Raw genomic sequence first — 81107 nt, 5'->3', positions numbered from 1 at the left:
GTCGTAGCACGACGCCGCCGCGTGCGGCAGCGTGGCCGCGGGCCACGCGTCGAACGCGTGCCGCGTCGCCGCGCGCCACGCGCGCATCCATTCCCGCTGCTGCTCGACGAGGGCATACCACATGGCGAACCTTGAGGCGGAAGGGGGTGAACTTGCATTATGGTCACTGTGGCCGGACATCGTGAGTCCCGCGCGCGGCGGGTTGATGCGCATCGGGCGCACGGGCGCGAAGGCCGGCCGAGCACGTTCCGCTATTTCGGCAAACGCGGTCGCGGAGCCGGCCCCCGCTCGTTGCGGGCGGGAACGGGCCCTAGGCGATGCCGCGCGACGCTGCTACAGTCGTCGCTCCCATTCCCCTCAAGCGGAGTGTTCGCGATGAAGCTGATCGGCATGCTGGATTCCCCGTTCGTGCGTCGGGTCGCCATTTCGGCGAAACTGCTCGACCTCCCGTTCGAACACGAGTCGATCTCGGTGTTCCGTCATTTCGAGCAGTTCAGGGCGACCAACCCGGTCGTCAAGGCGCCGACGCTCGTGACCGACGACGGCGCGACGCTGCTCGATTCGTCATTGATCGTCGACTATCTCGATCACCTGGTCGCGCCCGAGCGGCGCTTGCTGCCCGATACCGCCGATGCTCGGCTGCGCGCGCTCGTGCCGGTCGGCTTCGCGCTGGCGGCCGCCGAGAAGACCGTGCAGGTCGTCTACGAGCAGGCGCTGCGTCCGGCCGACAAGCAGCATGCGCCGTGGCTCGAGCGCGTGCTGAGCCAGATCGAGGGCGCATACGGCGCCCTGGAGCCGCTCGTCGCGGCCGCGAACGGCTGGTTCGGCGGCGCGCGCCTGCTGCAGTCCGACGTGACGGTCGCGGTCGCATGGCGCTTCACGCAGTTCATGGCGGCCGACTACCCGGTGCTCGCGCGGATCGATCCGGCCCGTTATCCGGCACTGGCCGCGCATTCGGCGCGGGCGGAAGCGCTGCCGGCGTTCGTCGAAACACCGCTCGTCTAGGCGCAGCGGCGACCTGCGGCGGGGCCCCGCGCCGCGCCCCGTCGCCCGCTCAGCGTTGTCAGGCAAGGCGCTGTCGATTGTTCTCGGCGGCTGACAAGTGACTTCGCATTCGCGCTGTTTATCCGGATGCGGCCGGTCCCTAGAATCCACTCCATCGAATGACGCCTTGCCTGATGGAGCCGCAGATGAAAGCCCTGATCGAATCGAGCCTGTACCACCCGTCCCTCGTGTTGCCGCTTGCCGCGCTGACGCAGTTGATGGTCGAGCGCGATTTCAATCTGGGTCAGGTCGGGCTGATCGTCGCGGCGCGCGGTGCGCAGGCCGCCGTGTCGCGCTCGCGAGCGCTGATTTTCTGCCGCCACTGCGAAGCGCAGGCATGAGCGCGCCGGCGTCGAATGGATGAAAAAAAGCCCGGCCGGCGCAAGCCGGTCGGGCGGATCGGGTTCGATCGGGCCCCGGCTTCGGCCGGGGCTTTTTCATGGGTGACGCTCAGGCGCGTGCCGGCGACCCGACACTGTAGATATCCGCTTCGTCGTCCTCGCGCATCTGGCGCACGAGCTGGTGGGCTTCGCGGCGCGACGCGACTGCCGGCGGCGAGCCCTTGAGCGGCTGGCGCGCGGTTTCGGCGAGCGCGACGACCGACACGATGCCGATCACGGCGGCGCCCATCATGTAGTACGCGGGCATCATCAGGTTGTGCGTGACGTCGACCAGCCAGGCGGTCACGAGCGGCGTCGTGCCGCCGAACAGCGACACCGACACGTTGAAGCCGATCGCGAGCGCGCCGTAGCGGATCTCGGTCGGGAACAGCGCCGGCAGCGCCGACGGCATCACGCCGGTAAAGCACGACAGCAGCACGCCGAGGATCAGCAGGCCGCCGAACACCGACGCCGTGGTGCCCGCGTGGATCAGCATCATCGACGGGATCGACAGCACGAGCAGGCCGACGCAGCCGGCCAGCATCACGGGCTTGCGGCCGACCTTGTCCGACAGGCGGCCGGCGGCGAGCGTCAGCGGCATCATCAGCACCATCACGATCAGCACGAGCACGAGGCTGTGCGATTCGTCGAAGTGCAGCGTCGACGACATGAAGCTCGGCAGGTACGACAGCACCATGTAGTCGGTCACGTTGAAGATCAGCACGAGGCCGACGCACAGCAGCAGGGCACGCCAGTTGCGCATCAGCGTTTCGCGGAAGCGCGCCTTCGGCACGGCCTTGTCCTGCGCCTCGCGCTCTTCGGCCTGGCGCTTGAACGCGGGCGTTTCCTCGAGCCGCATCCGGATGTAGAGACCGATCAGGCCGAGCGGGCCGGCGATCAGGAACGGCACGCGCCAGCCCCACGACAGCAGCGCCTCCTGCGACAGCGACGCGGTGAGCAGCGCGACGACGCCCGCACCCATCACGTAACCGATCAGCGTGCCGAACTCGAGGAAGCTGCCCATGAAGCCGCGGCGCTTGTCGGTCGAGAATTCGGCGATGAAGGTGGCGGCGCCGCCGTACTCGCCGCCGGTCGAGAAGCCCTGCACGAGGCGGGCGACGAGCAGCAGCACGGGCGCCATGATGCCGATCGACGCGTAGCTGGGGATCAGGCCGATCGCGAACGTGCCGACGGCCATCATGATCATCGTGGCGGCGAGCACGCGCTGGCGGCCGATGCGGTCGCCGAGCGGGCCGAACACCATGCCGCCGAGCGGGCGCACGAGGAACGCGGCCGCGAACGTGCCGAAGGTCGCGAGCAGCTGCGCGGACGGACTGCTGGACGGGAAGAACACCTTGCCGAGCGTGACGGCGATGTAGCTGTAGACGCCGAAGTCGAACCATTCCATCGCGTTGCCGATGGCCATGGCGCTGACGGCGCGCTTGAGGAGGCTCTGGTCGACGACGGTGATGTCGTCCGCGACGAGCGGGGCTTCGCCGGACGACGAAGCGGTGGAAGAAGCAGCGGTCGGGCTGACGTGTGTTGCGGTCAAGGTCATGCACTCCTTTGACTGCGCCGAACGGGCGGGCCGTCCGACACGGTTTGCCGGCGAGCGCGGTGTCGGATGCGGCGCGTCGGGGCAGACCTTTAAGCACTTACTGCATTGCAGGCGGTAAAGGGCCGTAAGGGGCTGCTTCGACGCGGGCCCGATGGGCCGTCGCGACAGTGCGCTCATGAAGAATGGGCCGCGTGATGCTGGCGGCAGCTGCCGGTGCGGACGGTGTCCAGCGTTCCGGCAAGCGCCCCGGAGGGGCAACGAAACGAGAAAAGCGGGCCTGTCGGGCGGGCTTTCCTGTGTGTGCAATTTCGGTCGAAGCACCGGCCCGCAACGCGCGGACGGACTTCTCTCGAAATCGAATAGACAGAGATTGAATGTTGAAACAGGCGACATGATAGCACGATGACGGATGATCGTGCAAATTGCCGGGAAACGCCCGGCTGGCGGGGCGTCCGGCGGGGGCGGCTCGGGTATGATCGGCGGCGCACGGCGGGGCCGTGCGGCCCCGGGTGACGGGGGCCGAATTCACGAGGAACCGGATGACCGAACTGATGAGGATCGCGGCGCTGTTTGCCGCCACCGCGCTGGCCGAGATCGTCGGCTGTTACCTGCCGTGGCTCGTGCTGAAGGACGGCCGGCCGGTGTGGCTGCTGGTGCCGGCCGCGCTGTCGCTCGCGCTGTTCGCGTGGCTGCTGACGCTGCACCCGAGCGCGGCGGGGCGCACCTATGCCGCGTACGGCGGCGTGTATATCGCGGTGGCGCTGGTCTGGCTGCGGGTGGTCGACGGTGTCGCGCTGACCCGCTGGGACGTGGCCGGCGCGGTGCTCGCGCTCGGCGGAATGGCGGTTATCGCGCTGCAGCCGCGCGCGTGAGCGTGGCCGCGGCGCGTGCCGCCTGCCGCCTGCTTCAAGCCGCTTCGGCGGCGCCCGCGTCGGCGGACGTGCGCCACACGCAGGTGCCCTTGACCGACTTGTCGAGTTCGTCGAGCTGCGCCTGGTGCGCGGCGAGTTCGTCGTCGCTCGCGGCCACCACGGCCAGGTCGAGCGCGGCGAGCGACACGCGCTGGCCGTTGCCCGCGCCGCCGTCGGCGCCCGCGTCGTCGAGCATGTCGATCACGAGGCTGTCCTGGCCGCGCGTCATCGCCAGATACACCTCGGCGAGCAGCTCCGAGTCGAGCAGTGCGCCGTGCAGCGTACGGTGCGCGTTGCTGATGCCGAAGCGGTCGCACAGCGCGTCGAGCGAGTTGCGCTTGCCCGGGAACATCTGCTTGGCCTGCACCAGCGTGTCGATCACGCCGCCGCAATGCTCGGTGAACGGCGGCAGGCCGAGCCGCGCGAATTCCGCGTCGAGGAAGCCAAGGTCGAACGGCGCGTTGTGGATGATCAGCTCGGCATCCTTCACGAAGTCGAGGATCTGGTGGGCGACTTCCGCGAATTTCGGCTTGTCGCTCAAGAATTCGGTCGTGAGCCCGTGCACCGCCAGTGCGCCCGGATCGCTGTCGCGCTCCGGGTTCACGTAGAAGTGCAGGTTGTTGCCGGTGAGCCGCCGGTTCAGCAGCTCGACGCAGCCGATTTCGATGAGGCGGTCGCCCGTGCGGGCGTTCAGGCCGGTGGTTTCGGTATCGAGAATGATCTGGCGCATGTCGGGAAAAACAAAAGAAACAGGGGAGCGGCCCGCGTTCAGGCCGTGAGCGATTCGACGCCGCGATTCGCGAGTGCGTCCGCGCGCTCGTTTTCGGGATGACCCGCGTGGCCCTTGACCCAGCGCCACTCGACCTTATGCTGCGCGACGAGCGCGTCGAGCCGCTTCCACAGGTCGGCGTTCTTCACCGGCGTCTTCGCCGCGGTGACCCAGCCTTTCTTCTTCCAGCCGTGGATCCACTCGCTGATGCCTTTCTGCACGTATTGCGAGTCGGTGTGCACGATCACCTGGCACGGCCGCTTCAGCGCTTCGAGCGCGGCGATCACGCCCATCAGCTCCATGCGGTTGTTGGTCGTGTTGGGCTCGCCGCCGAACAGCTCCTTCTCCTTGTCGCCGTAGCGCATCAGTGCGCCCCAGCCGCCGGGGCCGGGGTTGCCCTTGCAGGCGCCGTCGGTATAGATGTCGATGGTATCGGTAGTCATGAATGTTCTTGATGGGTGGTCGGGGAGGCCGCCGGCGTCAGGCCCGGTGCGAGCACGGGCTTCTTCATCCGGATCTGGCCGACGAGGCGCATGCCGCGCACGCGCTTGACGGCCGTCACCATGTAGACGGCGCCGAAGATCGGCCACCAGCGGTCGCCGGCGGCTTCCATGAAGCCGTAGCGGGCCAGCCACTTGTCGGTGACGAGCGGCGGCCGGTAGCAGCCGAAGCGGCCGCGTTCGAGATCGAAGCCGAGCAGCTTGATCCAGTCCTTGAGCCGGATGAACGCGATCTGGTCGCGCGTGGCCGGCACGAACGGGCGGTTCGCCATGCGCCCGAACGATTGCCGCATGCCCCACAGGCTGAGCGAATTGAAGCCGGTGATCACGAGCTGGCCTTCCGGCATCAGCACGCGCTCGGCCTCGCGCAGCAGCCGGTGCGGATCGGACGTGAATTCGAGCGTGTGCGGCATCACGATCAGGTCGACGCTCTGCGACTCGAACGGCAGGTCGAGCAGGTCGCACCAGGTCGTGCTGCGGCCGTCGGGCGCGTGCTCGGGCGCATGCGCTTCGCGCGCCCACGGATACTGGTACGGCGCGCTCGCGCCGCTCGCCGGGTCGAGCACGAGGCCGCGATACGGCATGCGGTTCTCGCGCAGCGCGTCGAGCTGCGGCAGGCCGAGCTGCAGCGCGTGGAACCCGAAGACGTCGGACACGATCCGGTCGAGCTGCGCCTGTTCCCAGCCCAGCACGTAGCGGCCGGGTGGTGAGTCGGTCCAGGCGGGCCAGTCTATAATTTGACGATCGGACATAACGATGATTGCGCGCCCATGAACGAGCTGGAATACATGCCGGTTCCGGCATTCGATGACAACTATATCTGGCTCGTCTCGGACGGCCGCGATGCGATTGCCGTCGATCCGGGGGAAGCCGCGCCGGTGCGCCGGGTTCTAGCCGAACGAGGCTGGCGGTTGACCGCTATTTTACTCACGCACCATCACGCCGACCACGTCGGCGGTGTCGCGGCCCTGCGCGATAGCCAACCGGACGATGTTCCGCTCGTCGTTTACGGCCCCGCGGCCGAGGCGATCGGCGTGGTCACGCGGCCGCTTTCGGGCGGCGCGCGCGTCACGCTCGAGGCACCCGCCGCCACGTTCGACGTGCTCGACGTGCCCGGCCATACGCGCGGCCACATCGCCTATTTCCAGGCGGCCGGGCCGGGCAACGCGGCGCCGCACGTGTTCTGCGGCGACACGCTGTTCTCGTGCGGTTGCGGGCGCCTGTTCGAGGGTACGCCCGCGCAGATGCTCGCTTCGCTCGACGCGCTCGCGGCGTTGCCGGGCGACACCCACGTGCATTGCGCACACGAATACACGCTGTCCAACATCCGCTTCGCGCTCGCATGCGAACCCGGCAACGCGGCGCTCGCCACGTGGCGCGACGACGCACAGGCGCTGCGCGCGCGCGGCGTGCCGACGCTGCCCACTACGATCGCGCATGAGCGTGCCGTTAACCCGTTCATGCGGGCGGACAGCGAGGCGATCCGCGCGACGCTCGAGGCCGAACTGCATGAAACGGTGCCGGATCGTCTGACGGCGTTCACGCTGATGCGCGAGTGGAAAAACCGGTTCCGATGATGATTTCCGGAGGACTCCAAAGCTCAAGCGGAGTCTGTAAAAATTGCTCCAAATGTAGGATTTCGCTGAGTTTTCGGTGTTTTTATTGACGTGAAGCACGCACTTCCGTAGTATCGCCTGCAATTTCCAGCCGTCGGAAGCAGAGATTTTCATGCGACTTATATTGAGTGCGATGGTGGTTCTGCTGCTCGCCGCTTGTGCGAGCCAGGCCCCTGTCGCCAACAACGCCGCCGATTCGCAGGCGACGTCCACCTACCTCCGTAAATCCGCCACCGCCAAAGAAACTGTCGACGTCGACAAGCAATCCGTCGGCGACCTGACCAGTGCGGACTCCGATCTCTGGGGTCGCATCCGCCGCGGTTTCCAGATGCCCGACCTGCAGACCGACCTCGTCGACATGCAGACCACGTGGTACACGCAGCGCCCGGACTACGTGCAGCGCATGACCGAGCGCTCGCAGAAGTACCTGTACCACATCGTCGAGGAACTCGAGGCGCGTCACATGCCGACCGAGCTCGCGCTGCTGCCGTTCATCGAGTCCGCGTACAACCCGCAGGCGCTGTCGGTCGCGAAGGCGGCCGGCATGTGGCAGTTCATGCCCGGCACGGGCCGCACGTACAACCTGAAGCGCAACATGTGGCAGGACGAGCGCCGCGACGTGCTCGCGTCGACGAGCGCCGCGCTCGACTACCTGTCGCGCCTGCATGACATGTTCGGCGACTGGTATCTCGCGCTGGCCGCGTACAACTGGGGCGAGGGCAACGTGCAGCGCGCGATCGCCCGCAACCAGGCGGCCGGCCTGCCGACCGACTACCTGAACCTGCGGATGCCGAACGAGACGCGCAACTACGTGCCGAAGCTGCAGGCGGTGAAGAACATCATCGCGAATCCGCAGCAGTACGGCCTTGCGCTGCCGGACATCCCGAACCACCCGTATTTCGTGACGGTCACGACGTCGCGCGACATCGACGTGGCGGTGGCGGCGAAGCTCGCGAACCTGTCGCTCGACGAATTCCGCTCGCTGAACCCGTCGTTCTCGAAGCCGGTGATCCTCGGCGCGACCGAGCCGCAGATCCTGCTGCCGTTCGACAACGCGTCGGCGTTCGAGAAGAACCTGAAGGCGTACAACGGCCAGCTGTCGTCGTGGACCACCTATACGGTCAGCGAGCGGGCACGGCCGGCCGCGATCGCCGAGAAGATCGGCGTGGACGCCGATACGCTGATGTCGATCAACAAGATTCCGGCCGGCATGCGCCTGAAGCCGGGCTCGACGATCGTCGTGCCGCGCGGCGATGACGACGACGAGGACATCAGCGCCGACGTCGCCGAAAACGGCGCGCTCGCGATGGAACCCGACGTACCCGACACGCGCAAGATGCTGATCCGCGTGCGCCGCAAGCAGTCGATGGCGGCGCTCGCCGGCCGCTACGGCGTGTCGGTCGGCCAGCTCAAGGCGTGGAACCGTACGCACCGCGATCTCGTGATGCCGGGCCAGGCGCTCGTGCTGCACGTGCCGGTCGGCCGTTCGGTGCCGGCGGAACCCGGTCCGGAGCGGATCGCGACGTCGGCCGGCGGGGCGCACATCGAGCGCGCGAGCCTGGCGGTGGGCGGCAAGTCGCACGGCGCGAAGCGCGGCGCGGCGAAGCCGGCGGCCAAATCGGCGAAGGCGGCCCCCGCGAAGGCGGCACCGGCCAAGGCCGCCGCGCACAAGGGCAAGAAGAGGTAACGCAGTCGCGCGCATCGTGCGGCCGGCCCGGTTCGCGCGGTTGCGGTATCATCCGACGAAATGCAAGAAACGCCGTCACCGAGGTGGCGGCGTTTTTGTTTGTGCGCGGCGCGGGGGCGCTGCTTCGAAGGTCTTCATATAACAAGGGGAAGAGATGTCGTCGGTGCAGGTGAGGGTGCTCGCGCTGTTTTCGGTCGGGTATTTCGTGTCGTACGTGTTTCGCGGCGTCAATCTGGGCTTCGCGCCGTTCGTCACGCACGAGCTCGGGTTGTCGGCCGCCGATCTCGGCCTGCTCACCAGTCTCTATTTCCTCGGCTTCGCGGGCGCGCAGATCCCGGCCGGCGTGATGCTCGACCACTTCGGCCCGCGCCGCGTGACGGCAGGCATGCTGCTGTTCGCGGCCGCCGGCGCGGCCGTGTTCGGCGCCGCGCACAGCCTCGGCACGATGATGGTCGGCCGGCTGCTGATCGGCGTTGGCGTCTCGGTGTGTCTCGGCGCGGCGTTCAAGGCGCTCGCGCAGCATTTCCCGGTCGGCCGGCTGCCGCTGGTCAACGGCCTCGTGATGGCCGTGGGCGGCCTGGGTGGCGTGATGGTCGGCTCGCCGCTGACCTGGCTGCTCGGCTGGACGAGCTGGCGCGCGATCTGTTTCGGCCTCGCGGTGCTGACGGTGATCGTCGCGGCCTCGATCGGCCTCGGTGCGCCGGAAGCGCAGCAGGTGCGCCACCAGGGCGGGCTCGTCAGCCAGTTCAAGGGCACGTGGCATATCCTGAGCAGCCGCGCGTTCTGGAAGATCTCGTCGTTCTCCGTCGTCACGCAGGGCGTGTTCTACGCGATGCAGTCGCTGTGGGTCGGGCCGTACCTGCGCGATGTCGCGGGGTTCGATGCGCCGCATGCCGCGCGTCTCGTGTCGGTGCTCGGCTTCGCGATGATGGCCGGCTGCGTCGGCTTCGGCGCCGCGGCGCGGGTGCTCGAGCGGCGTGGCGTGTCCGTGTACGCATTCTGCGGCGTCGGCATGGCGCTGTTCGTCGCGACGCAGGCCGCGATCGTCGCGCGCGTGCCGTTGCCGCCGGCCGTGCTGTGGGCTGCATACGGAATGTTCGGCGGCGTCGGCATCCTGACCTATGCGGTGATGGCCGGCCATTTTCCCGCTCACCTGATCGGCCGCGCGAACACGACGCTCACGCTCGTGATCTTCCTGCTGATCTTTGCGTTCCAGATCGGGGTCGGCGCGGTGCTGTCGCACTGGCCGGCGGTCGACGGCCGCTATCCGGCCGCCGCGCACTTCACCGCGTGGGGTGTGCTGCTCGCGCTGCAGCTCGCGAGCGCGGTCTGGTACGTCTGGCCGGCGCGCGGCGCTGGTCAAGCGCACTGATCCGGCGGTACGCTGGCGGGTAGGGCGGTCGCGTAAACGGGGCCGCAGCGCGTTGCGCCGCGTCGCCGGACGCGGCGCGCGCACGATCGGACGGCCATATCAATTGAAGATAGGGCCATTTTCAGGCTATAATTTGAAAGTTTGTGCTGATCAACCTCGCACCCTAGCGCCTACCTCATTCATCCCGTTCATCCGCCGCACGCCGCCTGCCGGGCGATGCCGCGAATCCTCGTGCGCCACGCGCCGGGTTCGCGTCTCGACAACGCAGGTCGCGTCCAGCAAGCGACCACGCGCGCCCACGCAGCGCGGCGCTCGCGCGGCAGGGTAAACAGGTCGGCAGCAGGGTGTTCCCCAAGGAGCCTCCCGTGTTGCCGTCTTTTACTCCCGCCTTGCTTGCACTCGCCGACGGCACGGTCTTTCGTGGTTATTCGATCGGGGCCGAAGGCCACACGATCGGCGAAGTCGTGTTCAATACCGCGATCACCGGCTATCAGGAAATCCTGACTGACCCGAGCTACTCGCGCCAGATCGTCACGCTCACCTATCCGCATATCGGCAACGTCGGCGTCAACGCCGAAGACGTCGAAGCCACGAAAGTCCATGCCGCCGGCCTGATCATCCGTGATCTGCCCTCGCTCGCATCGAACTTCCGCATGGACCGCACGCTCGGCGATTACCTGCGCGACGAAGGCGTCGTCGCGATCGCCGGCATCGACACCCGCAAGCTGACCCGTATCCTGCGCGACAAGGGCGCGCAGAACGGCTGCATCCTGACGGGCTCGGACGACGAAGCGAAGGCGATCGAGCTCGCGCGCTCGTTCCCGGGTCTCGCGGGCATGGATCTCGCGAAGGTCGTGTCGACCACGAAGCCGTTCGAGTGGAAGCAGACCGAATGGCGCCTCGAAGGCGGCTACGGCATGCAGGAAGCGCCGAAGTATCGCGTCGTCGCGTACGATTTCGGCGTCAAGTACAACATCCTGCGCATGCTCGCGGAGCGCGGCTGCCACGTGACGGTGCTGCCGGCACAGGCGAGCGCGGAAGATGCGCTCGCGCTGAATCCGGACGGCGTGTTCCTGTCGAACGGCCCCGGCGATCCGGAGCCGTGCGACTACGCGATCGCGGCCACGAAGCAGTTCATCGAGCGCGGCGTGCCGACCTTCGGCATCTGCCTGGGTCACCAGATCATGGGCCTCGCGGTCGGCGCGAAGACGCTGAAGATGAAGACGGGCCACCACGGCGCGAACCACCCGGTGAAGGATCTCGGCGACGGTCGCGTGGTGATCACGTCGCAGAACCACGGCTTCGCGGTTGATGCGGATTCGCTGCCGGCCAACGCGCGCGTGACGCACGTGTCGCTGTTCGACGGCACGCTGCAGGGCTTCGAGCTGACCGACAAGCCGGCATTCTGCTTCCAGGGTCACCCGGAAGCGTCGCCCGGCCCGCACGACATCGGCTACCTGTTCGACCGTTTCACCGCGCTGATGGACGCGGCGAAGCAGCGCAACGCCTGACGTCAACGACGCAACCGAAGAACGGGAGATTCGCATCATGTTCGGCCACGCACTCGGCATCACGGATATCTGGACCTACGTGTTCGGCGTGATCTTCATCATCCTGCTGCCGGGGCCGAACTCGATGTATGTGCTGTCGCTCGCGGCGCAGCGCGGCGTGAAGGCCGGCTATCGCGCGGCGTGCGGGGTGTTCGTCGGCGACACGGTGCTGATGGTGCTGTCCGCCGCCGGCGTCGCGTCGCTGCTGAAGGCGAACCCGCTGCTGTTCTCCGTCGTCAAGTACGGCGGCGCCGCGTATCTGCTCTACATCGGCACCGGCATGCTGCGCAGCGCGTGGCAGAAGCTGCGCGCGCCGGCGAATGCGCCGGTCGAGGCAGCGCCCGCGGTCGATGGCGAGCGGCCGTTCCGCAAGGCGCTGATCGTGAGCCTGCTGAATCCGAAGGCGATCCTGTTCTTCATCTCGTTCTTCATCCAGTTCGTCGACCCGGCATTCCCGCATCCCGCGCTGTCGTTCGTCGTGCTCGGGGCGATCGCGCAATGCGCGAGCTTCCTGTACCTGAGCACGCTGATCTTCGCGGGGGCGCGGCTTGCCGAGCACTTCCGCCGCCGCCGCAAGCTTGCAGCAGGCGCGGCGAGCAGCGTGGGCGGCCTGTTCATCGGATTTTCGGTGAAGCTCGCGCTGGCGACGATGAGCTGAGCGAGTCACCCGACGAGCGAACGCCTGCGCGTTTGCAGGTCGGGTGTCGGGCCAATAAAAAGAATCGACCAATCATCCGGGGAAACCATTTTGACTGACACGCCAGGAAGCAATTCATTGAGCGAGAGCACTGCATCGATCGATTTGACGGCCGCATCCGCGGCTGCCGCGCCGCGCAACGAGGCGGACGGGGCGGTCGCGCGCATTCGGATGTCGATCGACATCGAGTCGTCCACTGCCGTGCTGTCCTTCGGCGACGACGCGATGCGCGAGCTCAGCGCGTATTCGGATCGCATCCTGGCAGACGTGAAAGGCAAGGATGTAGGCGAAGCGGGGGCGCTCCTGTCGAATCTGCAGGACCAGATCCGTTCACTGGATCCGGAGTCGTTGCAGAAGCAGGGTTTCGTTTCGCGTATGCTCGGCACCGCGCAGCGGGCAGTCGAGCGTTTCGTGCGCCGCTACGAGGATGTGTCGGCCCAGATCAACGAGGTGGCGCTGCGGCTCGAGATATGGCGCGAGGCGATGCGTCGCGACATCGCGATGCTGGACGACCTGCACGCGAACGGCGTCCAGTATGTGAAGAACCTGGACACCTACATCACGGCGGGCGAGCAGTACGTCGCCGAATTCCGGCAAAGCCGTATGCCGGAACTGCAGGCCGCGATGAGCGGCTTGTCGGACGATGAGCGCGCGCTCCAGCAGGAGAAGGTGCAGGATCTCGCACGCAACATCGATCGGCTCGAGCGCAAGGTGCATGACCTGAAGCTCGCGCGCATGGTCGGGTTGCAGCGCCTGCCGCAGATCCGCATCGTGCAGAACGGCGATGCCCTGCTGGTGGACAAGATCCATACGGCGATTCATACCGCGATTCCCGCATGGAAGGCGCAGTTCATCACCGCGCTTGCGCTTGAGCGGCAGAAGCAGGCGTACGAGACGCAGCAGGCCGTGGTCGACATGACCAATGAACTGCTGCGCAAGAATGCCGAGCAGCTGCACCGCAGCGCTACGTCGATCGAGCAGGCAAGCCAGCGCAGCGTCATCGATATCGAATCGGTGCGTCATGCGAATGAACTGCTGCTGCGCACTGTCGGTGACGTGATGGAAATCCAGGCGGAAGGCCGGAAGAACCGCGCAGCGGTCGAGGTCGAATTGAAGAAGCTCGAGTCGGATCTGCGCACGTCGTTGGCGCGTCAGGCGGCGGGGGCGTAATGCTGCGCTGGAGCGGACGTCTTCAATTGCCCAAGGTGCGGCCGAAAGGCGGCACCCGGCTCTTTGTCCGTGCGCTGTGGATGAGCTTGTGGCACGGATTCGTGGCTTACGGTTCCGCGTTCGCGGGAACGGCGGTCGGGGTCGGCGCGGCGTCGCTGGTCGCCGCAGTCGGTCTGGTGGACAAGTTGCAGGAATTCGACAAGCACGCCCGCTTCGTGGATTTTGGGCCGTGGGTGATCGCGGTGATGATTGCGGGTGCAGGCATGTCGCTCTTCCTGATGGGAGCGGTGATGGGGTTGGCGTTTCGCCACCTGTACCTGGTGCCGCGCATCCATCTCGGCATCGGGCTTCTGACCGCTTTTGCGTATTTTCTGCCGACGGTCTGGCTGAGCGTAGGATGGATCGTGTTGCCGGCTGCGCTGCTCGTCTGGTGGGGGCTGCGCGCGCTGGAAACCCCGGACTCCGCGCGGATCGAGTGGTTGTTGCATAAGTATTACCGCGGGTTCCCGGAACTGCAGGACTGGATTCGGGAATACGTCCTGACCGCGTGGATGTCGTCGTCTCGACCGGCGCCGCAGCCGCTGCAGCAAGCCGAGCTTTCGTCCGTGGCTGGTACAGCGGCGAACCGGCACGGACTGGCGTCAAGCCTCCTCGACGAACAAATGGCCGAGATGAGCCGGATGTACGCGCAACTGAAGGGCAGTGTGATCGAGGACGAATGGAGCGCGCTGATCAGGACCAGCCAGCGTATCCATCGAATGGTGGGCACCGATGCCGAGCGGTACAGCCTGTTGAACCACTTTCTCGCGTCGCAATTGCCCAACGCGATCAGGCTTGGTTGGTTTTTCATCAAGGCTGACGGATTGACGGAATCGAACCCGTCCCGAGCGGAACACATGCGTGAAATCGAGGCGGGTCTCAAGGGACTGGTCGGGCAGTTCGAGAAGGTGCAGAACCAGATGGCGGAGAGTGATCTGGAGGGACTCCAGGCGCTACTTCGCGTCCTGAATGAAGATTTGAAGCGGGCAGAGCAGCGGGAGGCCAGCGCGCCTCCCCTGTGAAGTCGGCGGCCGGCGAACCGGTCGCGACATGCAGCATTAACGTTTATTTATTGATTGACAGAGCCATGCCAAAACGCACAGACATCAAAAGCATCCTCATCATCGGCGCCGGCCCGATCATCATCGGCCAGGCGTGCGAGTTCGACTATTCGGGCGCGCAGGCTTGCAAGGCGTTGCGTGAGGAGGGCTACAAGGTCGTTCTCGTCAACAGCAACCCGGCGACGATCATGACCGACCCGAACACGGCCGACGTGACCTACATCGAGCCGATCACGTGGGAAGTCGTCGCGCGCATCATCGAGAAGGAGCGCCCGGACGCGATCCTGCCGACGATGGGCGGCCAGACCGCGCTGAACTGCGCGCTCGACCTGCACCACCACGGCGTGCTCGAGAAGTTCGGCGTCGAGCTGATCGGCGCGTCGCCGGAAGCGATCGACAAGGCGGAAGACCGCCAGAAGTTCAAGGAAGCGATGACCAAGATCGGTCTCGGTTCCGCGAAGTCGGGCATCGCGCATTCGATGGAAGAAGCGACCCAGGTGCACGCCGAGATCATGGCGCTCACCGGCGGCAGCGGCTACCCGGTCGTGATCCGTCCGTCGTTCACGCTCGGCGGCTCGGGCGGCGGCATCGCCTACAACCGCGAAGAGTTCGAAGAGATCTGCAAGCGCGGCCTGGACCTCTCGCCCACGCGCGAGCTGCTGATCGAAGAATCGCTGCTCGGCTGGAAGGAATACGAGATGGAAGTCGTGCGCGACCGCGCCGACAACTGCATCATCGTGTGCTCGATCGAGAACCTCGACCCGATGGGCGTGCACACCGGCGACTCGATCACGGTCGCGCCGGCGCAGACGCTCACCGACAAGGAATACCAGATCCTGCGTAACGCATCGCTCGCGGTGCTGCGCGAGATCGGCGTCGACACGGGCGGCTCGAACGTGCAGTTCTCGATCAACCCGAAGGACGGCCGCATGGTCGTCATCGAAATGAACCCGCGCGTGTCGCGTTCGTCGGCGCTCGCATCGAAGGCAACGGGCTTCCCGATCGCGAAGGTCGCGGCGAAGCTGGCGGTCGGCTACACGCTCGACGAGCTGAAGAACGAAATCACCGGCGGCCAGACCCCGGCGTCGTTCGAGCCGACGATCGACTACGTCGTCACGAAGATCCCGCGCTTCGCGTTCGAGAAATTCCGCGAAGCCGATTCGCGCCTGACCACGCAGATGAAGTCGGTCGGCGAAGTGATGGCGATCGGCCGCACGTTCCAGGAATCGTTCCAGAAGGCGCTGCGCGGCCTCGAAGTGGGTGTCGACGGTCTCGACGAGAAGTCGACCAACCGCGACGAGATCGCGATCGAGATTCACGAGCCGGGCCCGGACCGCATCTGGTACGTCGGCGATGCGTTCCGGATCGGCATGACGGCCCAGGAAATCTTCGCGGAAACCGCGATCGACCCGTGGTTCCTCGAGCAGATCGAGCAGATCATCCTGAAGGAAAAGGCGCTCGGCGGCCGCACGCTGGCATCGCTGTCGTTCGACGAACTGCGCTACCTGAAGCAGAGCGGCTTCTCCGACCGCCGCCTCGCGAAGCTGCTCGGCGCGACGCCGGAAGACGTCCGCAAGCGCCGCGTCGAACTCAACGTGCGCCCGGTCTACAAGCGCGTCGACACCTGCGCGGCCGAGTTCGCGACGAAGACCGCGTACATGTACTCGACCTATGAGGAAGAGTGCGAGGCGCAGCCGACCACCAACAAGAAGATCATGGTGCTGGGCGGCGGCCCGAACCGGATCGGCCAGGGCATCGAGTTCGACTACTGCTGCGTGCACGCGGCCCTCGCGATGCGCGAGGACGGTTACGAAACGATCATGGTCAACTGCAACCCGGAAACGGTGTCGACCGACTATGACACGTCCGACCGCCTGTACTTCGAGCCGCTGACGCTGGAAGACGTGCTCGAGATCGTCGACAAGGAAAAGCCGGTCGGCGTGATCGTCCAGTACGGCGGCCAGACGCCGCTGAAGCTCGCGCTCGACCTCGAGGCGCACGGTGTGCCGATCGTCGGCACGTCGCCGGACATGATCGACGCAGCCGAAGACCGCGAACGCTTCCAGAAGCTGCTGCAGGACCTCGGCCTGCGCCAGCCGCCGAACCGCACCGCACGCGCCGAAGACGAAGCGCTCGCGCTCGCGGAAGAGATCGGCTATCCGCTGGTCGTGCGCCCGTCGTACGTGCTGGGCGGCCGCGCGATGGAAATCGTCCACGAGCCGCGCGACCTCGAGCGCTACATGCGCGAGGCCGTGAAGGTGTCGAACGATTCGCCGGTGCTGCTCGACCGCTTCCTGAACGACGCGATCGAGTGCGACGTCGACTGCATCTGCGACGGCGAAGCCGTGTTCATCGGCGGCGTGATGGAGCACATCGAGCAGGCGGGCGTCCACTCGGGCGACTCGGCATGCTCGCTGCCGCCGTACTCGCTGTCGAAGGAAACCGTGGCCGAGCTGAAGCGCCAGACGGGCGCGATGGCGAAGGCGCTGAACGTGGTCGGCCTGATGAACGTGCAGTTCGCGATCCAGCAGGTGCCGCAGGCGGACGGTTCGAAGCAGGACATCATCTACGTGCTGGAAGTGAACCCGCGCGCATCGCGCACGGTGCCGTACGTGTCGAAGGCGACCAGCCTGCCGCTCGCGAAGATCGCGGCGCGTGCGATGGTCGGCCAGAAGCTCGCGCAGCAGGGCGTGACGAAGGAAGTCGAGCCGCCGTACTTCAGCGTGAAGGAGGCGGTGTTCCCGTTCGTCAAGTTCCCGACCGTCGATCCGGTCCTCGGGCCTGAAATGCGTTCGACCGGCGAAGTGATGGGTGTCGGCCAGACGTTCGGCGAAGCGCTGTTCAAGTCGCAGCTCGCGGCCGGCTCGCGCCTGCCGGAGTCGGGCACGGTGCTGCTGACCGTGATGGACGCCGACAAGCCGAAGGCGGTCGAAGTCGCGCGCATGCTGCACGACCTCGGCTACCCGATCGTCGCGACCAAGGGCACGGCTGCCGCGATCGAAGCGGCCGGCGTGCCGGTGAAGGTCGTGAACAAGGTGAAGGACGGCCGTCCGCACATCGTCGACATGATCAAGAACGGCGAGATCGCACTCGTGTTCACGACGGTCGACGAGACGCGCCAGGCGATCGCCGATTCGCGTTCGATCCGCATGAGCGCGCAGGCGCACAAGGTCACGTACTACACGACGATGTCGGGCGCGCGCGCGGCGGTTGAAGGCTTGCGCTACCTGAAGGATCTGGAAGTCTATGATTTACAAGGTCTTCACGCTCGCCTAAACTAAGCAGTCAGTTACCTGTCGAAGCAACACGTGCCGCGATTAGGCGGTGTTTCCAGTGCATCGGAAACGCGCTTAATCGCGGTGATTTTTTTTATAGCCGTTTTTAGCGATTGAGCCGTTTATGAGCACCATTCCGTTGACAAAGCGTGGCGCGGAACTCCTGCGCGATGAATTGCAGCGCCTCAAGTCCGTCGAGCGGCCGGCCGTGATCAACGCGATCGCGGAGGCCCGCGCACAGGGCGACCTGTCCGAAAACGCCGAATACGATGCCGCGAAGGAAAAGCAGGGCTTCATCGAGGGTCGTATCGCGGAACTCGAATCGAAGCTGTCGGCCGCGCAGGTCATCGATCCCACCGTGCTCGATGCCGAAGGCCGCGTGGTTTTCGCATCGACCGTCGAACTCGAGGATCTCGAGTCGGGCGACACCGTCAAGTACCAGATCGTCGGTGACGACGAAGCCGATATCGATCACGGCCTGATCTCGGTCAGCTCGCCGATCGCGCGCGCACTGATCGGCAAGTCCGAGGGCGACGTCGCGGCCGTGCAGGCGCCGAGCGGCGTGCGCGAGTACGAAATCATCTCGGTCAGCTACATCTGAAGCGGGGCGACGTGATGCCGCATCGCGTGTTCCGTCTGCTGTCGGCCGTGTGGGTCGGCAGCCTGCTGACGATCGGGTATGCGGTCGCGCCCGTGCTGTTCAAGACGCTGGAGCGGATGACGGCCGGTTCGGTCGCCGGCCAGCTGTTCCGTATCGAGGCGATCCTCGGTGTCGTGTGCGGCGTGCTGCTGCTCGCGTTGTCGAACCAGCAGGTGCGGCGCGGCAGCAGCGAATATCGCCGCGTGCGCTGGATCGTCGCCGCGATGGTCTTGTGCGTGCTGGTCGGGTATTTCGCGCTGCAGCCGTTCATGAATGCGCTGCGGGTGGCCGCGATGGACGCGGGCACCGATATCGCGAACTCGCCGTATGCGAGCCGCTTCGGGATGCTGCACGGCGTCTCGAGCGTGTTCTACCTCGTCGAGAGTGTGCTGGGGCTGATGCTGATCTGGCGTCTGCCGGCGCGCGACGCCTGACGCGAATGCCGCGCGGGCCCGGTCGATGCCGGGCCCGCGGGCAGGGTGGCGACACGGTGAGCCGTGCCGCCTCGATGCTTACTTGTCCTGGAACGGACGCTTCGTGCTGGCCTGGCGCTTCTTGGCGCGCTTCACGTTGCCGCCTGCCGTCACGCGCTCGTTGCCGCGCACCGTGACCTTGACCGGCCGCGGGCGACGCACGGGGCTCGCGTTCGGCGATACCTTGACGACCTTGACGGTGCGCGGTGCACGGCCTTTCTTGTCGTCGACGGCTTCGGCCGCGCTGGGCACGGTGCCGGCACGACGGCCGCGAGCCGGAGCCGCTGCGGCGGCTTCGGGCTTCCAGATCACCAGCAGCTTGCCGATGTGCTGGATCGGCGCCGCGCTCAGGCGGTCGCAGATCTCGTCGTAGATCGCGATGCGCTCGTCGCGCTCGTCGCCGAACACGCGGATCTTGATCAGCTGGTGCGCGTCGAGGTGCACCTTGATTTCCTTCAGCACGGCATCGGTGAGCCCTTCGGCGCCGATCAGCACGACGGGCTTGAGCGCATGGGCCTGGGAGCGCAGCGCGGAGCGCTCGGCGGGAGAAAGCGAAAGGGCGGGCATGGAAATGTCGAAATCTAAATAAGGGCGCGCTGACTGAATAGCGATCGCGGGTAGTTACCGCGTCAGCCGTGCGCCGAAACCACGTAAAATCGCGGCTTGGGCCTGAAAAGGGGCCGCAGCCGCGCGAAGAAGACGCGTATTATCCGCTAAAAGCGCGGCTTCACGAAGCAATTGGCAGCAATCTCTCTCTCGAATGGCAAAAAACCGCTTCAACCAGCACTGGCTGCACGACCATATCAACGACCCCTACGTCAAAATGGCGCAGCGGGAGGGCTATCGCGCGCGCGCCGCGTACAAGCTGAAGGAAATCGACGAACAGGACAAGCTGATCCGTCCGGGCCAGGTGATCGTCGACCTCGGCGCGACGCCGGGCAGCTGGAGCCAGTATGCCCGCAACAAGCTCGCGCAGGGCAAGAAGCGTGACGCGGAGCGCGAAGGCGGCATCGACGGCACGATCGTGGCGCTCGACATCCTGCCGATGGAGCCGATCGCCGACGTCCACTTCCTGCAGGGCGACTTCCGCGAGGACGAAGTCCTTCACCAGCTCGAAGAAGTGCTCGAAGGGCGCGCGGTGGACCTTGTTATTTCCGACATGGCCCCCAACCTCTCTGGCGTGGCCTCGGCAGACGCGGCGCGCATCGAGCATCTGTGCGATCTGGCGCTCGAATTTGCGCAGAATCATCTGAAGCCGGATGGTGCGCTGCTCGTGAAATGCTTTCACGGCAGCGGCTACAGCCAGATCGTCGAGAAATTCAAACAGCAGTTTAAGACCGTCGCGCCGCGCAAGCCGAAGGCGTCCCGCGACAAATCGTCCGAAACGTTCATTTTGGGTCGGCATCTGAAACGTCCGCGCTGACGCGCAGCGAGGTGCCGCAAACGGGCTCCGGCCCTTGCCAGACAAGCGAAGCGCTATCGCGGCGGTTGTCAATGCTTATGGCGAGGGTGGTCGGACTGGATTAGAATGACCGAGGGGCGCCGCAAGGAAAATGTAGGCGCTCGTCTACGAGTGAAGGAGTGGTGCTTTGAACAACAATATGTTTTCGAAGGCAGCGGTGTGGCTGGTGATCGCACTGGTGCTGTTTACGGTGTTCAAGCAGTTCGACAAGCCCCGCGTCCAGGAAGGCGTGTCCTATTCGCAGTTCATGGACGACGCCAAGAACGGCAAGGTCAAGAACGTCATCGTTCAGGGGCGCAACCTCACCGTCACTCCGGCTGATGGCCAGAAATACCAGATCGTGTCGCCCGGCGACATCTGGATGGTGGGCGATCTGATGAAGTACGGCGTGCAGGTCAGCGGCAAGGCCGACGACGAGCCGAACGCGTTGATGTCCGCGCTGTACTACCTCGGGCCGACGATCCTGATCATCGTGTTCTGGTTCTACATGATGAGGCAGATGCAGGGGGGCGGCAAAGGCGGCGCATTCTCGTTCGGGAAATCGCGTGCGCGGCTGATCGACGAGAACAACAACGCGGTGAACTTCTCCGACGTCGCGGGCTGCGACGAAGCGAAGGAGGAAGTGTCCGAGCTCGTCGACTTCCTGCGCGATCCGCAGAAATTCCAGAAGCTGGGCGGGCGCATTCCGCGCGGCGTGCTGCTCGTCGGCCCTCCGGGTACCGGCAAGACGCTGCTGGCCCGCGCGATCGCGGGTGAAGCGAAGGTGCCGTTCTTCAGCATCTCGGGTTCGGACTTCGTCGAAATGTTCGTCGGTGTCGGCGCGGCGCGTGTGCGCGACATGTTCGAGCAGGCGAAGAAGCATGCACCGTGTATCGTGTTCATCGACGAAATCGACGCGGTCGGCCGTCATCGCGGCGCCGGCATGGGCGGCGGCAACGACGAGCGCGAACAGACGCTGAACCAGATGCTCGTCGAGATGGACGGCTTCGAGGCGAACTCGGGCGTGATCGTGATCGCCGCGACCAACCGTTCCGACGTGCTCGACAAGGCGCTGCTGCGTCCGGGCCGTTTCGACCGCCAGGTCTACGTCGGTCTGCCGGACATCCGCGGCCGCGAACAGATCATGCGCGTGCACCTGCGCAAGGTACCGATCGCGAACGACGTCGATGCGGCAGTCATCGCACGCGGCACGCCGGGCTTCTCGGGCGCCGATCTCGCGAACCTCGTGAACGAGGCTGCGCTGTTCGCCGCACGTCGCGGCAAGCGCATCGTCGAGATGCAGGATTTCGAAGACGCGAAGGACAAGATCTTCATGGGTCCGGAGCGCAAGTCGGCCGTGATCCGCGAAGAAGCGAAGCGTGCGACCGCTTATCACGAGTCGGGCCACGCGGTGATCGCGAAGCTGCTGCCGAAGGCGGACCCCGTGCACAAGGTCACGATCATCCCGCGCGGTCGCGCGCTGGGTGTCACGTGGCAGTTGCCGGAGCATGACAACGAAACGTACTCGAAGGACTACCTGATGGACCGCCTTGCGATCCTGTTCGGTGGCCGGGTGGCGGAAGAGCTGTTCATGAACCTGGTCAGCACCGGCGCATCGGACGACTTCAACAAGGCAACGCAGACGGCGCGTGCGATGGTGGCCCGTTTCGGCATGACCGACGCGCTCGGGCCGATGGTCTACGTCGACGATGAGAACGATGCATCGCCGTTCGGCCGCGGCTTCACGCGCACGATCTCGGAAGCGACGCAGCAGAAGGTCGATTCGGAAATCCGCCGTGTGCTCGACGAACAGTACGGCCTTGCGCGCCGCCTGCTCGAAGAGAACCGCGACAAGGTCGAAGCGATGACCGCCGCGCTGATGGAGTGGGAGACGATCGATGCCGATCAGATCAACGACATCATGGAAGGCCGTCCGCCGCGCTCCCCGAAGAGCTCGCCGGCTGTCGGCGGCGATTCGTCGGGTGGTGGCAGCAGCGCCGAGGTGAAGCCCGGCAACGCGCCGGCGCCTGCTTCGCCGGCGGCATAATCTCCGCTTTAGCGCCGTTCACGGGCTGGTGTGGCTTCACACCGGCCCGTTTTGCATTCATTCACGCCAGTTGCTCGTGTCCGATTCCGCTGTTTCCCCATTCATTCCCGCGCCACTCCGGTGCGGCCGCTTCGAACTGACGTTCGAACGCCCGCTCGTGATGGGCATCCTCAACGCCACGCCTGATTCGTTCTCCGACGGCGGCCGCTTCCTCGCGCGCGACGATGCGCTGCGCCAGGCCGAGCGGATGATTGCCGAAGGTGTCGACCTTCTCGATATCGGGGGCGAATCGACGCGCCCCGGCGCGCCGCCCGTGCCGCTCGACGAGGAGCTCGCACGCGTGATCCCGCTCGTCGAAGCGCTGCGGCCGCTGAACGTGCCGCTGTCGATCGATACCTACAAGCCGGCCGTGATGCGTGCGGCGCTGGCCGCCGGCGCCGACCTGATCAACGACATCTGGGGGTTCCGCCAGCCGGGCGCGATCGACGCGGTGCGCGACGGCAACTGCGGGCTGTGTGCGATGCACATGCTTGGTGAGCCACAGACGATGCAGGTCGGCGAACCCGATTACGGCGACGTCGTGACCGATGTGCGCGATTTTCTCGCCGAGCGCGCGCAGGCACTGCGCGATGCGGGGATTGTGCCGGAGCGGATCTGCGTCGATCCCGGCTTCGGATTCGGCAAGGCGGTTGTCGACGACAACTATGCGTTGCTGGCCGCGTTGCCGGACACGGCACCCGTGCGGCCCGACGGCCGCGCGTATCCGATCCTCGCGGGCATGTCGCGCAAGTCGATGCTCGGCGCGGTGATCGGCGGCAAGCCGCCGATGGAGCGCGTCGCGGCGAGCGTGGCGGCCGCAGTGTGCGCGGTCGAGCGTGGGGCGGCGATCGTACGCGTGCACGACGTCGCGGCAACGGTCGACGCGCTGAAAATCTGGGTTGCCGTGCGCGAAGCCGCGCGGCAACGATAAGTCAGAAGACGAAGGAGGAAGATTCACCATGGGACGTCGATATTTCGGCACGGACGGCATTCGCGGCACGGTGGGCGAGGCGCCCATCACGCCGGATTTCGTGTTGCGTCTCGGCTACGCAGCCGGCAAGGTACTGGCCAGCTCGGCCGATGTCGCGGCAGGCTCGCGCCCGACCGTGCTGATCGGCAAGGACACGCGCGTGTCGGGCTACATGCTCGAAGCCGCGCTCGAGGCCGGGTTCTCCGCGGCCGGCGTCGACGTGATGCTGGCCGGCCCGATGCCGACGCCGGGTGTCGCGTACCTGACGCGTGCGCTGCGCCTGTCGGCGGGCGTCGTGATCAGTGCATCGCACAACCCGTATCACGACAACGGGATCAAGTTCTTCTCCGCCGACGGCAACAAGCTGCCGGATGACACCGAAGCCGAGATCGAAGCGTGGCTCGACAAGCCGCTCGAGTGCGCATCGTCCGACGGTCTCGGCAAGGCGCGCCGCCTCGACGACGCGGCCGGGCGCTACATCGAGTTCTGCAAGAGCACGTTCCCTGCCGCATTCAACCTGCGCGGGCTGAAGCTCGTGATCGACTGCGCGCACGGCGCCGCGTACCAGATCGCGCCGCACGTGTTCCACGAGCTCGGCGCGGACGTGATCCCGATCGGAGTCGCGCCCAACGGCTTCAACATCAACGATGGTGTCGGTGCGACCGCGCCGGACGCGCTGGTGCGCGCGGTGCGTGCGAACCACGCCGATCTCGGCATTGCGCTCGACGGCGATGCGGACCGCCTGCAGGTCGTCGACTCGACCGGTCGCCTGTACAACGGCGACGAGCTGCTCTACGTGCTCGTGAAGGACCGGATCGCGACCGACGGCAAGGTCGAAGGCGCGGTCGGCACGCTGATGACGAACCTCGCGGTCGAAGTCGCGCTGCAGCGCGAGGGCGTGAAGTTCGTCCGCGCGGCGGTCGGCGATCGCTACGTGCTCGAGCAGTTGCGCGAGCACGGCTGGCAGCTTGGCGCGGAAGGCTCGGGCCACATCCTGTCGCTCGATCGCCACTCGACCGGCGACGGCATCGTGTCGGCGCTGCTCGTGCTGGCCGCGCTGAAGCGCAGCGGCAAGACCCTCGCGCAGATGCTCGACGGCGTCACGCTGTTCCCGCAGAAGCTGATCAACGTGCGGATGAAGCCGGGTGCCGACTGGAAGGGCAGCACGTCGATTCGCGCCGCGATCGACGCAGCCGAAGCCGCGCTCGCCGGCAGCGGCCGCGTGCTGATCCGCGCATCGGGCACGGAGCCCGTGCTGCGCGTGATGGTCGAGGCGCAGCTGGCGGCCGATGCGGTGCGCCATGCGGAGACGATCGCCGACGCGGTGCGCGCGGCGACGACCTGACGCGCGGGTCCGGCGCGTCAGGTCAAACACCCGCGCGCCGGTGTTCCGGTGAACCCGCACACGGCGCCTTCGGGGCGCCGTGATTTCGTCAGACGCAAAGGTTTGCGATACCTATAAAGAGACGGGTGCGTCGCCCCGCAATCCAGGGTCGAAAAATCGTCGGACCCCTGATCTCGGGCCAGCCACAAGCGGGGCTTTCCGTGGCGTAGACACTGCGCTACGATCCGCTCGCACCGATGTAAGGCGGGAAGTTTCCCGTCCCTTCCAGGCAGGCAATTCTTGCCGCCACCGCCGTTCCGGCGCCGCCCGGGCGCCGTGCCCGCCGCACCCGATACTCCCTTTCAACCAGTCATGTTACTGTCACGCCAGTTTCATCGATTGTCACATTACCGTCATGAGGAGCCCCTAACCTTCGCGGTGCCGTAGTCATCCGCTCACACACTGGAGGTCTCATGAAATTGATGCAAACCGCGATTGCCGGCCTGGCTGGCGCGCTTTTCGCCGTCGCCGCCCACGCTGCCGACATCACGGGCGCAGGCAGCACGTTCGCGATGCCGATCTATACGAAATGGGCTGCTGACTACCAGCAGACCGGCGGCGCGAAGGTCAACTATCAAGGCATCGGCTCGTCGGGCGGCCTGAAGCAGATCGTCGCGAAGACGGTCGATTTTGCCGGTTCGGACGCTCCGCTGAAGGATGACGAGCTCGCGAAGGAAGGCCTGTTCCAGTTCCCGACGGTGGTCGGCGGCGTGGTGCCGGTCGTCAACGTGCCGGGCGTGAAGCCGGGTGAACTGACGCTGTCGGGCCCGGTGCTCGGCGACATCTACCTCGGCAAGATCAAGAAGTGGAACGACCCGGCGATCGCCGCGCTGAACCCGAAGGTCAAGCTGCCGGACACGGACATCGCCGTGGTTCGCCGCGCTGACGGTTCGGGCACGAGCTTCATCTGGACGAACTACCTGTCGAAGGTCAACGACGAGTGGAAGTCGAAGGTCGGCGAAGGCACGACGGTCAACTGGCCGACGGGCACGGGCGGCAAGGGCAACGACGGCGTCGCAGCGTTCGTGCAGCGCCTGCCGGGCGCAGTCGGCTACGTCGAATGGGCGTACGCGAAGAAGAACAACATGGTCTACACGGCCCTGAAGAACTCGACGGGCACGGTGGTCGAGCCGAAGACGGAAACGTTCAAGGCCGCTGCTGCCGGCGCGAACTGGTCGAAGTCGTTCTACCAGATCCTGACGAACCAGCCGGGCAAGGAAGCATGGCCGGTCGTCGGCGCGACGTTCGTGCTGCTGCACGCGAAGCAGGACAAGCCGGAGCAGGGCGTGGAAACGCTGAAGTTCTTCAGCTGGGCGTTCAAGAACGGCGAGAAGGCTGCTGACAGCCTCGATTACATCTCGCTGCCGCCGGCAGTCGAAGCGGAAATCCGCAAGCAGTGGAAGGTCAAGGTGACGGACGCTTCGGGCAAGCCGGTCGCCGCGGAGTAAGCATTGCAGCGGTTCGCTGCCCGGCCGTGCCGGTCGGGCAGTGTGTGCGGTAAAGCCGGGCGTTACGGCGCCCGGCAATCAAAAGCAGGCACCCATGTCTGATATTTCCTATACGTCCTCACGGTCCGCCGACGTTGCGCAGCAACGCGCGCCGAGCCGCCTCGGGGATGTCGTGTTCGGCGGTCTTGCACGGCTTGCCGCCATCGTGACCCTGCTGCTGCTCGGCGGGATCATCGTTTCCCTGATCATCGCGTCGATGCCGACCATCCAGAAGTTCGGCCTCGGCTTCCTGTGGCAATCCGAGTGGGATCCCAACTCGGACATCTACGGCGCGCTCGTGCCGATCTACGGCACGATCGTGACGTCGGTCATCGCGCTCGTCATCGCGGTGCCGGTCAGTTTTGGCATCGCGCTGTTCCTCACCGAGCTGTCGCCCGTGTGGCTGCGCCGCCCGCTCGGCATCGCGATCGAGCTGCTCGCCGCGATTCCGTCGATCGTGTACGGCATGTGGGGCCTGCTCGTGTTCGCGCCGATCTTCGCGGAATATTTCCAGAAGCCGATCGGCCGCCTGTTCAAGGATGTGTGGGTGCTCGGCCCGCTGACCGCCGGCCCGCCGATCGGTATCGGCATCCTGGCCGCCGGCGTGATCCTCGCGATCATGATCATCCCGTACATTGCATCGGTGATGCGTGACGTGTTCGAAGTCACGCCCGTGCTGCTGAAGGAATCGGCGTACGGGATCGGCTGCACGACCTGGGAAGTGATGTGGAAGGTCGTGCTGCCCTATACGAAGACCGGCGTGATCGGCGGCGTGATGCTCGGCCTCGGCCGCGCGCTCGGCGAGACGATGGCCGTGACCTTCGTGATCGGCAACACGAACCTGCTCGACAGCGTGTCGCTGTTCGCGCCGGGCAACAGCATCACGTCGGCGCTCGCGAACGAATTCGCGGAAGCGCAACCGGGCCTGCATACGTCCGCGCTGATGGAACTGGGCCTGATCCTGTTCGTGATCACGTTCATCGTGCTGACCATCTCCAAACTGCTGCTGCTTCGTCTCGAGAAGGGAGAGGGCAAGAAATGAGCGAGCCCATCATGAATTTCCCGGGTCCGGACGGCGCCGTGCTCGACGCGATGCGCAACCGCCTGCAGCGCAAGCGCAAGGCCATCAACGCGATCGCGCTCGCCGCGTCGCTCGGTGCGATGGCATTCGGCCTCTTGTGGCTCGTGTGGATTCTCTACACGACGGTGCATCTCGGCGTCGGCGGCCTGTCGCTGCAACTGTTCACGGAATCGACGCCGGCACCGAACACGGAAGGCGGCGGTCTCGCGAACGCGATCGTCGGCAGCTTGCTGCTGTGCGGTTTCGGCACGCTGGTCGGCACGCCGATCGGCATCCTGGCGGGCGTCTACCTCGCCGAATACGGCCAGAAGAACCTGCTGGCGAGCACGATCCGCTTCATCAACGACATCCTGCTGTCCGCGCCGTCGATCGTCATCGGCCTGTTCGTGTACGCGATCGTCGTTGCAAAGTCGGGGCGCTTCTCGGGCTGGGCCGGCGTGATCGCGCTCGCGCTGCTGCAGATTCCGATCGTGATCCGCACGACCGAGAACATGCTGAAGCTCGTGCCGAACGCGCTGCGCGAAGCGGCCTTCGCGCTCGGCACGCCGAAGTGGCGCATGGTGCTGAAGATCACGCTGCGCGCGTCGGTCGGCGGGATCATCACGGGCGTGCTGCTTGCCGTCGCGCGGATCGCCGGCGAAACGGCGCCGCTGCTGTTCACCGCGCTGTCGAACCAGTTCTTCTCGGTCGACATGAGCCAGCCGATGGCGAACCTGCCCGTCACGATCTACAAGTTCGCGATGAGCCCGTTCGCGGAATGGCAGTCGCTCGCATGGGCGGGCGTGTTCCTGATCACGCTCGGGGTGCTTGGACTCAACATCCTGGCGCGCTCGATCTTCTCGAAAAAGTAACGGCGGAGCAATCCGATGAATATGGCAGAAAGCCACCTGAATCCCGTCGAGCGCACCGCTGCGCCCGCCGGCACGCACGACGCGGCGCACGGCCGTCCGCTCGAGCCGCTGAACGCGAAGATCGAGGTCAACAACCTCAACTTCTTCTACAACAAGTTCCACGCGCTGAAGAACATCAACCTGAGCATTCCCGAAGGGAAGGTGACGGCGTTCATCGGCCCGTCGGGCTGCGGCAAGTCGACGCTGCTGCGCACGTTCAACAAGATGTTCGCGCTCTATCCGGAGCAGCGCGCCGAAGGCGAAATCCTGATGGACGGCGAGAACCTGCTGACGACGAAGCGCGACATCTCGCTGCTGCGCGCGCGGATCGGCATGGTGTTCCAGAAGCCGACCCCGTTCCCGATGTCGATCTACGACAACATCGCGTTCGGCGTGAAGATGTTCGAAAAGCTCACGCGCTCGGAAATGGACGATCGCGTCGAGTGGGCGCTCACGAAGGCCGCGCTGTGGAACGAAGTGAAGGACAAGCTGAGCCAGAGCGGCTACGGCCTCTCGGGCGGCCAGCAGCAGCGTCTGTGCATCGCGCGCGGCATCGCGATCCGTCCGGAAGTGCTGCTGCTCGACGAACCGTGCTCGGCGCTCGACCCGATCTCGACGGGCCGCATCGAGGAGCTGATCGCGGAGCTCAAGAGCGACTACACGGTCGTGATCGTCACGCACAACATGCAGCAGGCCGCACGCTGCTCGGATTTCACGGCCTACATGTACCTGGGCGAGCTGATCGAATTCGGCGAGACCGAAAAGATCTTCATCAAGCCGGTGCGCAAGGAAACGGAAGACTACATCACCGGCCGCTTCGGCTGATGACGGAGAACAACAGCCATGTCGGATAAACATCTGTCGAGCCAGTTCGACGCCGATCTCAACGCGGTGTCGTCGAAAGTGCTGGAAATGGGCGGGCTCGTCGAGTCGCAGATCGTCGGCGCGATGCACGCGCTGAACGAGTTCGATCGCGATGCGGCCGAGAAGGTGATCGCGAACGAAGAAGTCCTGAACACGATGGAAGTCGACATCGACCAGGAGTGTGGCAACATCATCGCGCGGAGGCAGCCGGCCGCGCGTGACCTGCGCCTTTTGATGTCGATTTCGAAAACGATTACGAACCTCGAGCGCGCAGGCGACGAGGCCGAGAAGATCGCGAAGCGCGTGCGCCGCCTGGTCGACGAGCCGGCCGCGCGCACGGTCAACATCGCCGAGATCAAGGTGTCGGGCGAGATGGCCGTGACGATCCTGCGCCGCGCGCTCGACGCGTTTGCGCGTCTCGATACGGTGGCCGCCGCGCAGATCGTCAAGGACGACAAGGAAATCGACCAGGAATTCCGTGCGTTCGTGCGCAAGCTCGTGTCGTACATGCAGGAAGATCCGCGCACGATCTCGGTGGGCCTCGAGTACCTGTTCATCGCGAAGGCGATCGAGCGGATCGGCGACCACGCGAAGAACATCGCCGAATTCATCATCTACATCGTGAAGGGCACCGACGTGCGGCACCAGCCGCGCGACACGCTCGATCGCGAAGCCAACAGTTAATCGACTCCGTAAGGAAGAACAGAGGTGCCGATGCCCAGCAACATTCTCGTCGTTGAAGATGAGCCCGCGATTTCCGAACTGATCTCGGTGAATCTCCAGCACGCCGGTCACTGCCCGATTCGGGCGTACAACGCCGAACAGGCGCAGAACCTGATCAGCGACGTGCTGCCCGATCTCGTGCTGCTCGACTGGATGCTGCCGGGCAAGTCCGGCATTGCGTTCGCGCGCGACCTGCGCAACAACGAACGGACCAAGCACATCCCGATCATCATGCTGACTGCACGTGGCGATGAGCAGGACAAGGTGCTCGGCCTCGAAATCGGCGCGGACGACTACGTGACGAAGCCGTTCTCGCCGAAGGAGCTGATGGCGCGGATCAAGGCCGTGCTGCGCCGTCGCGCGCCGCAGCTGACCGAGGACGTCGTGTCGATCAACGGGCTGCGCCTCGACCCGGCCACGCATCGCGTCGCCGCGCATGCGGAAGGCAGCGAGATCAAGCTCGATCTCGGCCCGACCGAGTTCCGCCTGCTGCATTTCTTCATGACGCATCCGGAGCGTGTGCACAGCCGCACGCAACTGCTCGACCAGGTGTGGGGCGACCATGTATTCGTCGAGGAGCGCACTGTCGACGTGCACATCAAACGATTGCGCGCGGCCTTGAAACCGGCCGGCTGCGATGCGATGATCGAGACCGTGCGCGGCAGCGGCTACCGGCTCGCCAAGCACGCGTAACGTATCCACGCATGCCGTGTGCCACGGCATGCCGTTCATTCTTTCGGGCGCTGAATCATGAACATCATCTGGGCGCGCTTTCTGGTGTCGCTCGTGCTGCTCGTGCTGATCGGCGTATTGGTCGGCGTCTTCGCCGGCCCGACCGCGGGCCTCGTGTTCGTGGTCGTGATGCTGGTCGCGCAGGGCTTTTTCAGCACCTTTCATACGCAGCGTCTGTGGCGTCTGCTCGATGCACCGGTCTATGGCGAGGTGCCGAGCGCGCCGGGCATCTGGGGCGAGATCTACTATCGTCTGCACAAGCTCGCGAAGCAGTGGCATGCGCAGGTGCGGCAGGTCGAGCAGCAGCATTCGCGCTTCATCCAGGCGATCCAGGCGTCGCCGAACGGCGTCGCGATGCTCGACGATCACGACCAGATCGAGTGGTGCAACGCGATCGCCGAGGTCCATTTCGGCCTCGACGCGAAGCGCGACCTGCGCCAGCACATCACCAACCTGGTGCGCCATCCCGAGTTCGTCCGCTATCTGAACGCGCAGCATTACGAGGAGACGCTCGTGATGCGCGGCATGGGCGATTCGCGGCAGAACGTGCTGGAAGTGCAGGTGTTTCCGTATGGCGAGAATCGCAAGCTGCTGCTCACGCAGGACATCACCGAGCTCGAGCGGACCGACGCGATGCGGCGCGACTTCGTCGCGAACGTGTCGCACGAGTTGAAGACGCCGCTCACCGTGCTGTCGGGGTTCCTCGAGACGATGCGCGAGCTGCCGCTGAACGAGGAAGACCGCGCGCGCTATCTCGACATGATGGAGCAGCAGGCCTCGCGGATGCGGCACATCGTGACCGACCTGCTGGTGCTCGCGAAGCTGGAGGGCGAGAGCAAGCCGCCGCTCGATCGCGCGATCGACATGCGGGCCGTGTTCGACCATCTGAAGGAGGACGCGCAGACGCTGTCGAACGGGCATCACGACATCGCGTTCTCGATCGACGAGACGCTCGGCGTCACCGGCGCGCAGACGGAGCTGTTCAGCGCGTTCGCGAACCTCGTCACGAACGCGATCCGCTATACGCCGGAAGGCGGCAAGATCGTCGTGACGTGGCGGCGCGAAGGCGCGCAGGGCGTGTTTTCCGTCACGGACAGCGGCTTCGGGATTCCGGCCGCCGACCTGCCGCGGCTCACCGAGCGCTTCTACCGCGTCGACCGCAGCCGTTCGCGCGACACCGGCGGCACGGGGCTCGGCCTTGCGATCGTCAAGCACGTGCTGCAGCGGCATGACGCGCACCTGTACGTGCAGAGCGAGGAAGGGCGCGGCAGCACGTTCACCGCGCGCTTCCCGGGTTCGCGCATCATCGCGATCCGGCCGGCCGCTTACGAGGCATGATCGCGTAACGGTATCCGTCGCTCGTTCGATGAGCGGAGGTATGCCGGCTCCGCAACAAAAAACGCAGCCAGTCGGCTGCGTTTTTTGTTGGGAGCGACGGACGCGGCGCGCGACTTGTGCCGCGCGGCCGATTCTTCAGGAGCAGAACTTCGCGAGCAACCCGAGTTGCGCGTTGCGGATCGTCTTGCCGGCGCGACGGCGGCGGTAGTGGCCGTCGCTTTGCATCTGCCACGCCGACTGGTTGTCGCCGAGGCACACCGACAGGCCTTCGGCGATCACGCGCCGCTTGAGCTTGCGATCGCGGATCGGGAACGCGACTTCGACGCGGCGGAACAGGTTGCGGTCCATCCAGTCGGCGCTCGACAGATAGACCTCCTCGGCGCCGTTGGCGTGGAAGTAGTAGATCCGGTGGTGCTCGAGGAAGCGGCCGACGATCGAGCGCACGGTGATGTTTTCCGACAGCCCCGGCACGCCGGGCTTCAGCGCGCAGACACCGCGCACGATCAGGTCGACCTTGACGCCGGCCTGCGACGCTTCGTACAGCGCCGCGATCACCGTCGGCTCCAGCAGCGCGTTCATTTTCGCGACGACGCGTGCGCGCTTGCCGGCGCGTGCATTGTCGATCTCCGCGCGGATCGAATCGATGATGCGCGGATGCAGCGTGAACGGCGACTGCCACAGCTCGTGCAGCGTGAGTTCGCCGCCGATGCCGGTCAGTTGCTGGAACACGTGATGGACGTCTTCGCAGATCTTCTGGTCGGCCGTCATCAGGCCGAAGTCGGTGTAGAGGCGTGCCGTGCGCGGGTGGTAGTTGCCGGTGCCGAGGTGCACGTAGCGGCGCAGCGACGCCTTGCCGGCCTGCACGACGCGCCGCACGATCAGCATCATCTTCGCGTGGCACTTGTGGCCGACCACGCCGTACACGACATGCGCGCCGACGGCTTCGAGCTGCGACGCCCAGTTGATGTTGGTTTCCTCGTCGAAGCGCGCGAGCAGTTCGACGACGACGGTCACTTCCTTGCCGTTGCGCGCGGCTTCCATCAGCGCGTCCATCAGCGGCGAATCGGTGCCGGTGCGGTAGATCGTCTGCTTGATCGCGACGACGCTCGGATCCTTCGCGGCCTGCTGCAGCAGCTCGAGCACCGGCTGGAAGCTCTCGTACGGGTGATGCAACAGGATGTCGCCGTTGTCGATCGCGTCGAACATCGTCGGCGCGCTCGTGATCGCGGACGGCGTCGACGCGGTGAACGGCGTGAACTTCAGGTCGGGACGGTCGACGAGATCGGGAATCTGCATCAGCCGCACGAGGTTCACCGATCCGGCCACGCGATAGCAGTCCTTCTCGCCGAGTTCGCTTTCCTCGAGCAGGCGGCGCACGATGTGCGGCGGCGTGTCGGCCGACACCTCGAGGCGCACTGCATTGCCGAGGTGGCGCGCGGGCAGTTCGCCCTGCAGCGCCACGCGCAGGTTCGTGATTTCGTCCTCGTCGACGAACAGCTCGCTGTTGCGCGTGATGCGGAACTGGTTGCAGCTCTTCACGCTCAGTTGCGGGAAGAGTTCGCCGACGAAGCGCTGCATGAACGAGCTCAGCAGCACGAAGCCGTGCTCGAAGCCCGACAGCGCGTGCGGCATGCGCACGACGCGCGGCAGCGCGCGCGGCGCCTGCACGATGCCCATCACGGCCTGGCGTCCGAACGCGTCGCGGCCTTCGAGCTCGACGACGAAATTCAGGCTCTTGTTCAGCACGCGCGGGAACGGATGGGCGGGATCGAGGCCGATCGGCGTGAGCACGGGCAGCAGCTCGTCGAGGAAGTAGTGCCGCGCCCATTCGAGCTGCTCGTCGTTCCACGTGTCGCTCGCGTGGAAGTAGATGCCTTCCTGTTCGAGCGCGGGCAGCACGGTTTCGTGCAGCATCGTGTACTGTCGATGGACGAGCCGCTGCGCGCGTTCGACGACGAGGTCGTAAGCATGTTGTAACGACATGCCGTCGGGCGTCAGTGCGCCGGGGTTGTCGCGGATCTGCTCCTGCAGCCCGGCCATCCGGACTTCGAAGAATTCGTCGAGGTTGCTGCTGGTGATGCAGATGAAGCGAAGGCGCTCGAGCAACGGGACTTGCGGATCAGCGGCCTGGGCCAGCACGCGCTCGTTGAAACCGAGGATGCCGAGTTCACGATTGAGAAGCGGATAACGGACGGACATCGGCAGAGTAGGGGGTGATTCGGGCGATGATTCGAAAGGACGCTCGGAAACTCTCACGGTACGATGACGTGCGAATGACAATGATGTATTTATATCGGGAAATTCTACGCTGTAACCGTTTCGTCTCATAAATGTTTCGGCTATATGCAATCGAGCAGTGTGCATGCCCGTGAAGCGTGGCAATGGCAAGCGTTCCACGCTTAAAATGTCGCCTTTGATTGATCGTCCGCGGTTGCCGCACCGGCCGCTGCGGGCGAACGCGCACGGAGCCCCCTTCTGATGGTTACAACCCCCCACTTGCTGGCTGCCGTGGATCTCGGCTCGAACAGCTTCCGGCTGATCGTCGGACGTGTCGAGGAAACGCCGGCGGGCAGCCAGATCTATCCCGTCGACGCGCTGCGCGAGCCCGTCCGGCTGGCCGCGGGCCTGTCGAGCGACAAGATGCTCGATCGCGCGTCGCAGGAGCGTGGCTGGGAAGCGCTCAAGCGGTTCGGCGAGCGCCTGCGCGATTTCCATCCCGATCACGTGCGCGCGGTGGCGACCAACACGCTGCGCGTCGCGAAGAACGCGGGTGAATTTCTCGGCGAAGCCGAAGCGGCACTGGGTTTCCCGATCGAAGTGATCGCGGGCCGCGAAGAAGCGCGGCTGATCTATGCGGGCGCCGCGCACTCGGTGCCGGCGAGCGCGGGCAAGCGGCTCGTCGTCGACATCGGCGGCGGCTCCACCGAATTCATCATCGGCTCGCACTACACGCCGATCGTGATGGAGAGCCTCTATATCGGCTGCGTGAGCCATAGCCGCACCTTCTTCCCGGCCGGCAACGTCGACGAATACACGATGCGGCAGGCCGAACTCGCGGCCAAGCGCGAGATCCAGATCATTTCGAGCGAGTACAAGAAGGCCGGCTGGGACCAGGCGATCGGCTCGTCGGGCACCGCGCGTGCGCTCGCGGAACTCGTCGAGGCAAACGGCTTCAACGATCCGGGCATCACGCACGGCATTTCGCGCGGCGGCCTCGAGCGGCTCAAGCGTGCGCTGATCAAGTCGGAGAACGTCAACCGGCTGAAGCTGATCGCGCTGAAGCCCGATCGCGTGCCGGTGCTCGCGGGCGGCCTCGCGATCATGCTCGCGGTGTTCGAGGAACTCGGTGTCGACTACGTCGATACGACCGACGGCGCGCTGCGTCTCGGTGTGCTGTACGACCTGCTCGGCCGGACGCAGCACGAGGACATGCGTGCGGTGACCGTCGAGGGCTTCACGCGCCGCTACGGTGTCGATCGTGCGCAGGCCGAGCGGATCGGCGCGCTGGCGGGGCGTTTCTATGACGAACTGGAGGAAGCCGACGAAGAGGCGCGCGAGGAAGGGCGGATGTTCCTCGGCTGGGCGGCCGCGTTGCACGAGATCGGCTTGTCGATCTCGCACAGCGCGTATCACAAGCACTCGGCATATATTGCGAGCAACGCGGACATGCCGGGTTTTTCGCGCACCGACCAGGCGCGCCTCGCCGCGCTCGTGCTCGGTCACGCGGGCAAGCTCGGCAAGCTGTCGCAGGCGCGCGAGGTCGAGTGGCCGCTGCTGTTCTGCCTGCGCCTCGCGGCGCTGCTGTGCCGGCGCCGGACCGATGCCGGGCTGCCGGACATTTCCGTTTCGCAGATGAAGAAGGGCGGGTATGAAGTGCGCCTGCCGAGCGCGTGGGTCGAGCAGAACCCGCTGACCGACTACAGCCTCAGCCAGGAGGCGGCCGAGTGGGAGAAGGTCGGTATCCCTTATCGCGTGGTGTATACCGGCGCGTAACCGGCCGATAGCGAGGCCGCAGCGAGGTCGAGCGGGGCTGGGAGCGGCCGGGCAGCAGGCAGGCTGGTGCCCCTCAGGCTTGCCGCGTGATCGTCGTGGTGGCCGCTCAGTCCGACGAGCAGACGATCGCAGTCAGGAACGGAAACGCCTGCTTGACGGTCGCGTCGCTGCCGGCCTTGCGCACGGCTTCTTCCACCGCGCTTTTCGTGCCCCGCACCACGACGCCGTAGGCCCAGTCGCCGATCGGCGTGCCGTCGCCCGGACGGAAGATCGGGTCGTTCGCCTGGTATCCGAGCACGACATAGACGCCGAAGCCGTACGCCGTCAGCGCGTGGCTCGTGCGGAATGCATTGACCGAGTTCGATTCGACATGCATCGGCTCCGACTGGATGTCGCCAGCGGCGAGCAGCGGCGCGACGAATTTGTGGCCGGTCGAGTGGCAGTCGAGTGCGTCGTCGAGCGCCTTGGCCGACGCGGTGCCGGCAGTCGCGAGCGCGAGCAGCGATGCGCAGAGGGCGGTCTTCAGGATGTTTTTTTTCATGCGCGAGGGCAGGTTGTCCACGCGCATTATCGCGTGTTCCGGCAAGTGCCGTACGCGGGCTGCGGATGGCTCGTCGGCCCGTATGCCGTCGGTGATGCGACGGGCCCGGCCAGGTGGACGCTCGGTCGTTTCCGGTCAGCCTTTCCTGCATTTGAAGCGAAAGGCCGTAAGCCACTTGCTTTGTGCCGACCTTCGAAATGGGGCCGCCGCAGGCTGTGTGGATCGTTGTAGCGTCGATGCCCCAATTGATCCCTACAATGAATCGAGGCGCTGCGAACCGGGAATCCCGGTTGACGCTTAACGGGCCCAGAAACGGAAAAGGGGCTACGGTATTAACCGTAACCCCTTGATTCCTTGGTCGGAGCGATAGGATTCGAACCTACGACCCTCTGATCCCAAATCAGATGCGCTACCAGGCTGCGCTACGCTCCGACGAGCCAAAGATTGTATCGTTGAACATCTGACCCGGTCAATCCCTATATGCGGGTAAATGCCGCGGCGGCAAACGCCCGCAATTTGCGACAATTCGCCCGGTCATCGGCGGGCCCGCTCGCCGCAGCAAGGAGAACATCATGATGAACCTGATCCTGTGGCGCCACGCCGAAGCCGAAGACTACGCGACGAGCGATCTCGCACGCCAGTTGACCGTCCGGGGCCGCAAGGACGCGCAGGCGATGGCCAAATGGCTGCGTGGCCGGCTCGAGACGAACGCGGTGATCCTCGCGAGCCCGGCGGCCCGCACCGTGCAGACGGTCGAGGCGCTGACCGACCAGTACCGGACGGTCGACGCGCTCGCGCCCGGCGGCAGCGTCGACGACGTGCTGGCGGCGGCCGGCTGGCCGGAAGGCATCGCGCCGACGGTCGTGATCGTCGGGCACCAGCCGACGCTCGGCAGCGTCGCCGCGCAGCTGATCGCCGGCGGCGACGACAGCTGGAGCGTCAAGAAGGGCGGAATCGTGTGGCTGGCGAGCCGCACGCGTGACGGCAGCCGGCAGGCCGTATTGCGCGCGATATTGACGCCCGATCTGCTGTGAGGCCCGCCTGAAGTGCTTTGAAGGGATTCATCGTACGGTTCTGCAAGCTTTCTGCTAAAGTCAATTCGGCGACACGTCATTGAAAGGACACGGTCGTGCCACATAACGGTCACGGCCGATTACTACATTGGCGGGCATGTCGCCCTATTCCTTACGACCAGGAAAGCCTAATGCGAGAACTGCCGACGCCTACGCTCCCCTTTGCCTCGCTGCCCCTCGACACGTCGCGGCGCCACCTGCCGCGCGCTGCTGAAACCGTCACATCGGAGTATCGCCTGCGCGCCGCGTGGGCGCGCACGGAAGACGAATTGCGCGAAGCCCAGCGCCTGCGTTACAGCGTGTTCGCCGAAGAGATGGGTGCGCAGGTCAGCGGCCCCTCCGGTCTCGACGTCGATCCGTTCGATGCGTACTGCGACCACCTGCTGGTTCGCGATCTCGACACGCTGAAGGTCGTCGGCACGTATCGCGTGCTGCCGCCGCACCAGGCGGCGCGTGTCGGCCGCCTGTATGCCGAAGGCGAATTCGACCTGTCGCGCCTCACGCACCTGCGCGGCAAGATGGTCGAGGTGGGCCGCTCGTGCGTGCACAGCGACTACCGCAGCGGCGCCGTCATCATGGCGCTGTGGGGCGGCCTTGGCGCGTACATGATGCAGAACGGCTACGAGACGATGCTCGGCTGCGCGAGCGTGTCGATGGCCGACGGCGGCCACTATGCGGCGAACCTGTACCAGTCGCTGTCGGCAGGCTCGCTGACGGCGCCGGAATATCGCGCGTTCCCGCACACGGCCCTGCCGGTCGACGAACTGCAGACGGGCACCGTCGTGGCGCCGCCGCCGCTGATCAAGGGTTACCTGCGTCTCGGCGCGAAGATCTGCGGTGCGCCGGCCTGGGATCCCGACTTCAACTGCGCGGATTTCCTGACGCTGTTCCGCCTGTCCGACATCAACGCGCGCTACGCCCGCCACTTCCTGGGCTGAGCCGTCGGAATCGCGTCGCGCCCGCTCGCCCGGGCGCGCGCAAGCGAACGCCGTCGCGTGGCACGAGCCGCGCGACGGCGTTCGTCCATCTGATCGGTGTGTGTGACTCGGGCCCTGTTAATTTCGGCGATACGCGATCACCACCGTGCCGCGCGACGGCACGTTCGAGAACGGCCCGGGGAAGGGCCGGACGGCAGCGGCGCGCTTAGTGCTTGCGCCGCCAGTCGAGCAGGTGGTGTTCGGCCATCCAGTGGTGGATCATCCCTTCGCCTTCGTGGTTGCGCTTGTATTCGCGCGACTCGAAGAACGACAGGGCGACGAGCACCATCAGACCGACGAACAGCCCGATCAGGCCGGCAATTTCTTCAGACGACATGGCAGCCTCCTTTCCACGGCACAGCGCCATGCGTACATAGTAGGACATGCGCGGCACGACTCCGAAGCGAGATTTCCGCTAGACTCGGCGCGGTCCCGGCGTGCGATGGGCGCGCCGATTTCCGGAGCCCTACCCGATGACCCGTTTCATGCTGGCCGTGCTGGCCGCATCCTTGCTCGCCGGCTGTACCAGCGATCCGCATCAGGCCCGTCGCGGCCATCCGCCGGAAGATCCGGCCGACTATCACGGCGTGCCCACCGACATGACGCCGCCGTCGATGCTCGACGCGCCGCCGCCGAAACCCACGCAGTAACGGCCGGTTCGGCCCGCCGTCAGGCGCGGGCCGCGGGCGTGTCGGCACCGATGTGCCGCAACAGCGCCGGCAGGTAGCGCGCCAGCGTCGCGCCGCGCGCGGCCATGAACAGCAGCAGCGCGAACCAGAGACCGTGATTGCCGAACGTGCCGACGGCGGCGAGCGTGGCCACGACGAAGATCGAGAACGACGCGACCATCGCACGCATCAGCGATTGCGTTTGCGTGGCGCCGATGAACACGCCGTCGAGCAGGAAGCCCCAGACCGACACGATCGGCGAAAGCGCGGCCCACGGCAGGTAGCGCAGCGCCGTTTCGCGGATCTCGGCCTGGTCGGTCAGGCGCGCGACGATCCAGCCGCCGGCGGCCCAGTACACGAGCGTGAACAGCAGCGCGCCGAGCGCCGACCAGAGCAGCGTGACGCGTACGGCCTGCCGGAACGCGCGGCGGTCGCGCGCGCCGGCCGCCGCGCCGACGAGCGCCTCGGCCGCATGCGCGAAGCCGTCGAGGCCGTACGCCATGAACGTCTGGAAATTCAGCAGCAGCGCGTTCGCCGCGAGCGTCGCATCGCCCTGTTTTGCACCGAGGTGCGCGAACCAGCCGAATGCGCCGAGCAGGCACAGCGTGCGCAGGAAGATGTCGCGATTGAGCACGATCAGCCGTTTGAGCGCGACGCGGTCGGCGAGTGCGCGCACCGCGATCGGCGCAAGGCCGCGCGGCCGCAGCCGCCACAGCATCCATGCGCCGAGCGCGAAACCGCATGCGTCCGCGGTGGCCGTCGCGGCGCCGATACCGGCAATACCCCAGCCGAAGCCATACACGTAGAGCAGCACGGCGCCGATGTTCACCGCATTGATGAACACCTGCGCGACGAGCGCGAGCCGCACGCGCTGCATGCCGAGCAGGTAGCCGAGCACGACATAGTTCGCGAGCGCGAACGGGGCGCTCCAGATTCGCGCGTGGCTGTAGGCGAGCGCCGTGGTGCGGACGGCATCGCTGCCGCCGAGCGCGGACAGCGCAAATGACAGCAGCGGCACCTGCAGCGCCAGTACCGCGGCGCCGAGTGCGAACGCGACGATCAACGCGCGCAGCAGGTTCAGGCGGATCCCGGCGGCGTCGCCCGCGCCATGCGCCTGCGCGACGAGGCCCGTCGTCCCCATCCGCAGGAAACCGAACCCCCAGAACACGAAATTGAAGAACAGCCCGCCGAGCGCGACGCCGCCCAGGTACTGCGTGCCGTCGAGGTGGCCCGCGACGGCCGTGTCGACGGCCCCGAGGATCGGCTGGGTCAGGTTCGCGAGGACGATCGGGAACGCGAGCGCGAGGACGCGCCGATGCGTGACGGCGGCCGTGCCGGCCCCGTGCGGTAACGCGGCTTCGGACATGGCGGACGCGTCAGGCGCGTTCCTGCACGCAGACCCAAGGCGAGACGACGACCGCCCACAGCTCCGGGTTGCGCGCCGCGTAATCGGCTGCAGTTTCGGCCGGCATGCGTACGACGAGGCCCGCCGATAGCCAGCGCGTGACCTGCTCGGCATCGTCGTCGGCAACGGCTTCCGCGACGCTGACGAGATCGAGGTCGCGTGCCACGGACAGCAGCTTGCCCTGCGCGAAGAAGCGTTCGAGATCGCACCAGTCGATCTTGGCGGTTTCGCCGAGGAGTTTGGTATAGAGCGGGCTGGGCGACGCGCCCGCGTCGGAGTGGTGATCAGAGGACATCGTTTTCTAGGAAAGACTGCGTGGTGGCGCCACTATAAACCATCCGGCCGGGCCGGCGGCACGGGGGGCGGCCGGCCTACGCGTCGCGCAGCGCGCGGCGCACGATCTTGCCGGTCGCGGTCATCGGCAGGCTGTCGACGAACGTGATCGCGCGCGGATACTCGTGCGCGGCGAGGCGCGTGCGCACATGTGCCTGCAGCGCCTGCACGAGCGCCTCGTCGCCGGTGTGGCCGGGATTCAGCACCACGAACGCCTTGACGATCTCGGTGCGCGTCGCGTCGGGCACGCCGACGACGGCCGCCATCCGCACCGCCGGATGCGTGAGCAGGCAGTCCTCGATCGGGCCCGGGCCGATCCGGTAGCCGGCGCTCGTGATCACGTCGTCGTCGCGGCCGACGAAGCGCACGAAGCCGTCGGCGTCGATCGTGCCCGTGTCGCCGGTGAGCAGGTAGTCGCCGGCGAATTTGTCGCGCGTCGCGTCGGCGTTGCGCCAGTATTCGAGGAACATCACCGGGTCGGGGCGGCGCACCGCGATGCGCCCTTCGACGCCGGGCGGCAGCGGCGTGCCGTCCGCGTCGACGATCGCGACCGCATGGCCGGGCACCGCCTTGCCGATCGCGCCGGGCTGCGCATCGAACAGCGCGGCGCACGACGACAGCACCATGTTGCACTCGGTCTGCCCGTAGAACTCGTTGATCGTCACGCCGAGCGCGTCGCGCCCCCAGGCCGTCAGCTCGGTGCCGAGCGATTCCCCGCCGCTCGCGACGGATTTCAGCGACAGCGCGTAGCGTTCGCGCGGTGCCGCGACGGTGCGCATCAGCTTCAGCGCGGTGGGCGGCAGGAATGCGTGGGTGACACCGTGCCGCGCCATCAGCGCGAACGCCGCGTCGCCGTCGAATTTCTCGAAGCGGCGCGCAAGCACGGGCACGCCGTGATGCCATGACGGCAGCAGCACGTCGAGCAGGCCGCCGATCCATGCCCAGTCGGCGGGCGTCCAGAACAGGCGCGCGTCGCGCGGGAAGCACTGCTGCGACATCTCGACGCCCGGCAGGTGGCCCAGCAGCACGCGATGCGCGTGCAGTGCGCCTTTCGGCTTGCCCGTCGTGCCGGACGTATAGATGATGACCGCCGGATCGTCGGCGGCCGTATCGGCCGGCACGAAGTCGGGTGTTTCGGCGGCGAGCGCCGCGTCGTAGCGCAGCACGCCCGGGGGATCGGGCTCATCGGGCGTATCGGGCGCATCGTCGCCGATGCAGTAGACGGTATGCAGTGCCGGCAGCCGTGCGCGCAGCGGCGCGATTTTCGCGCAGCCGGCCGCATCGGTGACGAGCGCAGCCGCTTCGCTGTTCGCGAGCCGGTATTCGAGCGCATCGACGCCGAACAACGTGAAGAGCGGCACCGCGATTGCGCCGAGCTTGTATGCGGCGAGGTGCGCGACGGCCGTTTCGGGGCCCTGCGCGAGAAAGATGCCGATCCGGTCGCCGCGTCGAAGGCCGGCGCGCGCAAAGCTGTTCGCGAGCCGGTTAGAGGCATTCCTCAGGTCGTCGAACGTGATGCGAACAACGTCGCCTTGCGCCGTTTCATGGATCAGCGCGAGGCGTCCGCTGCCGTCCGCCCACTTGTCGCAGACATCCACGCCGATGTTGTAGCGCGCCGGAACGTCCCACGCGAAGCGGGAGAGCAGGTCGTCGTAGCGGTCGGCGGCGGGCAGCATCGAGGTGTCTCCTGGGGACGAACGTGGCGTCGCGCGAGCGGCTTACATCAGGATTTCACGCAAACGAATCCACAATGGCGTCTGAGGGTAGGGAATCTTCGTACTCGTCCAATAGCCTCGGCTCAGTGCACGATTCCACAATGACGCATAAGATCACGAAAAAATCAGTGTGTGACCATGGATTTGCTTCTGATAGCTGCGGGGTTCAGCCTGATCGGAATCGGCGTACTGGTAGCGTTTGCCCGTCACGTCGATCCGTTGTCCGGCCGGTTCACCGGACGTCTGCGCAAGCGCTGACATCACCTTTCCCGGTTTTCACCGCGACGACACGCGATGCGTGCCGGCATCGCGTGTCGTCCATCGGGTGCTCAGCGCGCCGGCAGGTAGCGTGACGGGTCGATCGATCGGCCGCCGTAGCGCAGCTCGAAATGCAGCGCGACCCGATCGCTGTCGCTGTTGCCCATCTCGGCGATCGATTGCCCTTGCGTGACCGACTGGCCTTCCTTCACCAGCAGCGCGCGGTTGTGCGCGTAGGCGGTCAGGTAGTCGGCGTTGTGCTTGAGGATGATCAGGTTGCCGTAGCCGCGCAGCCCGTTACCCGCATAGACCACCACACCGGGCGCTGCCGCGACCACCGGCGTGCCCGGCGAATTCGCGATGTCGATGCCCTTCGATTTCGAACCGTCGAACGTGCGGACCACATTGCCGGCTGCCGGCCAGATCAGCGCGATGCTCGAGGCCGGCTTGACGGCCGATTCGACCGGCGCGGAAGGCGCGGGGCGGGCCCGGCCGGCACTGCCGGTGCCGGTGGTCGACGGCGTCGATGCGGTGGTCGTGCCGGGCGGCGGCGCGACGCGCAGCACCTGGCCGACTTCGATCGCATCGGGGTTCGTCATCTGGTTCCAGCGCACGATGTTCGATACCGACGTGCGGTTATCGCGCGCGATCTTGTAGAGCGTATCGCCGCGCTCGACGCGATAGAACCCGGGGCCGACGGGCGCGGAGCCGCACGCGACGAGCAGGGCGGCGCAGGCGGCTGCGAAGAGTCGCTTCGTTGTTGTTCCGAACATTGAACCTCGCAAAACCCTGCCGCGCGTGACGCGGCAGGCAACACAAAACGTCCGATTTTAACGGGTTCGACCCGCGCACCGCAGTTTGGGCTGTTCTCGGGGCTGCGGCGCCCCGGTTCCACGCGTTGCCTGACGGCGTTTCAGCCTGCCTATCAAGCCTGCGTTTCAGCCGGCGAGCGGAAGGACGCGAATCCGCAGCGTGGCCGTTTCGGTCGCGCCCGGCGCGAGCAGGCGCAGCCCGCGGCCGTTGTGGATCGCGTCCGGCAGGCCGAGCCACGGCTCGACGCAATAGAAGTCCGAATCCGGCTTCTCGGTCCAGGTCGTGACCGCGTACCACGGGATCGAGCCCGGCACGTCGAGCGCGATCTCGATCGTGCGGCGGCGGCCCGGCATCACGATGCGCACCGGTGTGGCCGGCACGCTGTCGAGGCAATGGAAGCGGTCGAGGATGTCCGGATTGTCGAGGTGATAACGGGCTTCGCCCGGCTCGGGCGTGCTGATCGAACCATCGGCCTGCTGCGCGCAACGATGCGTGGGCGGCAGCTCGAGCGTGGTTTCGGCGCGTTCGCCGTGCGGCAACGCGAAATAGAAATGGTGGCCGGCGTAGTAGGGCAGCGGCGTGTCGCCGCGATTGGTCGTCGTCAGCGCGACTTCGAGCGTGTGCGAGTCGGCCAGCCGGTAGGTCGTTTCGAACCGGAAGTCGAACGGGTAACTGGCGCGCAGCGCGTCGGTCGCGTCGAGCGTCATCGACAGCGCGGCGCCATCGGCCGACGGGTGCGCGGCGAACGGCAGGTCGCGCGCGAACCCGTGCATCGGCAGGTCGCGCACCACGCCGGCGGCGTCGCGCCAGCGGCCGAGTTCGCCGTCGACGCGATGACGGCCGAGGAACGGGAACAGCAGCGGGTTGCCGCCGCGCACGCGTGCGAGGTTGCTCCAGTCGGCCGTGTCCGGCCAGAAGATCACCGGTTCGCCGTCGACATCCCATGACAGCAGGCGGCCGCCGAATTGCGGAGCGACCCGGACGAGCGACGGGCCGGCGTGAAGTTCGTGAATGTCGTGTTGCTGGAAGGTCGGCATGGCGAATCGGGTTGGGCGGGTGGACGGGAACGGCGCGCTCCATTATCGGGCCGTGGCGGCTCGGGGAAAACCCTTCTCGGGAAATTGCGAGTTTTTAAGACTGTCATCGGTCGGGATAATGCCTCTAAACCGGTGATGTTGCCGGGTCATGACACTTCGTGGAGGGGGCCATGGATCTGGCAATGGCAATGGGTATCGCACTGTTCGGCATGTTCACCGGCAGCACGGTATTATTTTTCTATCAGCTCGGCCGCTGACGGCAATTCCTGCCGAAGTCGAAAGGCCCGCCATGCAAATGGCGGGCTTTTTGCTTTCTGAGTGCTTACAAATTGCAAGCGTTTGTGTGCATTGCCGCAATATCCAGCCAAATGCCTTGGCGCAGTAATCCGGGCTCGGCATAATCGGGGCGCGTTTTTACGGACGCGCATCGCGTCGTCCGCTTCTCTTTCCGCTTAATTTTCACTAAAAGGACCGACGCGTGAGTCTCTGGTTTCTGGTATTCCTGAGCGTCCTGCAGGGCGTCACCGAACTCTTCCCCGTCAGCAGCCTTGGCCATACGCTGCTCGTGCCGGCGCTGTTCGGCATGCACATCGACAAGCACGCACCGCAACTGCTGCCGTTCCTCGTCGCGCTGCACCTCGGCACCGCGCTGGCGCTGCTGTGGTATTTCCGCGCGCGCTGGATTGCGTTGATCAGCGGCTTCTTCGCGCAGCTCGGCGGCCGCAAGAACGACGACGGGCACCTGATGTGGGCGCTCATCATCGGTACGATCCCGACCGGCATCGTCGGGCTGCTCCTCGAGAAGCGCATCGAACGCGTGTTCCACGACCTGCGGATCGTCGCGGTCGCGCTGATCGTGAACGGCGTGCTGCTGTGGCTCGGCGATCGCATCCAGCGCAGCCGCGCGCATCAGGCACCGGAGAAGATGACGTTCAAGCAGGCGTTCTTCGTCGGTCTCGCGCAGATCGGCGCGCTGATTCCGGGCTTCTCGCGCAGCGGGCTGACGATGATCGCCGGCAACGCCGCGGGGCTGACGGCGGAGAAGGCCGCGGAATTCTCGTTCCTGCTCGGTACGCCGATCATTTTCGCGGCGGGGGTGCTCGAGCTGCCGAAGCTGTTCCATGCGCGCGACCAGCTCGCCGATGCGCTGCTCGGCGGCGTGCTGACGGCGATCGCCGCGTACCTGAGCGTGCGGTTCCTGATGCGCTACTTCGAAGGGCGTGGCCGGCTGGCTTCGTTCGGCGTGTATTGCGTGATCGCCGGTGTGTTCTGCCTCGGCTGGTTCATGCTGCATCCGCAGCCGGTTTGATGCTGCGAAGGTCGATCTCGCGTGATGTGGCGCGATGATCGGGTATAATTTCGGGCTCGGCTTCATGCCGGGCCCGTTTTGTTTCGGGGCTTCGAGGTGGGTGGTTCTTGCTGCCGCTTGAAGCCTTGCATCAAATGCAGCCCGCGCCGGCCGTGTCTTTTCTCCCCGACCGCCCTTAGCTCAGTTGGATAGAGCAACGGCCTTCTAAGCCGTAGGTCACACGTTCGAATCGTGTAGGGCGGGCCAGTGAAATCAGTGAGTTAGCCCGGTTTTTATGATCGGGCTTTTTGCTTCTGCGGATGGCCGGAACCAATCCGGAACCTAGTTCGCTCAACGTTGCGGTCGAACCGACTTCACGAACGCTGCATAGGGATTTTCAGCGGGCAATGGCGGCGGCGCGTCGATAGCTTGCCGTCCGCGCGGGCTCAGGCCGAACGCATCCAGTAGCCGGGCCGCTTGGGCGCGCGCATCGCTCAGCGCGCGCAGCGCCGGATGCGCCTTGCTTCCGCCGGTCCCGGTCGCAATCGTCAACCCTTCGCGGTCCAGCGTTTCGCGTAACTGCGCCTCCGTTGCTAATGTTTCGGCAAGCAGTTCGAGCGCGCGTAGGTCGGAGGCGCTCAGTAACCCCAAACTCACGACGAGCGGCGCGACGCGAACCCATTCCATAGCCGCACGCGATGACATGCCGTCCGGCGGTGGAGGCGCGACGGTCAATTGGTCGGCCGCGATGCCTTTGAGGCGGTCAGCGCGCAAGGTCCCGGCGAGGGCCTTGGTTACATTTTGCTTGCGCGGCATGATTCCTCCCTAAATTTTCTTCGTAGTGGTATATCGGGGGCGCGATAATGACCTGCCGATACACGCGGGATTCCCGTGTTCGCAACACGTTGAAACGTGCGCTTCAATGTTACAAGATGTGATGATGGCCAAGTGGGGTTTTAGGTCCGAATGACAAACCGGCACATCCTATACGACAGGAAATAAAATGGCGGCCTATTTAAGGGATCAGAACGTTCGAAATGTTTCTATTGATGCCGAGTCGCTCGGCCAAATTAATTATGTATTTTTTGAGCGATTTCAAGAATTAAATCGAGAGCTAGAGAAGTCAAATAAAAAAGCGTTCTTCACGTATATCATTCGATTCGACAATAAGGGGTATAGAGTTTTTTCGTTCGATGAGTTAATCGCATATTTTAATATGGCTAGTGACGTCGAGCGAATTCTCTTCACGATTGAATCGGACGAGGCGCTCGCAAGTGGCAGGCGAACTGGGGCTTATATGGAAGTTTGCCTAGACAACAAAGAACCTGCTCGCTGTACCTTAACATCGTCGTCGGACGATAAAGGATGGGCAGAGGCATCATTCGCCGCCATGGAGGACGTGCTGCAGAAATTTAAAACCCGTTATGGCCTCGCTAGAGCGCAGTGGGTGAGGTTGGCAATACAGATTTTTGGGGTGGCCATTATTTTTGTTGTAAGCCTGTGGCTTGCCTCTAAGGTCGCGCCAAAGCTGAAAGTGGATAATGCCTTTGTTATAAGTTTTCTTTTTATTCTTTTGATGTTGTCGAATGTGTGGTCGTTTTTAAACGGGGCGCTTCTATTTTTTATTTCAAGGTCATTTCCGAATGTTGAGTTTATACGACCAGCAAAAGCGCGGCTTCACTGGATTGTGCAATCCATTGTGGGTTCAGCCGCATTCGCGATTACCCTGTATGTCCTGGGGCAAGGTTTTTCCTTCTTGACCGACGTTATCGTCGGTTTCGCTGGTAAAGGGACTTGATGTTTGGTGATGAGCGGGTAGCCGCGCGGTCGGCTGATTCAAACTCTGCCGGTCGCGCGTGCCGGCATCGAACAATCCATGGGGGCAGCGCGCAATCCCCATCTACGACACAACCCCAAGTGACCGAAAATTTGGTTTGCGACTGACTTCATAAAAATTCGCGTTGCGCCACGATCATCGGCGCAGTCCCGCTAGAGATTGCCTACCCCCTACCCATCCTCATGCGGGTGCGCGGATGCCCCGCCATGGCCGTCAGCGCGGCCCGCACGCATCGACCAAGGACCAAGCATTAGCGCTCGCGCCGACCGCTCAGAACGCCTGCAATCAGCCCCTTTCATGACGCGCTCACTTGCCGTGCGTACCCGGGAATTTCGACAGCCCAGACACACATCGAGCGCCGATGTGCCTGCGGCGCGCGCCTCGGCCGCGCTTGGTCATGTTCGTGCTGCATCGCGTCAATCTGGCCACTGCCGTCAAGCTCGTGCGGAGCGTCGGTCATCGCCTAGCGTAATGCAAACGCGACGGGCTGGCTCCATCGGCGGACTCCCGGCGGTTGCGTATGACCGCCCGCAGCGCGGTGAAGCCGCGACAACGCAACATAGCGGCGGCGAGCGTCTTATGCGCTAACGTCCGCCTCGATATGGGAAGCGGCGCGCAGCGACGGCAAACGCCGCCGATGCATGCCGCCTGTCCGCACCTAGTCCCCGCAACCTGCGACTTCGGCCAACAGGTCGCTATGCGGTCGCGAACGGCGCGTTTCCCACTTCTGACGCGACACGATGGCGAACAGCGGTTCAAGCACCGCATCTACGAGCATCCGCGCACGCGATACCAATTCCCCGCTCGAAATGGAACCGTCATGAACAAGCGCGCGAACGCTACGTTGTGCCTCGGCGATTTTCTCGCGGGCCGCCTTGATTTGGGGCATGTTGGTCGTGACGTTGCCGACGCGAGCGCCGAGCCAGTTCTTCTCCGTGAATACGTCGGTCCGAACTGCGGCACGCAACAGGTCGTCCGCGTCCGACAAGTCGTTCAGCGCCTCGCAGAGTGCGGGCGGCGCAGTACGTTCTAGTTCGGTCAGGATGCGTTCGCGCGCGCCGTTATCGGCCATCGTCCAAACCGCGAGACGACCGCGCGCTTCGAGCATCGACTTTTCAGCTTCGTAGCGTGCAGCGTTCGCCGCAGCGAAGGCAACAGCCGTGCGTTCGACCTCAACGGTCAACGCGGACCGTTCGCGTTTCCGGTCGGGCAACGACTTGAGTTCGTGCGCCAGTTCGGCGCGACGCGCATCGAGATTCGCTCGTTGTTTCGCCGCGAGCTCGTCGGCGAGGCCGGTATCGGAGACGAGCGCGTCGAGGATTTCCATGCGCTCGGAAAGGGGGCGTTTCATCATGACTTTGTACTCCTATTTATTTAAGTAAAGCACCTTCACAATGCGGGTTCCCCCGCGCCTAAAAATCGTCCTGCATATCCGACGTGTCGCGGCCGTAGAAGGCCGTTGCTTGTCCGGACCCGTCCATCGCCGGCCGTCTGATCCCGCGTTCGTCGCCGTCGTTCGAACCTCGCATAGCGGCCCGCTTGTGCTTCGCGTGGTAAGCGGTCAGCACCGCGTGCGCGACCATGTCGAGCGCCGGTTTAGCGTCGCCGTTTCGGTCGGTCCAAACCTTAGGGGTCAGCGTACCGGCCAGCGCGACCGAATCGCCGTCATCGAGCGCCGACAGGGCGGCCTTCGCGCCGTCCGAAAACGCGATGACGTTGACGAACAGCGCTTCGCCTTCGCCAGTAGCAGCGCGAACCTTTGCCGTCACGAACGAGTGACCATTCGCGCCCGTGCGCTCTGCCGGCTTGCCGTACAGCTTCCCGCTAACCAAGCCATCGATCATCACGACCTCCAGTCGTAAAAGTCAAAGTTCCGAACGCATCGTGTTGAATCCGGAGCCGCCGGACCGGACATGCGGACACACCTATAGGTGTGTGTCCGCGTCCGTCTGGGTGCGGACAACGCCGGACAAAACCGGACAATTGTCCGGGTAGGTATGGCTCGAACCGGCAAACCCTTATGGAATAAGGCTTTGAGGTTGCCGCTCAGCAGGCCGTAGAAAATCAGCGAATGAATATTGTCCGCGCAATGTCCGGTCGATTGAATCGCCATCGGTTGCGAGAATGTCCGGGTTTGCGCGGTCATCTCCCGATTTTCCAAACGAACGGTGCGGACATCATCACGAATTCCCCGGCGATCAAGTCCTGTTTCGCGCGGGTGAATGCCTTGCGCTTGGTATCGGCCTTGTCGTCGTCGCTGCCGTAGCGCAAATAGAATTGCCGCCGCCATTCGCTTTCCTCCACCGCGCGCACCCCGGACGGGATACTGCTCGACCCCGCCATCACGCGCCCTCTATCACTGATAACTTCGACGAGCGCATCTAGGCCAATCTTCGCGCCGCCGGTCGGCATCTTGCTTTGCCGGTTCGGGGATGCGGCGGCGTCCGATTCAATGACGCACGACGTAACCGGCTCGCCGTCCTCATCGTCGCCGAGGTCAACGACACGAAGCGAGAACGCGTAACGCTCGCCGTCGGCATCGTCCTTCGATTTCGCGACGGTCCATTCTCGGCGGCTATCGATACGCGTCACTTCGAGGGCGGCGTCGAGCGCCGCGAACAGCGACGAATGCCCGCGCAGCCCCTTGGCCGCATCTTTCCCCGTGTGATGCACGACGAGAACCGCGCCGCCGATACTGTCTTGCAGGATTTTGAGCTTCACGATGATTTCGCCCATATCCTTCGAGCTATTCTCGTCCGCACCGGGCGCAGCGCGATTCAACGTATCGATTACCAGCAACCCCGCACCGCCGCCGGCTTGAACGGCTTCCAACAGGTCGGATACATCCGCCAGGTTGCGGACGTCGAAGGGTTGCGTAACGAAGTGCAACCCTTCCGGAAGCTGGCGATGGTTGCGTGCGCTCCACGCCTTCGCACGCTTGCTCATGCCGGCTTCACCTTCGAGGGCGATATAGACAACAGGTGCCGGCGTGACGCGGTAACCGAACCAATCTTCGCCGCCCGCGATAGCAGCGCAAAGGTCGAGCACGAGAAACGACTTACCCGACCCGCTCGGGCCATACATCGCAACCGTCCCCTGCGCTGGAATCACGCCTCGCACGAGCCATCGCTGCGCCGGTGCATTCATCAAGTCATTTGCCGTTTGGAGCCGGTAGCACTGTGCTGCGACAGGTGCAGAGCGCTTAACGAGGAAGTCCGCACGAGCTACTTCAGCGGCATGCTGCTCGCGCGAGCGCCGAATTGCGTCGTCGGTCACGATATCGCCGATATAGTCGGTGCCCATTAGAAGCGGCCCTCCAGCAACTGAGCAAAAATCCATTCCTTTGCGGAGGCAACAATGTGTTCCGTAACCCATGCCTCGTGCTGCGCCCACGCTGCATCACCCATCCGCCGGCGGCATCGTTCACGTTCGGTCTGAATCATCTTGTTGATGCGAGTTTTGATGGCCTCGGCTTCGCTCATTACGCCCCCCGCTTGTTCAGCCAACGGGCGACCTTACGGCGGTCCGAAGTGGTGAGGTGATAGACGCCGCGCTGTACTTCGATTCCGTCACGGTCGATGCAAGCGACGCGCACGCAGGGCAAGGTGAGTCCCTTTGCGCGCAGGCACGCGATGAGGTCCGGGCCGTTGCTGCATCCCACGACGCCGTCCAATTCTTCGCGCGGCATCGGCCGGCGTTGCAGCACGGTCAACGCGCGAAGCTGACGGAGGTTAGCGGTTCCGGTAAACTCGCTTTGACGTTTGGCGCTCGTCGGCTCCGGTTGGCGGGCGTTTCTGTTTTTCATTTCACCGCCCCCCATTCAACAGGGCACGGATGTCCGTGACCTTCCAAGCGAGGCGATTGCTGATCCGTACCGGACGAATCGGGCCGTTTTCGAGGCAAGCCCACCTGCGCAGCGTTTGGGCTTTCAGATTGAGTGCGGCAGCGGCTTCCGCCGTGGTCAGAATTTCCGGGAGTTGCGCGCCGTCCAGCGCCTTTTGCGGGTCCATATCAACGCTCGATTTGAGCCGTTCTTGGCGGGCCTGAGTCGTCGATAACGTGCCGAATTCGTTTCGACGCTCAAGGATTCCGCCGTGTTCGGCTATGTGCTTCGGCGTTGATACTTTGGGGTGGGGGGGGAGTGGGGTATCAACTGTGTGGACGTGGGGTATTTTCTCCGCACGGCCGTGTTATCTGTCGAACCGTGCGTACTTCTCGTGATTCGCCATTCGGATGCGCTCTTGGTTCACGGCTTCCTGCCATGCTGCCTTGAAAGGATCGTCGCCCGCTCCGAACAGGTCTGCACGGGTCGCTTTGCAGGCGATTTTGATTTGCTGTTTTCCGCCGTCCGGGATGTTCATGCGCGCGAAATGCAATTCGTCCGTAATCGCTTCGATTGCTTGAATTTGTCGTTCGCGCTTCGTCAAGCCGGCCATGTTAGGGGCATCCTCCTGCAACGTGTCCGGGGGCGTAGCGCCTTCAGCATCTTCGATAAGGCCAAGGTCACGTGCAGGTTCCAGCCACGGCACGTTGAAGCCCTTACGGCGTGCCCATTCGATGAAGTAGCTCGGTGCGTTGCGGGGCGGATGGTTCCCGCTTTCCCACATAAGCTTCATTTCATGAAGAAGGCTCGGCACCGCTTTCAAATCTTCAAGCGTTCCGAAGTCGTCAAAGGATTCAATCGGCCATTCGACACCGTGTGCATGCATCGACGCCGCGATGCAGACGAGCGCGCCGTCCAAGTACCGGATGTGCGAATCGCCGTGAGTAAGCGAACCGGGATCGATGCCAATCAGCAGCGGGAGCGCTTCGTCCGGCGTCCACGTATCGCGTCGGAACCAGTAGCGGAGGGCACGATTCAGCCGCGCGTTCGCTTCTTCTCTACCGCGTTGCTCGACGAGTTCTCTCTCGTGCCGTTGCTGCCACGGTGCCGGTTGCGGCATAGAATCGCCGTTAGCCATGATGCGAGCCTCCCTATAGGCTGTTCGTGGTTAGGCGGGTCGATGCGCGAACATCGTTCCCGCCGCCGCATTCGATTCTAACGGCTAGTCACTGCGCCATGCGCAATCCTTGCGGCTCGGCCTTCGCGTCGAATTCGATACCGGCCTGTTCTAACATCCACGCTTCGATGTTGTCGTGCCACTTGCGCAGCAGGTCGAGCGGACGGCGGCGGTAGTGTTTTTCCGCGATGGCGGATGGCTTGTGACCTTGAATTTGGGCGATGACACCGACCGGAACCTCGACCCATTCTGCCAGCGTCCCGAACGAACGCCGGAGGCCGTGCAGGCTCAGATGAGGAAGGCCGGCTACCGCGAGCGCTTGGTTATGCGCGATGCGCGGCTCGGCGATTTTTCCGTCCGCCGATTTTTTGCTCGCGAAAACCCAAGGGGAGGGCGACCATGATTCGCCTTTGGCAGTTAAGTCCCGTATTTGGCGGACGTTCGGCGGCGAGTCGTTCAAGCGCTTGAGTTCCCGCAGGACGCTGGCGAGGTACGGTGTGAGCGGGATGGTGCGCGAACCTTCGACCTTGTCGTCGATAGACAGCGAGCGCCATTGAAAATCGACGTCGGTCCATCGGAGTGCCGCCATTTCCTCGCGGCGCGCGCCCGTGATGAGCAACGCTTGCAGATAAGCCGCAATGACCGGATTGCCGAGCTTGCGGACGGCGTCGAACCAAGCCGATAACTGTTCCCGTTGCAGGCAATCATCTTTCGCCTTGGTGCGAGGTACGGCGCTTCTGACGGCGCGTGCGTTGTATGCGTTTGGTGCAATGATGCCGCCGTATTCCGGCCGGTCGTTACACCAGCGGATGAAGGCGCGCAGCTTCCGATAACTCTGCTCGGCATTTGTCGGGCGCGTTAGCGATTCGGATGCGAGCCACGCGGCGACCACGTCGGCGGTTAAGGTCGACAGTTTCAACGGCATGAGCGCGGCGAGCGGTCCCGCGACCGTCACACCTTTCCCGCGCTTTCTCGGCTCGCCGCCAGCGTGTGCCAGATTCTCATGGTCGAATAGATGGCGCTCGCTCCATCGCGACCGGTTTGCGTTGAGATAAGCCGCCCAAGCTTCGTGCACGGTCGCATCTTGTCGTTTGGCTTCGGCTTTCCGCGCCTCGTAGGCGGCGGCGTGTTCTGCTGCCTGTTCGCGCGGGTCTACGCCACTGTCGAGAAGCGTTTTCAGGCGGCGTGCTTCAACGCGTGCCTTCTCGATGCTCCAAACGGATGGGTCGCCAATCGAGATGCGCACAAGTGAGCCGCGCAATTTCGCTTGGAGCACATACCGTTTTGTGCCGCCCGCGTTTGCGCGAAGACCAAGACCGGGCGCGCCGCTGTCCCACAGGAAGGCTTCGGATTTGCCCTCGGGGCAGGTGTGTGCCGCTACCTTGCCCGCCGTGAAATTGACCTTTGCCATCGTCGCCGCCCTCACTTAGGGTAGATTCCGGAACCAATCCGGAACCCGATTTTGGCAATTTTGATCAACACATGTCAACGGGCTGGCGAGGCAGAATTTCTATGAAAGCCTTATCAGGTAAGGATTTAGAGGATTTTTGGCGACGTTCTTCAACACCCGTAAATGCCTAGTCTTTCGGCCTTCTAAGCCGTAGGTCACACGTTCGAATCGTGTAGGGCGGGCCAATGAAATCAGTTCATCAGCTGATATTTTCAAATTTCCCATCCTTTGTCGCCATGCTCGTGTAGGCAGCATGCAGGTGTTTGCATTCAACCGGATCGCCACCCATCCATGCGAGATCGGCTGCTCTCACTGACAGACACTTTGATGGCGTCATACGCTGAAATGCCAAGCCCGCCGCACGACAAGATCGAGGCGGAGGTGCTTGGTCGGCTGACCTCCAACACCGCTCGATGTAACCGCAGATGCCAAGACGCTCCACGTCTTGGCTTTTTTATACCGCTGACCCGCGTATCGCACCCGAGATAGCGGGCTTGTGCCGGAATCGAAGTCCGGACGCAGGACCGCATCCTGACTTTCAAACCGTCGCGCAAACGAAGGTTTGGCACCCCGGAGGCGTCCATGCGTGCTCGACGGAAGGCGAGCTGGACCTCAAGGCCGCACGGACGGCGCAAGCGCCAGGGCGGTCTCGAGCACGGCCCGTCCGAATGTGCGGGCGTATGCGGTCGCATCGGCGTCGTCACGCGGTCGGTCGGCGCTCTCCTTGAACGGCAATTCGATGGTCATCGCCAGCGCATCGAATTGCTCCGCGACCCACGGGATGCACTTCCTTGGGCTCGCGTGGTCAGGTCGGTCGACGGAATAGCCGCGCGCCGTCTGGAACACTGGCGAGCGTCGCAGCAGGTCCTCGTCGAACGTGCGGCGCAGGGCCTGCAAGCGTGGCGTCCAGGCGGGGCTGCCGTCGGCGCCCACCGAGAAGACGTGGGGCAGGACCTCGTCGCCATGGAAGTCGACGAGCAGGTCGAGCCCGAGCGCTTGCATGCGACGGCGCACGGCGGCCGTCTCGGGCGCATCCGGATACTCGCGGTCCCAGCAGCGGTTGAGGTTGGCGCCGCGCGCGTTCGTGCGCAGGTTGCCCAGGCGCACGCCGTCCGGATTGGCATTGACGACGACATGCACGGCTGAGCCACCGTTCTCCCAAGCAGGACGCAGCGCGCCGCAAAGCCCCTGCACGAGGCCCTCGAGACAATAACCGCCCTGCGATTCGCCGGGATGCTGGCGAGCCATGAACCACAGGCGAGTGCGTGGCGCATGGCCCTCGAACGAGAGCATGCGGATCGGTTCGCCGAGCGCGGAGGTCCCGAGTATCTCCAGCGTTGCGCCCGCCTGTGTCGCTTGAGCGACGAGGTTGTCCTCGGCGACGCGGTCGAAGGTCGGGAAATAGGCAAAGCGCAGGCGCCGGGCCGGGCCGGGCGCGTGGAAGGCGAGCGCATCGCCATCGAAGTCCGTTGGCAGGCGGCGCCAGGCCGCCGCCTCGCCGCCATCGGCGCGCATGCAGACGCGGTAGTCGACCCAGCCTTTAGGGTAGGACGAGCCGGCCAAACCCTCGATGCGCACGTCGATGCCACCGGGCGGCAGATCGACCAGCTCGAACGCGAACCATTGGGCGAATTCGGCGGCGTTGTCACTGCGCAGACGCAAACGCAGGGGCGAGCCGCTGGTGGGAGAGGCAACGTGATCGATGGCGGCGGCTTCGAAATCGGTGTCGATGTGCATAGGTCCGATCTTAGGACAGTTTCGCCGTAGGTCACACGTTCGAATCGCGTAGGGCGGGCCAGATGGATTCCTCGAAGACCCACACAGGTCCGCCCCAGGTTACCCCGCCCCCGTCACTCAACCGTCACCGATTTCGCCAGATTCCTCGGCTTGTCGATATCCGCGCCACGCAAACACGCCGCGTGATACGCAAGCAGCTGCAACGGCACCACATGCAGGATCGGCGACAACAACCCGTAATAATCCGGCATCCGCAGCACCGACACGCCTTCGCTGTTGTCGATCCGCGTATCGGCATCGGCGAACACGTAAAGCTGCCCGCCGCGCGCCCGCACTTCCTGCATGTTCGACTTCAGCTTCTCGAGCAACGCGTCGTTCGGCGCGATCGTGGCAACAGGCATCGTGTGCGTCACGAGCGCGAGCGGCCCATGCTTCAACTCGCCCGCGGGATACGCCTCCGCGTGGATATACGAAATCTCCTTCAGCTTCAGCGCGCCTTCGAGCGCGATCGGATAGTGCAGCCCGCGCCCGAGAAACAGCGCATTCTCGTGTTGCGAGAATTCCTCCGCCCAGCGCTCGATCTGCGGTTCGAGCCCGAGCACATCCTCGAGCGCACCGGGCAGCCGCCGCAATTGCATCGTGTAGCGCGCGAGCTGCGCATCGTCGACGTAGCCCCGCAGCCGGCCGAGCGTGACCGCGAGAATGAACAGCGCAACGAGTTGCGTCGTGAACGCCTTGGTCGACGCGACGCCGATTTCCGGGCCGGCCCGCGTCAGGAAGCGCAGGCCGGTCTGCCGCATCATCGCGCTGGTCGGCACGTTGCAGATCGCCAATGTGTCGATATGGCCCAACGCCTGTGCGTACTTGAGCGCGGCGAGCGTGTCGGCGGTCTCGCCGGATTGCGACACGCTCACCACCAGCGTGTTCGGCATCGCGAGTGCGTCGCTGTAACGGTATTCGCTCGCGATCTCGACCTGCGCGGGCACACGCGCGATCGTTTCGAGCCAGCGGCGCGCGGTCAGGCCGGAATAGTGGCTCGTGCCGCACGCGAGAATCAGCACGTTGTCGATCTGCTCGAACGCCCGCGCGGCGTCGGGGCCGAATACAGCCGGATCGAACAGCCCCGCGTCCGGGATGGTCGCGGCCACGGCCTCCGGTTGCTCGAAAATCTCCTTCTGCATGAAATGCCGGTACGGCCCGAGTTCGACCGCGGCCTGCGCGGAGGAAATGGTTTGTACCGCGCGCTCGACCGGTACGCCGCCACGATCGAGTACGCGCACGCCGCCCGGCGTCAGTTCGACGATGTCGCCTTCCTCGAGAAAGATGAAGCGGTCGGTGATGCCGGCGAGCGCGAGTGCGTCGGAGGCGAGAAAGCATTCGCCGTCCTTCAAGCCGACGACGAGCGGTGAGCCGACCTTCGCCCCGATCAGCCGTTGCGGCTCATGCTTGCTGAACACGGCGATCGCGTAGGCGCCGTGAAGCTGCGATGTCGCCGCGCGCACGGCGGCGAGCAGGTCGCCGCGATACTGGCTGTGGATCAGGTGCGCGACGACCTCGGTGTCGGTCTGGCCGTCGAATTCGTAGTGCGCGTCTGAAAGTTGCCTGCGCAACGTTTCGTGGTTTTCGATGATGCCGTTGTGCACGAGCGCGATTTCGTCGCGCGAGAAGATCGGATGCGCGTTGCAGGTTGCCGGTGCGCCATGCGTCGCCCAGCGCGTGTGCGCGATGCCGGTGCTGCCGGTCAGGCCGGCGGTGCGCACGTGCGCGTCGAGATCGGCGACACGCGACACACTGCGTTCGCGACGCGCCTGGCCGTTCACGACCGTCGCCACGCCGCATGAATCGTAGCCGCGATACTCGAGGCGACGCAAACCTTCAATCAGAATCGGGACGATGTCCCGTTGCGCGACCGCGCCGACGATGCCACACATGACACGTCTCCTCCCTGTTAGTCCTCATGGACCGCGCACGCCGTTGCGTCAGCGCGATGCGGTGGCCGTTGCCGCTGCCGTCGTGAATCCGCATCGAGCGGGGATGACGGGCGCGGCCATCCGGCTTTCGAATGCCAGATAAAGCGACTCCTCCAGTACGTTCCAGTGCGCGCCGTGCCGGTATGGGGCCGATCGCGCTTGCCAGCAGGCGACGGTGCCCCAATCGTTCATCTTGAGCGCAACCAGCGCGATCAAGCTCCACGGATAATCGGTGTTGGCGAGTTGCGGCCAGCTCTTGCCGTGCTTCCGAATCCACTGCGCGTAGAACGTCTCGCCGGATTGTTCGGGTACCTGAATACCGGAAAGGAGCGGGAGAATCTGCGCGATCTTCGCCGGATAAAAACTCGTATCGCTGACCTGCTGCGTGCTCGCACGAAACCCGGATCCGCTGCCGCGCCAGAAGACTCTCAGGATCGCGGATGCCAGCTGGTCGGCACGCTGGCTCCACGGTCCCGCATGCGTGTAGTCGGCGCGTCGGACGTAGTACGCCGCGAGTGCCTGGAACGCGCTGTGGATTTCGACGTTGTCCATCAGCAACGCGACATGTAGCGACGACGAGATCTGATAGACGCCGGAGGCCTTGTCGAGCAGCGTGTCCAGGTGCAAACCGGCGCGGTTCAGGCTGAGTTCCCACGCGGCGGGCAAGCCGTCGGGCGGCGCGAAGCGAGCGAGCAGTTCGATCCAGGTCGCGATCATCGCGTCGTCGGTTTCCGCGTCGGCGCATGCGCGGTAGCGGCCATTCTTCACGCAGTAACGATCGAAGCTGCCATCCGGGCGCTGGCGCGGCAGCAGCCATGCGATCCACGCGAGTGCCGCCTGACGGGCATCGAGTTGCGCGTCGGACGCGGCGAGCAGCGCCTTCGCCGCGAAATACGGGTCGATGCCGACGCCGTTCAGGCGCACGGTGATCGCACCGTCGGCGCGTTGGTACAGCCCGTCGAGGCGAAGTTCGGCGGCGCTTGCGTGCAGCGTGAAGCCGCACGCAGCGATACAGCAGGCGACGTGCCACAGGCGACACAGTGTAACGGTGGCCGCTACGCGCGAGCGTATGGTCGGGCAAAGCGCGGGCCGGTTCATGGTCTTGGGCTCCTGCGCGGCGGTCCTGTGCAATCGTCGCCGGGCGCGGCGTTGGCCGCGTCGCGCCTGGCGTGCGTGTCGACGTTGTGGCTCGGGACACCGTAGTGCGGGTGAACCCGAGGCTGGTACCGATGTTTGCGTTCACGGGCCGGCTTCTGGCTTCGAAGCCGGAACCAGGCTCGTGGATCGCGCGTACTTCAACGGGGCGCGTCGGCACGTTCTGATCGCTGGAGCACTCGTTCGCTCCACGCGGACGCGTCGCGTTTCCCTCCTGTTTCGTTACCTGGGTGCCCCGGTTCGTCCGCTGCCGGGCGAGTGTTTCGGGGCACACCTGTCCGTCATTAAGCAAGGCGTGAGCCATCGGCCGGGATGCCACGCGCGGCAAGGGGCGGGGGTGGAGGGTGGGCGTCTGGCGCGAACGACGGCGATGATTTTTGATTCAACGAAGAATCAGCGTGCGCACCCGCCGAATGCCCGCACTTGATCGGCGTCGAGGCATGGACGTGTCGTGCGTGGAGCGAATCGTCTGCCGAACCTGCGCCGCCTTGGCAGTGCGATGCCGCGCGGTGATGCGCATCGCGTCGTGCGTGACGTGTGCATCGGCTGGCGTGCCGGTGTGCTTCATGAGCGCGCGTGGGTTAGATGGGCCGGACTCCGATGCAACGACCCCGTTCCGGACCCGCGTTACACATTCGCAACATTTCCCGCCCCGTCGATTCGTGCGACGTGAATGACGTTGCGTGTCGGGTTGAACCATCGAGGATGACCACCACCAGGCGATCGGTCTTGCCGCCGTCTGCACAGACAAAAGTGGCGGATCAAGGAAGCGCAACGCGCTTCGACAGATGCGAGCGATTCGATGCGCAACGGACGCACGACATGCGTTCGAGATTCGTCGGACGACGTCGTCGAAGGGACCGTGCGACTGCCCCGGTGTTTGCGTGTATCGCGCCTGACTGGCGCGGCGACACGCGTAGCAGTTGTGAAACATTCCGTCGCGCACTGCAGGTGCGCGGTGCATGCAGCGTGAACCGGATACGGTCGCAGGGCGGCTGGTTTGAATATTGCTGTAGAGGAAAAGACGTGAAGAACCGAGGCCTGGCCAAACGAGGAACGACTCATGACGTGACTGATCAAGCGCAACAGGACGCCGGTAGTACGAGGATTCGCGTGGCGTGGACCGCGCGAACCGGGCGGCGCGCTCGCTCCGCGACACCGCAACGTGTCGACCGCGTGCGAGTACGGGAGGCGCCGCCTGAATACATGCTTCGCGCCACGAGCAGGGTCATTCAGCGCGAAATGGCTCAACGAGGATAACGATGAAAAAGATTTTGCTTGTGTTCGGGACTCGGCCGGAGGCCATCAAGATGGCACCGCTGGTGCGTGCGTTGAAGGCACAAGCCGGTGTCGACGCCAGGGTATGCGTAACCGCGCAGCACCGCGAAATGCTCGATCAGGTGCTGACGCTGTTCGACATCAAGCCCGACTACGATCTCAACGTGATGCGTCAAAGTCAGACACTGACCGACGTGACGACGGGCATTCTGCAGGCAATCGGCATCGTGTTCGACGAATTGCGTCCCGACGTCGTGCTGGTACACGGCGATACGACGACCACGCTCGCGGTCAGTCTCGCGGCGTTCTACCGCTATCTGCCGGTCGGGCACGTGGAGGCCGGCTTGCGTAGTGGTGACATCTGGTCGCCGTGGCCGGAGGAGCTGAACCGCCGTGTGACCGACGCAGTGTCGTCGTGGCATTTCGCACCGACCGGGCAAGCACGCGACAACCTGCTCAGCGAGGGCGTACCGGGTGGGGCGGTCGTGCTGACCGGCAATACCGTGATCGATGCATTGCACGAGGTGAAGCGCATGCTCGATCACACCACGGCGTTGTCGGAAAAGGTTGCGGGACAGTTTCCGTTTCTCGAACCGTCGCGGCGCGTCGTGTTGATCACCGGGCATCGTCGCGAAAGTTTCGGCGAGCCGTTCCAGAATTTCTGCGATGCGCTGTGCACGCTCGCGAACCGTTATCCCGACGCGCAGTTCGTCTATCCGCTGCACATGAATCCGAACGTGCGGGAGCCGGCGCGTGCACGGCTCGGCCACCTGCCGAACATTTACCTGATCGAGCCGCAGGAATATCTGTCGTTCGTATTCCTGATGTCGCGCGCGCATTTCATCATCACCGATTCGGGCGGTATTCAGGAGGAAGGGCCCGCGCTGGGCAAGCCGGTGCTGGTCACGCGCGAGACGACGGAGCGGCCCGAGGCGATCCAGGCCGGCACCGCGCGGCTCGTCGGCACCGATCACGAACGGATCGTGTGGGAGGCGTCACGGTTGTTCGATAGCGACAGCGCGTACGGGGAGATGGCGCGCGCGAGCAATCCGTACGGCGACGGTCATGCGAGCGAGCGGATCGTTCACGCGCTGATGCGCAATCCGGGGGCACCCACGAAGGCGACGAGCTTTTCGATGGGGTCGTCGGAGATGCCGTTCAATGCACTCACGCTCGGGTTGCAGGCGTTGCGATCGCCGTGAGCGTGGTGGGTGCCCGCATGCCGTATGAGCGGGGTGCCCGGCAATCACTTTGAGCGCCGATCGCGGCCACGCAGGTCGGGAATCGTACGGGTCACCCGGCGCGGCATCGTTCCCGGCCTGCGTCGGCAATCCATTGAAGGTCGTGCAATCGGCTTGAAGCACTGGCGCTCGACGTCGGCGCCATGTGGCGCACGCGAGCTTCGTTCACGATTCATCCGCCAAGACGGCGTGATCGAGAAAATTGCGCTCGGTTCGCACGGTGACCTGAAGCTGGCTGCGATCACGATCTGTCGCGGCGGGGATCGCAAGAAGGCCGTTGCGGAAGTGGTCCGGATATCACGAAGCACAGCTGCGAACGGTCGGCGCGTGGGTTCTCGCGCTAGCGTTGCCCCCCTCATCGCTCGCCGGAACAGGCGCGTCAGTCGGTCCCACTCGCATGACAAACGTCATGCGTCATCGATTCCCTTTCAACATCTCCCGGTTTGTCTCTCGCCCGTGCCGTTATGCACCGACGACGCAAAACTGCCGCACATCAGTTAGAGTTGGAGCCCGGGCGATTCCGCATACGATTCTGGCTCCCCGGGCAATGTCGAAGCCGCCGGGGGCCGGACGTGGCACGCAAGTGCTGCGATCCGAGTCGCCATTTCTGGCAGTTCCGACATGATCGCGTTGCCTGAGTGACGGTTTGCATGGGGCAGAATCCGGGCTGGTGCGTGCCCGCTATCCATCCGGCTCGCATGCCCGATGGCCATCCCCAGCCAGCCGCACCGATCAGCACGCATTGACCGCCGGTCCTGCCGGCGGAGCAGTCCACAAGACGGCATCGGGCCGGCGCAGCAGGACGCACCCGCCGCCGTTCGAATCCCCACCCGGCACCCGTGGTGCGATGCGGGCGCCTCGACCAGGAGGTGAACGATGATCACGCTGACCGTCAACGGTAGCGAGCAGCACTTCGACGGCAATCCCGACATGCCGTTGCTCTGGTATCTGCGCGATGTCCTCGGCGACACCGGCACCAAGTTCGGCTGCGGCATGGCGCTGTGCGGCGCATGCACCGTGCACCTCGACGGCGTTGCGATCCGCTCGTGCATCACCCCGGTCGCGGCCGCTTCCGGCAAGCGCGTGACGACGATCGAGGGACTGTCGACGGACGTCAATCATCCGCTGCAGCAGGCCTGGCAGGAACTGAACGTCGCGCAGTGCGGCTACTGCCAGTCCGGGCAGATCATGCAGGCCGCGTCGCTGCTGAAGACGAATCCCCATCCGACCGACGCCGACATCGACGATGCGATGTCCGGCAACATCTGCCGCTGCGGCACCTACACGCGCATTCGTGCGGCGATCCGCCTGGCCGTACGCCGCGGAGGTGCCGCATGAGCGCGCCCGAACTCTCCGTCCATAACGAAAGCCGTCGCGCATGGCTGCTCGGCTTCGCATCCGGCGGGCTGCTGCTCGCGTTCGGCGTGCCGTCGCTCGTCCGTGCGGCGACACCGGTGCAGCCACCCGTCAGCGCGAATCCGCAGTATGGCGGCGCCGGGATGCCGCACGGGTTGCGCGACGATCCGCACCTGTTCGTCGCGATCGCGCCGGACGGCACGGTCACCGTGACCTGCATCCGCTCCGAGATGGGGCAGGGCGTGCGCACGAGCGTCGCGCTCGTCGTGGCGGACGAACTGGGCGCCGACTGGGCGCGCGTGAAGGTCGCGCAGGCCGTGGGCGACGAACCGCGCTACGGCAACCAGAACACCGACGGATCGCGCAGCCTGCGCCAGAGCTTCGCCGCACTGCGTCGCGCGGGTGCGGCCGCGCGCACGATGCTCGAACAGGCGGCAGCCGCGGCATGGGGCGTCGATGCGCGTCAGGTCAAGGCGACGGTGCATGAGGTCGTCGACACGAAAAGCGGCCGCAAGCTCGGCTTTGGCGAACTGGCGGCGAAGGCGGCCGCGTTGTCGGCGCCGGATCCGGCCACGGTGGCGCTGAAGGCGCCGGCCGAATTCCGCTATATCGGCAAGGGCGAAACGGCGCTGATCGACGGGCGCGACATCGTCGGCGGCCGCGCGCACTACGGGATCGACACGCGGCTCGACGGGATGCTGTATGCGGTCGTCGCGCGACCGCCGGCCTATGGAGACACGGTCGCGTCGTTCGATGCATCGGCGGCGGAGAAGCTGCCGGGTGTCGTCAAGGTCGTGCAACTTGCGCCAACACCGCTGCCGTCCGGTTTCCAGCCGCTCGGCGGCGTGGCCGTCGTCGCGCGCGAGACGTGGACGGCGATCCAGGCGCGCGCGCAACTGAAGATCGACTGGAAGCACGGGCCCAACGCGAACTACGATTCCGCCGCATATCGCAAGACGCTCGAAGCGGCTGCCGCGCAACCGGGCGACGTGATCCGCAACGACGGCGATGCGGCGGCGGCGCTGGCCGGCGCCGCGAAGCGCGTGCGCGCGACGTACTACATCCCGCATCTCGCGCACGCGACGATGGAGCCGCCCGCGGCCGTCGCGCGCGTGGCCGACGGCCGCTGCGAAGTGTGGACCTGCACGCAGGCGCCGCAGACCACGCGTGACGAGGTCGCGAAGGCGCTCGGGTTGCCGACGGAGCGCGTGACGGTCAACGTGACGCTGCTCGGCGGCGGTTTCGGCCGCAAGTCGAAGCCCGACTACGTGGTGGAGGCGGCGCTGCTGTCGAAGGCGGTCGGCGCACCCGTCAAGCTGACGTTCACGCGCGAGGACGACATCGCGCACGACTATTTCCACGCGGTGTCGCTCGAGGCGTTCGACGGCGGGATCGATGCGTCGGGGAAGGTGGTCGCGTGGCAGCATCGCACGGTCGCGCCGTCGATCCAGTCGACGTTCAGGGCCGGTGTCGTGCATGAGCAGCCGGGCGAGCTCGCGCAGGGGATCGCGGACCTGCCGTTCGCGATTCCGAACGTGCGGATCGAGAATCCGGCCGCGCAAGCGCACACGCGGATCGGCTGGTTCCGCTCGGTCTACAACATCCCGCATGCGTTCGGCATCCAGAGCTTCGTGTCGGAGCTGGCGCATGCGGCCGGTCGTGACCCGAAGGATTTCCTGCTCGAACTGATCGGGCCCGCGCGGCGTTTCGAGTCGCACATCACGGTGAAGAACACGAACTACGGCGAGGATCCGGCGCTGTATCCGATCGATACCGGCCGGCTGCGGCGCGTGGTCGAGACGGTCGCGCGCGGCGCCGGCTGGGGGCGCAAGCTGCCGAAGGGGCACGGGCTCGGGATCGCCGCGCATCGCAGCTTCGTGTCGTACACGGCGGTGGTGTGCGAGGTGCAGGTCGATGCCGACGGCAAGATCACGGTGCCGCGAGTCGACATCGCGATCGACTGCGGCCCGCAGGTCAATCCGGAGCGGGTACGCTCGCAACTCGAGGGCGCGGTGGTGATGGGGCTCGGTATCGCGCTGCACGGAGAGATCACGTTCAAGGACGGCCATCCGGAGCAGAGCAACTTCAACGGCTTCCAGGTGCTGCGCATGAACGAGGCGCCGCGCGAAATCCGCGTGCATCTCGTCGCGCCGGACGATTTTGCGACGCCGCTCGGCGGCGTGGGCGAGCCGGGCCTGCCGCCCGTTGCGCCGGCGCTGACCAATGCGATCTTCGCGGCGACCGGCACGCGCATCCGCAGCCTGCCGGTTGCCGATCAGCTCGCGAAGCCGCACGCGGGTTGACGCACACTATTCCCCACGCCGGGCCGCATCGTGCGGCCCGGTGCACATCGACCCCTGAGCAAGGAGCGTGACGTGGCCTCTTCCGAAGTCAGTGTGAAGCAGTCGGTTTCCCCCACCGAATGGGACGCGCGAGTCAACCTGGCGGCGGCTTACCGCCTCACCGCGCTGTTCGGCTGGGACGACCTCGTGTTCACCCATATTTCCGCGCGCGTGCCCGGCCCGGAGCACCATTTCCTGATCAACCCGTACGGGATGATGTTCGACGAGATCACGGCATCGTCGCTGGTGAAGGTCGATCTCGACGGACGCAAGGTGTCCGAATCACCTTACGAGATCAACCCGGCCGGCTTCACCATTCACAGCGCGGTGCATGCGGCCCGCGACGACGCGCTGTGCGTGATGCATACGCATTCGATCAACGGTGTCGCCGTGTCGGCGCAGGAAGGGGGTTTGTTGCCGCTGTCGCAGCAGTCGCTCGGCGTGCTGGCGTCGCTCGGGTATTACGACTACGAGGGCATTGCGCTCAACGAGGGCGAGAAGGCGCGCCTCGTGCACGACCTCGGTGCCAACACGAACCTGATGCTGCGCAACCACGGCCTGCTGACCGTCGGCGCGACGCCGGCAGACGCGTTCGTCGCGATGTACTTCTTCGAAGCGGCCTGCATGATCCAGGTCCGTGCGCAGGCGGGCGGCTCGGCGCTGTTGCCGATCGGCCGGCCGATTCTCGACGGCATCAAGCAGCAGATCGCCGCCGTGACGCGCGGGATGGGCGCCGGGGCGCTCGTCTGGCCCGGCTTGCTGCGCCGGCTCGACCGGCGCAATCCCGGTTACGCGGACTAGCGCATCCGTCGTTGTCGTTTTAGAACGACCGTGCTAAATTCCTGCCAGCACTTTCCGTCACGGAATCCTTCATTCGGCTGACGAAGCCGGCCCCGGGAGGCAGCACGATGAGCTTGTTGATGTCGCGACGCGATCTCGCGTTCCTGCTGTATGACTGGCTCGACGCGCAAGCGCTCGTCGCGCTGCCGCGTTACGCCGAGCACAGTCGCGAGACGTTCGACGCGGTGCTCGACACCAGCGAGCGGATCGCCGAAGACCTGTTCGCGCCGCATGCGGCGCGTGGCGATCGCGAGGAACCGCAGTTCGACGGCGAGCGCGTGACGCTGATCCCCGACGTCGAACCGGCCGTGCGCGCGTTCGCGGATGCCGGGCTGATTGCCGCGGGCCACGACGAAGCGCTCGGCGGCATGCGCTTGCCGAAGCTGGTCGAAGCCGCATCGTTCCTGTTCTTCCAGGCCGCGAACATCGCCACGTCCGCCTATCCGTTCCTGACCGCCGCCAACGCGAACCTGCTCGTCGCGCATGGCAGCCCCGCGCAGATCGACGCATTTGCGCGCCCGGAGCTGGAAGGGCGCTATCTCGGCACCATGTGCCTGTCCGAGCCGCAGGCCGGTTCGTCGCTGTCCGACATCGCGACGCGCGCGGATTTCGAGGGCGACTCGCCGCTCGGCCCGCGCTACCGGCTGACCGGCAACAAGATGTGGATCTCGGGTGGCGAACACGAGTTGACGGAGAACATCGTCCACCTCGTGCTCGCGAAGATTCCCGACGAACACGGCCGGCTGCTGCCCGGCACGCGCGGCATCTCGCTGTTCATCGTGCCCAAGTACCTGCCGGGCGGCGACGGCGCGGCGCAGGGCGAGCACAACGACGTGGTGCTCGCGGGGCTGAACCACAAGATGGGTTACCGCGGCACCACCAACTGCCTGCTGAACTTCGGCGAAGGCACGCGCTACCGCCCGGAAGGGCGCGCAGGCGCGATCGGCTATCTGGTCGGCCAGCCGAACCACGGCCTCGCGTACATGTTCCACATGATGAACGAGGCGCGCATCGGTGTCGGCGCGGGCGCGGTGGCGCTCGGCTACACGGGTTACCTGCACGCGCTCGACTATGCGCGCAACCGGCCACAAGGGCGCCCGCTCGGGCCGGCAGGCAAGGATGCCGCCGCGCCGCAGGCGCCGATCGTCGACCATCCGGACGTGCGGCGCATGCTGCTCGCGCAGAAGGCCTATGTCGAAGGCGGTCTCGCGCTGATCCTGTATTGCGCGAAACTGGTCGATGAAGCACGCGCGCACGACGATGCGGACGTGCGCGCTCAATCCACGCGCCTGCTCGACATCCTGACGCCGATCGCGAAAAGCTGGCCGTCGCAGTGGTGTCTCGCGGCGAACGACCTCGCGATCCAGGTGCACGGCGGCTATGGCTACACGCGCGACTATGCGGTCGAACGGCTCTATCGCGACAATCGTCTCAACCCGATCCACGAAGGCACGCACGGCATCCAGGCGCTCGACCTGCTGGGCCGCAAGGTCGCACAGGACGATGGCGCGTTGCTGCACGCACTCGATGCGCGAATCGGCGCGACTGTCGAACGCGCGCGGACGCTCGATGCCGACCTGCGCGAGCGGGCCGATGCGCTGGCGCGGCGCTGGGCGCGGCTGGTCGACGTCACGCGGCAACTCGGCGCGATCGGCGATCCGCAGGCGCGGCTCGCGAATGCGAGCCTCTACCTGGAAGCGTTCGGCCATCTTGTCGTGGCATGGCTGTGGCTCGACGTGACGCTCGCCGCGCACGGGCACGCCGGCGATTTCCACGACGGCAAGCGTGCGGCGGCCCGCTATTTCTTCAACTGGGAATTGCCGAAAGTGGATGCGCAGCTCGATCTGCTCGCGAGCGTCGACACGACGACGCTCGACATGCGCGACACGTGGTTCTGATCATGGCTTCACCGACATTCCGGAATGCAGACGATGTCGCGGATGCCGACTCCATCGGCCGTTGCGGATTCGTCGTGAACCGGCCATGCGGGCGCGCCCCGCGGGATGACTCGATGCGCGGCCACGCCGCACAAGGAGAGAGACGAACATGAAAGCCCTGTTGTGTACCGCATTCGGCCCGATCGACAGCTTGCGCATCGAGGACGTGGCGATTCCCGAGCCGGCCGCAGGCCAGGTCCGGGTTCGGGTGAAGGCCGCGTCGCTCAATTTCCCCGACGCGCTGATCGTCCAGGGGTTGTATCAGGTGAAGCCGGCGCTGCCGTTTTCGCCGGGCGCGGAATTTGCCGGCGTGATCGACGCGGTGGGCGAGGGCGTGACCGCGTGGCAGCCGGGGGATGCGGTGGTCGCGTTCACCGGGCACGGCGGCTTTGCGCAGCAGTGCGTGGCCGACGTGCACCAGCTTGCCGCGCTGCCGCCGGGCATGACATTCGAGCAGGGCGCGGCGCTCGTGCTGGCGTACGGCACGTCGCTGCACGCGTTGCAGCAGCGCGCGCGGCTGCAAGCAGGAGAGACGTTGCTCGTGCTGGGCGCGGCGGGCGGCGTTGGCCTCGCCGCGATCGAGATCGCGAAGGCACTCGGCGCGCGCGTGATCGCGGCGGCGTCGAGCGCGGACAAGCTGGCGCTGTGCCGCGAAGCGGGCGCCGACGAGACGATCGACTATGCGGCCGAAGACCTGCGCCGCCGCGTGGACGAATTGACCGGCGGGCGCGGTGCGGACGTCGTCTACGATCCGGTGGGCGGTGCCTACAGCGAAGCGGCGTTGCGCGCGACCGCGTGGCGCGGCCGGTTCCTCGTGGTCGGTTTCGCGGCCGGCGAGATTCCGAAGCTCGCGCTGAACCTGGCGCTGCTCAAGGAGCGCGACATTCTGGGCGTGTTCTGGGGCGATGCGGTGCGCCGCGATCCGAAGCAGCATGTCGCGAACATGCGCCTGCTGGCCGAATGGTTCGCGGCCGGCAAGGTACGACCCGCGATCACCGAGCGTGTGTCGCTGGCCGATGCGGCCGATGCGATCGCGCGGATGGCCAACCGGCAGGTGAAGGGCAAGGTGGTGATCCTGCCGGACGCGTGACCGGCTTTCCGCGCGCGGCGTGCCGTGTTCCGGCACACGCCGCGCGGCTGCGGTTCGGCGCTCGCGCGCGTTACGCGATCTGCTGCAGAAGGGCGGCGACCCGCTGCCCGAGCGCACGATGCTGATCGGCCGCGAAGTGAACGCCATCCACCGGGCTCACCTCGATGATCGCGCCGGCATCGAGAAAGTGCGCACCGGCGTCGCTTGCCACCTGTTCGTACCGCTTCGCGAGCTGCCGCGACTTCGCTGCGCCGCCCGCGAAGATCTCGCCGAGGAAGCCGACCTCGACGATCGGCGCAGGCGCCATCAGCACGAGCGTCGGTGACGCACCGGACGGGCCGGCACCGCACGCGGCGATCTCGGCAAGCAGCACGCCGACCGACGTCGCGATGTCGGCGGGCGTGACCGAGAAGCGTGTCTTCAGATCGTTGGTCCCGAGCATCAGCACGACGACATCGACGGGCAAGTGACTTTCGACGCACGCGCGCAGATACGACAAACCGTTCTTGTGCCGGCCTTCGATCGGATCGTCATGCACGGTCGTCCGCGCGGGCAATCCTTCTTCGATGACCCGCCAGCTCGCGCCGAGCGTTTGCGCCAGCACGCCGGTCCAGCGTTCTTCGCGTGCGAACCGCTCCAGTACGCCGGCACGCGCCATCGGGCGTGTGCCGTGCGTGTTCGAATCGCCGTAGCAGAGCACGGTTTTCTGCGTCATCGTCATGTCCTCCGTCAGTCGTTCAGTCGTTCAGTCTTTCGGCAAGCGCAGCACGTCGAGCGCGTGCTGCGAGAATTCGACCCAGAACCGCTCGTTCGCGATGCCGGCCTGCAGGACCAGGTGCTGAAGGCGCTTCGTGCGCGAATCGGCGCTTTCCGAAAAATCGCGTGCCTCGATCTGCAGATACAGGTCGAGCTTCTCCTGGTGCAACGCGATGCGCCGCCTGATTTCGTCCTCGAGGCCGGCCGGGCCGAGCACTGCTTCCGCGCGCAGGCGCACCATCAACGCTTCGCGCAGCGGCGTCGGATCTTCCGGTTCGGCGATCCAGCGCCGCAACTCCTTCTTGCCGGCCGGCAGGATCCGGTACGCGCGCTTGCGGCCGCGCCCCGATTCGGCCGGCAGCGATTCGATCCAGCCCGTTTCCTCGAGACGCCCCAGCTCGCGATAGATCTGCTGGTGCGTCGCCTGCCAGAAATAACCGATCGAGCGATCGAAACGGTCGGCGAGTTCGGAGCCGGAACCCGGGCGTTCGGCAAGCGCGGTGAGGAGTGCGTGGGGCAGGGACATGTCGGATCGGAGGAGGCCGCGGAATGAACCGCATCTTGCCATATCGGGGCCACAGTACAAGATGACGGAGGCGTTTATGCAACGGGTTGCATAAACGAAAGCGCTCGACTACTATCTGTGCAACTTGTTGCATAAAAATTGGAGACACCCCATGACATCGCGTTATCCGCATCTGACGACCCCGCTCGAGCTCGGCTTCACGTCGCTCAGGAACCGCGTGCTGATGGGGTCGATGCACGTGGGCCTCGAGGAAGCGCCGAACGGCTTCGAGCGGATGGCGGCGTTCTATGCGGAGCGTGCGCGCGGCGAGGCCGGCCTGATCGTCACGGGCGGATTCGCGCCGAACGAGCGCGGCCGTCCGGCGCCCGGCGGCGCGATGCTGACGACCGAAGCGGAAGCGGAGCGTCATCGTGTCGTGACGCGCGCGGTGCATGCGGAGGGCGGCAAGATCGCGCTGCAGATCCTGCATTTCGGGCGCTACGCGTATCACCCGGCGCTCGCCGCGCCGAGCGCGCTGAAGGCGCCGATCAACCCGTTCACGCCGCATGCGCTGACGAGCGATGAAGTCGACGAGACGATCGCCGATTTCGTGCGATGCGCGGCGCTCGCGCAGCAGGCGGGTTACGACGGCGTCGAGATCATGGGGTCCGAAGGCTATCTGATCAACGAGTTCATCGCCGCGCGCACGAACCATCGCGACGACGCATGGGGCGGCGCCTACGAGAACCGCATCCGTTTCCCGGTCGAGATCGTGCGGCGCGTGCGCGAGCGGGTCGGCACGAACTTCATCATCATCTACCGGTTGTCGATGCTCGATCTCGTCGAAGGCGGCTCGACGCTCGACGAAGTGATCCGGCTCGCCCAGGCGATCGAAGCGGCCGGGGCGACGATCATCAACACGGGCATCGGCTGGCACGAGGCGCGCATTCCGACCATCGCGACGAAGGTGCCGCGCGCCGCTTACGCGTGGGTCACGCGGCAGTTGATGGGCAAGGTCGGCATCCCGCTCGTCGCGACCAACCGGATCAACACGCCGGACGTCGCGGAGCAACTGCTGGCCGACGGCTATTGCGACATGGTGTCGATGGCGCGGCCGTTTCTCGCCGATGCCGAGTTCGTCCGCAAGGCACGGGAAGGGCGCGCGGACGAAATCAACACGTGCATCGGCTGCAACCAGGCCTGCCTCGACCATACGTTCAGCGGCCGGATCACGTCGTGCCTCGTGAATCCGCGTGCGTGCCATGAAACCGAGCTCGTGATTCGCCCCGCGCAGCAGCGCAAGCGGATCGCCGTGGTCGGCGCCGGGCCGGCAGGCCTCGGCTTCGCGGTCACCGCGGCTGAACGCGGGCATGCGGTGACGCTGTACGAAGCCGGCGCCGAGATCGGTGGCCAGTTCAACATCGCGAAGAAGGTGCCCGGCAAGGAAGAGTTCAACGAGACGCTGCGCTATTTCCGCCGGCAGCTCGAACTGCGCGGCGTGGCGCTCCACCTCAACACGCGCGCGACCGCCGAGTTGCTGCTGCAACGCGAATTCGACGAAGTGGTGATCGCGACGGGCATCGTGCCGCGCACACCGCCGATCGACGGTGTCGGGCACGCCAAGGCGCTCGGCTATCTCGACGTGCTGCGCGACGGCAAGGCGGTAGGACGCAGCGTTGCGATCGTCGGCGCCGGCGGGATCGGCTTCGACGTCGCGGAATATCTCGTGCATCGTGCGGGCGCCGGGCACGTCGACGCGGACCGCTTTTTCGCCGAGTGGGGTGTCGACCCGTCGTATGCGAACGCGGGCGGCCTGCGTCGTGCGCACCCCGAGCCGGCGGCGCGGCAAATTCATCTGCTGCAGCGCAAGGCGTCGAAGGTCGGCGACGGGCTCGGCAAGACCACCGGATGGATCCACCGCACGGCGCTGAAGGCGCGCGGGGTCGGGATGTCGTCGGCGGTGACCTACCGGCGTATCGACGACGAAGGATTGCACGTGACGATCGATGGCGTCGAGCAGACGCTGCCGGTGGACAACGTCGTGATCTGCGCGGGGCAGGAGCCGTTGCGCGAACTGGCGGAGCAACTGGAGGCCGCCGGGCGCAAGGTGCACGTGATCGGCGGCGCGTACGAAGCGGCCGAGCTCGACGCGAAGCGCGCGATTCACCAGGGCACGACGCTGGCCGCGACCCTTTGAGACCGATACGTTTCTTTTCCGCCCGACGATACAGGAGTCTTCGATGACGAACGCACCGCTGCATCTTCAACCCGCTGTCGCGCAATCGCTCGACACGTGGCACGCGATGGTCGAACGCAAGGATTTTGGCGCACTGGAGTCGATCGTCCATCCGGACGCCGTGTTCCGTTCGCCGATGGCGTTCAAGCCGTACGGGCCGGCGCCCGCGCTATTGCTGGCGTTGCGCACGGTGATCACGATCCTCGAGGATTTCACCTATCACCGCCAGTTCGTCACCGACGACGGCAAGAGCGTGGTGCTGGAGTTCAGTGCGGCCATCGGCGACAAGGCGCTGAAGGGGATCGACATGATCCGCTTCGACGACGAAGGGCGGATCGTCGAGTTCGAGGTCATGATCCGGCCGTTCAATGCGCTGCAGGCACTCGGTGCCGAAATGGGCGCGCGGCTCGCGCAGCAGTTGCCGTCGTTCAAGCTCGGCGGTTGACTCGGGGTGATTGCGGTGCGGCGGAAGTCGCGCGCTTGGCGCGCGAGTCGATCGTGCACGTCACTTGTGCCAGATTCTCCTCGACCACGCGCCGGATGCGGCGCAAGTGTGCGTCGTATGCGCCGCTCGCGAGGAAGTCGACCAGCGCGGCCTGCAGTCACGCCGCGGCCCGGCATCGATGCAGCGACGAGGCCGCTCGGGCCGTAGCCGACGACGGCGGCGTCACAGTGGTCGGCTCAGCGCGCGGTCGTACCGGGCAGGTTGCCGTCGAAGGCGTCCTGCAGCAGCGCGCGCAGGCCGTCGCGTTCGATCGGGCGCGGGTTCCAGTACGGATTGGCGGCCGCGAGATCGGCGGCGCGATCGAGGTCGGCTTCCTGCATGCCGATCGCCCTCAACGAGACCGGCGCGCCGTTGTCGAGCGCCAGTGCGTAGAGGCCGCGTGCGGCGTCGTTCGTGCCGATCGCGCGGGCGATCCGCTGCATTGCTTCCGGCGCGTGCGCGGCGTTGTACGCGAGCGCATGCGGCAGCACGACCGTGTGGGTCGGCGCGTGCGGCAGGTTGAAGCTGCCGCCGAGCGTGTGACAGAGCTTGTGGTGCAGCGCCATGCCGACGTTGCCGAGCACCATGCCGCACAGCCACGCGCCATAGAGCGCGTCGCTGCGCGCGTCGAGATCGGCAGGGTCGCGCCGCACGCCGGGCAGGCCGCGCGCGAGCGCGCGAATGCCTTCTTCGGCCACGAGGTTCATCACCGGATTCGCGTTGTTCGCGTAGAGGCCTTCCGCCGCGTGCGCGATCGCGTTGAGGCCGCTCGTCACCGACAGCTCGACGGGCAGCGTGACGGTGAGCGCGGGATCGTAGATCACCGTCTTCGGCAACACGCGAGCGTCCGAGCCCGTGCGCTTGAGGCCGCCTTCGGTCAGGCCGTAGATCGGCGTCATCTCGCTGCCGGCGTACGTCGTCGGTATCGCGAGGATCGGCAGGCTGCTTTCGAGCGCGATCGCCTTGCCGAGGCCGATCGTCGAACCGCCGCCGATCGCGATCGCGCAATCCGCATCGAGCGACCTGGCGAACGCCTGCGCATCGCGGGCAATCTCGATCGGCACGTGCATCGTCGCGCGATCGTACAGCCCGGCCGCGCGCGCACCGAGCCGCTCGACGAGGCGTTGCGCGAGATCGCGCTGTTCCGGCGTGCAGAGCACGATCGCGCGTTGCGCGCCCAGTTCCAGCACTTCGCGTTCGAGATGCTCGAGGCTGCCTGCGCCGAAGATCACGCGGGCGGGACGGGCCTGGTAGATGAAGTTCATGGCGTCGTTACTCCATTGCGTAGTCGACCTGATGGCGCGCGATGCGCAGGCCCGTCAGTGCGTTGCGTACCCGTGCGTGTTCGGGATGCGTCGCGTATGCGTCGAGTGCTTCGCGCGATTCGAAATCGGCGACGAGAATCAGGTCGCACGCGTAGTCGGCCGCGCTGAAATCCGCGCCGACTTCGAGGTGCGTCATGCCCGGAATCCGGCCGCGCAGGCTTTCGAAGGCGGTCTTGACGGTGGTGCGTGCCATCGCGCGTTCGGGTTCGGTCGCGCCGGCGACGTTCCACATCACGACGTGGCGGATCATGCGGCGCGCTCCGCGGGATTGAGCACGAAGTCGTAATCGAGCGTGTAGAACGGCGTGTCCATGCGCGAGCCGTCCGGCGCGCTGCCGGGCGCGTGCCGGACCCAGTCGGCGACGAGCGTCGACCGTACGCCGAACACCGCGTCGGAGTCGAGATAGCGGTCGCCGTCGCGGAACACGTGCGTGATCAGCGTTTCGTAGCCGCGCGCCTCGATCATGAAGTGCAGGTGCGCGGGCCGCCACGGATGACGGCCGAGCGCGTCGAGCATCGCGCCGACGGGGCCGTCGTGCGGAATCGGATACGGCTCGGCGAGGATCGAGCGGAATGCGTAGCGGCCGTCGGCATCGGTGCGCAGCCGGCCGCGCGCGCGGTGCGTGACCGAGCCGTCGTCGGCCGGAAGCTGCACGTCGTAGTGGCCGTCCTCGTCGGCTTGCCAGACTTCCAGCGACGCGTGCGCGATCGGCAGGCCGTCGATGCCGCGCACGTGGCCCGACACGAAGCACGGCTCGCCGCAGGCGCCGTTCGCGATGTCGTCGAACATCCCGAAATCGCGGCTGCCTTCGACGTAGAACGGACCGAACACGGTCGCCTCCGTGCAGCCGGCCGGCTTCGCGTGATTCTGCGCGGTGACGAGGGTCGACAGCCCGAGCACGTCGGACAGCAGGATGAACTCCTGGCGCTTGTCGTCGGTGATGTGGCCCACGGCCGTCAGGAAGCCGATCGCGGCTTGCCATTCGGCCTCGGTGAGCTTCGTCTCCCGTGCAAACGAGTGCAGGTGCTGGACGAGGCTGGTCATCACCGTGCGCAACCGCTCGTCGCGACAGCCGCCCAGCGATGCGATCACGGCCTGTGTGATGGTGTCTTCGTCGAGATTGCGCATAGGGGGTGTCTCCTGATGTCGTTGGATAGCGCGTTGACGTAACATTAATTCCTCCCCGGATCGTAAAAAAGAGGGTTTGGAGGAGTTTTGTTCTCCGCCAGGTGGAAGAATCGAACGCATGGACAAGTGGACGCAGATCGAATTTTTCGTGCAGGTCGCCGAGCTGGGCAGCCTGTCGAAGGCCGCCGAGCGGCTCGGGATGTCGAGCGCGGCGGCGAGCCGCTGCCTGAACGCGCTGGAGGAGCGGCTGGGGGCGCGGCTCGTCGAGCGCACCACGCGGCGCCTGTGGCTGACCGACGCCGGGCATGAATACCACCGGCGTTGTGTCGCGATCCTGATGGAACTGTCGGAGGCCGATGCGGCGGTCAACGAAGCGAGCGTCAATCCGGCCGGCACGCTGCGCGTGACGGCGTCGGTATCGTTCGCATCGATCTATATCGCGCCCGCGTTGCCCGAGTTTCATCGGCGCTACCCGAACCTGAACGTGCAGATCGTCGCGGCGAACCGCTATCCGGATTTCATCGAGGCCGGCATCGACGTGGCGATCCGCACGCGCGAGCATGAAGCGGATTCGGGCATCACCGTGCGCAAGCTCGCCGAGACGCGGCGCGTGCTGGCCGCGTCGCCCGGGTATCTGGCGAAGCACGGCGCGCCGGCGACGCCCGATTCGCTGTGCGACCACCGGCTGCTGGTGTACAACCTCGCGAACGATCCGTATGTCCTGCATTTCCGCCACGGCGCGAAGAAGCAGTCGGTCACGATCAAGAGCGTGCTCGATGCGAACGAAGGGCAGGTGATCCGCGCGGCGGCACTTGCCGGGCTCGGCATCCTGATCCAGCCGCTCTACATCATTCACGACGACATCGTCGCGGGGAAGCTGGTGCCGGTGCTCACCGACTGGCAACTGCCGGCGCTCACCGTCAACATCGCGTACCAGAGCCGCCGTCACCAGCCGGCGAAGATCCGCGTGTTCACCGAGTTCCTGATCGAGCGCGTCGAACGCCTCGGCCTCGCGCGCAAATGGAAGGAAGTCGGCCGTTGATCGCAGGCCGGCGTCAAGGTCGCGTCGGACGGCTTTCGCGGGCAATCGGTCGCGATCGGCCCGCAGCTGCGTGTCATGTGGGGGCCGGCGTCGGGCGTGGTCGTGAAGTACCAGCACGAGTTCGCGGTGCGCAACCGGCCGCAGGGCGACAAGCTGTGGGTGCAGTTCAGTTTTCCGTTGTAGGCGCGGCGTACGGCCCCGGCCACGCACCCGGCCGGGACAACCTGACGAAATCCTGATGAATCAAATTGATATATTGTATCATCTGAGGTTTGCGCCACCGACGGGCTGCCTGGCACGGCCGCGTGCGACGCCACCCTCCGAAGATCGATACGACGTGACGAAAACCAGACACACCCCGGCGCGCGGGGAGCGGCACCACGCCGCGTCGCGCCGGAACGGCGACGCCTGGCGCGTTCGCGCGGCCCGCGGCTGCACGACCCTGCTGGGCTGCGCGATGGCGACCTCCGGCGCGTTGGCTGCCGAAGCGGCCGCACCCGCACCGGACGAACGGCATGCGCTGCCGGCGATCAACGTCAGCGCGCCATCCGCACCGGCCGACCCGCTGACGCAACCGCTCGAAACCGGCTCGCGGCTCGGGCTCGCGAGCCTCGACACGCCCGCGAGCGTCGAGACGGTCACGGCCGACACGATCGACGCGCGCGGCGATCGCACGGTGCTCGACGCGGTGACGCGCACCGCGGGTTTCTCCAGCGCGATGGCGCCCGGCACCGGCGGCACCGCATTGAGCGTGCGCGGTTTCAGCGGGCAGGAATCGGTGATGACGCTGCTCGACGGCGTACGGCTGATGCCGGCCGCCGGCACGATCACGTTCCCGTTCGATACGTGGTCGGTCGAGCGCATCGAGGTGCTGCGCGGCCCGGCGTCGGTGCTGTACGGCGAAGGGGCGATCGGTGGTGTCGTGAACGTGGTGCCGAAGCGGCCGCAGCGCACGCGCGAGACGACGCTGCAGGTCGGGGTCGGCCTGGATGGTGCGAAGCGCGCCGCGTTCGATACGACGGGCGCGCTCGGCTCGCGGCTGTCGTATCGCTTCCATGCAAGCGATGCGCGCGCGAACGGTCTCGCCGAGCGGGCCGATACGCATACGACGGCCGTCGGCGGCGCGCTGAAGTTCGACGTGAGCCCGACGCTCACGCTGACGCTCGACTTCGACTACGGCCGCCAGATGCCGGCGACCTACTATGGCGTGCCGGCGCCGAACGGCGTGCTCGATCCGTCGCTGCGCAAGCACAACTACAACGTCGCCGACGCGTCGATTTCCTATTACGACCAGTGGACGCGCTTGTCGGCGACCTACCGGCCGACGGCCGGCGTGACGATCGACAACCAGCTCTACTACCTGACGTCGAATCGCCACTGGCGCAACGCCGAATCGTATGCGCTCGATGCCGCGACGGGGCGCGTCACGCGCGGCGACTATCTCGACATCGGCCACCACCAGCGGCAGATCGGCGATCGGCTGAGCGCACGCTTCGACGGCACGCTGTTCGGCCGCGCGAACCGCTTCGTCGTCGGCACGGAATTCAGCCAGATCACGTTCAGCGGCACCAACAATTCGCCGTACGGCGGCGAATCGATGGTGCCCGCGCACGGCTTCGACCCCGGCGTGTTCACGAGCCCCGACCCGACGGTGCCGCAGTTCAGCACGCGCGCGCGGCAGGCCGCGGTGTTCGCCGAGAACCGGCTCGAAGTGCTGCCGCGGCTCGCGTGGGTGAGCGGCTTGCGCTACGACCACATCGCGTTCAACCGCGAGCAGGCGGCAACCGGGGCCGGCTTCGACAAGCGTTTCGCGAACGTCGGCTGGCGCACGGGCTTCGTGTTCGAGGTCGCGCCGACGCTCAGCGCGTATGCGCAGTACACGACGGGCGCGGAGGGCCTCGGCTCGCTCGTGACGCTGTCCGCGTCGCTGGCGAGCTACCGGCTCGCGACCGGCGAGCAGTGGGAAGCCGGCGTCAAGCAGACGCTGCTCGACGGCCGCGCATACTGGACGGTCGCCGTGTACGACATCACGAAGCGCAACCTGCTCAGCACCGATCCGTTCAATCCCGCGCTGCGTCAGCAGGTCGGCCGGCAATCGTCGCGCGGCATCGAGCTGACGGGCGGCGCGCGGCTGCCGCACGGCTGGACGGTCGATGCGAACGTCGCGCTGCTGCGCGCGCGCTATGACGCGTTCAACCAGAAGGTCGGCAGCGCGACGGTGTCGCGTGCCGGCAATGCACCGGCCAACGTGCCGCAGCAGACGGCGAACCTGTGGCTCGGCTGGGCGTTTGCCGAGCGCTGGCAGGCGAACGCGGGCGTGCGCTACGTCGGCGCGACCTACGGCGACGACGCGAACCGCGTGCAGGTGCCGTCGTACACGGTGTTCGACGCGTCGCTGCGCTGGCAGCCGACGTCGCGCACCGAGCTGGCGCTGACCTTGCGCAACCTCGCGAACCGCACGTATGCGGTGACGACGTCGAACGCCGGCGAGCAATGGCTGCTCGGCCCGTCGCGCTCGGCGGAGCTCGTCGCGACGATGCGCTTCTGATGCGGCACGGCGCACCTCCCGTGACGCACATGCTCGACATCGAACGCGTGAGCTGGTCTCCCGGCGGCGCGATCACCGTGCTCGATTCGGTGACGCTGAGCGTGGCCGACGGCGAGTTCGTCGGGCTGGTCGGCCCGAATGGCAGCGGCAAGACGAGCCTGCTGCGCTGCGTGTTCCGTTACGCGCGGCCCGATGCCGGCCGTGTCGCGCTCGATGCACAGGACGTGTGGCGCATGCGGCCGCGCGCGGTTGCGCAGCGCATCGCGGTGCTGCAGCAGGAGACGCCGGACGATTTCGGGCTGACCGTCGACGAACTGGTCGGCATGGGGCGCACGCCGCACCAGCGGCCGTTCGATGCGGAGACGGCGGACGATCGCCGGATCGTCGAATCCGCGCTGCACGACGTCGGCCTCGTCGAGCGCCGTGCGCAGCGCTTCGCATCGCTGTCGGGCGGCGAGAAGCAGCGCGCGCTGCTGGCCCGCGCACTCGCTCAGCAGCCCGAACTGCTGCTGCTCGACGAACCGACCAACCACCTCGACCTGCGCCATCAGCTCGAACTGCTCGCGCGCGTGCGGCGCCTCGGCATCGCGACGCTCGCCACGATTCACGACCTCAATCTCGCGGCCGCGTATTGCGACCGGCTCCACGTGCTCGCGCACGGCAGGGTCGTCGCGTCGGGCGTGCCGGCCGACGTGCTGACCGAAGCGTTGCTGCGCGACGTGTTCGGTGTCGCCGCGCTCGTCGATCGCCATCCCGTCACGGGCCGGCCGCGCATCACGCCGCTTCATCCGGAATGACCGCCATGCCGTTTCCTGTCTTGTCCTCTGCTTTGTCGCCTGTATTTCGCCGGCTGCTTGCCGCGACCGTGCTCGGCTGCGCGGCCGCCCAGGCGGGCGCCTATCCCGTCACCGTGCGCAGCTGCGATCGCGACGTGACGTTCGCGCGCGCGCCGACGCGTGCGGTGAGCAACGACGTCAACCTGACCGAGATGATGCTCGTGCTCGGCCTGAAGGACCGGCTCGTCGGCTACACCGGGATCGGCGGCTGGAAGACGGGCACCGCACGCGTGCGCGATGCGCTGCGCGGCGTGCCCGAACTGGCGAGCCAGTATCCGTCGCTCGAGGTGCTGGCGGCCGCGCGCGCCGACTTCTATCTCGCGGGCTGGAACTACGGGATGCATGTCGGCGGCCCGGTGACGCCCGCGACGCTCGCGCCGTTCGGCATCCGTGCGTACGAGCTGACCGAATCGTGTTCGCACGTGATGAAGCAGGCGGCCGCGTCGTTCGACGACGTGTTCCGCGACCTGAACAATCTCGGGCGAATCTTCGGCGTCGACGCGCGCGCCGCGCAGGTCGTCGCGTCGATGCGCACGCGTCTCGCGGCGGTGTCGCGCACGATCGGGCATCCGGAGCCGCTGCGCGTGTTCGTCTACGACAGCGGCACCGACAAGCCGATGACGGCCGGCGGGCTCGCGATGCCGACCGCGCTGCTGGCGGCGGCCGGCGCGCGCAACGTGATGGCCGACCTGCCGCGTAGCTGGACGCAGGTGAGCTGGGAAAGCGTGGTCGCGCGCGATCCGCAGGTGATCGTGATCGTCGACTATTCGGCCGTGACGGCCGCGCAGAAGCAGCAGTTCCTGCTGAGCCAGCCGTCGCTCGCACGCGTGGCGGCGATCCGCGACCGGCGCTTCATCGTGATTCCGTACGATGCGGCGACGCCCGGCCCCGAGAACGTCGCGGCCGTCGAGACGCTGGCGCGCGCGCTGTATCCGGCCGCGTTCGCCGGGCCGGCGCGATGAGCGTGCACGTGCGTGCATCGCGGCCCGCCATGCGCGTGGTGCTGCCGGCGCTGGCGCTGCTGTTGATCGTGTCGATCGTCGCGTCGGCCGCGTTCGGGCCGGCGCCGATCGCGATGCCGGCGGCGGTGCGGATCGTCGCCACGCATATCGTGTCGGCGTTCGGCGAGGCAGGCGCGGTTGCGGCGGGGGCGGGCGACGACAGCATCGTCTGGC

General features: G+C 65.8%; 74 protein-coding genes, 3 tRNA genes and 3 pseudogenes. 46 read left to right on the top strand and 34 right to left on the bottom strand.

The annotated features are described in order from the left end of the window. Positions 1–123 (bottom strand): annotated as a pseudogene (locus tag G3N98_RS39720) (polyhydroxyalkanoate depolymerase); the annotation flags it as partial. Positions 124–375: 252 nt separating this feature from the next. Between G3N98_RS39720 and G3N98_RS08405 the strand changes: the two are divergent. Continuing rightward, a complete protein-coding gene (locus G3N98_RS08405; RefSeq protein WP_206147888.1) occupies positions 376–1005 on the top strand; it encodes a glutathione S-transferase in 630 nt (209 codons plus the stop codon). 185 nt (positions 1006–1190) lie between these two features. Continuing rightward, positions 1191–1385 carry a hypothetical protein gene (locus G3N98_RS08400; RefSeq protein WP_069249260.1) on the top strand — a complete coding sequence of 65 codons (195 nt, stop codon included), beginning with the start codon at positions 1191–1193 and terminating at the stop codon, positions 1383–1385. A gap of 109 nt (positions 1386–1494) precedes the next feature. Here the strand turns inward: G3N98_RS08400 and proP are convergent, their stop codons facing one another. Further along, a complete protein-coding gene (gene proP / locus G3N98_RS08395) occupies positions 1495–2982 on the bottom strand; it encodes a glycine betaine/L-proline transporter ProP (RefSeq protein ID WP_089472519.1) in 1488 nt (495 codons plus the stop codon). A 539-nt stretch (positions 2983–3521) separates the two neighbouring features. On the opposite strand from proP, the gene G3N98_RS08390 reads away from it, so the two are divergent. After that, the gene (locus G3N98_RS08390) at positions 3522–3854 is read left to right on the top strand and encodes a YnfA family protein (RefSeq protein WP_046545360.1); all 333 of its coding nucleotides are present in this window, start codon (positions 3522–3524) and stop codon (positions 3852–3854) included. Between the two features lie 34 nt (positions 3855–3888). On the opposite strand, the gene dnaQ is transcribed toward G3N98_RS08390, so the two are convergent. The 3 genes from dnaQ to G3N98_RS08375 are packed head-to-tail and all read right to left on the bottom strand — an operon-like array spanning position 3889 to position 5914. Further along, entirely contained in the window at positions 3889–4623 is a 735-nt protein-coding gene (gene dnaQ, locus G3N98_RS08385; RefSeq protein ID WP_175239763.1) for a DNA polymerase III subunit epsilon, read from the bottom strand. 38 nt (positions 4624–4661) lie between these two features. Further along, entirely contained in the window at positions 4662–5105 is a 444-nt protein-coding gene (gene rnhA / locus G3N98_RS08380) for a ribonuclease HI (RefSeq protein ID WP_206147887.1), read from the bottom strand. Then, positions 5102–5914, bottom strand: coding sequence for a class I SAM-dependent methyltransferase (locus G3N98_RS08375; RefSeq protein WP_089430881.1), 813 nt, complete (start codon positions 5912–5914; stop codon positions 5102–5104). The genes rnhA and G3N98_RS08375 overlap by 4 nt, the downstream gene beginning before the upstream one ends. Before the next feature lie 18 nt (positions 5915–5932). On the opposite strand from G3N98_RS08375, the gene gloB reads away from it, so the two are divergent. From gloB to leuE, 5 genes are all read left to right on the top strand, one after another. Next, positions 5933–6739 carry a hydroxyacylglutathione hydrolase gene (gene gloB, locus G3N98_RS08370; RefSeq protein WP_089472521.1) on the top strand — a complete coding sequence of 269 codons (807 nt, stop codon included), beginning with the start codon at positions 5933–5935 and terminating at the stop codon, positions 6737–6739. Positions 6740–6890: 151 nt separating this feature from the next. After that, positions 6891–8465 carry a transglycosylase SLT domain-containing protein gene (locus G3N98_RS08365; RefSeq protein ID WP_089472522.1) on the top strand — a complete coding sequence of 525 codons (1575 nt, stop codon included), beginning with the start codon at positions 6891–6893 and terminating at the stop codon, positions 8463–8465. 154 nt (positions 8466–8619) lie between these two features. Beyond that, positions 8620–9837 (top strand): MFS transporter, encoded by a 1218-nt coding sequence (locus G3N98_RS08360; protein ID WP_175239765.1) that lies wholly within the window; start codon positions 8620–8622, stop codon positions 9835–9837. A 365-nt stretch (positions 9838–10202) separates the two neighbouring features. After that, entirely contained in the window at positions 10203–11348 is a 1146-nt protein-coding gene (gene carA, locus G3N98_RS08355; RefSeq protein ID WP_041492797.1) for a glutamine-hydrolyzing carbamoyl-phosphate synthase small subunit, read from the top strand. Positions 11349–11385: 37 nt separating this feature from the next. Next, positions 11386–12045, top strand: a complete 660-nt coding sequence (gene leuE / locus G3N98_RS08350; protein ID WP_046545364.1) for a leucine efflux protein LeuE — start codon at positions 11386–11388, stop codon at positions 12043–12045. Positions 12046–12050: 5 nt separating this feature from the next. On the opposite strand, the gene G3N98_RS08345 is transcribed toward leuE, so the two are convergent. Next, positions 12051–12269 carry a hypothetical protein gene (locus G3N98_RS08345; protein ID WP_206147886.1) on the bottom strand — a complete coding sequence of 73 codons (219 nt, stop codon included), beginning with the start codon at positions 12267–12269 and terminating at the stop codon, positions 12051–12053. Between G3N98_RS08345 and G3N98_RS08340 the strand changes: the two genes are divergently transcribed. From G3N98_RS08340 to G3N98_RS08320, 5 genes are all read left to right on the top strand, one after another. After that, complete coding sequence (locus G3N98_RS08340) at positions 12256–13254, top strand: toxic anion resistance protein (RefSeq protein ID WP_206147885.1); 999 nt, start codon at positions 12256–12258, stop codon at positions 13252–13254. The two genes, G3N98_RS08345 and G3N98_RS08340, sit on opposite strands and share 14 nt — an antisense overlap. Then, complete coding sequence (locus tag G3N98_RS08335; RefSeq protein ID WP_206147884.1) at positions 13254–14315, top strand: 5-bromo-4-chloroindolyl phosphate hydrolysis family protein; 1062 nt, start codon at positions 13254–13256, stop codon at positions 14313–14315. Before G3N98_RS08340 ends, G3N98_RS08335 begins: the two co-directional genes overlap by 1 nt. 65 nt (positions 14316–14380) lie before the next feature. Beyond that, complete coding sequence (gene carB, locus G3N98_RS08330) at positions 14381–17635, top strand: carbamoyl-phosphate synthase large subunit (protein ID WP_089424998.1); 3255 nt, start codon at positions 14381–14383, stop codon at positions 17633–17635. A gap of 118 nt (positions 17636–17753) precedes the next feature. Further along, positions 17754–18230 carry a transcription elongation factor GreA gene (greA, locus tag G3N98_RS08325; RefSeq protein ID WP_057927897.1) on the top strand — a complete coding sequence of 159 codons (477 nt, stop codon included), beginning with the start codon at positions 17754–17756 and terminating at the stop codon, positions 18228–18230. Positions 18231–18244: 14 nt separating this feature from the next. Further along, the gene (locus G3N98_RS08320; RefSeq protein WP_206147891.1) at positions 18245–18703 is read left to right on the top strand and encodes a DUF4149 domain-containing protein; all 459 of its coding nucleotides are present in this window, start codon (positions 18245–18247) and stop codon (positions 18701–18703) included. A 78-nt stretch (positions 18704–18781) separates the two neighbouring features. On the opposite strand, the gene G3N98_RS08315 is transcribed toward G3N98_RS08320, so the two are convergent. Beyond that, entirely contained in the window at positions 18782–19309 is a 528-nt protein-coding gene (locus G3N98_RS08315; RefSeq protein ID WP_089439703.1) for a YhbY family RNA-binding protein, read from the bottom strand. A 193-nt stretch (positions 19310–19502) separates the two neighbouring features. On the opposite strand from G3N98_RS08315, the gene G3N98_RS08310 reads away from it, so the two are divergent. The 11 genes from G3N98_RS08310 (at position 19503) to phoR (ending at position 31738) form a co-directional block, all read left to right on the top strand. Beyond that, entirely contained in the window at positions 19503–20165 is a 663-nt protein-coding gene (locus G3N98_RS08310) for an RlmE family RNA methyltransferase (RefSeq protein ID WP_046545366.1), read from the top strand. A 166-nt stretch (positions 20166–20331) separates the two neighbouring features. Next, positions 20332–22230: an ATP-dependent zinc metalloprotease FtsH gene (gene ftsH, locus G3N98_RS08305; RefSeq protein WP_069247647.1), complete on the top strand. Its 1899-nt coding sequence runs from the start codon at positions 20332–20334 to the stop codon at positions 22228–22230. Between the two features lie 28 nt (positions 22231–22258). Beyond that, the gene (gene folP, locus G3N98_RS08300) at positions 22259–23200 is read left to right on the top strand and encodes a dihydropteroate synthase (protein WP_175239767.1); all 942 of its coding nucleotides are present in this window, start codon (positions 22259–22261) and stop codon (positions 23198–23200) included. Positions 23201–23228: 28 nt separating this feature from the next. Then, positions 23229–24584, top strand: coding sequence for a phosphoglucosamine mutase (glmM, locus tag G3N98_RS08295; protein ID WP_175239768.1), 1356 nt, complete (start codon positions 23229–23231; stop codon positions 24582–24584). A 452-nt stretch (positions 24585–25036) separates the two neighbouring features. Next, a complete protein-coding gene (pstS, locus tag G3N98_RS08290) occupies positions 25037–26071 on the top strand; it encodes a phosphate ABC transporter substrate-binding protein PstS (protein WP_089472526.1) in 1035 nt (344 codons plus the stop codon). Positions 26072–26165: 94 nt separating this feature from the next. After that, positions 26166–27152, top strand: a complete 987-nt coding sequence (gene pstC, locus G3N98_RS08285) for a phosphate ABC transporter permease PstC (RefSeq protein WP_089430885.1) — start codon at positions 26166–26168, stop codon at positions 27150–27152. Further along, positions 27149–28042, top strand: coding sequence for a phosphate ABC transporter permease PstA (gene pstA / locus G3N98_RS08280; RefSeq protein ID WP_089425005.1), 894 nt, complete (start codon positions 27149–27151; stop codon positions 28040–28042). The genes pstC and pstA overlap by 4 nt, the downstream gene beginning before the upstream one ends. A gap of 15 nt (positions 28043–28057) precedes the next feature. Next, the gene (pstB, locus tag G3N98_RS08275; RefSeq protein WP_089425006.1) at positions 28058–28906 is read left to right on the top strand and encodes a phosphate ABC transporter ATP-binding protein PstB; all 849 of its coding nucleotides are present in this window, start codon (positions 28058–28060) and stop codon (positions 28904–28906) included. An 18-nt stretch (positions 28907–28924) separates the two neighbouring features. Further along, complete coding sequence (phoU, locus tag G3N98_RS08270) at positions 28925–29629, top strand: phosphate signaling complex protein PhoU (RefSeq protein ID WP_089425007.1); 705 nt, start codon at positions 28925–28927, stop codon at positions 29627–29629. Between the two features lie 30 nt (positions 29630–29659). Continuing rightward, the gene (phoB, locus tag G3N98_RS08265) at positions 29660–30361 is read left to right on the top strand and encodes a phosphate regulon transcriptional regulator PhoB (protein WP_027787869.1); all 702 of its coding nucleotides are present in this window, start codon (positions 29660–29662) and stop codon (positions 30359–30361) included. Between the two features lie 57 nt (positions 30362–30418). Beyond that, positions 30419–31738 (top strand): phosphate regulon sensor histidine kinase PhoR, encoded by a 1320-nt coding sequence (gene phoR / locus G3N98_RS08260; RefSeq protein ID WP_089425008.1) that lies wholly within the window; start codon positions 30419–30421, stop codon positions 31736–31738. A gap of 135 nt (positions 31739–31873) precedes the next feature. Here the strand turns inward: phoR and ppk1 are convergent, their stop codons facing one another. Continuing rightward, the gene (gene ppk1, locus G3N98_RS08255; RefSeq protein ID WP_206147883.1) at positions 31874–33937 is read right to left on the bottom strand and encodes a polyphosphate kinase 1; all 2064 of its coding nucleotides are present in this window, start codon (positions 33935–33937) and stop codon (positions 31874–31876) included. Between the two features lie 279 nt (positions 33938–34216). Here ppk1 and ppx point away from each other — a divergent pair, with 279 nt between their 5' ends. Continuing rightward, on the top strand, positions 34217–35731 hold the full coding sequence (gene ppx / locus G3N98_RS08250; protein WP_046545374.1) for an exopolyphosphatase: 1515 nt from the start codon (positions 34217–34219) through the stop codon (positions 35729–35731). A gap of 106 nt (positions 35732–35837) precedes the next feature. Here the strand turns inward: ppx and G3N98_RS08245 are convergent, their stop codons facing one another. Further along, positions 35838–36272 carry a hypothetical protein gene (locus G3N98_RS08245; protein ID WP_206147890.1) on the bottom strand — a complete coding sequence of 145 codons (435 nt, stop codon included), beginning with the start codon at positions 36270–36272 and terminating at the stop codon, positions 35838–35840. 355 nt (positions 36273–36627) lie between these two features. Beyond that, positions 36628–36704 (bottom strand) — tRNA-Pro (locus tag G3N98_RS08240). A gap of 140 nt (positions 36705–36844) precedes the next feature. Here G3N98_RS08240 and sixA point away from each other — a divergent pair. Beyond that, entirely contained in the window at positions 36845–37306 is a 462-nt protein-coding gene (gene sixA, locus G3N98_RS08235) for a phosphohistidine phosphatase SixA (protein ID WP_206147882.1), read from the top strand. A 170-nt stretch (positions 37307–37476) separates the two neighbouring features. Beyond that, entirely contained in the window at positions 37477–38283 is an 807-nt protein-coding gene (locus tag G3N98_RS08230) for a GNAT family N-acyltransferase (RefSeq protein WP_011351620.1), read from the top strand. Between the two features lie 205 nt (positions 38284–38488). Here G3N98_RS08230 and G3N98_RS08225 read toward each other — a convergent pair whose 3' ends face one another. After that, positions 38489–38659, bottom strand: a complete 171-nt coding sequence (locus G3N98_RS08225; RefSeq protein ID WP_171026759.1) for a hypothetical protein — start codon at positions 38657–38659, stop codon at positions 38489–38491. A 136-nt stretch (positions 38660–38795) separates the two neighbouring features. On the opposite strand from G3N98_RS08225, the gene G3N98_RS08220 reads away from it, so the two are divergent. Further along, positions 38796–38972, top strand: coding sequence for a hypothetical protein (locus tag G3N98_RS08220; RefSeq protein WP_089425013.1), 177 nt, complete (start codon positions 38796–38798; stop codon positions 38970–38972). Positions 38973–38991: 19 nt separating this feature from the next. Here the strand turns inward: G3N98_RS08220 and G3N98_RS08215 are convergent, their stop codons facing one another. From G3N98_RS08215 to G3N98_RS08195, 5 genes are all read right to left on the bottom strand, one after another. Beyond that, positions 38992–40356, bottom strand: a complete 1365-nt coding sequence (locus tag G3N98_RS08215) for an MATE family efflux transporter (protein ID WP_206147881.1) — start codon at positions 40354–40356, stop codon at positions 38992–38994. A gap of 10 nt (positions 40357–40366) precedes the next feature. Further along, positions 40367–40690: a DUF2288 domain-containing protein gene (locus tag G3N98_RS08210; RefSeq protein ID WP_174975779.1), complete on the bottom strand. Its 324-nt coding sequence runs from the start codon at positions 40688–40690 to the stop codon at positions 40367–40369. Positions 40691–40766: 76 nt separating this feature from the next. Then, positions 40767–42404, bottom strand: coding sequence for an acyl-CoA synthetase (locus tag G3N98_RS08205; RefSeq protein WP_206147880.1), 1638 nt, complete (start codon positions 42402–42404; stop codon positions 40767–40769). A gap of 368 nt (positions 42405–42772) precedes the next feature. Beyond that, on the bottom strand, positions 42773–43474 hold the full coding sequence (locus G3N98_RS08200; RefSeq protein WP_039347625.1) for a peptidoglycan DD-metalloendopeptidase family protein: 702 nt from the start codon (positions 43472–43474) through the stop codon (positions 42773–42775). Between the two features lie 165 nt (positions 43475–43639). After that, complete coding sequence (locus G3N98_RS08195) at positions 43640–44551, bottom strand: aldose epimerase (RefSeq protein ID WP_206147879.1); 912 nt, start codon at positions 44549–44551, stop codon at positions 43640–43642. Between the two features lie 478 nt (positions 44552–45029). Here G3N98_RS08195 and G3N98_RS08190 point away from each other — a divergent pair, with 478 nt between their 5' ends. Both G3N98_RS08190 and G3N98_RS08185 read left to right on the top strand, forming a co-directional pair. Further along, complete coding sequence (locus G3N98_RS08190; RefSeq protein WP_039347620.1) at positions 45030–45860, top strand: undecaprenyl-diphosphate phosphatase; 831 nt, start codon at positions 45030–45032, stop codon at positions 45858–45860. Positions 45861–46029: 169 nt separating this feature from the next. Then, a tRNA-Arg gene (locus G3N98_RS08185) sits at positions 46030–46106 on the top strand. An 84-nt stretch (positions 46107–46190) separates the two neighbouring features. Here G3N98_RS08185 and G3N98_RS08180 read toward each other — a convergent pair. Continuing rightward, positions 46191–46655: a phage terminase small subunit P27 family gene (locus G3N98_RS08180; RefSeq protein ID WP_206147878.1), complete on the bottom strand. Its 465-nt coding sequence runs from the start codon at positions 46653–46655 to the stop codon at positions 46191–46193. Between the two features lie 187 nt (positions 46656–46842). Between G3N98_RS08180 and G3N98_RS08175 the strand changes: the two genes are divergently transcribed. Beyond that, positions 46843–47637 (top strand): hypothetical protein, encoded by a 795-nt coding sequence (locus G3N98_RS08175; RefSeq protein ID WP_206147877.1) that lies wholly within the window; start codon positions 46843–46845, stop codon positions 47635–47637. Between the two features lie 697 nt (positions 47638–48334). Here the strand turns inward: G3N98_RS08175 and G3N98_RS08170 are convergent. The 8 genes from G3N98_RS08170 to G3N98_RS08135 all read right to left on the bottom strand — a co-directional run bounded on the left by G3N98_RS08170 (position 48335) and on the right by G3N98_RS08135 (position 54087). Continuing rightward, positions 48335–49030 carry a hypothetical protein gene (locus tag G3N98_RS08170; protein WP_206147876.1) on the bottom strand — a complete coding sequence of 232 codons (696 nt, stop codon included), beginning with the start codon at positions 49028–49030 and terminating at the stop codon, positions 48335–48337. Between the two features lie 58 nt (positions 49031–49088). Further along, the gene (locus tag G3N98_RS08165; RefSeq protein ID WP_206147875.1) at positions 49089–49520 is read right to left on the bottom strand and encodes a single-stranded DNA-binding protein; all 432 of its coding nucleotides are present in this window, start codon (positions 49518–49520) and stop codon (positions 49089–49091) included. Positions 49521–49818: 298 nt separating this feature from the next. Then, positions 49819–50979, bottom strand: a complete 1161-nt coding sequence (locus G3N98_RS08160; protein ID WP_241025808.1) for a helicase RepA family protein — start codon at positions 50977–50979, stop codon at positions 49819–49821. Next, entirely contained in the window at positions 50979–51158 is a 180-nt protein-coding gene (locus tag G3N98_RS08155; protein WP_206147892.1) for a hypothetical protein, read from the bottom strand. Before G3N98_RS08155 ends, G3N98_RS08160 begins: the two co-directional genes overlap by 1 nt. Further along, positions 51158–51481 (bottom strand): hypothetical protein, encoded by a 324-nt coding sequence (locus G3N98_RS08150; RefSeq protein WP_206147873.1) that lies wholly within the window; start codon positions 51479–51481, stop codon positions 51158–51160. Before G3N98_RS08150 ends, G3N98_RS08155 begins: the two co-directional genes overlap by 1 nt. A 1-nt stretch (position 51482) precedes the next feature. Then, entirely contained in the window at positions 51483–51686 is a 204-nt protein-coding gene (locus G3N98_RS08145) for a helix-turn-helix domain-containing protein (protein ID WP_206147872.1), read from the bottom strand. 180 nt (positions 51687–51866) lie between these two features. Further along, the gene (locus G3N98_RS08140) at positions 51867–52637 is read right to left on the bottom strand and encodes a hypothetical protein (RefSeq protein WP_206147871.1); all 771 of its coding nucleotides are present in this window, start codon (positions 52635–52637) and stop codon (positions 51867–51869) included. A gap of 88 nt (positions 52638–52725) precedes the next feature. Next, complete coding sequence (locus G3N98_RS08135) at positions 52726–54087, bottom strand: integrase family protein (RefSeq protein ID WP_206147870.1); 1362 nt, start codon at positions 54085–54087, stop codon at positions 52726–52728. A 156-nt stretch (positions 54088–54243) separates the two neighbouring features. Here G3N98_RS08135 and G3N98_RS08130 point away from each other — a divergent pair. Beyond that, a tRNA-Arg gene (locus tag G3N98_RS08130) sits at positions 54244–54311 on the top strand. A gap of 427 nt (positions 54312–54738) precedes the next feature. Here G3N98_RS08130 and G3N98_RS08125 read toward each other — a convergent pair. The 4 genes from G3N98_RS08125 to G3N98_RS08110 form a co-directional block, all read right to left on the bottom strand. Continuing rightward, positions 54739–55863, bottom strand: coding sequence for a M14-type cytosolic carboxypeptidase (locus G3N98_RS08125; protein WP_089472535.1), 1125 nt, complete (start codon positions 55861–55863; stop codon positions 54739–54741). A gap of 113 nt (positions 55864–55976) precedes the next feature. Then, entirely contained in the window at positions 55977–57794 is a 1818-nt protein-coding gene (glmS, locus tag G3N98_RS08120) for a glutamine--fructose-6-phosphate transaminase (isomerizing) (protein ID WP_089472543.1), read from the bottom strand. A 48-nt stretch (positions 57795–57842) separates the two neighbouring features. Next, entirely contained in the window at positions 57843–58931 is a 1089-nt protein-coding gene (locus G3N98_RS08115; RefSeq protein ID WP_206147869.1) for a hypothetical protein, read from the bottom strand. Between the two features lie 439 nt (positions 58932–59370). Beyond that, positions 59371–59556, bottom strand: a complete 186-nt coding sequence (locus G3N98_RS08110; protein WP_144030238.1) for a hypothetical protein — start codon at positions 59554–59556, stop codon at positions 59371–59373. A gap of 694 nt (positions 59557–60250) precedes the next feature. On the opposite strand from G3N98_RS08110, the gene wecB reads away from it, so the two are divergent. The 6 genes from wecB (at position 60251) to G3N98_RS08080 (ending at position 69072) form a co-directional block, all read left to right on the top strand. Beyond that, the gene (wecB, locus tag G3N98_RS08105; protein ID WP_089472545.1) at positions 60251–61468 is read left to right on the top strand and encodes a UDP-N-acetylglucosamine 2-epimerase (non-hydrolyzing); all 1218 of its coding nucleotides are present in this window, start codon (positions 60251–60253) and stop codon (positions 61466–61468) included. A gap of 915 nt (positions 61469–62383) precedes the next feature. Further along, complete coding sequence (locus G3N98_RS08100; RefSeq protein WP_089472546.1) at positions 62384–62845, top strand: (2Fe-2S)-binding protein; 462 nt, start codon at positions 62384–62386, stop codon at positions 62843–62845. Then, positions 62842–65166, top strand: coding sequence for a xanthine dehydrogenase family protein molybdopterin-binding subunit (locus G3N98_RS08095; protein WP_206147868.1), 2325 nt, complete (start codon positions 62842–62844; stop codon positions 65164–65166). The genes G3N98_RS08100 and G3N98_RS08095 overlap by 4 nt, the downstream gene beginning before the upstream one ends. Before the next feature lie 72 nt (positions 65167–65238). Further along, positions 65239–66006 (top strand): class II aldolase/adducin family protein, encoded by a 768-nt coding sequence (locus tag G3N98_RS08090; protein WP_206147867.1) that lies wholly within the window; start codon positions 65239–65241, stop codon positions 66004–66006. A gap of 107 nt (positions 66007–66113) precedes the next feature. Further along, positions 66114–67943, top strand: a complete 1830-nt coding sequence (locus tag G3N98_RS08085) for an acyl-CoA dehydrogenase (RefSeq protein WP_206147866.1) — start codon at positions 66114–66116, stop codon at positions 67941–67943. Positions 67944–68091: 148 nt separating this feature from the next. After that, entirely contained in the window at positions 68092–69072 is a 981-nt protein-coding gene (locus G3N98_RS08080; protein ID WP_206147865.1) for an NADPH:quinone oxidoreductase family protein, read from the top strand. Between the two features lie 70 nt (positions 69073–69142). Here the strand turns inward: G3N98_RS08080 and G3N98_RS08075 are convergent, their stop codons facing one another. After that, positions 69143–69787, bottom strand: a complete 645-nt coding sequence (locus G3N98_RS08075) for an SGNH/GDSL hydrolase family protein (protein ID WP_206147864.1) — start codon at positions 69785–69787, stop codon at positions 69143–69145. Between the two features lie 30 nt (positions 69788–69817). Next, positions 69818–70354, bottom strand: a complete 537-nt coding sequence (locus tag G3N98_RS08070) for a PadR family transcriptional regulator (RefSeq protein ID WP_174975641.1) — start codon at positions 70352–70354, stop codon at positions 69818–69820. 151 nt (positions 70355–70505) lie between these two features. On the opposite strand from G3N98_RS08070, the gene G3N98_RS08065 reads away from it, so the two are divergent. Beyond that, positions 70506–72530, top strand: a complete 2025-nt coding sequence (locus tag G3N98_RS08065; protein ID WP_206147863.1) for an NADPH-dependent 2,4-dienoyl-CoA reductase — start codon at positions 70506–70508, stop codon at positions 72528–72530. A 43-nt stretch (positions 72531–72573) separates the two neighbouring features. Continuing rightward, complete coding sequence (locus G3N98_RS08060; protein ID WP_089472552.1) at positions 72574–73014, top strand: nuclear transport factor 2 family protein; 441 nt, start codon at positions 72574–72576, stop codon at positions 73012–73014. Positions 73015–73250: 236 nt separating this feature from the next. Here the strand turns inward: G3N98_RS08060 and G3N98_RS08055 are convergent, their stop codons facing one another. Genes G3N98_RS08055 through G3N98_RS08045 form a run of 3 tightly spaced genes read right to left on the bottom strand, consistent with a single transcriptional unit; the run spans position 73251 to position 75506 of the window. Continuing rightward, positions 73251–74318, bottom strand: coding sequence for a maleylacetate reductase (locus tag G3N98_RS08055; protein WP_206147862.1), 1068 nt, complete (start codon positions 74316–74318; stop codon positions 73251–73253). Positions 74319–74325: 7 nt separating this feature from the next. Continuing rightward, positions 74326–74628, bottom strand: coding sequence for a Dabb family protein (locus G3N98_RS08050; protein WP_206147861.1), 303 nt, complete (start codon positions 74626–74628; stop codon positions 74326–74328). Beyond that, entirely contained in the window at positions 74625–75506 is an 882-nt protein-coding gene (locus G3N98_RS08045) for an intradiol ring-cleavage dioxygenase (protein WP_206147860.1), read from the bottom strand. Before G3N98_RS08045 ends, G3N98_RS08050 begins: the two co-directional genes overlap by 4 nt. 118 nt (positions 75507–75624) lie before the next feature. Here G3N98_RS08045 and G3N98_RS08040 point away from each other — a divergent pair, with 118 nt between their 5' ends. From G3N98_RS08040 to G3N98_RS08015, 6 genes and pseudogenes are all read left to right on the top strand, one after another. Further along, positions 75625–76548, top strand: coding sequence for a LysR family transcriptional regulator (locus G3N98_RS08040; protein WP_206147859.1), 924 nt, complete (start codon positions 75625–75627; stop codon positions 76546–76548). A 24-nt stretch (positions 76549–76572) separates the two neighbouring features. Next, positions 76573–76731: pseudogene (locus G3N98_RS08035) on the top strand (transporter); the annotation flags it as partial. A gap of 274 nt (positions 76732–77005) precedes the next feature. Then, entirely contained in the window at positions 77006–79096 is a 2091-nt protein-coding gene (locus G3N98_RS08030) for a TonB-dependent receptor (protein WP_206147889.1), read from the top strand. Next, on the top strand, positions 79096–79893 hold the full coding sequence (locus G3N98_RS08025) for an ABC transporter ATP-binding protein (RefSeq protein ID WP_089472562.1): 798 nt from the start codon (positions 79096–79098) through the stop codon (positions 79891–79893). Before G3N98_RS08030 ends, G3N98_RS08025 begins: the two co-directional genes overlap by 1 nt. Beyond that, entirely contained in the window at positions 79890–80894 is a 1005-nt protein-coding gene (locus G3N98_RS08020; protein WP_206147858.1) for an ABC transporter substrate-binding protein, read from the top strand. The genes G3N98_RS08025 and G3N98_RS08020 overlap by 4 nt, the downstream gene beginning before the upstream one ends. After that, positions 80891–81107 (top strand): annotated as a pseudogene (locus tag G3N98_RS08015) (iron ABC transporter permease); the annotation flags it as partial. The gene G3N98_RS08020 and the pseudogene G3N98_RS08015, both read left to right, overlap by 4 nt.

The sequence above is a fragment of the Burkholderia sp. Tr-20390 genome, assembly GCF_017104595.1.
In the GTDB taxonomy this organism is placed as follows: Bacteria; Pseudomonadota; Gammaproteobacteria; order Burkholderiales; family Burkholderiaceae; genus Burkholderia.
The sequence above is the reverse complement of the archived record's forward strand: the minus strand, read 5'-3'. Positions and strand labels throughout refer to the sequence as shown.

Excerpts from the sequence above, each read along its gene's own strand:
- G3N98_RS08110 (WP_144030238.1), bottom strand. The coding sequence starts at position 59,556 with ATGAAGCACACCGGCACGCCAGCCGATGCACACGTCACGCACGACGCG.
- pstB (WP_089425006.1), top strand. The coding sequence starts at position 28,058 with ATGAATATGGCAGAAAGCCACCTGAATCCCGTCGAGCGCACCGCTGCG.
- glmM (WP_175239768.1), top strand. The coding sequence starts at position 23,229 with ATGGGACGTCGATATTTCGGCACGGACGGCATTCGCGGCACGGTGGGC.
- G3N98_RS08205 (WP_206147880.1), bottom strand. The coding sequence starts at position 42,404 with ATGCTGCCCGCCGCCGACCGCTACGACGACCTGCTCTCCCGCTTCGCG.
- G3N98_RS08180 (WP_206147878.1), bottom strand. The coding sequence starts at position 46,655 with ATGCCGCGCAAGCAAAATGTAACCAAGGCCCTCGCCGGGACCTTGCGC.
- G3N98_RS08115 (WP_206147869.1), bottom strand. The coding sequence starts at position 58,931 with ATGAACCGGCCCGCGCTTTGCCCGACCATACGCTCGCGCGTAGCGGCC.
- G3N98_RS08030 (WP_206147889.1), top strand. The coding sequence starts at position 77,006 with ATGGCGACCTCCGGCGCGTTGGCTGCCGAAGCGGCCGCACCCGCACCG.
- G3N98_RS08225 (WP_171026759.1), bottom strand. The coding sequence starts at position 38,659 with ATGTCGTCTGAAGAAATTGCCGGCCTGATCGGGCTGTTCGTCGGTCTG.
- G3N98_RS08095 (WP_206147868.1), top strand. The coding sequence starts at position 62,842 with ATGAGCGCGCCCGAACTCTCCGTCCATAACGAAAGCCGTCGCGCATGG.
- dnaQ (WP_175239763.1), bottom strand. The coding sequence starts at position 4,623 with ATGCGCCAGATCATTCTCGATACCGAAACCACCGGCCTGAACGCCCGC.
- pstA (WP_089425005.1), top strand. The coding sequence starts at position 27,149 with ATGAGCGAGCCCATCATGAATTTCCCGGGTCCGGACGGCGCCGTGCTC.
- G3N98_RS08100 (WP_089472546.1), top strand. The coding sequence starts at position 62,384 with ATGATCACGCTGACCGTCAACGGTAGCGAGCAGCACTTCGACGGCAAT.
- G3N98_RS08345 (WP_206147886.1), bottom strand. The coding sequence starts at position 12,269 with ATGTCGATCGACATCCGAATGCGCGCGACCGCCCCGTCCGCCTCGTTG.
- leuE (WP_046545364.1), top strand. The coding sequence starts at position 11,386 with ATGTTCGGCCACGCACTCGGCATCACGGATATCTGGACCTACGTGTTC.
- G3N98_RS08150 (WP_206147873.1), bottom strand. The coding sequence starts at position 51,481 with ATGAAAAACAGAAACGCCCGCCAACCGGAGCCGACGAGCGCCAAACGT.
- G3N98_RS08040 (WP_206147859.1), top strand. The coding sequence starts at position 75,625 with ATGGACAAGTGGACGCAGATCGAATTTTTCGTGCAGGTCGCCGAGCTG.
- G3N98_RS08060 (WP_089472552.1), top strand. The coding sequence starts at position 72,574 with ATGACGAACGCACCGCTGCATCTTCAACCCGCTGTCGCGCAATCGCTC.
- G3N98_RS08315 (WP_089439703.1), bottom strand. The coding sequence starts at position 19,309 with ATGCCCGCCCTTTCGCTTTCTCCCGCCGAGCGCTCCGCGCTGCGCTCC.
- sixA (WP_206147882.1), top strand. The coding sequence starts at position 36,845 with ATGATGAACCTGATCCTGTGGCGCCACGCCGAAGCCGAAGACTACGCG.
- G3N98_RS08155 (WP_206147892.1), bottom strand. The coding sequence starts at position 51,158 with ATGAGCGAAGCCGAGGCCATCAAAACTCGCATCAACAAGATGATTCAG.
- G3N98_RS08340 (WP_206147885.1), top strand. The coding sequence starts at position 12,256 with ATGTCGATCGACATCGAGTCGTCCACTGCCGTGCTGTCCTTCGGCGAC.
- G3N98_RS08230 (WP_011351620.1), top strand. The coding sequence starts at position 37,477 with ATGCGAGAACTGCCGACGCCTACGCTCCCCTTTGCCTCGCTGCCCCTC.
- ppx (WP_046545374.1), top strand. The coding sequence starts at position 34,217 with ATGGTTACAACCCCCCACTTGCTGGCTGCCGTGGATCTCGGCTCGAAC.
- gloB (WP_089472521.1), top strand. The coding sequence starts at position 5,933 with ATGAACGAGCTGGAATACATGCCGGTTCCGGCATTCGATGACAACTAT.
- G3N98_RS08050 (WP_206147861.1), bottom strand. The coding sequence starts at position 74,628 with ATGATCCGCCACGTCGTGATGTGGAACGTCGCCGGCGCGACCGAACCC.
- G3N98_RS08170 (WP_206147876.1), bottom strand. The coding sequence starts at position 49,030 with ATGATGAAACGCCCCCTTTCCGAGCGCATGGAAATCCTCGACGCGCTC.
- G3N98_RS08215 (WP_206147881.1), bottom strand. The coding sequence starts at position 40,356 with ATGTCCGAAGCCGCGTTACCGCACGGGGCCGGCACGGCCGCCGTCACG.
- ppk1 (WP_206147883.1), bottom strand. The coding sequence starts at position 33,937 with ATGTCCGTCCGTTATCCGCTTCTCAATCGTGAACTCGGCATCCTCGGT.
- G3N98_RS08365 (WP_089472522.1), top strand. The coding sequence starts at position 6,891 with ATGCGACTTATATTGAGTGCGATGGTGGTTCTGCTGCTCGCCGCTTGT.
- G3N98_RS08020 (WP_206147858.1), top strand. The coding sequence starts at position 79,890 with ATGACCGCCATGCCGTTTCCTGTCTTGTCCTCTGCTTTGTCGCCTGTA.
- G3N98_RS08405 (WP_206147888.1), top strand. The coding sequence starts at position 376 with ATGAAGCTGATCGGCATGCTGGATTCCCCGTTCGTGCGTCGGGTCGCC.
- G3N98_RS08025 (WP_089472562.1), top strand. The coding sequence starts at position 79,096 with ATGCGGCACGGCGCACCTCCCGTGACGCACATGCTCGACATCGAACGC.
- phoU (WP_089425007.1), top strand. The coding sequence starts at position 28,925 with ATGTCGGATAAACATCTGTCGAGCCAGTTCGACGCCGATCTCAACGCG.
- pstC (WP_089430885.1), top strand. The coding sequence starts at position 26,166 with ATGTCTGATATTTCCTATACGTCCTCACGGTCCGCCGACGTTGCGCAG.
- G3N98_RS08400 (WP_069249260.1), top strand. The coding sequence starts at position 1,191 with ATGAAAGCCCTGATCGAATCGAGCCTGTACCACCCGTCCCTCGTGTTG.
- G3N98_RS08160 (WP_241025808.1), bottom strand. The coding sequence starts at position 50,979 with ATGGGCACCGACTATATCGGCGATATCGTGACCGACGACGCAATTCGG.
- greA (WP_057927897.1), top strand. The coding sequence starts at position 17,754 with ATGAGCACCATTCCGTTGACAAAGCGTGGCGCGGAACTCCTGCGCGAT.
- glmS (WP_089472543.1), bottom strand. The coding sequence starts at position 57,794 with ATGTGTGGCATCGTCGGCGCGGTCGCGCAACGGGACATCGTCCCGATT.
- G3N98_RS08360 (WP_175239765.1), top strand. The coding sequence starts at position 8,620 with ATGTCGTCGGTGCAGGTGAGGGTGCTCGCGCTGTTTTCGGTCGGGTAT.
- G3N98_RS08070 (WP_174975641.1), bottom strand. The coding sequence starts at position 70,354 with ATGTCCCTGCCCCACGCACTCCTCACCGCGCTTGCCGAACGCCCGGGT.
- proP (WP_089472519.1), bottom strand. The coding sequence starts at position 2,982 with ATGACCTTGACCGCAACACACGTCAGCCCGACCGCTGCTTCTTCCACC.
- phoR (WP_089425008.1), top strand. The coding sequence starts at position 30,419 with ATGAACATCATCTGGGCGCGCTTTCTGGTGTCGCTCGTGCTGCTCGTG.
- G3N98_RS08335 (WP_206147884.1), top strand. The coding sequence starts at position 13,254 with ATGCTGCGCTGGAGCGGACGTCTTCAATTGCCCAAGGTGCGGCCGAAA.
- G3N98_RS08045 (WP_206147860.1), bottom strand. The coding sequence starts at position 75,506 with ATGCGCAATCTCGACGAAGACACCATCACACAGGCCGTGATCGCATCG.
- G3N98_RS08245 (WP_206147890.1), bottom strand. The coding sequence starts at position 36,272 with ATGAAAAAAAACATCCTGAAGACCGCCCTCTGCGCATCGCTGCTCGCG.
- wecB (WP_089472545.1), top strand. The coding sequence starts at position 60,251 with ATGAAAAAGATTTTGCTTGTGTTCGGGACTCGGCCGGAGGCCATCAAG.
- G3N98_RS08085 (WP_206147866.1), top strand. The coding sequence starts at position 66,114 with ATGAGCTTGTTGATGTCGCGACGCGATCTCGCGTTCCTGCTGTATGAC.
- G3N98_RS08165 (WP_206147875.1), bottom strand. The coding sequence starts at position 49,520 with ATGATCGATGGCTTGGTTAGCGGGAAGCTGTACGGCAAGCCGGCAGAG.
- G3N98_RS08390 (WP_046545360.1), top strand. The coding sequence starts at position 3,522 with ATGACCGAACTGATGAGGATCGCGGCGCTGTTTGCCGCCACCGCGCTG.
- G3N98_RS08075 (WP_206147864.1), bottom strand. The coding sequence starts at position 69,787 with ATGACGCAGAAAACCGTGCTCTGCTACGGCGATTCGAACACGCACGGC.
- G3N98_RS08210 (WP_174975779.1), bottom strand. The coding sequence starts at position 40,690 with ATGTCCTCTGATCACCACTCCGACGCGGGCGCGTCGCCCAGCCCGCTC.
- G3N98_RS08145 (WP_206147872.1), bottom strand. The coding sequence starts at position 51,686 with ATGGACCCGCAAAAGGCGCTGGACGGCGCGCAACTCCCGGAAATTCTG.
- G3N98_RS08065 (WP_206147863.1), top strand. The coding sequence starts at position 70,506 with ATGACATCGCGTTATCCGCATCTGACGACCCCGCTCGAGCTCGGCTTC.
- G3N98_RS08375 (WP_089430881.1), bottom strand. The coding sequence starts at position 5,914 with ATGTCCGATCGTCAAATTATAGACTGGCCCGCCTGGACCGACTCACCA.
- G3N98_RS08140 (WP_206147871.1), bottom strand. The coding sequence starts at position 52,637 with ATGGCTAACGGCGATTCTATGCCGCAACCGGCACCGTGGCAGCAACGG.
- G3N98_RS08055 (WP_206147862.1), bottom strand. The coding sequence starts at position 74,318 with ATGAACTTCATCTACCAGGCCCGTCCCGCCCGCGTGATCTTCGGCGCA.
- G3N98_RS08320 (WP_206147891.1), top strand. The coding sequence starts at position 18,245 with ATGCCGCATCGCGTGTTCCGTCTGCTGTCGGCCGTGTGGGTCGGCAGC.
- G3N98_RS08175 (WP_206147877.1), top strand. The coding sequence starts at position 46,843 with ATGGCGGCCTATTTAAGGGATCAGAACGTTCGAAATGTTTCTATTGAT.
- G3N98_RS08135 (WP_206147870.1), bottom strand. The coding sequence starts at position 54,087 with ATGGCAAAGGTCAATTTCACGGCGGGCAAGGTAGCGGCACACACCTGC.
- pstS (WP_089472526.1), top strand. The coding sequence starts at position 25,037 with ATGAAATTGATGCAAACCGCGATTGCCGGCCTGGCTGGCGCGCTTTTC.
- phoB (WP_027787869.1), top strand. The coding sequence starts at position 29,660 with ATGCCCAGCAACATTCTCGTCGTTGAAGATGAGCCCGCGATTTCCGAA.
- carB (WP_089424998.1), top strand. The coding sequence starts at position 14,381 with ATGCCAAAACGCACAGACATCAAAAGCATCCTCATCATCGGCGCCGGC.
- G3N98_RS08195 (WP_206147879.1), bottom strand. The coding sequence starts at position 44,551 with ATGCCGACCTTCCAGCAACACGACATTCACGAACTTCACGCCGGCCCG.
- G3N98_RS08220 (WP_089425013.1), top strand. The coding sequence starts at position 38,796 with ATGACCCGTTTCATGCTGGCCGTGCTGGCCGCATCCTTGCTCGCCGGC.
- G3N98_RS08125 (WP_089472535.1), bottom strand. The coding sequence starts at position 55,863 with ATGCACATCGACACCGATTTCGAAGCCGCCGCCATCGATCACGTTGCC.
- rnhA (WP_206147887.1), bottom strand. The coding sequence starts at position 5,105 with ATGACTACCGATACCATCGACATCTATACCGACGGCGCCTGCAAGGGC.
- G3N98_RS08200 (WP_039347625.1), bottom strand. The coding sequence starts at position 43,474 with ATGTTCGGAACAACAACGAAGCGACTCTTCGCAGCCGCCTGCGCCGCC.
- G3N98_RS08310 (WP_046545366.1), top strand. The coding sequence starts at position 19,503 with ATGGCAAAAAACCGCTTCAACCAGCACTGGCTGCACGACCATATCAAC.
- G3N98_RS08080 (WP_206147865.1), top strand. The coding sequence starts at position 68,092 with ATGAAAGCCCTGTTGTGTACCGCATTCGGCCCGATCGACAGCTTGCGC.